At 61.0% G+C, this 113,695-nt stretch carries 106 protein-coding genes, 2 tRNA genes and 1 riboswitch (1 of these 109 cut by a window edge); of the genes, 67 read left to right on the forward strand and 41 right to left on the reverse strand.

Annotation, left to right across the window (positions count from 1 at the left end):
* Positions 1–280: 280 nt before the first annotated feature.
* The 7 genes from msrB to bioA are packed head-to-tail and all read right to left on the reverse strand — an operon-like array spanning position 281 to position 6,571.
* Positions 281–688, reverse strand: a complete 408-nt coding sequence (msrB, locus tag OPU71_RS03115; RefSeq protein ID WP_267724888.1) for a peptide-methionine (R)-S-oxide reductase MsrB — start codon at positions 686–688, stop codon at positions 281–283.
* A 60-nt stretch (positions 689–748) separates the two neighbouring features.
* Positions 749–1,933, reverse strand: a complete 1,185-nt coding sequence (locus OPU71_RS03120) for a DUF2863 family protein (RefSeq protein WP_267724889.1) — start codon at positions 1,931–1,933, stop codon at positions 749–751.
* 31 nt (positions 1,934–1,964) lie between these two features.
* Positions 1,965–2,636 (reverse strand): dethiobiotin synthase, encoded by a 672-nt coding sequence (gene bioD / locus OPU71_RS03125; protein WP_267724890.1) that lies wholly within the window; start codon positions 2,634–2,636, stop codon positions 1,965–1,967.
* Complete coding sequence (locus OPU71_RS03130) at positions 2,636–3,397, reverse strand: methyltransferase domain-containing protein (RefSeq protein ID WP_267724891.1); 762 nt, start codon at positions 3,395–3,397, stop codon at positions 2,636–2,638. Before OPU71_RS03130 ends, bioD begins: the two co-directional genes overlap by 1 nt.
* Positions 3,390–4,106: an alpha/beta fold hydrolase gene (locus tag OPU71_RS03135; RefSeq protein WP_267724893.1), complete on the reverse strand. Its 717-nt coding sequence runs from the start codon at positions 4,104–4,106 to the stop codon at positions 3,390–3,392. Before OPU71_RS03135 ends, OPU71_RS03130 begins: the two co-directional genes overlap by 8 nt.
* On the reverse strand, positions 4,103–5,257 hold the full coding sequence (gene bioF / locus OPU71_RS03140) for an 8-amino-7-oxononanoate synthase (RefSeq protein WP_267724894.1): 1,155 nt from the start codon (positions 5,255–5,257) through the stop codon (positions 4,103–4,105). The genes OPU71_RS03135 and bioF overlap by 4 nt, the downstream gene beginning before the upstream one ends.
* A 3-nt stretch (positions 5,258–5,260) precedes the next feature.
* The gene (gene bioA, locus OPU71_RS03145) at positions 5,261–6,571 is read right to left on the reverse strand and encodes an adenosylmethionine--8-amino-7-oxononanoate transaminase (RefSeq protein WP_267724895.1); all 1,311 of its coding nucleotides are present in this window, start codon (positions 6,569–6,571) and stop codon (positions 5,261–5,263) included.
* A gap of 149 nt (positions 6,572–6,720) precedes the next feature.
* Here bioA and yaaA point away from each other — a divergent pair, with 149 nt between their 5' ends.
* Together yaaA and OPU71_RS03155 are read left to right on the forward strand one after the other, a co-directional pair.
* A complete protein-coding gene (gene yaaA / locus OPU71_RS03150) occupies positions 6,721–7,509 on the forward strand; it encodes a peroxide stress protein YaaA (RefSeq protein ID WP_267724896.1) in 789 nt (262 codons plus the stop codon).
* Between the two features lie 9 nt (positions 7,510–7,518).
* On the forward strand, positions 7,519–8,664 hold the full coding sequence (locus OPU71_RS03155) for a M14 family metallopeptidase (protein ID WP_267724897.1): 1,146 nt from the start codon (positions 7,519–7,521) through the stop codon (positions 8,662–8,664).
* A 281-nt stretch (positions 8,665–8,945) separates the two neighbouring features.
* On the opposite strand, the gene OPU71_RS03160 is transcribed toward OPU71_RS03155, so the two are convergent.
* Positions 8,946–9,021, reverse strand: a tRNA-Asn gene (locus tag OPU71_RS03160).
* A 300-nt stretch (positions 9,022–9,321) separates the two neighbouring features.
* Between OPU71_RS03160 and OPU71_RS03165 the strand changes: the two genes are divergently transcribed.
* Positions 9,322–10,839 carry a hypothetical protein gene (locus OPU71_RS03165; protein ID WP_267724898.1) on the forward strand — a complete coding sequence of 506 codons (1,518 nt, stop codon included), beginning with the start codon at positions 9,322–9,324 and terminating at the stop codon, positions 10,837–10,839.
* Positions 10,840–10,901: 62 nt separating this feature from the next.
* Here OPU71_RS03165 and rho read toward each other — a convergent pair whose 3' ends face one another.
* Together rho and trxA are read right to left on the reverse strand one after the other, a co-directional pair.
* On the reverse strand, positions 10,902–12,161 hold the full coding sequence (gene rho / locus OPU71_RS03170) for a transcription termination factor Rho (RefSeq protein WP_267724899.1): 1,260 nt from the start codon (positions 12,159–12,161) through the stop codon (positions 10,902–10,904).
* 140 nt (positions 12,162–12,301) lie between these two features.
* Entirely contained in the window at positions 12,302–12,628 is a 327-nt protein-coding gene (gene trxA, locus OPU71_RS03175; RefSeq protein ID WP_267724900.1) for a thioredoxin TrxA, read from the reverse strand.
* 243 nt (positions 12,629–12,871) lie between these two features.
* Between trxA and fdxA the strand changes: the two genes are divergently transcribed.
* From fdxA to purF, 23 genes are all read left to right on the forward strand, one after another.
* A complete protein-coding gene (gene fdxA / locus OPU71_RS03180; RefSeq protein WP_267724901.1) occupies positions 12,872–13,195 on the forward strand; it encodes a ferredoxin FdxA in 324 nt (107 codons plus the stop codon).
* Between the two features lie 177 nt (positions 13,196–13,372).
* The gene (locus OPU71_RS03185; RefSeq protein WP_267724904.1) at positions 13,373–13,822 is read left to right on the forward strand and encodes a CBS domain-containing protein; all 450 of its coding nucleotides are present in this window, start codon (positions 13,373–13,375) and stop codon (positions 13,820–13,822) included.
* A gap of 94 nt (positions 13,823–13,916) precedes the next feature.
* The gene (gene fadD, locus OPU71_RS03190; RefSeq protein WP_267724905.1) at positions 13,917–15,593 is read left to right on the forward strand and encodes a long-chain-fatty-acid--CoA ligase FadD; all 1,677 of its coding nucleotides are present in this window, start codon (positions 13,917–13,919) and stop codon (positions 15,591–15,593) included.
* 487 nt (positions 15,594–16,080) lie between these two features.
* Positions 16,081–17,745, forward strand: a complete 1,665-nt coding sequence (gene ilvB, locus OPU71_RS03195) for an acetolactate synthase large subunit (RefSeq protein ID WP_267724908.1) — start codon at positions 16,081–16,083, stop codon at positions 17,743–17,745.
* 3 nt (positions 17,746–17,748) lie between these two features.
* Positions 17,749–18,057 (forward strand): acetolactate synthase small subunit, encoded by a 309-nt coding sequence (ilvN, locus tag OPU71_RS03200; RefSeq protein ID WP_267724910.1) that lies wholly within the window; start codon positions 17,749–17,751, stop codon positions 18,055–18,057.
* A gap of 62 nt (positions 18,058–18,119) precedes the next feature.
* Positions 18,120–19,253 (forward strand): chorismate synthase, encoded by a 1,134-nt coding sequence (aroC, locus tag OPU71_RS03205; RefSeq protein WP_267724911.1) that lies wholly within the window; start codon positions 18,120–18,122, stop codon positions 19,251–19,253.
* A 92-nt stretch (positions 19,254–19,345) separates the two neighbouring features.
* Positions 19,346–20,170: a M48 family metallopeptidase gene (locus tag OPU71_RS03210; RefSeq protein ID WP_267724912.1), complete on the forward strand. Its 825-nt coding sequence runs from the start codon at positions 19,346–19,348 to the stop codon at positions 20,168–20,170.
* Positions 20,171–20,289: 119 nt separating this feature from the next.
* Positions 20,290–21,699 carry a 3-isopropylmalate dehydratase large subunit gene (gene leuC / locus OPU71_RS03215; RefSeq protein ID WP_267724914.1) on the forward strand — a complete coding sequence of 470 codons (1,410 nt, stop codon included), beginning with the start codon at positions 20,290–20,292 and terminating at the stop codon, positions 21,697–21,699.
* Positions 21,700–21,716: 17 nt separating this feature from the next.
* Entirely contained in the window at positions 21,717–21,845 is a 129-nt protein-coding gene (locus OPU71_RS03220) for an entericidin A/B family lipoprotein (protein ID WP_267724916.1), read from the forward strand.
* Complete coding sequence (gene leuD, locus OPU71_RS03225; protein WP_267724918.1) at positions 21,845–22,483, forward strand: 3-isopropylmalate dehydratase small subunit; 639 nt, start codon at positions 21,845–21,847, stop codon at positions 22,481–22,483. The genes OPU71_RS03220 and leuD overlap by 1 nt, the downstream gene beginning before the upstream one ends.
* 8 nt (positions 22,484–22,491) lie before the next feature.
* A complete protein-coding gene (gene leuB / locus OPU71_RS03230; protein ID WP_267724920.1) occupies positions 22,492–23,553 on the forward strand; it encodes a 3-isopropylmalate dehydrogenase in 1,062 nt (353 codons plus the stop codon).
* Positions 23,554–23,756: 203 nt separating this feature from the next.
* The gene (gene asd / locus OPU71_RS03235) at positions 23,757–24,860 is read left to right on the forward strand and encodes an aspartate-semialdehyde dehydrogenase (RefSeq protein WP_267724921.1); all 1,104 of its coding nucleotides are present in this window, start codon (positions 23,757–23,759) and stop codon (positions 24,858–24,860) included.
* Between the two features lie 329 nt (positions 24,861–25,189).
* Positions 25,190–27,931 (forward strand): FimV/HubP family polar landmark protein, encoded by a 2,742-nt coding sequence (locus OPU71_RS03240; protein WP_267724923.1) that lies wholly within the window; start codon positions 25,190–25,192, stop codon positions 27,929–27,931.
* Positions 27,932–27,951: 20 nt separating this feature from the next.
* On the forward strand, positions 27,952–28,578 hold the full coding sequence (locus OPU71_RS03245) for a hypothetical protein (RefSeq protein WP_267724924.1): 627 nt from the start codon (positions 27,952–27,954) through the stop codon (positions 28,576–28,578).
* Positions 28,575–29,372: a tRNA pseudouridine(38-40) synthase TruA gene (truA, locus tag OPU71_RS03250; RefSeq protein WP_267724925.1), complete on the forward strand. Its 798-nt coding sequence runs from the start codon at positions 28,575–28,577 to the stop codon at positions 29,370–29,372. The genes OPU71_RS03245 and truA overlap by 4 nt, the downstream gene beginning before the upstream one ends.
* The gene (locus OPU71_RS03255) at positions 29,369–29,992 is read left to right on the forward strand and encodes a phosphoribosylanthranilate isomerase (RefSeq protein WP_267725355.1); all 624 of its coding nucleotides are present in this window, start codon (positions 29,369–29,371) and stop codon (positions 29,990–29,992) included. Before truA ends, OPU71_RS03255 begins: the two co-directional genes overlap by 4 nt.
* Positions 29,985–31,190 carry a tryptophan synthase subunit beta gene (gene trpB, locus OPU71_RS03260; RefSeq protein WP_324256028.1) on the forward strand — a complete coding sequence of 402 codons (1,206 nt, stop codon included), beginning with the start codon at positions 29,985–29,987 and terminating at the stop codon, positions 31,188–31,190. The genes OPU71_RS03255 and trpB overlap by 8 nt, the downstream gene beginning before the upstream one ends.
* Before the next feature lie 38 nt (positions 31,191–31,228).
* The gene (gene trpA / locus OPU71_RS03265) at positions 31,229–32,047 is read left to right on the forward strand and encodes a tryptophan synthase subunit alpha (protein WP_267724927.1); all 819 of its coding nucleotides are present in this window, start codon (positions 31,229–31,231) and stop codon (positions 32,045–32,047) included.
* Positions 32,044–32,907, forward strand: a complete 864-nt coding sequence (accD, locus tag OPU71_RS03270; RefSeq protein WP_267724928.1) for an acetyl-CoA carboxylase, carboxyltransferase subunit beta — start codon at positions 32,044–32,046, stop codon at positions 32,905–32,907. The genes trpA and accD overlap by 4 nt, the downstream gene beginning before the upstream one ends.
* Before the next feature lie 22 nt (positions 32,908–32,929).
* A complete protein-coding gene (gene folC / locus OPU71_RS03275; protein ID WP_267724929.1) occupies positions 32,930–34,195 on the forward strand; it encodes a bifunctional tetrahydrofolate synthase/dihydrofolate synthase in 1,266 nt (421 codons plus the stop codon).
* A 15-nt stretch (positions 34,196–34,210) separates the two neighbouring features.
* A complete protein-coding gene (locus OPU71_RS03280) occupies positions 34,211–34,915 on the forward strand; it encodes an SPOR domain-containing protein (protein ID WP_267724930.1) in 705 nt (234 codons plus the stop codon).
* 3 nt (positions 34,916–34,918) lie between these two features.
* Positions 34,919–35,410, forward strand: a complete 492-nt coding sequence (locus OPU71_RS03285) for a CvpA family protein (protein WP_267724931.1) — start codon at positions 34,919–34,921, stop codon at positions 35,408–35,410.
* 10 nt (positions 35,411–35,420) lie between these two features.
* Positions 35,421–36,977, forward strand: a complete 1,557-nt coding sequence (gene purF, locus OPU71_RS03290; protein ID WP_267724932.1) for an amidophosphoribosyltransferase — start codon at positions 35,421–35,423, stop codon at positions 36,975–36,977.
* 73 nt (positions 36,978–37,050) lie between these two features.
* Here purF and OPU71_RS03295 read toward each other — a convergent pair whose 3' ends face one another.
* The 6 genes from OPU71_RS03295 to OPU71_RS03320 are packed head-to-tail and all read right to left on the reverse strand — an operon-like array spanning position 37,051 to position 41,580.
* Positions 37,051–37,428: a response regulator gene (locus OPU71_RS03295; RefSeq protein ID WP_267724933.1), complete on the reverse strand. Its 378-nt coding sequence runs from the start codon at positions 37,426–37,428 to the stop codon at positions 37,051–37,053.
* Positions 37,422–38,141: a UDP-2,3-diacylglucosamine diphosphatase gene (locus tag OPU71_RS03300; RefSeq protein ID WP_267724934.1), complete on the reverse strand. Its 720-nt coding sequence runs from the start codon at positions 38,139–38,141 to the stop codon at positions 37,422–37,424. The genes OPU71_RS03295 and OPU71_RS03300 overlap by 7 nt, the downstream gene beginning before the upstream one ends.
* Before the next feature lie 18 nt (positions 38,142–38,159).
* Positions 38,160–38,651 (reverse strand): peptidylprolyl isomerase, encoded by a 492-nt coding sequence (locus OPU71_RS03305; RefSeq protein ID WP_267724936.1) that lies wholly within the window; start codon positions 38,649–38,651, stop codon positions 38,160–38,162.
* A 33-nt stretch (positions 38,652–38,684) separates the two neighbouring features.
* The gene (locus OPU71_RS03310) at positions 38,685–39,233 is read right to left on the reverse strand and encodes a peptidylprolyl isomerase (protein ID WP_420712360.1); all 549 of its coding nucleotides are present in this window, start codon (positions 39,231–39,233) and stop codon (positions 38,685–38,687) included.
* Positions 39,234–39,277: 44 nt separating this feature from the next.
* Positions 39,278–40,477 (reverse strand): L,D-transpeptidase family protein, encoded by a 1,200-nt coding sequence (locus tag OPU71_RS03315; RefSeq protein WP_267724938.1) that lies wholly within the window; start codon positions 40,475–40,477, stop codon positions 39,278–39,280.
* Positions 40,477–41,580, reverse strand: a complete 1,104-nt coding sequence (locus OPU71_RS03320) for a tetratricopeptide repeat protein (protein WP_267724939.1) — start codon at positions 41,578–41,580, stop codon at positions 40,477–40,479. Before OPU71_RS03320 ends, OPU71_RS03315 begins: the two co-directional genes overlap by 1 nt.
* Positions 41,581–41,705: 125 nt before the next feature.
* Between OPU71_RS03320 and cysS the strand changes: the two genes are divergently transcribed.
* Positions 41,706–43,085 carry a cysteine--tRNA ligase gene (cysS, locus tag OPU71_RS03325; RefSeq protein ID WP_267724940.1) on the forward strand — a complete coding sequence of 460 codons (1,380 nt, stop codon included), beginning with the start codon at positions 41,706–41,708 and terminating at the stop codon, positions 43,083–43,085.
* A gap of 62 nt (positions 43,086–43,147) precedes the next feature.
* Here cysS and OPU71_RS03330 read toward each other — a convergent pair whose 3' ends face one another.
* The 6 genes from OPU71_RS03330 to grpE form a co-directional block, all read right to left on the reverse strand.
* The gene (locus tag OPU71_RS03330; RefSeq protein WP_267724942.1) at positions 43,148–44,263 is read right to left on the reverse strand and encodes a beta-ketoacyl-ACP synthase III; all 1,116 of its coding nucleotides are present in this window, start codon (positions 44,261–44,263) and stop codon (positions 43,148–43,150) included.
* Positions 44,264–44,413: 150 nt separating this feature from the next.
* Positions 44,414–45,538, reverse strand: coding sequence for an ABC transporter substrate-binding protein (locus OPU71_RS03335; protein WP_267724943.1), 1,125 nt, complete (start codon positions 45,536–45,538; stop codon positions 44,414–44,416).
* A 24-nt stretch (positions 45,539–45,562) separates the two neighbouring features.
* The gene (locus OPU71_RS03340; protein WP_267724944.1) at positions 45,563–46,825 is read right to left on the reverse strand and encodes an ABC transporter substrate-binding protein; all 1,263 of its coding nucleotides are present in this window, start codon (positions 46,823–46,825) and stop codon (positions 45,563–45,565) included.
* 437 nt (positions 46,826–47,262) lie between these two features.
* Positions 47,263–48,408: a molecular chaperone DnaJ gene (gene dnaJ / locus OPU71_RS03345; RefSeq protein ID WP_267724945.1), complete on the reverse strand. Its 1,146-nt coding sequence runs from the start codon at positions 48,406–48,408 to the stop codon at positions 47,263–47,265.
* Between the two features lie 78 nt (positions 48,409–48,486).
* Positions 48,487–50,409: a molecular chaperone DnaK gene (dnaK, locus tag OPU71_RS03350; RefSeq protein WP_267724947.1), complete on the reverse strand. Its 1,923-nt coding sequence runs from the start codon at positions 50,407–50,409 to the stop codon at positions 48,487–48,489.
* Between the two features lie 131 nt (positions 50,410–50,540).
* Positions 50,541–51,113: a nucleotide exchange factor GrpE gene (gene grpE, locus OPU71_RS03355; RefSeq protein WP_267725359.1), complete on the reverse strand. Its 573-nt coding sequence runs from the start codon at positions 51,111–51,113 to the stop codon at positions 50,541–50,543.
* A 119-nt stretch (positions 51,114–51,232) separates the two neighbouring features.
* On the opposite strand from grpE, the gene OPU71_RS03360 reads away from it, so the two are divergent.
* Positions 51,233–52,594 (forward strand): protein kinase domain-containing protein, encoded by a 1,362-nt coding sequence (locus OPU71_RS03360; protein ID WP_267724948.1) that lies wholly within the window; start codon positions 51,233–51,235, stop codon positions 52,592–52,594.
* A gap of 3 nt (positions 52,595–52,597) precedes the next feature.
* On the opposite strand, the gene OPU71_RS03365 is transcribed toward OPU71_RS03360, so the two are convergent.
* Positions 52,598–53,737 carry a hypothetical protein gene (locus OPU71_RS03365; protein WP_267724949.1) on the reverse strand — a complete coding sequence of 380 codons (1,140 nt, stop codon included), beginning with the start codon at positions 53,735–53,737 and terminating at the stop codon, positions 52,598–52,600.
* 213 nt (positions 53,738–53,950) lie between these two features.
* Here OPU71_RS03365 and OPU71_RS03370 point away from each other — a divergent pair, with 213 nt between their 5' ends.
* Positions 53,951–54,478, forward strand: coding sequence for an AP2 domain-containing protein (locus OPU71_RS03370; RefSeq protein WP_267724951.1), 528 nt, complete (start codon positions 53,951–53,953; stop codon positions 54,476–54,478).
* Positions 54,479–54,526: 48 nt separating this feature from the next.
* On the opposite strand, the gene OPU71_RS03375 is transcribed toward OPU71_RS03370, so the two are convergent.
* From OPU71_RS03375 to hrcA, 3 genes are read right to left on the reverse strand one after another with little or no spacing between them, the layout of a single operon-like run.
* Entirely contained in the window at positions 54,527–54,874 is a 348-nt protein-coding gene (locus tag OPU71_RS03375; protein WP_267724952.1) for a phage holin family protein, read from the reverse strand.
* Positions 54,874–55,971: a ferrochelatase gene (gene hemH / locus OPU71_RS03380; RefSeq protein WP_267724953.1), complete on the reverse strand. Its 1,098-nt coding sequence runs from the start codon at positions 55,969–55,971 to the stop codon at positions 54,874–54,876. The genes OPU71_RS03375 and hemH overlap by 1 nt, the downstream gene beginning before the upstream one ends.
* 11 nt (positions 55,972–55,982) lie before the next feature.
* The gene (gene hrcA / locus OPU71_RS03385) at positions 55,983–57,035 is read right to left on the reverse strand and encodes a heat-inducible transcriptional repressor HrcA (protein ID WP_267724954.1); all 1,053 of its coding nucleotides are present in this window, start codon (positions 57,033–57,035) and stop codon (positions 55,983–55,985) included.
* A gap of 145 nt (positions 57,036–57,180) precedes the next feature.
* On the opposite strand from hrcA, the gene OPU71_RS03390 reads away from it, so the two are divergent.
* Complete coding sequence (locus OPU71_RS03390; protein ID WP_267724955.1) at positions 57,181–58,065, forward strand: NAD kinase; 885 nt, start codon at positions 57,181–57,183, stop codon at positions 58,063–58,065.
* A gap of 10 nt (positions 58,066–58,075) precedes the next feature.
* Positions 58,076–59,746 (forward strand): DNA repair protein RecN, encoded by a 1,671-nt coding sequence (gene recN, locus OPU71_RS03395; RefSeq protein WP_267724956.1) that lies wholly within the window; start codon positions 58,076–58,078, stop codon positions 59,744–59,746.
* 58 nt (positions 59,747–59,804) lie between these two features.
* On the opposite strand, the gene fur is transcribed toward recN, so the two are convergent.
* Positions 59,805–60,260: a ferric iron uptake transcriptional regulator gene (fur, locus tag OPU71_RS03400; RefSeq protein WP_267724957.1), complete on the reverse strand. Its 456-nt coding sequence runs from the start codon at positions 60,258–60,260 to the stop codon at positions 59,805–59,807.
* A 194-nt stretch (positions 60,261–60,454) separates the two neighbouring features.
* Between fur and OPU71_RS03405 the strand changes: the two genes are divergently transcribed.
* The 8 genes from OPU71_RS03405 to OPU71_RS03440 all read left to right on the forward strand — a co-directional run bounded on the left by OPU71_RS03405 (position 60,455) and on the right by OPU71_RS03440 (position 71,176).
* Entirely contained in the window at positions 60,455–60,736 is a 282-nt protein-coding gene (locus OPU71_RS03405) for an outer membrane protein assembly factor BamE (protein WP_267724959.1), read from the forward strand.
* A 48-nt stretch (positions 60,737–60,784) separates the two neighbouring features.
* Positions 60,785–61,588 carry a 4-hydroxy-tetrahydrodipicolinate reductase gene (dapB, locus tag OPU71_RS03410; RefSeq protein ID WP_267724960.1) on the forward strand — a complete coding sequence of 268 codons (804 nt, stop codon included), beginning with the start codon at positions 60,785–60,787 and terminating at the stop codon, positions 61,586–61,588.
* Between the two features lie 87 nt (positions 61,589–61,675).
* Complete coding sequence (locus tag OPU71_RS03415; protein WP_267724962.1) at positions 61,676–62,818, forward strand: FIST signal transduction protein; 1,143 nt, start codon at positions 61,676–61,678, stop codon at positions 62,816–62,818.
* Positions 62,815–65,625, forward strand: a complete 2,811-nt coding sequence (locus tag OPU71_RS03420) for a hybrid sensor histidine kinase/response regulator (RefSeq protein ID WP_267724963.1) — start codon at positions 62,815–62,817, stop codon at positions 65,623–65,625. The genes OPU71_RS03415 and OPU71_RS03420 overlap by 4 nt, the downstream gene beginning before the upstream one ends.
* Before the next feature lie 171 nt (positions 65,626–65,796).
* Entirely contained in the window at positions 65,797–66,942 is a 1,146-nt protein-coding gene (gene carA / locus OPU71_RS03425; protein WP_267724965.1) for a glutamine-hydrolyzing carbamoyl-phosphate synthase small subunit, read from the forward strand.
* Positions 66,943–66,996: 54 nt separating this feature from the next.
* Positions 66,997–70,215, forward strand: coding sequence for a carbamoyl-phosphate synthase large subunit (gene carB / locus OPU71_RS03430; RefSeq protein WP_267724968.1), 3,219 nt, complete (start codon positions 66,997–66,999; stop codon positions 70,213–70,215).
* 17 nt (positions 70,216–70,232) lie between these two features.
* The gene (gene greA / locus OPU71_RS03435) at positions 70,233–70,709 is read left to right on the forward strand and encodes a transcription elongation factor GreA (RefSeq protein ID WP_267724970.1); all 477 of its coding nucleotides are present in this window, start codon (positions 70,233–70,235) and stop codon (positions 70,707–70,709) included.
* 2 nt (positions 70,710–70,711) lie between these two features.
* Positions 70,712–71,176, forward strand: a complete 465-nt coding sequence (locus OPU71_RS03440) for a DUF4149 domain-containing protein (protein WP_267724971.1) — start codon at positions 70,712–70,714, stop codon at positions 71,174–71,176.
* 19 nt (positions 71,177–71,195) lie between these two features.
* On the opposite strand, the gene OPU71_RS03445 is transcribed toward OPU71_RS03440, so the two are convergent.
* On the reverse strand, positions 71,196–71,681 hold the full coding sequence (locus OPU71_RS03445; protein WP_267724972.1) for a YhbY family RNA-binding protein: 486 nt from the start codon (positions 71,679–71,681) through the stop codon (positions 71,196–71,198).
* Positions 71,682–71,716: 35 nt separating this feature from the next.
* Here OPU71_RS03445 and OPU71_RS03450 point away from each other — a divergent pair, with 35 nt between their 5' ends.
* The 24 genes from OPU71_RS03450 to OPU71_RS03565 all read left to right on the forward strand — a co-directional run bounded on the left by OPU71_RS03450 (position 71,717) and on the right by OPU71_RS03565 (position 96,203).
* Positions 71,717–72,337 carry an RlmE family RNA methyltransferase gene (locus OPU71_RS03450; protein ID WP_267725361.1) on the forward strand — a complete coding sequence of 207 codons (621 nt, stop codon included), beginning with the start codon at positions 71,717–71,719 and terminating at the stop codon, positions 72,335–72,337.
* Positions 72,338–72,436: 99 nt separating this feature from the next.
* The gene (ftsH, locus tag OPU71_RS03455; RefSeq protein WP_267724973.1) at positions 72,437–74,323 is read left to right on the forward strand and encodes an ATP-dependent zinc metalloprotease FtsH; all 1,887 of its coding nucleotides are present in this window, start codon (positions 72,437–72,439) and stop codon (positions 74,321–74,323) included.
* A 107-nt stretch (positions 74,324–74,430) separates the two neighbouring features.
* Entirely contained in the window at positions 74,431–75,210 is a 780-nt protein-coding gene (gene folP / locus OPU71_RS03460; protein WP_267724974.1) for a dihydropteroate synthase, read from the forward strand.
* A gap of 45 nt (positions 75,211–75,255) precedes the next feature.
* Positions 75,256–76,611 (forward strand): phosphoglucosamine mutase, encoded by a 1,356-nt coding sequence (gene glmM, locus OPU71_RS03465; RefSeq protein ID WP_267724975.1) that lies wholly within the window; start codon positions 75,256–75,258, stop codon positions 76,609–76,611.
* Positions 76,612–76,702: 91 nt separating this feature from the next.
* Positions 76,703–77,047: a preprotein translocase subunit SecG gene (secG, locus tag OPU71_RS03470; RefSeq protein ID WP_267724976.1), complete on the forward strand. Its 345-nt coding sequence runs from the start codon at positions 76,703–76,705 to the stop codon at positions 77,045–77,047.
* A gap of 58 nt (positions 77,048–77,105) precedes the next feature.
* A tRNA-Leu gene (locus tag OPU71_RS03475) sits at positions 77,106–77,190 on the forward strand.
* A gap of 64 nt (positions 77,191–77,254) precedes the next feature.
* Positions 77,255–77,629: an NADH-quinone oxidoreductase subunit A gene (gene ndhC, locus OPU71_RS03480; RefSeq protein ID WP_267724977.1), complete on the forward strand. Its 375-nt coding sequence runs from the start codon at positions 77,255–77,257 to the stop codon at positions 77,627–77,629.
* A gap of 40 nt (positions 77,630–77,669) precedes the next feature.
* Positions 77,670–78,146 (forward strand): NuoB/complex I 20 kDa subunit family protein, encoded by a 477-nt coding sequence (locus OPU71_RS03485; protein ID WP_267724978.1) that lies wholly within the window; start codon positions 77,670–77,672, stop codon positions 78,144–78,146.
* 15 nt (positions 78,147–78,161) lie between these two features.
* Entirely contained in the window at positions 78,162–78,767 is a 606-nt protein-coding gene (locus tag OPU71_RS03490) for an NADH-quinone oxidoreductase subunit C (protein WP_267724979.1), read from the forward strand.
* Positions 78,760–80,013, forward strand: a complete 1,254-nt coding sequence (locus OPU71_RS03495) for an NADH-quinone oxidoreductase subunit D (RefSeq protein ID WP_267724980.1) — start codon at positions 78,760–78,762, stop codon at positions 80,011–80,013. Before OPU71_RS03490 ends, OPU71_RS03495 begins: the two co-directional genes overlap by 8 nt.
* A 37-nt stretch (positions 80,014–80,050) precedes the next feature.
* Entirely contained in the window at positions 80,051–80,527 is a 477-nt protein-coding gene (gene nuoE, locus OPU71_RS03500) for an NADH-quinone oxidoreductase subunit NuoE (protein ID WP_267724981.1), read from the forward strand.
* Positions 80,524–81,834, forward strand: a complete 1,311-nt coding sequence (gene nuoF, locus OPU71_RS03505) for an NADH-quinone oxidoreductase subunit NuoF (protein WP_267724982.1) — start codon at positions 80,524–80,526, stop codon at positions 81,832–81,834. The genes nuoE and nuoF overlap by 4 nt, the downstream gene beginning before the upstream one ends.
* A gap of 2 nt (positions 81,835–81,836) precedes the next feature.
* Positions 81,837–84,158, forward strand: coding sequence for an NADH-quinone oxidoreductase subunit NuoG (gene nuoG / locus OPU71_RS03510; protein ID WP_267724983.1), 2,322 nt, complete (start codon positions 81,837–81,839; stop codon positions 84,156–84,158).
* The gene (nuoH, locus tag OPU71_RS03515; RefSeq protein WP_267724985.1) at positions 84,158–85,207 is read left to right on the forward strand and encodes an NADH-quinone oxidoreductase subunit NuoH; all 1,050 of its coding nucleotides are present in this window, start codon (positions 84,158–84,160) and stop codon (positions 85,205–85,207) included. Before nuoG ends, nuoH begins: the two co-directional genes overlap by 1 nt.
* A 6-nt stretch (positions 85,208–85,213) precedes the next feature.
* On the forward strand, positions 85,214–85,702 hold the full coding sequence (nuoI, locus tag OPU71_RS03520; RefSeq protein ID WP_267724986.1) for an NADH-quinone oxidoreductase subunit NuoI: 489 nt from the start codon (positions 85,214–85,216) through the stop codon (positions 85,700–85,702).
* A gap of 33 nt (positions 85,703–85,735) precedes the next feature.
* Positions 85,736–86,341: an NADH-quinone oxidoreductase subunit J gene (locus OPU71_RS03525; protein ID WP_267724987.1), complete on the forward strand. Its 606-nt coding sequence runs from the start codon at positions 85,736–85,738 to the stop codon at positions 86,339–86,341.
* Between the two features lie 27 nt (positions 86,342–86,368).
* Complete coding sequence (gene nuoK, locus OPU71_RS03530; protein WP_267724988.1) at positions 86,369–86,674, forward strand: NADH-quinone oxidoreductase subunit NuoK; 306 nt, start codon at positions 86,369–86,371, stop codon at positions 86,672–86,674.
* A 9-nt stretch (positions 86,675–86,683) separates the two neighbouring features.
* Positions 86,684–88,681 (forward strand): NADH-quinone oxidoreductase subunit L, encoded by a 1,998-nt coding sequence (nuoL, locus tag OPU71_RS03535; RefSeq protein ID WP_267724989.1) that lies wholly within the window; start codon positions 86,684–86,686, stop codon positions 88,679–88,681.
* Between the two features lie 61 nt (positions 88,682–88,742).
* Positions 88,743–90,224, forward strand: a complete 1,482-nt coding sequence (locus OPU71_RS03540) for an NADH-quinone oxidoreductase subunit M (RefSeq protein WP_267724990.1) — start codon at positions 88,743–88,745, stop codon at positions 90,222–90,224.
* Between the two features lie 31 nt (positions 90,225–90,255).
* The gene (gene nuoN, locus OPU71_RS03545) at positions 90,256–91,743 is read left to right on the forward strand and encodes an NADH-quinone oxidoreductase subunit NuoN (RefSeq protein ID WP_267724991.1); all 1,488 of its coding nucleotides are present in this window, start codon (positions 90,256–90,258) and stop codon (positions 91,741–91,743) included.
* Between the two features lie 17 nt (positions 91,744–91,760).
* On the forward strand, positions 91,761–92,060 hold the full coding sequence (locus tag OPU71_RS03550; RefSeq protein ID WP_267724992.1) for a DUF2818 family protein: 300 nt from the start codon (positions 91,761–91,763) through the stop codon (positions 92,058–92,060).
* A 33-nt stretch (positions 92,061–92,093) separates the two neighbouring features.
* A complete protein-coding gene (locus tag OPU71_RS03555) occupies positions 92,094–92,669 on the forward strand; it encodes an NUDIX domain-containing protein (protein WP_267724993.1) in 576 nt (191 codons plus the stop codon).
* A gap of 255 nt (positions 92,670–92,924) precedes the next feature.
* Positions 92,925–94,520, forward strand: coding sequence for a DEAD/DEAH box helicase (locus OPU71_RS03560; protein ID WP_267724994.1), 1,596 nt, complete (start codon positions 92,925–92,927; stop codon positions 94,518–94,520).
* Positions 94,521–94,649: 129 nt separating this feature from the next.
* Positions 94,650–96,203, forward strand: coding sequence for a glycine betaine uptake BCCT transporter (locus OPU71_RS03565; protein WP_267724995.1), 1,554 nt, complete (start codon positions 94,650–94,652; stop codon positions 96,201–96,203).
* Here the strand turns inward: OPU71_RS03565 and miaA are convergent.
* The gene (miaA, locus tag OPU71_RS03570; RefSeq protein ID WP_267724996.1) at positions 96,200–97,174 is read right to left on the reverse strand and encodes a tRNA (adenosine(37)-N6)-dimethylallyltransferase MiaA; all 975 of its coding nucleotides are present in this window, start codon (positions 97,172–97,174) and stop codon (positions 96,200–96,202) included. The genes OPU71_RS03565 and miaA overlap by 4 nt on opposite strands.
* Positions 97,175–97,176: 2 nt before the next feature.
* On the opposite strand from miaA, the gene OPU71_RS03575 reads away from it, so the two are divergent.
* Positions 97,177–98,106, forward strand: coding sequence for a TraB/GumN family protein (locus OPU71_RS03575; protein ID WP_267724998.1), 930 nt, complete (start codon positions 97,177–97,179; stop codon positions 98,104–98,106).
* Positions 98,107–98,119: 13 nt separating this feature from the next.
* On the opposite strand, the gene OPU71_RS03580 is transcribed toward OPU71_RS03575, so the two are convergent.
* From OPU71_RS03580 to cphA (OPU71_RS03605), 6 genes are all read right to left on the reverse strand, one after another.
* Entirely contained in the window at positions 98,120–98,377 is a 258-nt protein-coding gene (locus tag OPU71_RS03580; RefSeq protein WP_267725000.1) for a hypothetical protein, read from the reverse strand.
* A 155-nt stretch (positions 98,378–98,532) separates the two neighbouring features.
* Positions 98,533–98,793: a hypothetical protein gene (locus OPU71_RS03585; protein WP_267725001.1), complete on the reverse strand. Its 261-nt coding sequence runs from the start codon at positions 98,791–98,793 to the stop codon at positions 98,533–98,535.
* Between the two features lie 52 nt (positions 98,794–98,845).
* Positions 98,846–99,130: a hypothetical protein gene (locus OPU71_RS03590; RefSeq protein WP_267725002.1), complete on the reverse strand. Its 285-nt coding sequence runs from the start codon at positions 99,128–99,130 to the stop codon at positions 98,846–98,848.
* Between the two features lie 230 nt (positions 99,131–99,360).
* Positions 99,361–101,142 (reverse strand): DNA mismatch repair endonuclease MutL, encoded by a 1,782-nt coding sequence (gene mutL, locus OPU71_RS03595; RefSeq protein WP_267725003.1) that lies wholly within the window; start codon positions 101,140–101,142, stop codon positions 99,361–99,363.
* A gap of 71 nt (positions 101,143–101,213) precedes the next feature.
* Positions 101,214–103,784 (reverse strand): cyanophycin synthetase, encoded by a 2,571-nt coding sequence (cphA, locus tag OPU71_RS03600; protein WP_267725004.1) that lies wholly within the window; start codon positions 103,782–103,784, stop codon positions 101,214–101,216.
* Between the two features lie 46 nt (positions 103,785–103,830).
* Entirely contained in the window at positions 103,831–106,017 is a 2,187-nt protein-coding gene (cphA, locus tag OPU71_RS03605; protein WP_267725005.1) for a cyanophycin synthetase, read from the reverse strand.
* Between the two features lie 295 nt (positions 106,018–106,312).
* Between cphA (OPU71_RS03605) and OPU71_RS03610 the strand changes: the two genes are divergently transcribed.
* The 3 genes from OPU71_RS03610 to OPU71_RS03620 all read left to right on the forward strand — a co-directional run bounded on the left by OPU71_RS03610 (position 106,313) and on the right by OPU71_RS03620 (position 109,994).
* A complete protein-coding gene (locus OPU71_RS03610) occupies positions 106,313–108,580 on the forward strand; it encodes an ABC transporter ATP-binding protein (RefSeq protein WP_267725006.1) in 2,268 nt (755 codons plus the stop codon).
* A complete protein-coding gene (locus OPU71_RS03615) occupies positions 108,577–109,041 on the forward strand; it encodes a DUF1854 domain-containing protein (protein WP_267725007.1) in 465 nt (154 codons plus the stop codon). The genes OPU71_RS03610 and OPU71_RS03615 overlap by 4 nt, the downstream gene beginning before the upstream one ends.
* Positions 109,042–109,172: 131 nt before the next feature.
* A complete protein-coding gene (locus OPU71_RS03620) occupies positions 109,173–109,994 on the forward strand; it encodes a zinc-dependent peptidase (protein ID WP_267725008.1) in 822 nt (273 codons plus the stop codon).
* Positions 109,995–110,003: 9 nt separating this feature from the next.
* On the opposite strand, the gene OPU71_RS03625 is transcribed toward OPU71_RS03620, so the two are convergent.
* The 6 genes from OPU71_RS03625 to malZ form a co-directional block, all read right to left on the reverse strand.
* Positions 110,004–110,222: a KTSC domain-containing protein gene (locus OPU71_RS03625; RefSeq protein ID WP_267725009.1), complete on the reverse strand. Its 219-nt coding sequence runs from the start codon at positions 110,220–110,222 to the stop codon at positions 110,004–110,006.
* A 56-nt stretch (positions 110,223–110,278) separates the two neighbouring features.
* Entirely contained in the window at positions 110,279–110,854 is a 576-nt protein-coding gene (locus OPU71_RS03630) for a TMEM165/GDT1 family protein (RefSeq protein ID WP_267725010.1), read from the reverse strand.
* A gap of 4 nt (positions 110,855–110,858) precedes the next feature.
* A riboswitch (yybP-ykoY riboswitch) is annotated at positions 110,859–111,032 on the reverse strand.
* Between the two features lie 95 nt (positions 111,033–111,127).
* Positions 111,128–111,298, reverse strand: a complete 171-nt coding sequence (locus OPU71_RS03635) for a hypothetical protein (protein WP_267725012.1) — start codon at positions 111,296–111,298, stop codon at positions 111,128–111,130.
* A 46-nt stretch (positions 111,299–111,344) separates the two neighbouring features.
* Positions 111,345–112,535, reverse strand: coding sequence for an MFS transporter (locus OPU71_RS03640; RefSeq protein WP_267725014.1), 1,191 nt, complete (start codon positions 112,533–112,535; stop codon positions 111,345–111,347).
* Between the two features lie 6 nt (positions 112,536–112,541).
* The gene (locus OPU71_RS03645; RefSeq protein WP_267725015.1) at positions 112,542–113,447 is read right to left on the reverse strand and encodes a carbohydrate kinase family protein; all 906 of its coding nucleotides are present in this window, start codon (positions 113,445–113,447) and stop codon (positions 112,542–112,544) included.
* A gap of 3 nt (positions 113,448–113,450) precedes the next feature.
* On the reverse strand, positions 113,451–113,695 hold the end of the coding sequence (gene malZ / locus OPU71_RS03650) for a maltodextrin glucosidase (protein ID WP_267725016.1). Its footprint extends 1,585 nt past the window's final position; the window shows 245 of its 1,830 coding nt (coding positions 1,586–1,830); its start codon lies beyond the right edge, outside the window; it ends in the stop codon at positions 113,451–113,453.

Genomic DNA, 113,695 nt, shown 5'->3' on the forward strand with positions numbered 1-113,695 from the left:
TGGGTCGCCTGGTTCAACCATCACCGACTACTCGCACCGATCGGCTACATCCCGCCGGCAGAAGCTGAGGCAAACTACTACCCGCAACTCGCCAATCAGGCTGCTGTGACCGCCTGACTTAAACCAAACAGCCTCCACGAAACTCGGGGCGATTCACATAGCTCTCCTGGCAGCCGGATTCCCAATCGTCAGATCAAGGTTGTGCTCGGTGGTTGCGCCGATCGGTCAATGGCGGCTACCGTGGCTTGGCGCGCCAGGAGTCCAGCAAGGATGGCGTCCCTTATTTGCCGTCGGCGTCTTTCTCAAGTTTGAGCGAGGCGGAGTTGATGCAGTAGCGCAGGCCGGTGGGGTGGGGGCCGTCTTCGAATACGTGCCCGAGGTGAGCGCCGCAGTTGCGACACAGCACTTCGGTGCGGCGCATGCCGTAGCTGTTGTCGGCTGCGGTCTCGACGTTGTCGGCCGCGGCGGCGGTGGAGAAGCTGGGCCAGCCGCATCCGGCGTCGAACTTGTCTTCCGAGCGGAAGAGTTCGCTGCCGCAGCACACGCAGCGGTAGTCGCCAGCGTCCCACACGTTCCAGTACATGCCGGTAAAGGCACGCTCGGTGCCTTTCTCTCGGGTGACGTGGTACTGCTGCGGGTCTAGCTTCTCACGCCATTCGGCGTCGGGGCGTTCCAGTTTTCGGCGCATTGGGCTTCTCTCGAACGAACTTGAGTCGTGCAGCAATCGACCACGTTTCAGCGCTTCGGTTCAGTGCAGGTGCTTGGGCACCGCGTCAGCGTTTTCTTCCGGCAGTTCGGCGTGCACCGCCTCGCCGTCGGGCGATGGGTACATCGGCGCGCCGCAGTCGTCGCAGTACTCGAGCGGGAAGCGGGTTTCGAGCTGGACGATGTCGGTCACGCCGCAGGCGCGCAGCGCGGTCTCGATCTCCTGGGCGATCTCGCTGTTTTCGTCTTCGGGGCCCAGTAGCGGCCAGACCACGCCGTGGATGACGTCGTCGGAATTCTTGCGGGTGAAGCCGATGCGGTACTCCTCGACCTGGCGGTCTTCGAACGCAGCGATGACCGCGCGGATTGCATCCGGCGCGATTTCCAGCGTTGTCGTGAGGAAGGCCACCGAGGCATGCAGCGAGTACGGGCGCGAATCGCGGTCGGCTTGCCGGCTGGCGGCGAAGTAGGCATCGGGCAGCACGACTTCCTGCGCGCTGCCGGGCATCAGCGTGTGGATGATGGCGCCGCCCTGCGCACGCCATTGGGCCAGAGCCTGCTCGCGGGTGCCGTCGCGTTCCTGCCAGCGGAACAGTGCGGCACCGCGTGGCACCACCGCAGCGGCGAGGATGTAGCGCACATCCGAGAGGAACTTCGCGGTTTCGGGCAGCGAGCCGGTCTCGATATGGAGCGTCTGGCCGGCGGCGGCGGCCTCACCCAGGGCGGTTGCAAAGCGGCGGGTTTCGCAATAGCCCTGCGGCAACTGATCAGGCGAGAACAGGTAGTCGGCAAGGCCGAGCTTGACGCCATCGGCCAGCACATGCGCTTGCAGATGCACGCGCAGGTTGGCGAGCAGGGCGCTGGGAATCGTCGCAGCGGTAATTGCAAAACGCGACCAGGCCATCACCGGCGCTGCGATCAGCAGTACGTCGTTTTCGCTGGATTCGGGCGAGCCGGATTCGGGCGAGCCGGATTCGGCGCGCGATTCGATCAGATCGGCCAGTTCGTCGTAGGCATTGGCCTGGGTGGCGAAAAGGTGATCGAGCGCGCTGTTGAGCGTGTCTTCGTCGCCTTCTTCGAGCAGCTTTTCAACCTGATCGGAAAGGCGGCGCTCCCAGAAGCTGTCTTCGGCGCGGCTACCGGATTCGGCAAGGCCGACGGCCAGCCAGGTCAGGTGCTCGGCATCGCGGGAGAGGCCACTACGGCGGCCAAGGCGGGAGCGTTTCATGGCGGTCTTTTCTGCGCTGAATGGCTTTGGATTATAGCGCGCCGGGCAGTCGTACCTCTGCGGCCACTGCGGCGGGGCCCGCAGGGCTGTGCGGGATTACCCCCAGCAGCGGCGCACGGATGCGCGCCTTGAGGGCTTCAAGGTTCTCGTCGAGGCGGTTCATTCGCGGCGCGAGGGTGTTCGCCACCCAGCCGGCAAGCGCCAGACCGCGTGCTTCGATGGCCTCGGCTGTCAGCAGTGCGTGGTTGATGCAGCCCAGGCGCATCCCGACCACCAGGATCACCGGCAAGCGCAGGGCAGTGGCCAGATCGGCCGTATCAAGCCGGTCATCGAGCGGTACGCGGAATCCGCCAACGCCTTCCACCAGCACGCAGTCGGCCTGCGCGGCGAGTTGCTCGAAGCCGGCCAGCAGCGGCGGTACGTCAAGCACCACGCCTTCGCTTGCTGCGGCGATGTGCGGCGCCACCGCTTCGCGCAGGCAGAGCGGGTTGATTTGCGCAAGACTGAATCCGGGTGACGACGCCTGCTGCAGGCAGCGCGCGTCTTCGTTCGACCAGGTGCCATCGATCAGTTCAGCGCCGGCGGCAATCGGCTTGTAGCCCACGGCGCGCAGCCCCGCCGCGCGCGCGGCATGGAGCAGGGTGCAGGTGACGAAGGTCTTGCCGATTTCGGTATCGGTGCCAGTAATGAAGTAGTAATGCATCAGCGGATTGCCTCGAACAGGAGTACATCGTAGCGCGCGGGCAGGCCGGAAGGCTCGCGATGCACTTCGTAGGCCGCGCACAGGCGCTGCCAGGCGTGGCGGCCGAGCATGCCACGCCGGCGGCTTTCACCCAGCGTGTGGGCGCCGACGCCGCGGATATCGCGTAGCAGGCTGGCAAGATCGGGCGCATAGCCGCTGCGGGTGTGGCGAGTGTGGCGGATATCCACGAAGCCGGCTGTGCGCAGCGCAGCGTCGATGGCCGCAGGCGACTCGAACTGGCGCACATGCTCGGCCTGGTCGAGCCCGGCGAAACAGGCGCGCAGTTCGGCCAGGGTATCCGGCCCCAGCGTTGCCACTTGCAGCCGCCCGCCGGGCATCAGCACGCGGGCGGCTTCGCGCGCGGCGTCTTGGGCCTTGCACCACTGCCAGGCCAGGCTGGACCAGTAGCAAGCGATGCTTGCGTTGCGCAGGGGCAGGTGTTCCAGGTCAGCGGCGATGCCGCTTTCGCCGCGCTGTGCGGCCAGCGTGGCCATGGCGGGGGCAAGGTCGATTCCGATCACGTGCGCGGCGCGCTGGCGCAAGGCTTCGCTGGCAAAGCCAGTGCCGCAGCCGGCGTCGAGCAGCGGGGCGTTCATGTTGCCTGGCGGGCGTGTCCAAGCGAGCAGATCGCCGACGATGGCGCGCTGCACGGCGGCGTGCTTGTCGTAGTCCGGCGCGGCAGCGCCAAATGCGTCGCGGATGCGGCGTCTTTGCTCAAGCATCCGGCAGGCTCGCGATGAAATCGGTGATCGCCTTGGCGACCTCGGCCGGGGCCGACACATGCGGGGCGTGGCCGCAGTTTTCCAGCGTTTTCAAGGTGGCCTGCGGCATCTGAGTCGCTAGCCATTGCGCCCCGGCCAGCGGCATCAGGGCATCTTGCGCGCCGTGAATGATCAGGCATGGCAGGCCGATCTTGCCCACCTGATCGCGCAGGTCCGCGCCGACCAAGGCATCGAGTGCGGGCGCCAGCGCGGCGGCCTGGTGTTCGCGCGCTGGCTCGAGGGCAGTGAGCACCGCCGCGCGCCTTGCATCGCCCAAGGCTTGCAGGGCGAGAAAGCGCTGCAGGGTGCGTGCGGGGTTTTGCGCCAGACCATGCTGGAAAGCCGCCACGGTTTCGGCGGCAAGCGCGTGCGGCCATTGCGCGGTGGCCGAAAAGCGCGCGCTGCCGGAAATCAGCACCAGTGCGCGCGGACGTGCGCCACGCAGGCAGGCGCTCATCGCCAGCATGGCGCCGAGCGACCAGCCCAGCAGTACCTGATCGGGCGCAACCGATGCGGCAAGCGAATCGGCCCAGGTGCCGAGTACGCCATCGGCGGGGCCAAGCAAAGTGGGCGCCGCCATCGCGCAGTGCCCGGCGAGTGCCGTGCGAAGGGGATCAAAGGCCGCCGGGCCGAAGCCCCAGCCATGCCATGCAAGCAGTGCGGTGCTCATGGGCTGTGCCGGTTGATTGCTGCAACGAGTGCATCGACCTGATCTGCGCGATGCGCAGCCGACAGCGAAATCCGCAGACGCGCGGAACCTTGCGGCACCGTTGGCGGGCGAATGGCGGGCACCCAGAGGCCCTCTTCAAACAAGGCAGCGGCAAGCGCGAGGGCCGCCGTGTTGGACCCGACGATCAGGGGCTGGATCGGGGTGTCGGAGGCGAGCAGGCGCTCAGGATGGCGCAGCCCGGTGCGCAATTGGCGGATCAAGGCCGCCACATGCATGCGCCGATCGTCGCTGGCTTCCACCAGATCGGCTGCCGCGCAAATCGCCGCTGCCAGCAGTGGCGGGCTGCCGGTGGTGAAGATGTAGGTGCGGGCTTTCTGCAGGATCCATTCCACCACTTGATGCGCGCCGGCAACGAAGGCCCCCGAAACCCCGGCCGCTTTGCCCAGGGTGCCGATGTAGAGGACGCGCGGTGAGTCGATGCCGAAATGCCGCAGCGCGCCGCCGCCATGCGGGCCGAGGATGCCGAAGCCGTGTGCGTCATCGATCAGCAGCCAGGTATCGAAACGCTCCGCCAGTTCGAACAACTGGCGCAAGGGTGCGATGTCGCCATCCATGCTGAACACGCTGTCGGTGACGATCAGCTTTCGCGGCGCGCTGCTCTCGCCAAGCATGCGTTCGAGTGCAGCGGTATCGGCATGGGGGTAACGGCGCAGATCGGCACGGCTGAGCAGGGCGCCATCGACCAGCGAGGCATGGTTGAGGCGGTCGGCAAAGATCGCGTCGCCGCGCCCCACGAGCGCCGGCATCACGCCGCTGTTGGCCATGTAGCCCGTCGAGAAGAGCAGGGCGGCCTCGCAGCCGACCAGTGCGGCGAGCTTTTTCTCGGCCGCTTCGTGTTCGGCGAAGTGGCCGCTCACCAGATGCGATGCGCCCGACCCGACGCCCCAGTGCCTGGCGCCTTCGATCGCTGCGGCGGTGAGGGCCGGATGGTCGGCGAGGCTGAGGTAATCGTTTGCGCAGAAATTGATTGCGCGTCGACCATCGACCAGGACTTCACTGCCTTGCCGCTCGCTGATCGTGCGCCTGCGGCGGCGCAGCCCGGCAGCGTCGAGTTCGGCGATATCGGCGCCGAGGCGATCCCAGATCGGCATGTGTCAGGCGGCCAGCGCGGCGTCGATCGCGTCGCCGGTGCGTTGCACGAGGAAGGCCGCGTCGGCGTCGTCGAAGAGGTAGGGCGGCATCCAGTAGACGGTGCTGCCGATCGGCCGCAGCAGGATCTCGCAGTCAAGGCCGGCGGCGAACGCCTTGCGGCCGAAGCTGGGGTCGTCGCTGCGGACATCGAAGGCCCAGATCATGCCGGTGCGGCGGAAATTGCTGACGCGGCTGTCCTGCGCCAGCGTTTGTGCGGCGGTGGTCAGCGCCGCGGCCCGCTGGCGGTTGGCGGCCAACACCTGATCGGTTTCGAAGATATCGAGCGTGGCGAGCGCCGCTGTGCAGGCGAGCGGGTTGCCGGTGTAGGAATGCGAATGCAGGAAGCCGCGGATGGTGCTGTCGTCGTAGAACGCGCGGTAGATGCTATCCGTGCTGAGCACGATCGAGAGCGGCAGGTAGCCACCCGAAATCCCCTTCGACAGACACAGGAAGTCGGGCTGGATGCCCGCCTGTTCGCACGCGAAGAAGCTGCCGGTGCGGCCGCAGCCAACCGCGATTTCGTCGGCGATCAGGTGCACCTGATGCCGGTCGCAGGCGGCGCGCGCACGCTGCAGATAGACGGCGTCGTACATCGCCATGCCGGTGGCGCATTGCACCAGGGGTTCGATGATCAACGCGGCGGTGGTGTCAGCGTGGGTAGCGAGCCAGGCATCGAGCGCGTCGGCGGCCGTTGCGGCGGCTTGCGCCATCGCGAGCGGGTCGGCGGCGGCAGGGCTGGGCACGGTTTCGGACTGCCGCACCAGCGGTGCGTAGGCATCGCGGAACAAGGCGATATCGGTCACCGAGAGCGCGCCTGCGGTTTCGCCGTGGTAGCTGCCGGCAAGGCAGACGAAACGGTTCTTCGCCGGCTTGCCGCTGTTGCGCCAGAAGTGCGCGCTCATCTTCAGGGCGATCTCGGTCGCCGAAGCGCCGTCTGACGCAAAGAACGCGTGCCCGAGCGCGCCGCCGGTCAGTGCGGAAAGCCGTTCTGATAGTTCGACCACCGGCGCGTGGGTAAAGCCGGCCAGCATGGCGTGTTCGAGCGTACCCAACTGTTTCGCGATCGCGGCGTTGATGCGCGGGTTGCAGTGGCCAAACAGATTCACCCACCAGGAGCTGACCGCATCGAAATAGCGCCGCCCGTTAGTGTCGTAGAGCCAAAGGCCCTCACCACGCGCCAGCGGCACCAGCGGAAAGCGCTCGTGCTGCTTCATCTGGGTGCAGGGGTGCCACACGGCGTCCAGCGATCGTTGCAGGAGGTTCTTGCTTGGCATGGGCGGAAGGCGCTGCGAGGTGCTGCGGCACTGCGAGGTCGGGCCTGCATGTTTCCGCACGGGCGCGATGGTGTCAAATCAGCCGCGCTGGCCAGTTCGATCGGGCGGCGGCGCTATCATCTGCAGTTTTGCTGTTATCGCACGCTTCGATGCTGATTCTTCTATCCCCCGCGAAGTCCTTGAACTTCGAAACGCCGCCGCATGTGCGTGTTGCCACGCATCCCCGCTTCTTGCCGCAATCGCAGGGCTTGATCGACGTGCTGCGAGGCGCGTCGTTGCAGCAGATCGCCAGCCTGATGAGCCTGTCGGACAAACTCGCGGCGCTGAACCTTGCCCGCTATGCCGAGTGGACGGCCGCGCACGAATTGCCGCGTGCCAAGCAGGCGGTGCTGGCCTTTGATGGCGACGTCTACGATGGCCTTGGCGCGACGAGCGCGCCTGCGCCAGCGCTGGAGGCCTACCTTCAGGCGCACCTTGGCATTCTGTCAGGGCTCTACGGCCTGCTGCGCCCGCTCGACCTGATCCACCCTTACCGGCTGGAGATGGGAACACGCTTGCGCACAAGTCGCGCCAAAGACCTTTACGACTACTGGGGCGATCTGATTGCCGGCGCCATCGAACAGACGCTGGATGAGCGCGAAGCCGAGGGGGAAGCGCGCGAAGTCGTTAACCTGGCCTCGGAGGAATACGCGAAGGCTGCGCGGCTCAAGACGCTGCGCGCACGCATCGTGACGCCGGTGTTTCAGGAATTCCGCAACGGCGCCTACAAGATCGTCAGCTTCAGCGCAAAGCGTGCCCGCGGTGCGATGACGCGTTTCGCGCTTGATCACGCAATCACATCGGCCGATCCGCTCAAGGCCTTCGACCGCGATGGTTACGCTTTCGATGCCGCGGCGTCTGACCGCGACACCTGGTACTTCCGACGTATGGCCGCTTGAGGACACGCCATGACACTAGAGATCAGCAGCCAGTTCGACAGCGGGGCGATTGAGATTGTGGACGCCAGCGACCCCTCAAACGTGCGGCTGAGGATTCGCGACGATCATGGATCGACCGAATTCCGCCAGTGGTTTCATTTCCGCATCTCGGGCGCGGCGGGCCAGCCACTTGTCCTGCGTTTCGAGAACGCCGGCGAATGCTCGTACCCGGAAGGTTGGCGCGACTACCGCGCGGTGGCCTCCTACGACCGCGACGACTGGTTCCGCTTGCCTGACTGCGACTACGACGGTGCCGTACTGACCGTGCGGATGACGCCGCAACGTGATGCCTTGTGGCTTGCGTATTTCGAACCCTACTCGCAGGAGCGCCACTTGCGGCTGCTCGGCCGCGCAGCCAGTGCGCCGGGCGTGCGGGTCAAGCGCCTCGGCAGCAGCCTGCAGGGGCGCGACATCGACCTGATCGAGATAGACGCACCGCAAGCGGCCTTGCCGTCGGTCTGGGTGGTTGCGCGGCAGCATCCAGGCGAAACCATGGCCGAATGGTTCGCAGAAGGACTGCTCGAAGCGTTGCTGGATGCGGCTTGCCCCATCGCGCGCGCGATTCGCCAGCGTGCGGTCGTTCGTATCGTCACCAACATCAATCCGGACGGGGCTTTTCTTGGCAACCTGCGCTCGAACGCTGCCGGCGTGAACCTCAATCGTGAGTGGCTCACTCCGTCAGTCGACCGCAGCCCTGAGATCTTGTGCGTGCAGCAGGCCATGGAAGAGACGGGCGTTGATCTGTTTCTCGACATCCACGGCGATGAAACCCTGCCTTACGTGTTCATTGACGGCTCCCACATGGTTCCCGGGTACGGCGCCCGAAACGTCGAATATCAGAAGCAGTTCCTGGCAGACCTTGCCGCAGCTTCGCCCGATTTCCAGCAACGGCACGGCTATGCGGACGATCGCTTCGAGCACGAATTGCTAACGCTTGGCTCAAAGTGGGTCGCGCATCGCTTCGGTTGCGTCTCGCTGACGCTGGAGATGCCATTCAAGGACAACGCCGACATGCCAGACCCACGCCATGGCTGGAGTGCTGCGCGCAGCAAGCATCTTGGCGCCGCAATGCTGCGGCCGGTGCTGCAGCATCTTCGTCGCGTGGAGTTGCGCTGAGTCGTTCCGCTTGACGCACTGCGGCGCAGAGGTGTTTGGCGTTGTATCGGGTGGGCTGGACGCCAAACGAAAACGCCCGTGCGAAGACGGGCGTTTTATTTACGACGCTACGGACACTGCGGTGCGCGCACTCACGCTGAAGCGGTCGAGACTCAATTCTTAGGGAGCGCGCCGCGAACCGATTCCTCTGTCAAGCGAGGGGCGGGCCAAGCTAAAACACCAAAGACGCAAAAAACAAAGGGCCTTTCCGAAAAAAGGCCCTTTGATACATCGTATTCTGTTGGCTCCTCGACCTGGGCTCGAACCAGGGACCTACGGATTAACAGTCCGGCGCTCTACCGACTGAGCTATCGAGGAACAGAGACCGCAATGTTAGACATCAATTCTGAATCTGTCAACGCTATTTTTAGCGACTTTGGCGATGGGTGGTCGTGGTGTTGCGGTAATATTCCAAAGTGATTAACGCTTGCAGGCGAAACCGCCTGTCTGGAGACGAGTTTGGATCGGTTCTCGGTTTTCTGTCGTACAGAAGCGGGCGACAGCATGATGGCAGAGCCCAAAGGCTCGGCGGATCGATTGACGCGAAGCGTGCTTGAGGCGGTTGATGGTTTTTCGACCGTCGGTGAGTTGGCGACGCGCTTGTCCGATGCCAAGGGCGTGCAGCGCGCGCTGACTGAACTGGAGCGTGCCGGTTTGATCGAAACGCTGGATGCGCGGATGGCGCGTGTGGCGGAGCAGGAATCGCGCTGGCTGCGTGGTGACGATACGCCGCCTCGGGTTGAGCCGCGTGAAGTGGAGCAGCCGACTCCGGCGGAGATCAAGGTTGAAAAGCGCAAGGCCGCGGCCGACGCCAAGCGACTGGAGCGTGCGCTCGGCAGCGGATCCCGTGCAACCATTTTCGACAGAGTTCGCGTTTTCTTCGGAACGCTCGGCTATGAAGCCACTTCTGGTGGCGGCAAGGCGGGCGCGAAGATTCGCCGTGTACTCCTAATTCTGACGGCGCTTGCCGTGATCGGCGGCATCGGCGCCTCGATCGTCGCGCTGGGATGGCAGGCGAGTACGTTGCGTCAGCGGGTGGAGCGTGACGCCGCCGCCTGGTTGGGTGAGCCTGTTCGGGTCGGTAACGTCGGTGTCGGGTTTCGTCCATGGCCTGTTTTTGAACTGAGCGATATCCAGATCGGTGAGGGGGGGGTGAGTCAGATTTCTCGCGCCTGGAGTGGTCCCGACTGGTTCCATTGGATGACCTCACAGCCGCAGCGCCTGAGTGTCAGCATGCGTGGCGCTACGGTGCATCCGTCTCTGCTGATGAGGCTCGCGGGTCTGGAGTCGCCGGGGCGCGTATGGCGCCTGAAGGAAATCCAGCTCGAGGACCTTGCGGTGCCGATCGGCGTGGTTCGCGTGGAGGGTTTGACGGGCAGCATGGCTTTTGCCGGCGATGGAAAGTGGGAGTCTGCGCGGCTCAAGAATGCCGAGGGCACGGTTACCTACGAGATGAGCGCGCAGGATGGTGGAGTGAGCGCGAACGTGATTGCGCCAGAGTTCGCTTACGGCGACACCAAGGTGCAGAACTTCTTGCTGTCCGGCAAATTGGGTTTGACCAGTTTGGTCGGTGGGCAATTCGGTGCAAATTGGTTAGGTGGCGCACTTAAAGGCTCGCTGGACCTGGACTTGAGCAAGAGCGTGTCTCTCAAAGGGCAGGTGAAACTCGATGCGGTTGGTTTTGAACCACTGGCAGCCTTGTTGAAGGGGGCTGGTGTTGTGCAAGGCCGTCTTTCGGGCTCCGCAGCTTTGAGTGGCGAGGCTGACTCCATTGCCGCCTTGGCGAAGGGTTTGCGCTGGGCGGGGTCGTACTCAGTGGCGGACGGGGCGATCAACCGGTTGGACCTGCTGGAGGCGATGCGGCGTCAAGGCAATGCGCCCATTTCCGGCGGCGTAACCCGCTTTGGCCTGATGGAGGGCGGCTTCGTCTATGAGCCGGCAAAGGGCGCAAAGCTTGAGATTCGCCGACTGGATGCAGGCGCCCTGTCTGCGACGGGCCGACTGCAAGTGGATGCTGAGGGAAATGCAAAGGGCGCTTTGCGTTCCGAAGTGCGCACGCCGGTGGAGCGCATCGCTAGATCGTTTGCAGTAGAAGGGGCGCTACAAACCCTTCAATTGCGCCCGCTGGGTGATTGAACGAACGCTCAGAACAAAAGGGCCGGTCAAATGACCGGCCCTTTTTGTTGGTGGCGCAGCGATCAGCCGCGCCGCATGGCGTCGAAGAAGTCGTTGTTTGTCTTCGTCGCCTTGATCTTGTCGAGGAGGAACTCCATCGCTTCGATCTCGTCCATACCGTAAAGCAGTTTGCGCAGAATCCACACCTTCTGCAGGATCGCGGGTTCGATCAGCAGTTCCTCGCGGCGAGTGCCTGAGCGGTTGACGTTGATTGCAGGGTAGACGCGCTTTTCGGCCATGCGGCGATCCAGGTGGATCTCCATGTTGCCGGTTCCCTTGAATTCTTCGTAGATGACGTCATCCATCCGGGAGCCGGTGTCGATCAGTGCGCTTGCGATGATCGTCAGCGATCCGCCTTCTTCGATGTTGCGTGCAGCACCGAAGAACCGTTTGGGTTTCTGCAGTGCGTTGGCATCGACGCCGCCGGTCAAGACCTTGCCTGACGCAGGAATCACGGTGTTGTATGCGCGCGCCAAACGGGTCAGCGAGTCGAGCAGGATGACAACATCGCGCTTGTGTTCGATCAGGCGCTTTGCCTTTTCGATCACCATTTCCGCAACCTGAACGTGTCGCGTTGCGGGCTCGTCGAATGTGGATGCGACCACTTCACCCTTCACCGAGCGCTGCATCTCAGTAACTTCTTCCGGGCGTTCGTCGATGAGCAGCACGATCATGACGACGTCCGGATGGTTGGTCGTGATTGCGTGCGCGATGTGTTGCAGCATTACCGTCTTGCCGGACTTGGGGGGCGCGACGAGCAAGCCGCGCTGGCCTTTGCCGATCGGCGCGATCATGTCGATCACGCGGCTGGTGATGTTCTCTTCCGCCCGGATCTCGCGCTCAAGTTTGAGGCATTGATTCGGATGCAGTGGCGTCAGGTTCTCGAAAAGGATCTTGTGCTTCGAGGCCTCGGGCGACTCGAAGTTGACCTTGTCGACCTTGACCAGTGCGAAATACCGCTCGCCATCTTTGGGTGTGCGGATTTCGCCTTCGATCGTGTCGCCGGTATGCAGATTGAAGCGACGGATCTGGGAAGGTGATACGTAGATATCGTCGGTGCCGGCAAGGTACGAGGTGTCTGGCGATCGGAGGAAGCCAAAGCCGTCAGGCAGTACTTCGAGTACGCCGTCACCGAAAATTGGCTCGCCTTTCTTCGCGCGATTGCGCAGCAGCGCAAAGACAAGCTCCTGCTTACGAAGCCGGTTTGCGCCCTCGATCTCGTTGGCGTGCGCCATTTCGAGGAGTTGGCTGACGTGGAGTGACTTGAGCTCCGATAGGTGCATGGACATACCTGACCGGCGAAAACAAATGCCGTGAGAGAGCGTCGTAGGTTACGACGGGATGTGAGGAATGGGAGTCTTTGTTTGACAACGGCGCGCCGGGCGGCGCGCCGAACTTTCTTTATGACAGCAATCTAGCTTGATCAGAGGTTGCTGTCAATGAACGCGGTGAGTTGGGACTTGGATAGCGCACCAACCTTGGTTGCTTCAACGCTGCCACCTTTGAAAAGCATCAATGTGGGAATGCCACGGATGCCGAATTTGGCTGGCGTCTCGGCGTTTTCGTCAATGTTCAGCTTGGCGACGACGAGCTTGCCCGCGTATTCCTTGGAAATGTCATCAAGCACCGGTGCGATGCTTTTGCAGGGGCCACACCATTCGGCCCAGTAGTCAACAAGAACGGGAGTGCTCGACTGGAGTACGTCTTGCTCGAAGGAAGCGTCGGTGACGTGAAGGATGTGTTCGCTCATGATTCCTCGCTGTTTGCTTCAACCCCGCCTGGAACGTCAATTATGTGTGGCGAGTTCGCCGATGAACGTTGCGTAGGGGGAGGGGCGGTTGCCCGGTTTGAGGGTGAATCGTACTAAAAAACGCCAGTGAAGGGGCGGCCGGCTGCCGGATCGTGAAATCGAAGCTGTTGAGCGATGCCCTTGCTCCGGTATATTCACGGCTTGCGGTGAGCTTACTCCCCAACCGCCGACGGAGAGACAAGAATGACATATGTGGTAACTGAAGCTTGTATCAAGTGCAAATACACGGATTGCGTTGATGTGTGCCCGGTGGATTGCTTTCGCGAGGGCCCGAATTTTCTCGTGATCGATCCGGATGAGTGTATTGACTGCACGCTTTGCGTTGCAGAGTGTCCGGTAGAAGCAATCTACGCGGAGGATGACGTCCCCGCTGATCAGCAGGGGTTTACGGCCTTGAACGCAGAGCTTGCGCGCTTGTGGAAGCCGATTGTTGAACGCAAGGATCCGTTGCCAGATGCTGATGAATGGGCAAAAGTGTCAGGCAAGCTCAAGGATCTTGAGCGTTAGCCTGCATTGAGGGTTGAAAAGGAAACGGGCGGCTTGCGAGCTGCCCGTTTTGTTTGGCGTGCAGTAAAGGTGTTCACACGGGCTTTGTCCATACGGTAGAGTATGGTTGGTGGTCCCTGTGAACTTGGCGGTCACTGTGATGGGCGGCTCGGGTGAAGTCGTCGGAAGGAGTGGGTCATGCTGGTGAGCGAGATTCTGGCCATCAAAGGCCGGGTGCTCTACACGATTGCGCCGAACAAGGCGTTGGCTGAGGCGGTTGCGATCATGAGCGAACAGGACGTTGGGTCGCTTGTCGTGTTCGAGCATGGCCGCATGGTGGGGATGCTGACCTTCCGCGAGGTGCTCAATGCGCTGAATTCAGGCGGTGACGGATGGGGGCAGGTGACCGTGGCCGAAGCGATGTTGTGCAACCCGCGAAGTGCCGGGCTTGGCATGAATCTGGACGAACTCCGCCGGGTCATGATCGACGACCATCAGCGCTACTTGCCCGTCATGGATGGTGCGACCCTGATGGGTGTTGTTTCCTTTCATGATGTCGCCAAGGCTGTGCTTGAGGAACAGAGTTTCGAGAACAAGATGCTCAAGAACTACATTCGGAACTGGCCAGATGAGGCTGGTGAGCACTGAAGTGACGAGCGTCTGCTGCGTGGCTGCAAGTTTTCGGCGCCGAGCATGTTGAGCTGACGACGAATCCAAAACGAAAAATACCGGGGGGTGTTTGGTGGAGAAGATCTGGTTGAAGAGCTATCCGGCAGGGGTGCCGGCTGAGATCAATCTGGGTGAGTACGGTGCGATTGGCGATCTGTTTGCGGAAGGCATACGGAAGTTCGGGCCCCGCGCTGCGTATGTGAACATGGACAAGTCGATCTCATTCAACGAGCTCGATCGCCTAAGCGGACAGTTCGCGTCGTTCCTGCAGCAGGATCTGAAGCTGCCAAAGGGCGCGCGCATCGCGCTGATGATGCCGAACCTCTTGCAGTATCCGGTCTGTCTTTGGGGGGCGTTGCGGGCTGGCTATATCGTCGTTAACTGCAACCCCCTGTATACGCCGCGTGAGCTGGAGCATCAGTTAAGAGACAGCGGCGCCGATGTGATCGTGATTCTCGAGAATTTCGCGTCCACGTTGCAGGAGGTGCTGGCGCATACGCCGGTGAAGCATGTGGTGGTTACTCGCATCGGCGACATGCTGGGGGGGCTGAAGGGGGCGCTGGTCAGCTTTGTGGTCAAGCACATCAAGAAGATGGTGCCTGCGTGGAATATTCCGGGGCACATCACCTTTGCTCAGGTCTTGTCGCGGGGGGCGCGGCAGGCTTGGCAGCCGGTTACGGTGACCCAGGATGACACGGCGTTCCTGCAGTACACCGGCGGTACGACAGGCGTTTCAAAGGGGGCGGTGCTCACTCATCGCAATATCATCGCCAACCTTCAGCAGGCGCATGCCTGGATCAAGCCTTTCTTGAAGGAGGGTGACGAGGTCATCGTGACCGCGTTGCCGCTGTATCACATCTTTTCGCTGACGGCTAATTGCCTGACTTTCTTCAAGGTCGGTGCGACCAATATCCTGATTACGAATCCGCGTGACATCCCCGGGTTCGTGAAGGAGTTGCAGAAGCACCCGTTTACGGCAATTACCGGGGTCAACACCCTGTTCAACGCGCTGGTCAATAACCCCGACTTCCAGAAACTTGATTTCTCTCGCTTGCGGTGTGCCTTGGGTGGTGGAATGGCGGTTCAGCGCGCGGTGGCTGACAAGTGGCGAGCGCTTACGGCCAAGCCCTTGGTTGAGGCGTACGGGTTGACCGAAACGTCGCCGGCCGTGACCATCAACCCGCTGGATCTTGCCGAGTTCAATGGTGCGATTGGGCTGCCTGTTCCATCGACCGAAATTTCGATTCGTGACGAAGATGGCAAGGAACTGGGGCTTGGGGAATCGGGTGAGCTCTGCGTGCGTGGGCCACAAGTCATGGCGGGCTACTACAACCGGCCAGACGAAACGGCAAAGGTCATGACCGAAGACGGCTTCCTCAAGACCGGCGATGTTGCCGTGGTCGATGATCGAGGCTTCGTGCGGATCGTAGATCGCAAGAAGGACATGATTCTTGTCTCTGGCTTTAACGTTTATCCGAACGAGATCGAAGATGTCGTGGCGTCGCACCCCGGGGTACTGGAGGTGGCGGCGGTTGGCGTGCAGGACGAAAAATCGGGCGAGGCGGTAAAGATCTTTGTGGTCAAGAAAGATTCCAATCTCACTGCCGAGTCTGTTATTGCACACTGCCGCGACAAGCTGACAGGCTACAAGGTGCCAAAGCTTGTTGAGTTCCGGACCGAGCTGCCCAAGACCAACGTGGGCAAGATCCTGCGGCGCGCGCTTCGAGACGAAGTCAAGAAGGCTGTCTGATGCAAATTTCTCACACTTGGCCGGCTTTTTTGTCCTGCTAATCCGTCTTACATCCGCTTGCGGGGCTGGTATTTGCCAGGCCTCGCCGGCAGCGGGCTTGCCGGGATTCCTTTGGTGGCTTGTTCTACCTAAGGGTTTGTTTTCTTGTAGGAATTTTTCTGACATGTGGCGCATTTCCGTGTGCGTTTCCTGCAAAGAGGCTCTTGAGCTTTCAGGGATTGTGTGCTGGAATTGAATCGTCGTTCCGTTTCCGTTGGCTTGAAAGACTCATGCGCGCTTCTTCGTACTTTTTCGACTTCATGTCGGCTGCCGTAGTAGCGGTAGTAGTACGCGTAGTAAGCGTAGGTGCTTGCGCGCCGTAGCAGGGGTCCTAAGGTCATCAGGATTTCAACCCCGCCGGCGTGCAGCTGGCGGGGTTTTTCTTTCTGGAGACGGAAAAAGCCCAACCAGCCAGGCGCCGGGTCACCTTACAAAGAGGAGTGACCCCATGGAAATGACCGGTGCTCAATTGCTGGTCCGTTTGCTCGAAGCCCAAGGCGTCGACACGATTGCCGGGATTCCCGGTGGCGCGGCGTTGCCGCTTTACGATGCGCTGGCGTCGGCCGGTACGATCCGGCATGTGCTTGCCCGTCACGAGCAGGGCGCCGGGTTTATCGCGCAAGGTATTGCTCGCGCGTCAGGCAAGGCAGCGGTGTGCATGTCGTCAAGCGGCCCCGGCGCGACCAATCTGGTCACCGCGATTGCTGACGCGAAGCTCGACTCGATTCCGCTTGTCTGCATCACCGGACAAGTGCCCCTGCCGATGATCGGCACCGATGCATTTCAGGAAGTCGACACCTACGGGCTGTCGATTCCTGTCACCAAGCACAACTACCTAGTTCGTGACGCCGAAGCGCTGCCGCAGGTCATTGATGATGCGTTCCGGATCGCGCAGTCGGGGCGTCCGGGTCCGGTTTGGGTTGATATTCCCAAGGACGTTCAGCTTCAGCGGATTCGCGTCGGCGCTCTGCCTGCTCCCTCGTCGCTCGACACGCCGCCCGAGGTTGATGGTGAGGCGCTGCTTCGTGCCGCGCAGATGATCAACAGCGCCGAGCGTCCGATCCTCTATCTTGGCGGCGGCGTAATTGCCTCGGGCGCCTCCCACTTGGCCGTGACCCTTGCCGAACAGGCGGGGCTGCCCACCACGATGACGCTGATGGCCTTGGGCGCAATGCCGATAGATCATCCGCTGTCAGTGGGCATGTTGGGTATGCACGGTGCGCGCTACACCAATTACGTTTTGCAGGAGTCGGATCTGCTGATCTGCGTTGGGGCGCGCTTTGATGATCGTGCGATCGGGAAGGCCTCGGAGTTTTGCCCCGATGCGAAGATCATCCACATCGACATCGATGCGTCGGAGATCCACAAGATCAGATTCGCGCATGTGGGTATCCAGGGGGATGTGGCGGCCGTGCTCGAAAGGCTCTTGCCACATGTGCAGGTGCAGTTGCGCAAGAAGTGGCTCTCGCGGGTGAGCGGTCTGCGGGCGGCCCACCCATTGCAGATGCCGGCGCTTGACGATCCGCGCAGTCACTACGGCTTGGTCAGTGCCGTAGCGGCTTGCCTTGATGACGACGCGATCATTACGACTGATGTTGGCCAGCACCAGATGTGGGTGGCGCAGGCATACCCCTTCCGTCGCCCGCGTCAATGGCTGACTTCTGGCGGGCTTGGCACCATGGGCTTCGGGCTGCCTGCAGCGATCGGCGCGGCGCTTGCCGAGCCAAAGCGCAAAGTCGTGTGCTTCTCGGGTGACGGCAGTCTGCAGATGAACATCCAGGAGATGGCGACGGCGGCCGACGAGGGGGTTGATGTGAAGATCATCCTCATGAACAACCAGTCGCTGGGCCTGGTTCATCAGCAGCAAGACATGTTCTACGGCAAGCGAATCTTCGCGGCCGACTACAAGCGCCAGACAGATTTTGTGCGAATCGCCGAAGGCTTCGGGCTCGCGGCGGTTGATCTGGACCGCAGTGCTCACCCGCGTGCCTTGCTGGCCGAGGCGATATCGTCGAAGGGGCCAACCCTGATCCATTGCTCGATCGACGTGAACCAGAAGGTTTTCCCGATGGTGCCGCCGGGTGCCGCGAACATTGAAATGATCGGAGGTTGAACCATGGGCGAATCAACGAGTGCTGACCTTCAGGCGCAGAAGAAGGCCGTTCTTGAGTTGGCGGTGCGTAATCACCCGGGCGTGATGACTCATGTCTGCGGCTTGTTTGCCCGTCGTGCCTTCAACGTAGAGGGCATCTTGTGCATGCCGGTCGGTGATGGAGGTGAAAGCCGGATCTGGCTGCTGGTGCATGATGACGAGCGACTCTCCCAGATGACCTTGCAGGCTGAAAAGCTCGAAGACGTATTGAGTGTGCGCCGCCATGGCGCCGACCACGCCGTGTTCGAAAGGCTCGAAGCCTTCTTCCAGTGAGCCGGAAAAGGGGAGGTGATAAACTCGCGCCTCCCCGCAAGCCCAATAAAGCAGACGAATCCATGTCCGGCAGCACAATCGGTACCCTCTTTACGGTGACTTCTTTCGGTGAATCTCACGGCCCAGCCATCGGTTGCATCGTGGACGGTTGCCCGCCCGGCATGGCGCTGACCGAAGCGGATATCCAGGTCGAACTTGACCGGCGCAAGCCCGGCACCTCGCGCCATGTCACGCAGCGCAAGGAGCCGGACAGCGTTGAAATCCTCTCTGGCGTGTTTGAGGGCAAGACCACCGGGCATCCGATCGGCTTGCTGATCCGCAATACGGACCAGCGCAGCCAGGATTACTCGAAGATCTCGCAGACCTTCCGCCCCGGGCATGCCGATTACACCTACTGGCACAAGTACGGCATCCGCGACTATCGCGGCGGTGGGCGGTCTTCCGCGCGCGAAACTGCGGTGCGTGTGGCGGCGGGGGCGATTGCCAGCAAATGGTTGCGCGAGCAGCATGGCATCGTCATTCGCGGTTTCATGAGCCAGCTTGGCGAGATCACGATTCCGTTCAAGGCCTGGAAGCACGTTTCCGAGAATGCCTTCTTTGCCCCGAACGACGAGGTCTTGCCGCGTCTTGAGGCCTACATGGATCAGATTCGCGCCGAACGCGATTCGATTGGCGCGCGCATCGATGTGATCGCAAGCGGCGTGCCGGTCGGCTGGGGTGAGCCGGTATACGACCGCCTGGATGCTGATATCGCCTATGCCATGATGAGCATCAACGCCGTGAAGGGCGTTGAGATCGGCGATGGGTTTGGGGTGGTGGCTCAGCGTGGCACCGTGCATGGCGACGAGCTTACGCCGGAAGGTTTCCTGTCGAACCATGCCGGCGGCGTGCTTGGCGGCGTTTCAACGGGCCAGGACCTGCGCGTCTCGATCGCAATCAAGCCGACGTCTTCGGTGCCCCAGAATCGCCGCTCGATCGACCTCGCGGGTGAGCCGACTGAAATGATGACCACCGGGCGCCACGATCCTTGCGTCGGCATCCGTGCGACGCCAATTGCCGAGGCAATGCTCGCGATCGTGCTGATGGATCACGCTCTGCGCCACCGTGCGCAGAACGCCGATGTCCATGTCTCAACGCCACGAATTGCCGGCCTGGCGCCGGGTGCCGCTCAGGATGTTCCCAGTCCCAGGGAATAGTCTGGCCGGCGGCGGGAAGGAACCGACTGGGCAGGCGAGCGGAGGCTCGGCCTGCCCGTTTTGACTCCAGCGTATTGGATCAGGGATACACAATGGGCATTTCATTCCGGCGCGCTGCGCCCATTCTTGCGGCGAGTGCCATTGCTGTCGCCTGCGCCACCGTCCAGACCACCGCGCCAGGCACGGTGGGTGTTGACCGCAAGCAGACCGTATCCCCCTTGGTCAATCGGGATTCACTCACCAAACAGGCCTCGCTGCAGTATCGGCAAGTTGTGACGACGGCAGAGAAGAAAAATGCCTTGAACGTCGACCGCCAGCAGACTGAGCGGGTACGCAAAATTTCATCGCGCTTGATCCCTACGGTCGCGGCCTTTCGGCCCGATGCGGTGGGCTGGAACTGGGAAGTCAACGTGCTGGCTTCCAAAGAGGTCAACGCCTGGTGCATGCCCGGCGGCAAGATTGCGGTGTACTCCGGATTGATCGATCAACTCAAAATCACCGACGATGAACTCGCGGCGGTGATCGGGCACGAAATCGCCCATGCTTTGCGCGAACACGCATGGGAACGCGCGTCCCAAGCCGCAAACGCCCAGCTCGGTCTGACGGTGATCGGCATTGCACTGGGTGCCAGCGGCGCGACGATGGATGTGGCCGGCATGGCCTACCAGGCCATGTTCGGGCTGCCCAATTCGCGCGAACAGGAAACCGAGGCAGATCGAATCGGGGTTGAACTGGCGGCGCGCGCAGGCTTCGATCCACGCGCCGCCATATCGCTGTGGGACAAGATGGGGCGCATCTCGGGCGGTGGCCAGCCGCAGTGGTTGTCCACCCATCCGTCGCAGGCCTCGCGTCAGAAGGATCTGGCGCTTTACTCCGCCAAAGTCATGCCGCTCTACGAACAGGCCAAGGCCCGCTGAGGTCCGGGCAAGGCAAGGCTGCGCAAGGATTTCCTGTTGCGCCGCCGCATTGCGCGCTGGTCAGCACGATCCTGCTGTGAAATAATTGAAGATTATGATTTTGTTGCGGTTTCTGGCGAATGGCACTGCACACGCTCTACGAAAAACTCTGGAACAGCCACGTTGTTCATGAAGAAGACGATGGCACCGCGCTGATCTATATCGATCGCCACCTGGTGCACGAAGTCACCAGCCCGCAGGCCTTCGAGGGGCTGCGTTTGGCTGGGCGCAAGCCATGGCGTACCGGTTCGATTGTCGCAACGGCCGATCACAATACGCCCACCGACGACTGGGCGAGCGGTATCAAGGATCCGATTTCGCGGCTTCAGGTCGAGACGCTTGACGCGAACATTCGTGAGGTGGGGGCCAAGGCATACTTCCCGTTCAAGGATCTGCGCCAGGGCATCGTCCATGTCATCGGGCCGGAAAACGGCGCGACTCTGCCGGGCATGACCGTAGTTTGCGGCGATTCGCACACCTCGACGCATGGCGCATTCGCGTGCCTTGCTCACGGTATCGGCACGTCTGAAGTCGAACATGTCATGGCGACGCAGTGCTTGTTGCAGAAGAAGTCGAAGACCTTGTTGATCAAGGTTGATGGCACGCTTGGCAAAGGCGTCTCTGCCAAGGACATCATTCTTCATGTCATCGGGCGAATCGGCACTGCTGGCGGTACTGGTTACGCGATGGAGTTTGGTGGATCTGCCATCCGGGCATTGTCGATGGAAGGGCGGATGACGCTTTGCAACATGGCTATCGAGGCCGGCGCGCGCGCGGGACTGGTTGGTGTGGATGAGGTCACCATCGAGTACCTTCGTGGGCGAGACTTCGCGCCGAAAGGTGATCTTTGGGACAAGGCGGTCGAGTATTGGCGCACGCTTGTGTCCGATCATGGTGCGCCGTTTGACCGTGTCGTCGAGATTGACGCTCGCGCGATCTTGCCGCAGGTCACTTGGGGTACGTCGCCCGAGATGGTGACGACGATCGATGGCACTGTCCCCGATCCAGAAAAGGAAACCGATCCGGTTCGGCGCGAGGGCTACGCCCGCGCGTTGGAGTACATGGGCTTGACGCCCAGAACGCCGATTTCGTCGATCAAGGTGGATAAGGTCTTCATCGGCTCCTGCACCAACTCCCGCATCGAAGACTTGCGCGAGGCGGCGTCAGTCGTGCGAGGCCGCCAGGTTGCCGACAACATCAAGTTGGCGCTTGTCGTACCGGGTTCAGGGCTGGTCAAGCGTCAGGCGGAGGCTGAGGGCTTGGACAAAATCTTCAAGGCCGCCGGATTCGATTGGCGTGAGCCTGGCTGCTCGATGTGTCTGGCGATGAATGCAGACCGCCTCGAGCCGGGCGAGCGCTGCGCTTCGACATCCAACCGCAATTTTGAAGGTCGCCAGGGGCCAGGCGGCCGTACGCATCTGGTGAGCCCCGCAATGGCAGCAGCAGCGGCGATTGCAGGCCGGTTTGTTGATGTACGAGAAATCCTCTGAGCATGATGGAGAAACCGATGAGTGTTTTCCGTGCCCTGATTGTCGTGGCGGCCGCTTTGGCCTTGTCCGCGTGCAATACCGTTCATGGTTTCGGTAAAGACCTTGAAAAGGTCGGTGATCAAATTCAGGAAAAGTCGAAAAAGTAATGGAAAAGTTCACCATTCTTCATGGCTTGGTGGCGCCAATGGATCGCGCGAACGTCGATACCGACGCCATCATCCCTAAGCAGTTTCTGAAATCGATCAAGCGCTCAGGGTTTGGACCCAACCTTTTCGATGAATGGCGCTACATGGATCAGGGGCAGCCTGGCATGGACAATACCAAGCGCGTGCTGAACCCGAATTTCGTGCTGAATCAGGCCCGCTTTCAGGGCGCCAAAGTGCTGCTGACCCGCGATAACTTCGGTTGCGGTTCGTCGCGTGAGCACGCGCCCTGGGCGATCGAGGACTACGGCTTCCGTGTTCTGATCGGCACCAGCTTTGCAGATATTTTCTTCAGCAACTGCTTCAAGAACGGCCTGCTGCCGATCAAGTTGCCGGCTGCAGAGGTTGATGCGCTGTTTGATCAAGTGACGGTGACGCCGGGATATTCGCTGCGCATTGATCTTGAGGCGCAAACCATTACCCGCCCCGACGGCAAGGTGATTCCGTTTGACGTTGATCCCTTCCGTAAGTACTGCTTGTTGAACGGATTTGACGATATCGGTTTGACGCTCCGCCACGCCGAGAAGATCCGCGAATTTGAGTCGCGCCGGCAAGCTGAGCAGCCTTGGCTCTTTACCTGAGAGATTCGATGAAAGTCTGTGTTCTTGCCGGTGATGGAATCGGCCCCGAGATTGTTGCTGAAGCAGTGCGCGTGCTCGAGGCGCTGCGCAGTGATGGCCTCAAGATCGAAATGGAGCCCGCTCTTCTTGGCGGTTGTGCTGTCGATGCCGCTGGCGTTCCGTATCCCGAGGCGACGCAGAAGCTGGCTCGCGAAGCGGGCGCGGTGCTGCTCGGGGCTGTCGGTGGTCCACAGTGGGATTGTCTGCCGCGTCCCCAGCGTCCAGAGCGCGGCTTGCTTGGCATTCGCAAGGATTTGCAGCTCTTTGCAAACCTGCGGCCCGCCATTCTCTACCCCGAGCTGGCGAACGCGTCGACGCTCAAGCCTGAGGTCGTTTCTGGTCTCGATATCCTGATCGTCCGTGAGCTCACGGGTGATATCTACTTCGGCGAGCCGCGTGGCATCGAAGTTCGTGAGGGGCAGCGTGTAGGCTGGAACACGATGATCTACTCCGAAGCCGAGATTCGTCGGATCGGCAAGGTTGCATTCGAAGCGGCACACAAGCGGAACAAGCGCGTGTGTTCGGTCGATAAGATGAACGTCCTTGAGACGACCCAGCTCTGGCGCGACGTCATGATCGAAGTGTCGGCCGACTTCCCGGATGTCGAGCTCTCCCACATGCTCGTCGATAACGCCGCGATGCAATTGGTCAAGGCGCCCAAGCAGTTCGATGTGATGGTGACCGGCAATATGTTCGGCGACATTCTTTCGGACGAGGCTTCAATGCTGACGGGGTCAATCGGCATGCTGCCTTCGGCCTCTCTTGATGCCCACAACAAGGGCTTGTACGAGCCGAGTCATGGCTCGGCCCCGGACATCGCCGGCAAGGGGGTCGCCAATCCGCTGGCGACGATCCTTTCGGCTGCAATGATGCTTCGCTACAGCTTTGCCGATGAGGTCTCTGCCGTGCGTATCGAAACTGCGGTGAAGCGAGTGCTCGCCCAGGGCTTGCGGACTGGCGATATCTGGGAAGCTGGCACGCGCCGAGTCGGTACGCGCGAAATGGGGGATGCGGTGCTTGCCGCCCTCTGAGATCACGATGAGCGTCTCGACAATGCGGACCCTGAGTCACGACTTGCCGCATTCGGCGGGCATTGTCACGACCCTGATCACCGCGATTAAGACCATCGGGATTAAAACCATCCCGATCTGATCCATTGTCTCCTCCGCGCAAACAGCTTCCTGCCCGCGGTTGAGGCAGGGAGGCGGGCAGGGAGCAGAACGAGGAAATTCAAATGCGTGTCGGTTTTGTCGGTTGGCGCGGCATGGTGGGCTCTGTGCTCATGCATCGCATGCGCGCGGAAAATGACTTTGAGCTCATCGATCCGGTCTTCTTCACCACATCGAATGTAGGTGGAAAGGGGCCGGATGTCGGTCGCGACCTTCCGCCCTTGAAGGATGCGTCAAACGTCGATGAGCTCAAGGCCATGGATGTCATCATCACCTGTCAGGGTGGCGACTACACCAGCGACATCTACCCGAAGCTGCGCGCCGCAGGCTGGGCGGGTTACTGGATTGATGCTGCGTCAACAATGCGTATGGACGATGACGCGGTGATCATTCTTGATCCGGTCAATCGCAATGTGATCGACGCGGCTTTGGCCAAGGGCATCAAGAACTACATCGGTGGCAATTGCACCAACTCCATCCTCCTGATGGGGGTGGGTGGCCTCTTCCGTGAGGGCTTGGTGGAGTGGGTCTCTTCGATGACCTATCAAGCGGCAAGCGGCGGCGGCGCAAATCATATGCGCGAGTTGCTCAAAGGCATGGGCGTTGTGCATGGCGCTGTGGCGGAAGAATTGGCAACGCCGTCGTCGGCGATTCTCGATATTGATCGTAAAGTCGCGGCCGCAATCCGTGAGGATGTTCCGACAGAGTTCTTCGGCGCGCCGCTCGCGGGCGGCTTGATCCCATGGATCGACAAGCAACTCGAGAACGGGCAGTCGAAGGAGGAGTGGAAGGGGCAGGCCGAGGTTAACAAGATTCTTGGTGCCGAGAGCACGATTCCGGTTGACGGCCTGTGCGTGCGCATTGGCGCAATGCGTTGCCATAGCCTTGCGCTGACTCTGAAGCTCAAGAAGGATCTGCCTCTGGCCCAGATTGAGTCGATCATCAAGTCGGGCAACCAGTGGGTCAAGTGGGTGCCGAATGACCGGGAAGTCTCGGTCAAAGAGCTCACGCCCGCTTCAATCACCGGCGGGCTCGAAGTCGGCGTTGGGCGAGTTCGCAAGCTGAACATGGGGCCGGAATACGTCTCGGCCTTCGTGATTGGCGACCAGTTGTTGTGGGGCGCGGCGGAGCCACTTCGTCGCATGTTGCGCATCCTGCTTGAACGCTAAGTCCTTGTCATGACGGGCGTTGCGAGCGCAACGCCCGTGTCTTGACCCTTGGTTATGGTCAAACTTGCCAACGGCATCAAATACTGAGAGTTAGGTTTAGCTTGCTAGCCTAAATCTATGATGTTATTTTGATAAAACCATAATAAACCGCCTATTCCGGCAAGCTCATGAAGACGACTCTCCGTGCCTCCATTATTGCGGCCGCAATCACAGCATTGCCGTTTTGTGCATCTGCTGCAGGCTTAGGCCGACTGAATGTACTAAGTGGCCTGGGCCAGCCTCTCCGCGCTGAGGTCGAGGTGACCGGCACTGCAGAGGAGTTGGACTCCTTGAGCGCACGGCTCGCGTCGCCAGAGGCATTCCGACGGGCCAATATTGAATACGCGCCGCAACTCACCGGTCTGCGACTGACGGTGGAAAAGCGCGGCAGTGGCGCGATCGTAAAAGTAACTAGCGACAGGGCTTTCAGCGAGCCGTTTGTTGATATGTTGCTCGAGCTGAACTGGACTGGCGGACGCCTTTTGCGCGAGTACACCTTCCTGCTTGATCCGGTTGATGAGGGAGGTAAGGCTGCCGTGCAGCAAGTGGCGCCGCCGGTGACGCGTCAACTTGAACCAAAGCCGACCTCATCCAAGCGTAAAGAGCGCGACGCTGCAGCGGCGCCGCAGGCTGAGCAAGCGGCCAAAGCGCCTGCTGTCCCCGCCAAGCCTAAAGAGCCGTTCTCTGGTACCGAATACACCGTCAAGGCTGGCGACTCGCTTACGGCAATTGCCGCGAGGACCAAGGCTGCCGATGTGAGTCTTGAACAGATGCTCGCCGCACTCTATTCGGCGAACCCGACGGCGTTTGCCGCGGGTGACATCAATCGCCTCCGCACTGGCGACGTGCTGAAAGTGCCTGAAGCGGCCGCAGCGAAGGAGGTAGCGCCTGCAGACGCGCGCAAGATTCTGTCTGCGCCTTCAGCGAATTTTGGTGCGTATCGCCAGAAAGCGGGTGCCGCTGTTGCCGAAGGTGCGGAGAAGGAAATCGCTACCAAGCAGTCTGCATCAGGCAAGGTCACGCCAAAGGTAGAAGACGCCGCAAAGGCGCAGGATTCCAAAGACAAGCTCAAGATCTCGAAGAGCCAGGTCGCCAAGGATACGGCTGCGGTTGATCCCAAAGTGGCTGGTCGCGTCCAGGCGCTTGAGGAAGATCTCGTTGCCCGCGAGCGTGCGCTGAAGGAGGCAAACGAGCGTGTTGCCGCGCTCGAAAAGAACGTGAAGGACCTCCAGAAGCTGGTGGATCTCAAGAATCAGAACCTTGCAGACCTCCAGAAGCAAGCTGTGGCTTCCAAGGGCGATGCGGCGAAGGCGCAGAAGGAAGTGGTTGCGCCGATTGAGCCAGCAAAACCCGCCCCGGTTGCAGAGGCGTCTGCGCCTGTTGCGCAATCGGAGGTCGCACCGGTTGCTGAGACTGCCGCCGCGAGTGAGGCACCTGTCGTCAAGGAATTGCCGGCGGAGCCTGCTCCTGTTGTAGAGGCCTCCCCGGTCAAACCCGCAACCCCCGTGGCAGCCCCGCCTGCCGAACCGGTTGTTGAAGAGCCTGGTTTCTTTGCCTCAATGGCCGAGAATCCGGCGATTCTTGGTGGTTTGGCTGCAGTGCTGGGCTTGGGGGGCTTTCTCGCCTATCGTTCGCGTCGCCAAAAGAAGAGCAGTAGCCCTGATACCACTGCGCTCAATGCTACGCAGACCGGTACCGAGTCTGTGATAGGCCCGGTGGGGGGGCAGACGGTCGACACCGGAAGCAGTGTGCTTCCGACCGATTTCAGTCAGTCGGGGCTCACTTCGATTGACGCGGATGAGGGTGTGGATCCTGTTGCGGAGGCCGATGTTTACATGGCCTACGGGCGTGACGCGCAGGCGGAAGAGATCCTCCTTGACGCCCTCAAATCCGATCCAAGCCGCACTGCGATCCACGTGAAGCTCCTCGAGATTTACTCGCAGCGCAAGAGTCACAAGCAGTTTGAGAACATCGCAACTGATCTGTACACGCAGACCGGTGGCGTAGGCGCGGACTGGATGCGTGCAGCGGATCTGGGCAGCAAGCTTGATCCGGACAATCCGCTGTACCGTACGACCGGGAAAGCACCCGTCGCTGCCGCTGCAGCGCCGGTGATGCTGGATGAGCTTTCATTCGTCGAAGCCAGCAATCCAACGCCCTCGGTCCCAACTGAACCGATACAAGACTTCGCCGCGGTCGAAACGGAAATCGAGCCCCCGGAAGCCTTCGAGTTCACGTCCGAACCGCTTGCTCAGGCGCCGGCCTCAACGCCAGCATTCGCAACTGCATCGCCATCGCAAATGCAAACAACCTGGACGATGCCGGGTGAAATTGGGCAGATTACCCGCACATTGGACGGCGAAGCGTCTTCTGTCGGAGCGGCGACGCAGGGCGACGCTGCAAGCTCAGACGATCTGGGTCTTGACTTCAACCTTGATCTTGACATGGAGCCTGGTGGCGCCGCGCCTGACCCAGTGGTTGTTCCCGGTGCGGTGCCGGAATTGGCACCGGACGAGCTCAGCAAGGCAGAGGTGAAGCTCACTTCAACGAACATTGGCTCCGCTACTGAGGCGCCGATCACTCTCGATCTTGATGGTTTCAATGAAGCCCCTGCGTTGAATGATGACGTTGCTGTGGCTTCGGCTGTTGATGCGCAGCACGAAGCGCTGGTCGATCTCGAGAAAACCAACTTCGAGGGTGGTCTTCTGGACTTCGATTTCGATGTTGACCGCTCGCCGCAAACGGAATCGCTCGCTGCGAAGCCGGCGCCGATGGATCTCTCTGGGATTGATCTGGAGTTGCCGAAGGGCGATGTGCCGCAATCGCAGGTTGACACACATCCTGAGCCGCTGGCGATGGACGATGACTTCGAAATGGGTGATGAGGTGAATACCAAGCTTGAGCTTGCTCGCGCCTACGAAGAAATGCGTGACTTTGAGGGGGCTCGCGAGCTACTTGAAGAGGTCTTGAAGGAGGGGAGTGGTGCTCAGCGCGACGAGGCCGAAGCGATGATGGCCCGCATTTCGACCTGAGCTCAGGACGCCCGCCCGGATTGCCTGCTGCCGTAAGCGCCAAGACCGCAGTTGTTGTCTGTGCGGTCGGGATCTTTGCGCTTCAGCGGATGAGCGGTGCAGGCCTCGGTGCAGCGAGCTTGCTGCTGGTGGCCGTGGCTTTGTGTTTTGTCAGAGAACGGCTGTGGCCCTTGATGCGCCGCAGCCGTTTTTTGTTTCTCGCCGTGGCAGTGCTGTACGCGTTCTCGACTCCGGGAACGCTCCTTTGGGCTAGCCAATACCGGTGGGGCCCAACGATTGAGGGTTTGTCGCTTGCGCTGCTCCACTGCTCAAGACTGGCGGGGTTGATTGCCTGCGTTGCCTTGTTGTTGGGGCTGTACTCTCGGCAGAGCTTGCTCGGCGGACTGTATGCGTGTGTTCGACCCTTAACGTGCCTGGGTGTGCGGGTCGAACGCCTGGTGCTCAGGGCCTTGCTTTCATTCGAGTTCGTTTCCGAGGAAAAGCCTGCTCGCGGGCTCATAACCCGGGTGCTCGCGTCGGAAGCGCCTTCCACCGGAGGCATCGCTGTGCCTCTGCATGTTGAGCTGACGCCGTGGTCGCGGATCGAGATCGGATATCTGGTGGGCGCGCTAATTCTGGTGGAGTGTGCGGTGCGGTGGAGTCAATGAGGTTTGCGCTTGGGCTGGAGTACGACGGGTCTGCGTTTTGTGGTTGGCAGTCCCAGGCGAACGGCCAGGCAGTCCAGGATGCACTTGAACGCGCCTTGGCCGTGATTGCCGATGCGAACATTCGCGTTCAATGCGCCGGACGGACTGATGCCGGGGTTCACGCGGCCGTTCAGGTGGTGCATTTCGATACCGATGCCAAGCGTCCGCTTACTGCATGGGTGCGCGGCGTCAATGCTCATCTTCCCGATTCGGTTGCAGTGAGGTGGTCGTGCGAGGTTTCGCCAGACTTTCATGCGCGCTTCTCGGCGACCGCTCGCCATTACCGCTACGTTTTGCTGGATCGTGATGTTCGACCAGCCATTGGCGCTGGGCGCATTGGATGGACGCATTGGTCGCTTGATCTGGATGCGATGTGCGATGCCGCCACGCGTTTGCTGGGGCGGCATGATTTCAGCTGCTTTCGGGCAGCCGAGTGCCAAGCTGCAACGCCCGTGCGTGATCTGTTCCGTGCGGCCGTATCCCGGCGTGGGCAGTTTGTCGTGTTTGAGTTTTCGGCCAATGCATTTTTGCATCACATGGTGCGCAACATGGTCGGAGCGCTTGTTCAGATAGGTCGCGGTGGCAATGACCCAAGCTGGATTACCGAACTGTTGGAGGCTCGCGACCGTGCACGGGCGGCGCCGACCTTTTCGCCCGACGGGCTCTATCTCGCGGGTGTCGATTACCCGCCCGGCTTGGGCTTGCCGTCCGAAGGCTTGATTCGGGCTGAGGAATTTGGAGGGGAGTGGGCGTGAAGCGCACCAGGGTCAAGATCTGTGGCCTGACTCGGCCGCAAGACGTTCAAGCTGCAGTTGCGGAAGGGGCCGATGCGCTGGGCTTCGTCTTCTATCCAAAGAGCCCGCGCTTTGTGGACGCGGGGCGAGCAGCGGACCTCGCGCTGCATGTCCCGCCATTTGTGACGATCGTTGGGCTCTTCGTGAATCCGGAGCCAGCGGATGTCGAGTCCGTTCTGGCAGCGGTGCCGGTGCAGTTGCTGCAGTTCCATGGTGACGAGGACCCCACGTTCTGTGAGCAGTTCGGACGCCCGTACATCAAGGCGGTGCGGATGAGGGCAGGGGTCGATCTGCTACACTACGCCGCCTCGTTTGCATCGGCCCAAGCCTTGCTGGTTGATGCATTTGCGGAAGGTTATGGCGGAAGCGGTGAAACCTTTGACTGGGCGTTGATTCCGCCGGGTCTGAGCAAGCCCTTGATCCTGTCGGGAGGCTTGTCGGCAGACAACGTGAGTGAGGCAATTCGTCGAATTCATCCCGTCGCTGTTGATGTGAGCAGCGGCGTTGAGTCCGGCAAGGGCATCAAAGATGCCCGCCGGATCGCAGATTTCATTGCTGGAGTGCGCAGTGCAGATGGCTGACATCCCCTACAACTTCCCCGATGCCAAAGGCCACTTCGGTCAGTACGGCGGGATCTTTGTTTCCGAAACGCTGATTCCTGCGCTCGCTGAGTTGAACGAGGCGTACAAGTTTGCGCAGACTGATCCATCGTTTCTTGCCGAGTTCGATCATGAGCTCAAGCATTACGTTGGCCGCCCGAGCCCGATCTACCACGCCCGCCATCTCTCCAATCACTTGGGGGGCGCGCAGATTCTGCTCAAGCGTGAGGATCTGAATCACACGGGTGCGCATAAGGTCAATAACTGTATCGGCCAAGCCTTGCTTGCTCGTCGCATGGGCAAGCCGCGCGTCATTGCCGAGACTGGCGCAGGGCAGCACGGTGTGGCGACGGCAACCGTGGCCGCTCGGTACGGGATGAAATGCGTTGTCTACATGGGCTCGGAAGATGTGAAGCGGCAAGCCGCCAACGTCTACCGGATGAAATTGCTCGGGGCAACGGTGATTCCAGTTGAGTCCGGTTCAAAGACCCTCAAAGACGCGTTGAACGAAGCGATGCGCGATTGGGTCACGAACGTTGCCGACACCTTCTACATTATCGGGACCGTCGCGGGGCCGCACCCGTATCCGATGATGGTGCGGGACTTCCAGTCGATAATCGGGCGCGAGTCCATCGGCCAGATGATGGAAAGCTTTGGTCGTCAGCCCGACTGCGTGATTGCTTGTGTTGGCGGCGGCTCTAACGCGATGGGGATCTTCCATCCCTACATTCCGTATGAGTCGGTCAAGCTGATCGGCGTTGAAGCCGCAGGCGACGGTATCGAGACCGGGCGCCATGCTGCCTCCTTGTCGGCGGGCACGCCGGGCGTATTGCATGGCAATCGCACCTATCTTCTGCAAGACCCGAATGGCCAGATCATCGAGACGCATTCAGTCTCGGCCGGCCTGGACTATCCTGGGGTGGGACCCGAGCATGCATGGCTCAAAGACATCAAACGGGCCGAATATGTGGGTGTGACGGATGATGAGGCGCTTGCCGCATTCCACACCTTGTGCCGCATGGAAGGCATTATTCCCGCGCTTGAGTCTTCGCATGCGATCGCTCATGCGATCAAGCTTGCCCCAACGATGCAGAAAGACCAGCTCTTGCTGGTGAATCTCTCGGGCCGAGGCGACAAGGACATGCACACCGTCGCCGAAAAGAGCGGCATCCAGCTCTGATGAGCTTACCTTGGCCACGTAACTTGCAAGAATCCAGAATGTCTCGAATCCAGAAAGTATTTGCGCGCCTTGGCGATGAGCAGCGCACCGCGCTGATTCCTTACATTGCCGCAGGCGATCCTTCGCCTGATCAGACGTTACCCCTGATGCACGCTTTGGTTGCGGGTGGCGCGGACGTGCTGGAAATCGGAGTGCCGTTCTCCGACCCGATGGCAGACGGCCCGACGATCCAGCGCGCGGCTGAGCGCGCGCTCAAGCACGGCGTTTCGTTGCGAAACGTGCTTGAGATGGTGAGCGAATTCCGCAAAGAGAATTCGAGTACGCCGATCGTGCTGATGGGCTACGCGAATCCGATTGAGGCAATGGGCGTGGCGCGCTTCATTTCGGCTGCGGTTGAAGCGGGCGTGGATGGCGTGCTTGTGGTTGACTACCCGCCTGAAGAGGCCAGTGAATTCGCCAACGCGCTCAAGGATGCAGGGCTCGATCCGATCTTCCTGCTCGCTCCCACCTCTACTGACGAGCGCATGGATAGCGTTGCGCAGATTGGCCGTGGCTATGCCTACTATGTGTCTCTGAAGGGCGTGACGGGTGCCGGGCACCTTGATATCGGTGATGTTGTGTCACGCCTGCCGAATCTCAAGCAAAGGCTTGGCATGCCAGTTGGTGTCGGCTTCGGGATTCGTGATGCGGCGTCGGCGCGTGCCATCGGTGCAGCCGCTGACGCGGTTGTGATCGGCAGCCGCATCATCGAGGAAATCGAAAGCTCGCCCGCCGGCGAAGCGCCAGCCCGGGTGCAGGCCTTCATTTCAACGATCCGCTTGGCGCTGGATGAACCCGTGGTGGAGTCTGCGCGATGAGCTGGCTGAACAAACTGCTTCCTCCGAAGATCAAGCGCGACGCGCCGACCAAGAAGTCGATTCCGGAAGGGCTGTGGAGCAAATGCGAGGTTTGCGAGGCGGTGCTTTACCGCTCCGATCTCGAAGGAAACCAGCATGTTTGCCCAAAGTGCGGCCACCACAAGCGTCTTCGCGCGCGCGCGCGTCTCGATCTGTTGCTCGACCCGGATGCGCGCTTTGAAATCGGGGCTGAAGTTGTTCCGGTCGACCCCCTGAAGTTCAAGGACAGCAAGCGCTACGCCGACCGCTTGGCGGCCGCGAATGATGAAACCGGCGAGGGCGATGCGCTGATCGTCATGCAAGGCTCGATAAAGAGCGTTGCCTGCGTCGCAGCGGTCTTCGAGTTCGACTTCATGGGCGGCTCAATGGGCTCGGTGGTGGGCGAGCGATTTGTCCGTGGCGTCAATGCGGCGGTAGAACAGGGATTGCCGTTCATCTGCTTCACGGCCTCTGGCGGTGCGCGCATGCAGGAGGGTTTGTTCTCGCTCATGCAGATGGCCAAGACGACGGCTGCGCTGACGCGTCTGTCAGAGCGGCAACTGCCGTTCATCACCATCCTCACCGATCCGACCATGGGCGGCGTGTCGGCAAGTTTTGCCTTTGTTGGCGACGTGGTGATTGGTGAGCCGGGTGCGCTGATCGGATTTGCCGGGCCGCGGGTGATCGAACAGACCGTGCGAGAGAAGCTGCCTGAAGGATTCCAGCGCTCGGAATTCCTGCTTGAGAAAGGCGCGCTGGATATGATCGTGGATCGGCGCGAGATGCGCGACCAGCTGGCGTCCTTGATTGCGCTGCTGATGCGCCAGAGCGCACCGAACTGATTACTTTCCGGCTCGTGTGTTGATGTCCCAGAAGTCCTTGCCGGACTGGCTAGACTATGTCGAACGCCAGCACTTTCGCACGATCGAACTCGGGCTTGATCGCGTTCGCGCGGTCTGCAGCGCGCTGCAGGTCAAGCAGCTTGTTCCCGTCATCCTGGTCGCCGGTACTAACGGTAAGGGCTCGACCTGCGCGATGGTCGAGGCCATGCTTCGCGCAGCGGGCTACCGCGTCGGTCTGTACACCTCGCCCCACCTCGTTCGCTACACGGAGCGAATCCGGATCGACGGCGCCGAGGTCACGGAAGCGGCGCTGTGCGAGGCGTTCGAGCAAGTCGAGCGGGCGCGCGGCGAGGTGCCGCTGACCTATTTTGAGTTCGGTACCCTGGCGGCATGGCAGGTGTTCGACGGCGCGGCGCTCGACGTGCTGATTCTTGAAGTGGGCATGGGTGGGCGGCTGGATGCGGTTAACGTGTTCGAGCCGGATTGCGCCATTGTGACTGGCGTTGCCCTTGATCACATGGACTTTCTTGGTACAACACGAGAGCAGATCGGCTTTGAAAAAGCCGGCATCTTTCGTGCCGGCACACCGGCCATCTGTTCTGATCCGAACCCGCCCGAATCCCTGGTCGCGCATGCCAAGGCGATTGGGGCGGATTTGCGTCTGATCGGGCGCGATTTCTCCTTCGCCGGTGATCGCCAGCAGTGGAGTTTCAAGGGCGTCCAATCACGCAGAAACTCGCTCGCCTACCCGGCATTGCGTGGCGCAAACCAGTTGCTCAACGCATCGGCTGCGCTTGCGGCGCTCGAAGCGCTGTCTGAGCGTTTGCCTGTGTCGATGCAGGCGGTGCGCGAAGGGTTGATGCATGTTGAGCTGACCGGTCGATTCCAGGTCTTGCCGGGGCGCCCTGGCGTGATCTTGGATGTCGCGCACAACCCGCAATCCGTCGGGGTGCTTGCGGAAAATCTTGCGAGCCTTGCTTATGCCCCAGAAACCTATGCGGTGCTGGGTATGCTGGGCGACAAGGACATCCGCGGCGCCATCACATTGATCGCGCCGCGCATCGATCATTGGTTGCTCTGTACGTTGCCGGGCCCGCGCGGGCTTTCGGCAGACGCCCTGGCAGCGCATCTGCGCGCGATTGGCGTGTCGGGCGACATTGAGCTGACGGACTCCCCTTCGGCCGGGTTGAAACGCGCGAAAGAGCGAGCGACTGCCGATGATAGAATCGTAGTCTTCGGATCCTTCCTCACCCTTGCTGACGTCTTGCCGACGTTGGATCGCCACTGAGAATCCCGGTCCGCCATGGCCGATAACGATACCCAGACTGAACTGAAGAAGCGCGCGAGACGGCGCCTGGTGGGTGCCGCTGCGCTTGCGCTCCTGGCCGCCATTGTTCTGCCGCTCGTCATGGAGCATGAACCCAAGCAGGCGGGGCAGGACATCCAGATCCGGATTCCCAGTCAGGAAGGGGCGAATTTTGCATCGCGGGTGATTCAGGGGGGCGGTCCCGCTCCAGCGAAGCCAAGCTTGCCGCCTGAAGACGATGCTGCGGTAAGCGCAGTCAAGCCGTCGAATGCAGTGCCAATGCCGCCGTCGCCGGTCGAGGCGCCGCCCGCTGCCACTGAATTGAGCAACGTTGCGCCGCCCAAGGCGACGGAAAAACCGGTTGAAAAGCCCAGCGTCGCGCAGGATGCTCCAGCCAAGAAACCAGAGGCGATTGTCAAGCGTGACGAGGCTCAGCGTGCGGCCGCGATTCTGAGCGGCGAGAAGGCGCTTGCTGCCGATGCAAGCGGCTATGTCGTGCAATTGGGTGTGTTCAAGGATGCGAACAACGCAGCCAGCGTCAAGGGCAAGGCCAAGGCGCAGGGGGTCAGTGCGTATGCAGAGAACCTCGGCGACAAGACACGCGTTCGCGCCGGGCCTTTTGCCACGCGTGAAGCGGCTGATGCCGCCGCGGCGAAGCTTCGCAAGGCCGGATTGACCGCGGTCGTCACGCCCCGGACCTGATTGATGACCGCGTTTGACTACGTGGTGTTGGCGATTCTCGCCATCTCCCTCGGGGTCGGGGCGTGGCGAGGCTTGGTCAGTGAGGTGCTCGCGCTGATCGCGTGGGTTGTGGCATTCCTGGTGGCAAAGCATTTTTCGCCGCTGGTCGTTCCACTATTCAGTGGCGTGACCGCTGAGCCGTTATTGCAGCAGGTGGCGGCTTTTGCGTCGCTGTTCATTGTCAGCTTGCTCGTGCTGGGTTTGCTTCGCTTGCTGCTGCGTGAACTGCTGCATGCGGCGGGTTTGGGTTTGGCCGATCGGGTGCTCGGTGCCTTCTTCGGGTTGGCGCGCGGAGCCCTGATCGTTTTCGTGCTGGTGTTGTTGGGGGGGATGACCAATCTTCCCAAGCAGCCCTGGTGGCAGAACGCGACGATGGCGCCGCCGTGCGAGACGGCTGTGCTGGCGGTGGCTCCATGGATGCCGGAGCCACTTGCGAAACGGATTCAATTTCGATAGGTGATCGACGATGTGCGGGATTCTGGGTGTAGTAGCGACTACGCCGGTCAACCAGTTGTTGTATGACGGCTTGCAGGTGCTTCAGCACCGGGGGCAGGATGCTGCGGGCATTGCGACCGCGCAGTCCGGCAGATTCCACATGCACAAGGGGTCCGGGCTGGTTCGCGACGTCTTCAGGACGCGCAACATGCGCAACCTGACGGGTAACTGGGGTATCGGGCATTGTCGCTATCCCACCGCGGGATCGGCATATAACCCGGCCGAAGCGCAACCCTTCTACGTGAACTCGCCGTTTGGCTTGATGCTTGCGCATAACGGGAATCTGACCAATTCCGACGAGCTCAAGCGCGAGATGTTCCTCGCCGATCTTCGCCACATCAACACCAACTCGGATTCCGAGGTGCTGCTGAATGTGCTGGCGCATGAGTTGCAGGAGCACGCCAAAGGGCCCCGGCTTGAGTCTGAGCAGATTTTCAAGGCCGTGGCCGGCGTGATGCGCCGTGTGAAGGGCGCCTATGCGGCGGTTGTCATGATCGCGGGCTACGGTTTGTTGGCCTTTCGCGATCCGCACGGGATTCGTCCGCTGGTGATCGGCAGCAACGAGGCACTGGGTGGCACCGAGTACCTGGTGGCTTCAGAGAGCGTGGCAGTCGATGTGCTGGGCTTCAAGCTCATGCGTGACATTGCGCCGGGCGAAGCAGTGCTGATCAACACGCAAGGCGTGCTTGAGAGCCAGCAGTGCGCGACGGGTTTGCCGCATGCTCCGTGTATTTTCGAGTTCGTTTATCTGGCGCGACCGGATTCCTTGATTGACGGTATCTCGGTCTACGACAGCCGCGTCAAGATGGGCGAGTTTCTCGCGGAACGGACGCTGCAGAAGTACCCAGACCTGAAGATTGACGTGGTGATTCCGATTCCGGATTCGAGCCGGCCGGCGGCGATGGAGCTGGCGAACCGGCTAGGGGTCCCGTACCGTGAGGGCTTTGTCAAGAATCGCTACATCGGCCGGACCTTCATCATGCCGGGGCAGGCGATTCGCCGGAAATCGGTACGCCAGAAGCTCAATGCGATTCACCAGGAGTTTGCTGGCAAGAACGTGCTGCTGGTTGATGACTCGATCGTTCGCGGCACCACCAGCCGGGAAATCATCAACATGGCGCGTGAGGCGGGTGCGGCCAAGGTGTACATGGCTTCCGCGGCGCCGCCGGTGCGGTTTGCCAACGTCTACGGCATCGACATGCCGAGCCGAACCGAATTGATTGGCGCATTCCGCGACGAAGAGGAAATCTCCCGCGAGATTGGCGCGGATGGCTTGATCTATCAAGACATCGAAGACCTCAAGCGCGCAGTGCGTGAGTTGAACCCGGCAATTCAGGTTTTCGAGACTTCTTGCTTTGATGGCATCTACATCACCGGCGACATTACGGCGAAGTATCTCAACGACATCGAGGACGCCCGCAATGTGGTTGCGCCCGCACAAAGCGACAAGGATGACGACGATGATGGCGAGGGCGAGGATGGCGGCGGCCAGATGGATCTGAATCTGGTATCGCGTCAGAGTCGCTAAGCGTCATGTGCCCGGACTGAGTCCAGGCGGGCAAAAGCAAAACGCCGTGGATCGAATGCTCCACGGCGTTTTTTTACGCCTTCGGGTCGTCGTCCGGCGGCAGCGCGTCGAGCAGACGTTTTCGCGTGATGGGCTTAGGGAGTACCGCATCGAAGCGCGTGCGTGCAGTGATGCGGGCGACTTGTTCGTCGGACTCGGCGGTGTAGGCGACGATCCATGCCGCACGGGTGGCGGGTTCGCTACGCAGGCGACGGCAGACCTCGTCGCCCCGCATGTCCGGCAGTAGCAGGTCGAGCAGGATGCAGTCGTAGGTATCGAGCTTTGCGAGATCGAGCGCGCTCTGACCGTCAGCCACTTCGGTGGTCTCCCAGCCCAACTGGCCGAGGATCATCGCAGGCAAGCGACGGTTGGGCGGGCTGTCGTCAACGATAAGGGCTTTAAGCTTCAGCAACTGCGAAACACCAGTCCCGACTCTGCGGTCCATTCCAGCCACTCGGCTCGGTCTTTCCAGTCGTGCAGCACCCAGCGTTTGCACGCCTGGCCGTCAACCATGAGTTCATGACATGCAGGTCGGTGCGTGTGGCCATGGATCAGATCGGGGTAGGCTGCTTGCCGCAGCGCCGCGGACACCGCTTCGCCGTTGACATCCATGATCTCGGCGCTTTTCTCTTGCTTGGCGTCTTCGCTCTGGCTGCGAACTTCAGCGGCGATCTGCAGACGTTCGGCCAGCGTTTTCGCGAGGATGCCGCGGCGCCACTCGGGATTCCTGACCATCGCACGGAAGCTTTGATAGGCGATGTCATCGGTGCACAGACTGTCACCGTGCATCAGGATGTAGTCGCGCTCGCCCAACTTCAGCGGATGCGGGTCGGGGATGAGCGTCAACCGGGCCGCTTCGGCGAAGCCGCTATCAATCAGGAAGTCACGGTTGCCGTGCATGAGAAACACTTCGCAACCGGCCGAAGCCAGGCTCGCAATGGCGTTTGCGACGCCTTGGGCTGCCGGGTCAACCAATGCGTCGTCACCCGGCCATGCGTCGAACAGGTCGCCCAAAATGTAGAGCGCCTGTGCGGTACGCGCCGGTCCGGCAATGTAACGGCCAAACGCGGCAGCGGTTTCGGGGTGACGGGCACTCAGGTGCAGGTCGGAGATGAAGTGAATCATGGGGCAACCGTGCGGCCGTCAGATGACTTCGGCGCGGACGATGACGACGTCTTCGGCCGGTACGTCCTGGAAAAATCCGCGGCGACCGGTCTTGACTGCACGGATCTTGTCGACGACATCCATGCCTTCCACGACCTTGCCAAAAACACAGTAGCCCCAGCCGTTCAGGTCGGGCGAGCGGTAGTTCAGGAACTCGTTGTCTGCGACGTTGATGAAGAACTGGGCCGATGCCGAATGGGGTGCCTGGGTACGTGCCATTGCCACGGTGCCGCGGGCATTCTTGAGGCCATTGTTGGCTTCGTTCTCAATCGTTTCGCGCGTGGGCTTCTGCTCCATGTCGGCCGTCATGCCGCCGCCCTGGATCATGAAACCGTCGATCACACGATGAAAAATCGTGCCGTCATAGTGACCCGACTGGACGTAGTCGATGAAGTTCTTGACCGTCTTCGGGGCTTTTTCGGCATCGAGTTCAAGCGTGATTTCGCCGAGGGAGGTGTGCAGTTTGATCATGTGGATTCCTGGTTGCCGCGCGGTGGCGGGCGGTTACTTTGCTGCCGTCGGTACTACGCGACGGGCGCTCAGAAGGGTGATCGGCTTGACTGGAACGTCACGGTGCCCTGCGACGGTTCCGGTCTTGGCGGCCTCGATCTTGCGGATGGTTGCCATGCCATCGACCACCTTGCCAAAGACCGCGTAGCCCCACCCATCAAAAGACGGGTAGTCAAGCGAGTCGTTGTGGCGAAGGTTGATGAAGAACTGCGAGCTTGCGGAGTTCGGATCCTGGGTGCGCGCCATCGAAAGTGTGGCGGTCTCATTCTTGAGTCCGTTCTTGGCCTCGTTTTCGATTGGGGCCCGGGTCGGCTTCTGCTGCATGTCGGCGGTCATGCCGCCACCTTGCACCACGAAGCCAGGAATCACACGGTGAAAGACCGTGTTGTCGTAGAAGCCGGCGTCGACGTATTGCAGGAAGTTCGCGACGGACTTTGGCGCCTTGGCCGGGTAGAGCTCGATCACGAATGCGCCGGCGTCGGTTTCGACCTTGACCTTGGGATTGGCGTCTTGCGCTAGCGCCGACTGACACAACCCCACCATCGCGAGGATCGAAAATAGCAGATGGATGCATTGCTTGATCATTGTCATGCCTGTCCTTCGTAGAGAATCTTCCACTTTCCGCCTTCCTTGATCCAATACTGCCGCTTGCCGTCGCGCTGCTTGAGATTGTTGCTGCGGTAGTCCTGGTCGAAGGTGACGACCACCATTTCTTCCTGGCCCGGGTCGCGGAACATGCTGATGTTGTCCAGGCGCACCTGAACCCAGGTCTTGCCCTTGGCAATCGCGCGTTTGCGGGCACCCCACTGGGTCCGCGTTGCGCTGTCACTGGTGAACTTCTCGGCGTAGTGCTGCAGGTAGCGCTCGGTGTCGCCACTCTCCCAATCGCGGCGCCAGGCTTCGATCTGGCCTTGCAGCGCAGAGCGTTCCTGCTGCCAGTCGTCGAGGCTCAGCCATTCCACCTCGTCGCTGATGATCACCGGCGTCAGGCCAAGCTGCAGGCGCGAAGCGAGCGCCTGTAGATCGGCGTTCGCAAGGACGACGCAGCCGTCGGATGCCTTGGGTGGGCGTGACATCGTGTCACGCGGCACGCCATGCAGCCAGATGCCGTGGCCGGCACGGCCGAGCAGGCGGTCATATTCGTTCGGGTAATTGATCGGGAAGGCGCCGGAGCCGTAGAAGTCGGTCAGCTTCTTCTTCGGCACCTCGGACACCACGTGATACACCCCAAGCGGCGTCCGCTTGTCGCCTTCGCGCGATTTCTTGGCGCCTTCCTTGCCATGTGTGATGTAGTAATCGGCAACGAAGCGTGGCCGACCACGTTCATTGGCATAGAGGTAGAGCCGCGATTTCTTGGTGTCGACGACGATTGCGTACTTCTGATCCGGCCGCATCTGCAGCAGGTAGCGTGGCACCTGATTTTTGGTTGGGCGGGCGTGATAGGCCTGAAGCCGCGCAATGGCTTCGTCGCGCAACTCGGCCACCTTCTCCGGCGGCGCGGTCGGCGCATTGCCAAAGCCGGTGAGCGGCCGGCTGCGTGCCAGCAAGAGATCGCCGCGAATCAGATGAGCCAGGCGGAAATTCGGATACACCGCCAGCAATGCGTCGACGCGCTCAAGCGCGCTGTCCAGCCGCCTTGCCTCGATGTCCTTGAACACTTTTGATAGAGAAGCTTCGGGGCCGCCATCGGAAATCGGCCCTTTGGGTGACTGTGCTGATGCGCTTGTGCCAAGCACTGCACCAAGAATCAGCGCGGCGCAGGCCCCGATTCGGAACAACTGCTTCATCAACCGCCAACCCGTTCCTGCTGGATCAGCCAACGACCGTCACGTTTGACCAGAACAAGCGTCTTGGTGGTGGCGGACTTCAGATTGGCCGAGGTGTAGGACTGACGGAAACGAACCTTTGCTTCGTCGCCGCTCACCCGCACGTTCAGATCGTCAACCTCGACGCGGATCGGGCCGGGTTTTGCGATGCGCAGCTGGCGGTCGCTCTCCCAGGTCTTGCGTGGCACGCCGCCCGGAGTCTCGAAGTCACGAGCGTAGTAGTTGAGGTAGGCCTTTACGTCCTTGCGTGACCAGGCGGCCGCCCAGTTTTCGACAAGCTTGCGTGCTTCCGCTTGTGCCTTGTCGTCAGGTTTGGGTTCCGCTTTCTTTTCGGGTACGGGAGCCGCCTTTTCGGCCGCGGGTTTGGCCGGCAGTTTTTCTGGCTCGGCCTTGGCGACGACGGGCGTTGCAGGCGCCGGTTTGGCGGCTGCGGGTGTTTCCGGGGTCTTGGCAGGTGCTTTGGCGGCCGCAGCCGGTGCGGCGGCCGGCGCTGCCGCCACCAACACCGGCTTGCTCGGCGGTGCCGTGCGCGGCACGCGGCTGTTGCTGCCCATCAGATCACGGATGACCGCCAGTTTGGTTTGTGCCTGCGTATTCGCTGAATCGAGTTGTAGCGCCTTGTCGTAAGCCTGGCTGGCAAGTTTTGCGTAGACGTCGCCAAGGTTCTCGTGCGCGGTCGCATAAGCCGGATGGGTCCGAATGGCCATCTCAAGCGCCGCCTTTGCCTTCTCGTACTGACGCTGCGATGCGTAGATCACTGCGAGGTTGTTGTACGGCTCGGGCAGTTCGGGGTAGTCCTCGGAAAGTTTCTGGTAGAGCGCGATCGCATCGTTCTGGCGATTCATCTCGGTGAGGATGATTCCCTTCGTGAAGCGTGCGGGGGCGTCTTTCGGTTTTACCGCCAGGATCTGATCGACTTTTTCCAGTGCCGCAGGCAGCTGCCCTTGCTTCATGCTTGCTTGCACTTCGGCGAGCGTGGGCTCGGCGGCTGCAGGCAGTGCGCTCGCGACCAGCAGGGCGGCCAGCAGGGCGTTAAGAGACAGGCGGAAAGGGCGAAAAGTCATTGTGCTAACATCCGGCGAGCAAGGCGCGACGCGCCCGTTCTAGCCCGCCATTCTACCAACAAGGCCCCTTGCGCGGGTGGAAGTGGCCGCCGTTTCCAGTCACGGCAACTCCTCGGATCAAACTGATGCTCACGATTTACAACTCGCTCACTCGCCAGAAGCAGCCATTCACCCCGATCGAACCCGGCAAGGTCCGCATGTATGTTTGCGGCATGACGGTGTACGACCTTTGCCATCTTGGGCATGCGCGCTGTTTTCTGGGTTTTGACGTGGTGCAGCGCTGGTTGCGGGCGTCGGGCTACGCGCTGACTTATGTGCGCAACATCACTGACATCGACGACAAGATCATCCGGCGTGCGCAGGAGAACGGCGAACCCATCGCGGCATTGACCGAGCGCATGGTCGCTGAGATGAACGCCGATTTTGCGGCACTCGGGATCGAGCAGCCGGACCTGGAGCCGCGCGCGACGGACTATGTGCCGCAGATGCTCGAAATCATTGAAACCCTTGAATCCAATGGCCTGGCATACCAGGCGGATGATGGCGATGTGAATTTTGCGGTGCGCAAGTTCCCGGGGTACGGCAAGCTCTCTGGCAAGTCGCTGGACGATTTGCGCGCCGGCGAGCGGGTCGCGGTGGATTCGTCCAAGCGCGATCCGCTCGATTTCGTGCTGTGGAAGGCCGCGAAGGAAACCGAGCCGGCCGATACCAAGTGGTCGTCGCGCTGGGGCAAGGGCCGGCCGGGATGGCACATTGAGTGCTCGGCCATGAGCAGCGCGATTCTTGGCAAAACGCTGGACATCCACGGCGGCGGGCCGGATCTGCCGTTTCCGCACCATGAGAATGAAATCGCGCAAAGCGAAGGTGCCCACAATTGCACCTTGGCGAATGTGTGGATGCATGCCGGCGCCTTGCGGGTCGATAACGAAAAGATGTCCAAGTCCCTGGGCAACTTCTTCACGATTCGCGAAGCACTCAAGCAGTACGACGGCGAGGTGATCCGTTTCCTGGTCGTGCGGTCGCACTATCGCAGCCAGATCAACTATTCGCCTGATCTGCTGGCGGACGCCAAACATGCGCTGACCCGCCTCTACACGGCCTTGCGCGACGTGCCTGCCGAAGCGGTCGAGCTTGACTGGGCGAATCCGCATGCTGCGCGCTTCAAGGCGGCGATGGATGACGACTTCAACACCTCGGAAGCAGTTGCGGTGCTGTTTGAATTGGCTGGCGAGGCGCAGCGGAGCCGAGACGGCAAGGTTGCTGGTCTGCTCAAGGCGCTTGGTGCTGTGGTCGGTTTGCTGCAGCGCGATCCGGTAGCGTTCCTGCAGGCGGCGGTGACTGAGGATGGATTGAGCGCCGAGGCGATCGAGCAGCTGATCGTTGATCGTGCAGCCGCGAAGAAGGCGCGTAACTTTGCGGAGTCTGACCGAATTCGCGACCAGCTCAAGGATGCAGGCGTCGTGCTGGAAGACTCACCCCAAGGGACGACTTGGCGCCGTATTTGAATACTGCATTTCAACAAAAAACGGGGCGGCCTTGGCCGCCCTTTTTCGTATTCGCTTGCGATTTAGCGGCGTTGAACGATCACGCTGCCGATCGAGTAGCCCGCGCCAAACGAGCAGATGACACCCAGGTCGCCTTGCGCGAGATCGTCCTGGTGCAAGTGAAACGCGATGATCGAACCGGCCGATGCGGTGTTCGCGTATTGATCCAGCACCACCGGGGCTTCATCGAAGCTCGCGTCGCGGTCGAGTAGGCGCCGCGCGATCAACTGATTCATCGAGAGATTGGCCTGGTGAAGCCAGAAGCGCCGCACGGCCTGCGGAGTGTGGCCGTGCGCCTCAAGGTGGGTGCTGATATGCTCGGCCGCCATCGGGCAGACTTCCTTGAACACCTTGCGGCCTTCCTGGCGGAACAGCTTGTCACGGGCGTTCGGGTCGGTATCTTCGCAGCGGTTCAGGAAGCCGGCGTTGTTGCGGATATTGTTCGAGAAACTGGTTGCCAGCTTGGTGCCGCGGATCGTCCAGCCGCCGTCGCCCATGTCGGCGCGTTCGACCAGAATCGCCGTTGCGACATCGCCGAAGATGAAGTGGCAGTCTCGGTCGCGCCACTCCAGATGGGCCGAGCAGATTTCCGGATTCACGACCAGTACTGAGCGGGCGCTTCCGGAGCGCACGGCGTTCGCCGCCTGTTCGATACCGAAGGTGGCGGACGAGCACGCAACGTTCATGTCGAACGCAAAGCCCTGGATGCCCAGCGCATGCTGGATTTCGACCGCAATCGCAGGGTAGGGGCGTTGCATGTTCGATGCTGCGCAGATCACCGCGTCGATATCCGCGACATCGCGGCCGGCACGCGCAAGCGCATCCTGTGCGGCGGCGACGCCGATTTCCGCCTCCATCGACAGCGCATCGTCTGGCCGCGCGGTGAAGCGGGGATACATGCGCGCGGGGTCAAGCACGCCGGCCTTGTCGAGCACGAAGCGTTGCTTGATGCCGGAGGCTTTTTCGATGAATTCGGCGCTCGATTCGGTCAGCGCGGGGATTTCGCCGGCCGCGATTTGCGCAGTGTGTTCCGCGTTGTAGCGCGCGACATACGCGTTGAAGGATGCGACGAGCTCTTCGTTGGTGATGGATTGCGACGGCGTGAACAGCCCTGTCGCGCGGATGACGACGTCGATCATGAAGCTACCTTTACCAAAATGTTGCGGGAAGGTAGCACATCCGCTGCCGTATGGACGACCGGGTGTCGGCGCGGCCTGCCGGTAGGCGGCGTGCGGTGGCCTGGTTCAGGCTTGCGCCCCGCCGCTGGGCGGGGCGCAGTGCTGATCAGATCAGCGAATGACGCGGCCTTGGCGGTCGATCACCGCCATTTCGGCAAATTCCAGACTGCCGCGTCGTGTGCCGCCGAAATTGATGTTCAGGCCACCAAGATCGAACCGTTCCATGCTGGCCAGTGCGGCCGGTAGCTTGTTCTTGGCGCCGCCTGCACGCTTGAGGCCCTCGACCAATGAGCGGGTCGCAACGTAGGACTCCATCATGGCCTGGGTCGGCGTAACGTCGTTCTGCCCGAACTTGGCATAGGCTGAGCGGAACTCGCGCACCAGCGGAACCGATTCATTGGTGGTGTTGGGCGCTGCTTCCATCACGGCGACGCCATGGGGGGCCTTTTTCCCGATGATCAGCGCCAGGTGCGCGCCTTCAACGTAGGACAGGGTCGTGATCTGGGCCGTACCGCCCTGTGCGCGGTAGCGCTGGATGAAGGCTGCTGCGCCCGCGGTCTGCGACGCGAGCACGATGGCTTGCGGGGCCGCACTGATCATCTTGCTGACTGCTTGGTCAACCATGGCCGAACCGGCCAGATAGCTGACGCCGCTGACCTTCACGCCCAGTCCCTTGGCTTCACTGCTCGCCGCGGTGAATGCCTCGCGCCCGAAGCCATTGTCTTCGTACACCAGACCAATGTTCTGTATGCCGCTGGTTGCGTGATGCTTGAACACGCGCGCGACCTCGAACGAAAAGCTCGGGCGGGTCAGGAAAAGCTGTTTTGACCCACTGGCAAGGCTCGATGCGCCGACGCGCGGGCCAACCAGCGGCAAGCCGGTGTCTTCAAGCACGCGGCTGTCGAGCAATTGCTGCACGCTGTCTTCGCCGAGTACTCCAAGCAGCGCGACCGGACTGTGCTTTTCGATCAAGCCCCGCATCTGTTTTCCGATGTCGCCGGGTTCCTGGCCGGCGGTGACCAGGCGAAGTTTCTGGCTGTTGATGCCCCCGCGGGCATTGAGTTCAGCGACTGCAACGCTGGCGCCGACCTGCATGTGCCAGCCAACCCCACCGTAAGGGCCGGTGAGTGGGGCGAGCTGCAGCACGGTGATGTCGGCCTGTGCCAATGGCATGGTGCAGCTGATGAGCAGCGCAGCGAGTGCCTTGACCGGGTGCGTAAAAATTTTCGATGTCATGTTCAGATCCTCGAATGCTCTGGATTAGCGCTGCGGCGCGTTGGCGGAGACCGCTTGGACAAGGCGCGTCTGTGCTTCGCGCGAATTCATCGCTGGATCGTTGAAAAAGCTTGATACCACCGCCTGCATGGCAGACTGAACCGCTTCGGGGGCCGCCATGCGGTGCGCAATCGAGGGCACTAGACCACCGCTCTGCGCGGTGGCGCGGAAGGCTTCGGCCGAGCGCTTTGCGCAGTCGTCAAAACGATCCATCCGCGCGTTGGTGCGTGCAGGGATCGAACCTTTGGCAAGGTTGAAGTTCTCTTGGAACTCGGCGCCCATCAGGGCGTTGGCCAGATCGGCCTGGGCCTTGCGGGCATCGTCTTGCCGTTGGCGGAAGAAGGCGAAACTATCAATGTTGTAGGTGTAAGCCTTGTCGGAGCCCGGGGCTGCGAGGCACAGGTAGTCGCGACCCGGTTGCTTGCCGGCGCGTGCAAATTCGCCTTTGGCCCAGTCGCCCATGAACTGCACCGCGGCCTTGCCGTTGATGACCAGCGCCGTCGCCGCGCTCCATTCACGGTTGTTGGCGCCGGCGTCGATCAGCTTGCGCAGTGACTTGAAGGTGTCGAGCACCTTGGTCATCGTGGCGCTTTGTAGTGTGGCCGGATCAAGGGTGACAAAGGCCTTCCTGTAGAAGTCGGCGCCACCAACGCCCAAGGCCACCGATTCAAACAGGGTGAAGTCCTGCCAAGGCTGGCCGCCATGAGCGATCGGGATGAAGCCGGCCTTGCGGATGTTCTCGGCCGACGCGATCAATGCGTCCCAGCTTGCCGGCGGCTCCACCCCGGCCTTCTTGAGGACTTCGGGGTTGATCCACATCCAGTTCACCCGATGGACGTTCACCGGGGCTGCGACATAGCGCCCCTCGTATTTCATCGCGTTCGCGACCACCGTAGGCAGGGTTGCATCCCAGTTGCCGGCTTTGGCGATGTCACCGATGTCGGCGAGCAGGCCGTCTTCGGCCCAATCGCGGATCTCCGGGCCTTTGATCTGGGCTGCCATCGGCGGGTAGCCAGACACGACGCGGGTCTTGAGCAGCAGCATTGCGTTGTCGCCACCGCCGCCAGTGACAGAAAAGTCGCGCCAGCGATGGCCGTTCGCTTCGAGCTTCTTGGTCAGTTCTGCGAGGGCCTTTGCTTCGCCGCCCGAGGTCCACCAATGCAGCACTTCGACATCCGCTGCATGGGTGTGGCCGCAGAGCGCAGCAAGGGCCGCAGCGAGCAGGCTCTGCTTGAGTTTCTTGATCATTTGTTTGCTTCCGTTCAGTTCGTCGCAGCGGTGCGCACGACGAGTGTCATCCCCGCCGCTTGTTTGTTGCGGCGGAGTGCCAATGTTTTGATTGGTGCTGAAAACGGGCGCGTGAATCGCGCCGGTGCCGTTCGCGCTAGGGCGTTGCGCGGACCGGGGCGGGCGGATGGTGACGGGGGTGCAGGCGGGCTGCGGGTAAGGCAGGCGCGTGAGTGCGTTGTGCGCTCGACATAATGGTCTCCTTTGTGTGTGTTGCTCTTCGCCGGTCGCTTGTGGGCCGCGCCGTGCGTATTGTTGTGTCAGGGATAACCCGAACGGGGTTAACCCTATTCCTTCCCCGCAGGCTTGGCAATACCGCCGAGAGGTCGCGCGCAGGCAAGCGTTGACGAAAAAGGGGCTCCCGAAGGAGCCCCTTTCTGTGCGGCGTCTGGACGCGATCAGTCGCTGAAGAACTCGCGGACCTTGTCCATCCAGCCCTTGGCGCGCGGTGTCTGTTTGGCGGTGTCGCGCTGGGTGATTTCCTCGAACTCGCGCAGCAGTTCGCGCTGGCGTTCGTTCAGGTTCACCGGCGTTTCCACGACCACATGACAGAGCAGGTCGCCCGGGTGGCCCGAGCGCACATTGCGGATGCCCTTGCCGCGCAGGCGGAAGACCTTGCCGCTTTGCGTTTCCGCCGGGATCTTCAGGTTCGCAGCGCCGTCGAGCGTCGGGATCGCGATTTCGCCACCCAGTGCCGCTGTTGCAAAGCCGATCGGCATTTCGCAATGCAGATCGTCGTGATCGCGCTGGAAGACCTGGTGCTCGCGCACATGGATCTCGACGTACAGGTCGCCCGGAGGGCCCCCGTTGACGCCCGGTTCGCCGTAGCCGGCGTGGCGCAGTCGCATGCCGTTGTCGATGCCGGCGGGGATCTTCACTTCCAGCGTCTTTTGCTTCTTCACCCGGCCTGCGCCATGGCAACTGGTGCAGGGGTCCGGCACGATGCGACCGGAGCCGTGGCACTTGGGGCAGGTTTGCTGGATCGAGAAGAAGCCCTGCTGCATCCGCACTTGCCCGTTGCCGCCGCAAGTGGGGCAGGTCTTGGGTTGCGTGCCGGGTTTCGCGCCCGAGCCCTTGCAGACTTCGCATTCTTCCATCAAGGGGATGCGGATCGTCTTTTCTGCGCCACGTGCGGCTTCCTCGAGTGAGATCTCGAGGTTGTAGCGCAGATCGGCGCCGCGATAGACGTTCGAGCGGCCGCCACCACCGCCGCCACGTCCGCCGCCAAAGATCTCATCGAAGATGCCGCCAAAGGCATCCGAGAAGCCTTCAAACCCTGCGCCGCCGCCAAAGCCGCCCGGGCCTCCGGCGGCCGACGGATCGACGCCAGCGTGGCCGTACCGGTCGTAGGCCGCGCGCTTGTTGCCGTCGGAGAGCACTTCGTAGGCCTCTTTGGCCTCCTTGAATTTCTCTTCCGCACCCTTGTCGTCGGGGTTACGGTCCGGGTGGAACTTCATCGCAAGCTTGCGGTAGGACTTTTTGATGTCCTCGTCGCTGGCGTCGCGATTGACCCCCAGTACGTCGTAGTAATCCTTTTTAGCCATCTATTCGTATCCTCTAACGCAAAGGCGCAAAGGGCGCGTTGCGACCCTTTGCGCCTCCCCGCCTTGCGTTGGTGTGGCTTACTTCTTGTCCTTGACCTCGGTGAACTCGGCGTCGACCACATTGTCGTCAGCCGGCTTCGCGCTGGGGCCTGCACCGGCGCCAGGGGCTTCGCCCTCGGCCGTTTGCGAGTACATCTTCTCACCCAGGGTCTGGCTGGCGAGTGCAAGCGCCTGTGCCTTGGCTTCGATGTCTTCCTTGTCGGTGCCCTTGATCGCTTCTTCGGCTTCCTTGATCGCGGTTTCGATCTTGGCCTTTTCGTCGGCCGAGACCTTGTCGCCGTGCTCCTGGATCGCCTTCTTGGCGGTGTGGATCAGCGCATCGCACTGGTTGCGTGCGTCGATCAGCTCACGTGCCTTGCGGTCGTCTTCAGCGTGGGCTTCGGCATCGTTCACCATCTTCTGGATCTCGTCATCCGACAGGCCCGAGTTCGCCTTGATGGTGATCTTGGCTTCCTTGTTCGTTGCCTTGTCCTTGGCCGAGACATGCAGGATGCCGTTGGCGTCGATATCGAAGGTCACTTCAATCTGCGGCATGCCGCGCGGCGCCGGCGGAATGTCGGACAGGTTGAACTGGCCGAGGCTCTTGTTGGCGCTGGCGAGTTCGCGCTCACCCTGCAGCACGTGGATCGTCACCGCGGTCTGGTTGTCGTCGGCGGTCGAGAACACTTGCTGCGCCTTGGTCGGGATCGTGGTGTTGCGCTTGATCAGCGGGGTCAGCACGCCGCCGAGGGTTTCGATACCCAGCGTGAGCGGGCAGACGTCGAGCAGCAGCACGTCCTTGACTTCGCCTTGCAGCACGCCACCCTGGATCGCGGCACCGACGGCCACGGCTTCATCCGGATTCACGTCACGGCGGGCGTCCTTGCCGAAGAACTCGCGCACCTTTTCCTGCACCTTCGGCATGCGGGTCTGGCCGCCGACGAGGATCACGTCGTCGATGTCGGTGACTTTCAGGCCGGCATCCTTGAGCGCCTTGCGGCAGGGCTCGATGGTGGCTTCAACCAGCTCTTCGACCAGCGATTCGAACTTGGCGCGGGTAATCTTCATCGCGAGGTGGCACGGCGCGCCGTTGGCCATCGTGATGTAGGGCTCGTTGATTTCGGTCTGCTGGCTCGACGACAGCTCGATCTTGGCGCGCTCGGCGGCAGCCTTGATGCGCTGCAGTGCGATTGCGTCCTTCGACAGATCGATGCCGTTCTGCTTTTTGAACTCTTCGACGATGTAGTCGATGACGCGCTGGTCGAAGTCCTCGCCGCCGAGGAAGGTGTCGCCGTTGGTGGCGAGCACTTCGAACTGCATGTCGCCATCGACGTCGGCGATTTCGATCACCGAGATGTCGAAGGTGCCGCCGCCCAGGTCATACACGGCGATCTTCTTGTCCTTGCCGGCGCCTTTGTCCATCCCGAAAGCCAGCGCGGCCGCGGTGGGCTCGTTGATGATGCGCTTGACTTCAAGGCCCGCGATGCGGCCAGCGTCCTTGGTGGCCTGGCGCTGGCTGTCGTTGAAGTAGGCCGGCACGGTGATGACCGCTTCGGTCACTTCTTCGCCAAGGTAGTCCTCGGCGGTCTTCTTCATCTTGCGCAGCACTTCGGCAGAAATCTGCGGCGGGGCCATCTTCTTGCCACGCACTTCCACCCAGGCGTCGCCGTTGTCGGCCTTGGTGATGGCGTAGGGCATCAGCGAGATGTCCTTCTGCACTTCCTTTTCCTCAAAGCGGCGGCCGATCAGGCGCTTGACCGCGTAGAGGGTGTTCTTGGCGTTGGTGACAGCCTGGCGCTTGGCCGGCGCGCCGCAGAGGATTTCGCCATCATCCATGTACGCGATGATCGACGGCGTCGTGCGCGCGCCTTCCGAGTTCTCGATGACCTTGGGGACGCCGCCTTCCATGATGGCGACGCAGCTGTTGGTGGTGCCCAGGTCGATACCGATGATCTTGCCCATGTTCAATCTGTCCTTTCCGAATTCTGTGGTGTGTCCAAACCTGTTACCGAAGTGGGGTCTTGTCGCGGTGTTTCAAGGGTCTGCCGCGCAGACCGCTCGAACCGGCGCCGCGACAAGGCAGGTCGGTCATCTCATTCCTTGGCTTTCGATACCGCGACCAGCGCGGGACGCAGCACTCGCCCGTCGATCATGTAGCCCTTCTGGAAGACCTGCACGACGGTGTTGGACGGCTGATCCGATTCGACCATGCTCATCGCCTGGTGCTGATGCGGATCGAACTTCGCGCCGGCCGGATCGATCTCGACCAGGTTGCCGCGCTCGAATGCGCGCGCCAGGTTGCGCAGCGTCAGCTCCACCCCTTCTCGGATCACTTCCAGCGTCGGGTTCTCGACCGCGAGGGTCTGTTCGAGGCTGTCGCGGACCGGGAGCAGTTCGGTTGCAAACTTCTCGATCGCGAACTTCGATGCCTTCTGGATGTCTTCAGCTGCGCGGCGACGGATGTTTTCGGTCTCGGCCTTCGCTCGCAGCCAGGCATCGTAGTGTTCTGCACCCTTGAGCTCAGCTTGGCGCAATTGCTCCTCAATGCTGGGCATTGTGTCAATGGCGGTGTTTTCGGGCGATTCTGCGCTGGCCGCATCGGGCGATGCTTCAGCGGCGGAGCTCAATTCAACCTCTGGCGGCTGACTGGAAGGGTTTTCCTGCATGACATTCAACTCCATGGTGGCAACTTCGTGGGCATCTGGGGCGCATTCTCAAAATTTCAAGCCCTGTTTGTGACTCGGTCGAGTGAGCGCTAACATGCGTCCTGTTGACTGGGGGGTCCATGGCTGCACAGCCCGATAAGATCGGTAAGTACCGCATCATCCGTGAAATCGGACGAGGCGCGACCGCGATCGTCTACCTTGCCGAGAATCCGTTCTATCCAGAGCCGGTCGCGCTCAAGCACATCAATTTCGATGACAAATCGAAAGACCGTGCGAAATGGAACCGGCGCCTGCTCAAGCTCTTGCGCGCCGAAGAGGCGGTTTCAAAGCGCTTGAACCACCCGAACATCATCCGGATCTTTGAAACGGTGATCGAGGCCAATCAGGCCTATGTGGTGATGGAGTATTTCGAGGGGTACTCGCTCGAGCGTTACTGCACCTTCGACAACCTGCTTCCGATCAATCGGGTGGTGAGCATCATCTTCAAGTGCTGCATGGCACTCGACTACGCCTACAAGAACGGCATCATCCATCGCGACATCAAACCGGCGAACATCCTGGTCGACGATCAGGACAACGTGAAGATCACCGACTTCGGCCTCGCGATGAACATCAAGAAACAAAGCGACGAGGATTCGACCTTCATCATGGGCGTCGGCTCGCCGGCCTACATGTCGCCGGAGCAGGTGAAGTCCTACCCGCTGAACCAGAAGACCGATCTGTACTCGCTCGGCGTCGTGCTGTTCCACCTGCTGACCGGGCGTTTGCCGTTCCGCGCCAAGAACCCCGCGCAGTTGGTGTATCGCATCATCAACGCCGATCCGCCTTCGGCCGTGTTGCTCAATCCAGCGGTGCCGGAAGGCATGGACCCGATCATTCGCAAGGCGCTGGAGAAGGATCTCTACTCCCGCTACAAGAACGGTGCCGAGATCGCCAAGGATCTCTCGGCAGTCCGCTACAAGCTCTATGACGAGAACGAGCACATCGAGGACAACTCCCACTGGGGGCAGTTGCGCCGTTTGCCGTTTTTCACCGAGTTCGACGATGTCGAGGTGTGGGAGGCCCTCCGCATCGGCAAGTGGCGCCAGAGCGGCGAGTTGACCACCTTGATCAAGGAAGGCAGCAGCGATTCGCGTTTCTGCGTGCTGGTCGAAGGGCGCGTCGAGGTGTCGATCGAGGGGCGCAAGGTGGGGGAGTACGGACCGGGCGAAGTGTTCGGCGAAAGTGCTTTTCTCGACCAACAGGATCGCAAGCAGTTTGCGACGATCGTGACGCTCACGCCGGTGAGCTATCTTGAGATCAACCCTGCAGCGCTTTCGCTGGCTTCGGAAGAGTGTCTGGAACACTTCCGCCAGCGCCTGTCGAGTGTTGCCATGCGCCGTCTGGCCGATGCCTTGCGCGCCATCTCCAAGGGCGCCGAAGCGGCAACCCGCGGCGGCGATTCGGCCGGCGCGGGGTTTGAGTTGTCGCTGGTCAGCTAGGCCCTACACGGCGACATCGATTTGCTGCAAAGCGCCGACCTCGCCGCTTTCCGTCAAGAACACCCCGCTTGATCGCACCGCCGCAGCGACGCTGCCCTCACTGGTTCTGAGCGTGAATGGGGTGTCTACCTTGCCCAGGTAGAGCGCGCCCACTCCTGCGTCGGCCAGTGACTGCAGGCTGCCCACGCCACCCGGGTCAGGCCGCCACAGGCGGAGCTGGGAAAAGGCGGCATCGGATTCGTCGATCCAGCCATTGCCGTCTTGATCCAGGCTTGCAAGCTCAGCGAAGCCATCATCGGTCTGGGGGCCGAAGAGTTCCTTGCCCGAGTCGATGCGACCGTTGCCATCGCCGTCAAGCGCCAGATAGGCCGCGCCGCGAAGCACCGGCAGACGTTCATCGGTACCGCCTTCAATCAGGTCGAAACGGATCGTCTCGCCAGTAGCCGATGGGGTCGCGCTGTCGAGATTGAGGATCAAGGGATCTTTCATGCGGGGGTCGCCTGCGCTAATCGATATGTTGGTCTCTTCGCGCTCGTAGTGTTCCATCGAGAGCATGAAATCGAATTTGAGTTCGCGCCCGTCCTCAAGGCGCACCCGGCCGCTGGCGGCGAAGTCGCTGCGCTCGTAGCGCTCGTTGATTTCCGTGTGGTCAATCTCGATGCCCCAGCCCACGCGCTGTTCCGGTGCGTTGTCCGGGGCGGCGGTGTCGCCGGGCGGGGGCGGCGCAGTTGTTTCGGCAGGTGCCTGCCCGGAAAGCGCCGAGCTGGAAAACACCTGCAGCGTGCGTCCGGTCATCGCCTCGACCAGATCCTTGAGCAGGCGCAGTTGTGTCGGCAGCACATCTTCGGCGATCGGTTTGCTCGCTTCAGGGGCCGATGCGGTCTGCTCCGCCGCAGCGGCGGCGGGCCGTTCTCGCCGCGCCGACATTTCGGGTGCCAAGCTCTGGCTGCGTGCCAGCAGGCTGCGCCCGGCGCTGGAAACTTCGATCCGGCTGCGCTCGACCATGTCAATCGCGAAGCCTGGCCGGGTTCCGCCCGGGCCCTGCCTTGGGTCGACCCAGGCGCTCGTCCGCGTTTCGGTCTCGCGCGATTGCCAAGCCTCGTGCCTGGCTGCCAAGGCCATGTCTGAAGTGCTGATTTTCATCGTCGTTCCTTTGCTCGGGTCCGGTTGGCCGGCCAGGCTGTATCGCCTGTGATGAACTACGACGATCAGGCCGTGTCACTTGAAGACCTGATGGGGGGACGACGCCTGTCGCGGACGAGTGGTCGGCCGTGATCAAAGCCTAAAGTTTTCTTTAGTTCGGCCGAAAACCCTCTCATCGCCGCCGCAGTAGAAGCAACCCAATGGAGGAATGTCGTGGCCCGAAGCAGCGTTTATGGGATTAGCCGGGTGGACAACGAGGTCAGCCGCACCCATGGCTGGCTGGTGACCATCCAGCGGCGGGGTGTGATTTATCGCAAGCACTTCAGTGATGGCGTACATGGCGGGAAGACGAAGTCCTTCAACGCCGCGAAAACCTATCGCGATGAGGTGATCGCCAAGCACCCGCCGTTTTCGATGCGCGAATACTCGAACATCGTCAAGAAGAACAATCGCTCTGGTGTCGTCGGAGTATGTCGTTACTGCGCCTCTGAGACGCGCGACATGCCTGAAGAGAAACAGCGTTGGTTCTGGGTGGCCTCATGGCCACTGCCGGATGGTCGCCGCAAGCGTGTGAAGTTCTCGGTCAAGAAGTATGGCGAGGACGGTGCATTCAAGATGGCGTTGAAGGCGCGCAAAGACGCGCTCAAGAAGCTGGAAGGCGAGTTCGACCCGGGGGCCGTGCGGCGCAAGCCGGCACGCCGCCGCGCCGCAAGCGCCGAAGGCGCCCGCCGCAGCGCGTAAGCAAGAAATCGGGGGCGCCTGAAGATTCAGGCGCCCCTTGTCTTTGCGCTATTTGCGGTCGCTCAGGGCCATGCTGACCAGTGTGCACAGCACGCTGTAGAGCAGGGCGCCCCAGAAAGCGGACCAGAACGTCGGCACCACGATGCCGCCGATCAGGCCTGATACGGCCCAGAACGCGAGCGCGTTGATCACCAGTGCAAACAGGCCCAGCGTCAGCACGCTGATCGGCAGCGTGATCAACAGCAGCAGGGGTTTGATCGAAGCGTTGACCAGGCCCAGCAGCAGCGCGAACAGCAGCGCAGCCTGCCAGCTCTGGACAGTGATGCTGCTGACCACTTCTGGCACGAGCATCAGTGCCACGGTGTTCAATGCCCAGATCGCAATTCGGTTCAGCATCAGTTTTTTGCTCCCATTGTTCTGGCGCGCTCGGCGCTCAGGCTCAGCGAGGTGTTGTCGGGTGCGGGGGTGGCAAGCCAGTCACCCGTCTGGCGCTGGATCAGGCTGCAGAGCGCGCGGATCCAGTCGTCCCGCTCGTTCAGGCAGGGGATATAGCCAAAGTCCTTGCCGCCGGCAGCAATGAAAGCTTGCTTGCATTCCATGGCGATTTCTTCAAGCGTCTCAAGGCAGTCCGAGACGAATCCCGGGCAGATGACATCGACCTTCTTGACGCCTGATTTGGCGAGCGCCACGAGCGTAGGCTCGGTGTAGGGCTGCAGCCACTCGGCACGGCCGAAGCGCGACTGAAAGGTGACGACGAAGTCCTCCGGCCGGAGTTTGAGGTCCTGCGCCAGCAGGCGCGCAGTCTTGTGGCATTCACAGTGGTACGGATCGCCTCGGTCAAGGCTGAAGCGCGGCACGCCGTGAAAGCTGATCACCAGTCGCTCTGCTGGGCCGTTGCGCTGCCAGTGCTCACGTACGCTGGTGGCCAGTGCGTGGATGTAGGCGCTGTCGTCGGCATAGGCGCGGACAAGGCGCAGCTCGGGCAGGTTCCGGCTGCTACGCATCCAGTCGGCCAGCGCGTCGGCGACCGAACCGCTGGTGCTGCTGGCGTACTGCGGATACAGCGGCAGTACGAGGATGCGGTTGCATCCGGCCGCTTTCATCGCATCCAGTTGCGTGGCCACCGAAGGGCTGCCGTAGCGCATCGCATACTGCACCTTCAGATCCCCGTGGCCCGCTTGCGCCAGATAGCCACGCACCAGCTTTGCCTGTCGCTGTGTGTGCAAGGCCAGGGGCGAGCCTTCCGGCGTCCAGACGCTGGCGTACTTGTGCGCCGATCTCTTAGGGCGCGTGTTCAGGATGATGCCGTTGAGAATCGGCCACCAGGCCAGGCGCGGGATCTCGACGACCCTGTCATCGGATAGAAACTGCTTCAGGTAGCGCCGAAGCGCACCGGGGGTGGGTTCATCGGGCGTGCCCAGATTGACGAGGAGCACGCCAATCCTGGGCGCAGTGCCGTGCCGGTACGCCGGTTCGCTGCGGAATCGAGACATTGGGCGGGGGATCAGCCTTGTGGTGGTGAAAGTGCGCTGGAAAGCAGCCGGGCGGTGATGTCGACGATGGGAATCACGCGTTCGTAGGCCATGCGGGTCGGGCCGATAACACCCAGCGAACCGACTACCTGACCGTCGACCTTGTAGGGCGCGGTAACCACGGCGCAATCGTCGAGCGATGCAATGCCCGATTCGCCGCCGATGAAGATCTGGACGCCCTGCGCATCGCGCGACACTTCAAGCAACTGAAGCAGCCCGCTCTTGTGTTCGAACAGGCGGAAAAGCTCGCGCAGGCGCCCCATGTTGGACGACAGGTCCTCAACCTCAAGCAGGTTGCGCTCGCCGCTCAGCACATACGAGGATTGCTCGGTTTCCGAGATGGCCTCTTTGCCTGCGGTGATGGCCTGCGCCATCAGGTCCGACATGTCTTCGCGCAGCTGCACGAGTTCTTCGCGGATCCGCTCGCGGATCTCATCAAAATCCAGCCCGGCAAAGTTGTGGTTGAGGAAATTCGTTGCGCGCGTCAGTTCGTCGTTGGTATAGGCGCGTTGCGTCAGCAGGATCCGGTTCTGCACGTCGCCCTTCTGGGTCACGATGATCAGCAGCACCCGGCGTTCAGACAGCCCGACGAACTCGATCTGCCGGATTCTTGCGGTTTCTTTCCGCGCGGTGACGACCACACCGGCAAAGCGTGTCAGCTCCGATAGCAGGTGCGACGCGGCGTTGATGACGCGTTGCGGCTGGTCTGGCTGCAACTGGCTTTCCAGCTCCAGCAACTGTGCCTGCTGCAAAGGCTGCACGGTCAGCAGGCTGTCAACAAACAAGCGGTAGCCCCGCGCCGTCGGAATCCGCCCGGCCGAGGTGTGCGGACTTGCGACCAGGCCGAACTCCTCCAGATCGGCCATCACATTGCGGATCGTAGCGGGGGACAGTTCAAGCCCCGACGACTTCGAGAGCGCGCGCGAGCCGACCGGCTGGCCATCGGCGATATAGCGTTCGACAAGCGTCTTCAGGAGGATCTGGGCACGCTGGTCGAGCGTTTGATTCACATTGCGTGATTCCATGTCGGCCATTCTAGGGAAAAAACGCGTGATCGCAACGCAGCAACGATTCCTCCGAATGCCTCTGTGTCAGAGGGATCGTCGCAAACCTGTCGGTGAGGCGCGGTGATCTCGAATCGTCGTCTGCACCTTGTGGTTAAATTGGCCCATGCAGAACGTTTTCAAGACCGTTGCGCTGATTGGCAAGTACCAGAGCCCCGAGGTTTCCGACGCGGTGCTCCGGCTGGCGCTGTTCTTGCGCGAGCGCGACTGCGAGGTACTGATCGAGCAGGGTACCGCCAGCGCGACCGGGGTCGGCGCGGGCTTCTGCATTGCCGCGTTTGACCAGATTGGTGAGCGCGCCGATCTGGCGATCGTGCTCGGTGGTGACGGTACGATGCTGACGGCCGCCCGGCGCCTTGCCAGCCATGGCGTGCCGCTGGCGGGGGTCAACCAGGGGCGGCTGGGCTTTCTGACCGACATCCCGCGCGAAGAAATGTTCGAGCATGTTGGCGAAATCCTCGCCGGGCGCGCCCGCCGCGACACGCGCATGTTGCTCGACGCCGAGGTGATTCGCGCCGGCGAGCGAGTATTCCAGACGACCGCGCTGAACGATGCGGTGGTCAGCAAGGGCGAAATCGGCCGCCTGATGGAGTTTGAACTCCACCTCGACGGCGAATTCGTCTACCGCCAGCGCTCGGATGGCATCATCCTTTGCACCCCGACTGGCTCGACCGCTTACGCCATGTCTGCCAACGGCCCCATCCTGCATCCGGGCGTGACCGGGATTGCGCTGGTGCCGCTGTGCCCGCATGCGCTGACGCATCGGCCGATCACCGTTTCCGACGACTGCCAGATCGAGATCGTGGTGCAGGCACCCCACGATGCGCGGATCCACTTCGACGGCCAGTCGCGTTTCGATGCCCGTGCCGGCGATCGACTGCGCGTGCGGCGTGCCGATCATGTCGTGACCCTGCTGCATCCGCCCGGCTACAGCTATTACTCCATCTTGCGCGAGAAGCTTCACTGGAGCGCCGCGCCGCGTTTGCCCTGAAGGAATCACCGTGTTACGTCGCTTGACGATTCGAGACTTCGTCCTGGTCGATCGGCTCGACCTGGAATTTGGCCCGGGCTTTGGTGCGCTCACCGGCGAAACCGGGGCAGGCAAGTCGATCTTGCTCGATGCGCTCTCGCTCTTGCTGGGGGATCGTGCTGACAGCGCGATGGTTCGCGCCGGCTGCGAACGGGCTGAAATCTCCGGCGCGTTTGACTTTGCGCCGGCGGGGCCGGTGGCCTCATGGCTGGCCGAAAACGGCCTGGAGCCGGAAGAAGAACTGCTTGTGCGTCGTATCGTCGAATCTGGCGGGCGCTCGCGGGGCTTCGTCAATGGCACGCCGGTTGCGGCGTCGCAGCTCAAAGCCTTGGGCGAACTCATTGCCGACATTCACGGCCAGCATGCGCATCAGGCATTGCTGCGCAATGATGCCCAGCGTGAGCTGCTGGACGCCCATGCGGGCGTGGGTGCGCTGGTGGCCCAGGTGGCGGCCGCATGGCGTGCCTGGCAGGCAGCCAAGCGCGAGCTTGAAGCAGCGCAAGCGCAGCACGATGCCCTGGCACGCGAGCGTGAAATGCTTGAATGGCAGCTCGGCGAAGCGAAGCTGCTGGCCTTCGAGCCCGGCCACTGGCTCCAGACCACGCTCGATCACCAGCGCTTGTCGCACGCCGCTGGCTTGATCGAAGGTGCTGGTGCAGCCTTGGGTGCTCTGGACGAAGCTGAACCGGCGATTGCCGCCGAAGTCGAGCGACTTGCGGTGCGCTTGGCTGAGCTGGGGAAAATTGACCCGCAGTTGGCGTCGATTGCCGAATTGGTTGAGGGGGCCGGCATTCAGCTGGGTGAAGCGGTGGTAGCGCTGCGCCGCTACCGCGATCGACTCGATCTCGACCCCGAGGCCTTGGGCGAATGCGAACGGCGAATTGCCGCTGTGACGCAGTTTGCTCGCAAGTACCGTGTCAGTCCCGACGAAATTCCCGCGTTGGTGGCGGACTGGTCAGAACGGCTTGCCCGCATCGAGCGCGCGACCGATGTGGATGCGCTGGCCGCGGCCGAGGCGGCCGGGGCAAAGGCTTACGGCGAGTGCGCCGAGCGTTTGAGCGAGCGCCGTCGGCTTGGCGCGCAGCAACTGGGGCTGCGCGTGACCGAGGCGATGCAGGAGCTTGCCATGGCGGGTGGGCGCTTCGCGATCGCGCTGACGCCGCTTCCCGGCGGCTCGGTGCATGGCGCTGAAGCGGTTGAGTTTCTCGTTGCCGCCAACCCTCACCAGGAGCCGCGCCCCTTGGCCAAGGTGGCATCCGGGGGCGAGCTGTCGCGGATCGGCCTGTCGATCCAGGTCATTGCCAGCGAAGCGCAGGCGGTGCCGACGCTGGTTTTCGACGAGGTTGATGTGGGCATTGGCGGGCGGGTGGCCGAGGTGGTGGGGCGTCGGCTGCATGAACTGGGGCGCCGCTGCCAGGTGCTTTGCGTGACACACCTGCCGCAGGTGGCCGCTCGCGCGGATTGGCAATGGCAGATCTCGAAAGAAGTGCGCGAGGGCGCAAGCTATTCGCAGGTGCGGGTTCTGGACGCCGAGGCGAGGGTGGAGGAGATCGCCCGGATGCTTGGCGGCGAGCGGATTACCGACACCACGCGCAACCATGCGGCCGAAATGTTGGCGGGCGAGGCGCCTGAGCCTGCCTGAGCCGGGCCGCCCCTTGATTTGCGCGGAAACGAAAACGGCGCCCCAGGCGCCGTTTTTCTTAGCCTTGTCCGGCTGTGCCGCCGGGCATGCCTCGCTTGTGCGGGCATTGATCCTTGAGGCAGTCGACATACAGGTGCAAGGCATGTTCACGCACCTTGAACCCGCGCTCCTGGGCAATCTGAACTTGCCGCTCTTCGATTTGCGCGTCGTAGAACTCCTCAACGCGACCGCACTGCATGCAGACCAGGTGGTCGTGATGCTGGCCCTGATTGAGTTCGAACACGGCCTTGGCGGACTCAAAGTGGTGGCGTTCGAGCAGCCCGGCTTGTTCGAACTGCGTCAGCACGCGATAAACCGTTGCCAGGCCGATGTCCATGTCCTCGGCCATCAACATGCGGTAGACGTCTTCGGCCGTCATGTGCCGCTGGTCAGTCCGCTGGAAGAGCTCAAGAATCTTCAAGCGGGGCAAGGTGGCCTTGAGGCCCATGCTCTTGAGGTTTTGCGAATTGGTCATGGGGCAAGCGCCGGGGTCAGAACAGACCCTTATGATATAGTCTGCGGCTTCTTTTTGAAAACGCGACTCGCTCCGCCGAATCCATGCCGCGCCTGAGTTTTCGACCCGTTTTGCTGTTGTGCCTTTTCTGCCTGATCCCGTTCGCCAGCGGCTGCGAATGGCTTCGGCCTTATCGCCTCGATATGCACCAAGGCATGGCCATCACCGGCGAAATGGTCGGGCGCCTCAAGGTTGGCATGACGGCGGAGCAGGTGAAGTTCGTGCTCGGCACGCCTTTGCTCAGCGATCCGTTTCACGCAAATCGCTGGGACTACCCTTACGAGTTCCGCCCTAGCCGTGGTCGCGAAATCGAACGCAAGGTTTTCTCGGTGTACTTCAAGGATGGCAAGCTCGAACGCTGGGATGGTGACATTCAGCCTGAGCCGCCCAACGAAGAAGGCCGCAACCGCTTGATCGAGATCGAGCCGCGCAAGTAGGCCCCGTATCAATCTGGCCGGCTTCCGGCCACGCAGTAAGGAATCACCATGACCGTCAACGTCGCAATCGCGGGCGCTTCCGGCCGCATGGGCCGCATGCTGATCGATGCCGTGCTGCAGGACTCGGACTGCAAGCTGGCTGCCGCGCTCGATCTCCCCGGCGGGCCGTTCATCGGGCGCGATGCCGCTGAAATGCTGGGCAACGCCACGACGGTGCCGATTTCCGACGATGTGGCGGCGGCCTTCGGCCTTGCCGATTGCATGATCGATTTCACGCGCCCGGAAGGGACGCTCAAGCACTTGGCGGCGGCAAAGGCCGCTGGCAAAGGCATGATTATCGGCACGACCGGTTTCGATGCGGCGGGTAAGGAAGCGATTGCGCGGGCTGCGGAAACGATCCCGGTGGTGTTTGCGCCGAACATGGCGGTTGGCGTCAATGCGGTGTTCCGTCTGCTCGATGTGGCGGCGCGCATTCTGGCCAGCGGTTACGACATTGAGGTGATCGAGGCGCATCACCGCTACAAGGTGGATGCGCCTTCTGGTACCGCCCTGCGGATGGGCGAGGTCGTTGCCAATGCGCTGGGGCGTGATCTGGACTCCTGCGCGGTCTACGGCCGCGAGGGCGTCACCGGTGAGCGCCCGGCGCAGCAGATCGGCTTTGCCACCGTGCGCGGCGGCGATATTGTCGGGGATCACACGGTGCTGTTTGCCGGCCTGGGCGAACGGGTCGAGATCACCCACAAGGCCTCGAGTCGCATGCCTTACGCACTGGGCGCCTTGCGTGCTGCCAAGTTCCTCTGCGGCCGCGAGGCCGGGCTGTACGATATGCAGGACGTTCTGGGCTTGCGCTGAGCCGCAGCTTTTCGCTGAAGCTTTTGCGCCAGCCGCCGTTAAGGGCAAACAAGCGGTGCCATGGCTCCGCGCTCGCGTGGAGGCTTCATGCGCATCACTCAAGTTGTTGTTGCTGCCCGCGACTGGTCTGATGACGCGCTCGCGCCGCTGCGGGTGATTGATCCGGACTGGCTGCTGGTATTCGGCGATGTCGATGCCTTTGACGGCACCTTGCATCGCCGCCTGCGCGCGCTGTTTCCGAATGTCGTGTTGAGCGGTTGTTCCACTGCCGGTGAAATCTCGCAACGCGGCGTATCCCAATTCAGTCTTGTGATCACCGCTGTGCAACTCGGCGGTGGCGCGATCACTCACGCCCAAACGCGCTTGCGCGGGATGGATGATTCCGAGTTCGCCGGGCGTCGGATCGGCCAGCAACTCGGCCGGCATGCCTATGCGGGCGTGCTGCTCTTCGCGCCGGGGGTCGAGATCAACGGTAGCGCGCTGATTCGCGGGCTGCAGCAGGCACTGGCGCCGGCGGTTCCGATCTGCGGGGGGCTGGCGGGGGATCGCGGCACCTTCACGCAAACATTTGTGCTGGGGGATGAGGCCGAAGGCAGCGATCAGGTTGTCGCGCTGGGTCTGAATCCAGGCGTGGTGACGCTTGGCCATGGCAGCTTTGGCGGCTGGCAGCCCTTTGGTCCGATGCGTCGTGTGACGCGGGCGGAAGGGAACGTGCTGTATGAGCTGGACGGTGAGTCCGCGCTGGCGATCTACAAGCGCTACCTCGGAGAGTACGCCGATCAGTTGCCGGCCTCCGGTCTTTTGTTCCCGTTTTCGATGGTGGATGGCGCGCGGACGGAGCTGGGCCTGATCCGCACGATTCTCGGCGTTCATGAGGGTGATGGCGCGCTGATTCTCGCGGGCGAGGTTCAGGAGGCCAAGTACATGCAGATGATGCATGCGCGCACCGATGCACTGGTTGAGGGCGCGGTGGCTGCGGCAGAGTCGGCGTACAAGGCGGGCGGGGCCGGCGGGCAGAGCCTTTCCATTCTCGTCAGCTGTGTCGGGCGCAAGCTGGTCATGGGCGACCGCGTTGATGAAGAAGTCGAGGCGGTTGCCGAAGTCTTTGGTGCATCAGGTACGCTGTGCGGGTTCTACTCGAACGGCGAAATCAGTCCATTTCTCGACACCACCGAATGCAAGCTGCACAACCAGACGATGACGATCACCAGCCTGTATCCGCGCCCATGATCAGCAAGTTGCTGGCACGCCAGGTGCGGCAGTCGCTTGGCGCGGATTCGGTGCAGAAGCTGCTTGCCGATATCGCTCAGGGCGAAAGTGAGCCGGCGCGACTTGCCAGTGGCCTGGGGCATTTGCTGTCCTTGGTCGAAAGCACCTATCAGCAATATGAACGTGATCTGAGCCTGCGTACCCGAAGCCTGGAACTCAGCTCAACCGAGTTGCTTGAGGCCAACGACAAGCTGCGCGCCGAAAGCCGTGCCCAGCGTGGCGTGCTGGATACCTTGCGCGATGCCTTGCGTGGTTTGGGGGATGCGCGGGGGGAAGAGGCGGTCGCGCGGCTCGAAGTGGACGAACTTGCGCGTTCGCTGACCGCTCTGGTCAATGAGCGTCGCAGCACTTCGGCCTTGCTGGGCGTGACCGAAGAGCGCCTCAAGCATGCGCTCGATACGTCGGACGATGGCATCTGGGATTGGGAGCTCGACACCGGTGCGGTGCACTACAGCACCCGTTGGGCCGGCATGATTGGCTATCGCGTTGAAGATCTGTCGCCCTCGCTCGGCGGGTTGCTCGCCCTGGTGCACCCGGATGACGTACAGGCGACACGGGCAAAACTTGAAGCGCATGTGCGCGGCGAGCGGCCGGAGTACGAGGCCGAATTTCGCATGCGCGCCAAGGCGGGCGACTGGAAGTGGATTCTCGCCCGCGGCAAGGTGGTGAAACGCGCCGCCGACGGGCGCGTGCTGCGCTTGGTCGGTACGCATCGCGACATTACCGAACGTAAGCGATTCGAGCTTGAGTTGCTACATGCCAAGGAGGCGGCGGAAGCGGCCAACCGCGCCAAGAGCGACTTCCTTGCCAACATGAGCCATGAGATCCGCACGCCGATGAACGGCATCATCGGCATGACCGAGCTGACGCTCGATACCGAGCTCGATGACGAACAGCGCGGCTATCTTGAGACCGTGAAATCATCAAGCGAGGCGCTGCTCACCATCATCAACGACATCCTGGACTTCTCGAAGATCGAAGCGGGCCGGATGGATCTGGAGATGATTGATTACGGGCTGTTCAACACGGTCTCGGAAGCCATCAAGGCGCTTGCCCTGCGTGCCCACCAGAAAGGGGTTGAGCTCATCCTCAACGTTGCGGACGACGTACCCGTGCGCCTCAAGGGCGATCCGGGGCGGCTGCGGCAGGTGCTCCTGAACCTCATTGGCAATGCGATCAAATTCACCGAGCGCGGTGAAGTGGAGGTGGGCGCCCGTGTGCTGGAGCGCGATGGCGGATTCGCGCGAATCGAGTTTTCGGTTCGCGATACCGGAATCGGCATCGACCCAGAAAAACACGCATCGATCTTCGATGTGTTTTCGCAGGCCGATACCTCGACGACGCGGCGCTTTGGTGGCACCGGGCTTGGCCTGGCGATCTGCCGCCGCTTGATCGAGCTGATGGACGGCCGGATCTGGGTTGAAAGCGTGCCGGGGAAGGGTAGCTGCTTCCGCTTCACGCTGCGGGGCGAAATCGTTGAGAGCGCTGCGCCGCTGACGCCGCGCCCGGAGTTCGCCCGGCGGCGCGGCCTTCTGGTTGTGGCCAATCAGACTCTCGCCGAGCGTATCAAGACCTGGCTGCAGATCGCGGGCCTGGCTGTCGATGTCGTGCATTCTGCGGAAGCCGCCGAGGCTGCACTCAAGGCTGCTGCCGCCGCAAATGACTACTACGATTTGATGCTGGTGGATTCAGGATTGCCTGAGCCCGGTGGCTTCGCGCTGCCTTCCCACTACTTCGATTTGGCCGCTTCCTGTGAGCGTATCGTCATGCTGCTCAACACGCACAACCAGCGTGAAGATGCGGATCGATGCCGCAGGTTGGGCATGCGCGCACACCTGATCAAGCCGTTCTCGCGACGTGATCTGGTTGATGCAGCGCTGCTCGCGTTTGGCGTCGATGGCGGCAGCGGCTTCACGCTCGACGAGTTCGATATCGCAGCGGCGCGCGCGGCGACCGAGGCCGTCGCTGAACCGCTCGACATTCTGTTGGTCGAAGACAATCCGGTGAACCAGGCGGTTGCCCAGAAGGTGCTTGAACGTGCCGGGCATCGTGTGCAGCTGGCGAACAATGGTGCCGAAGCGGTTGAGTTCTTTGACCGGAAGCGCTTCGACGTGATTCTCATGGATGTGCAGATGCCGGTCATGGGCGGCATCGACGCAACACGCGCGATCCGCGCGCGCGAGGCGCGGCGGAGCTGGGCGGGGACAGGCCTGCTTGAGTCGGTCCCGATTGTGGCGATGACAGCCCATGCGATGCCGACCGACCGGAACCGTTGCCTTGAGGCAGGCATGGACGACTACGTCGTCAAACCTCTCAAGCCGGCCGACTTGTTCGCGGCGATCAAGCGGGTCGTGCGAAAGGAAGCTGTGACCGAGGAGTATTACGATGGCTCGCGTACCGAAATCGAAGGCGATCCGTTCGTGACGAGCGGCGATGTGGCTGATCTTGATGTGACGCGCGATACGCTCGACGGCGACGAAGCCGCCGTTCGGATGCTGATTGGCGTGTTTCTGCAGGACTATGGGCAGACCCGCGCGACTTTGCTGGGTGCGGCTGAGCGGTCCGATTGGGACGCGCTTTCCCGTGGCGCGCATTCGCTGAAGGCTTCGGCGGGGATCTTCGGGGCGACCGCGGCGGCGGACGCTGCGGCAAAGCTGGAGTCGGCGGCGCGGCATGCGCGTGCCGCCGAATCGCGCGCCCGTCTGGCAGACCTGATTCCGGAACTCGATCGTCTGGCCAGTTACCTGAGGCGCCAGGGGGCCGGCTGAGCACGATTGAAGCCTGCTCCCCAGATTTGCCGGAGCGATCAAAAAACGGCTATAATTCAGGGCTCTTGAAAGCGGGATGCGCCGAGCGGCGAATCCCGTTTTTCACGTCCGGCGCCGGTTCCGGCGTCCGCTCAGAATTCTGGATATTGCGAAAGTTTCAGGGAGTCCGCTGTGACAGCATTTCCCCCAGCCTTGCTTGCGCTCGCCGATGGAACGGTGTTTCACGGCAAGGGAATCGGCGCCGTCGGAAAGTCCGTCGGTGAAGTGGTGTTCAACACCGCGATCACCGGGTATCAGGAGATCCTGACCGACCCGTCGTACAGCCGTCAGATTGTGACGCTGACCCATCCGCATATCGGTAACACGGGCACCAATCGTGAAGATTGCGAGGCGCGTTCAACCTACGCCGCGGGCCTGGTCGTCCGCGATCTGCCGCTGCGTGTGTCGAACTTCCGCGCTGAGCAGACGCTTGACGCCTACCTGAGCGCGGAAGGCGTCGTTGCCATTGCCGGGATCGATACCCGCAAACTCACCCGAATCCTCCGTGAGAAGGGCGCGCAACCCGGTTGCATCGTCACCGCTGCAGCCGGCGAAGTGATCGATGTTGATGCCGCGATTGCCGAGGCGCGTGCCTTCCCTGGCCTGGCTGGGATGGATCTGGCGCAGGTGGTGACAACCCCCGAACGCTATGAGTGGACCAGCGGCGAATGGCGGCTGGGCGAAGGCTTCCGCGAGCAGAAGGAAGCGCGCTTCCATGTCGTGGCGTATGACTTCGGCGTCAAGCGCAACATTCTTCACATGCTGGCCGAGCGCGGTTGCAAGCTGACCGTTGTCCCGGCAAAGACGCCGGCAGCCGAAGTGCTGGCGCTCAATCCGGACGGCGTGTTCCTGTCCAATGGCCCGGGCGACCCCGAGCCTTGCGACTACGCGGTCGCCGCGATCCGTGAATTCCTTGATCGCAAGATCCCCACCTTCGGCATCTGTCTGGGGCATCAACTGATGGCCTTGGCGGCTGGTGCGAAGACGCTGAAGATGAAATTCGGTCATCACGGCGCGAACCACCCGGTCAAGGATCTCGATTCCGGTCGCGTTTTGATCACCAGCCAGAACCACGGCTTTGCTGCGGATCCGGCGACGCTGCCCGGCAACGTCAAGGTGACCCACGTGTCGCTGTTCGATGGCAGCCTGCAGGGCATCGCCTGGACGGATCGTCCGGCGCTGTGCTTCCAGGGGCACCCCGAAGCGAGCCCGGGCCCGCATGACGTGGCCTACCTGTTCGATCGTTTCGTCGGCTTCCTCGAACAAGCGAAGAAGTAATCATTTTTGGCGCCTTGCTTCGTGCAGGGCGCCCCGCCCCGGTGGTGAAGAGACATGCCCAAGCGTACAGACATCCAGAGCATCCTGATCATCGGCGCTGGCCCGATCGTTATCGGCCAGGCCTGCGAATTCGACTATTCCGGCGCCCAGGCCTGCAAGGCCCTGCGTGATGAGGGATACCGCGTCATTCTGGTCAACTCCAACCCGGCGACGATCATGACCGATCCGGGTATGGCCGACGTCACCTACATCGAGCCGATTACTTGGCAGGTGCTCGAGCGCATCATCGAGAAAGAGCGCCCGGATGCGGTGCTGCCGACGATGGGTGGCCAGACGGCGCTGAACTGCGCGCTGGATCTGTGGCACAACGGCGTGCTCGACAAGTACAACGTCGAGATGATTGGCGCCAAGCCGGATGCGATCGACAAGGCCGAAGATCGCCAGAAGTTCAAGGAAGCGATGACCAAGATCGGTCTGGCTTCGGCGCGCTCCGGCGTGGCGCATTCGATGGAAGAAGCCTTTGCCGTGCAGGCCACGGTGGGCTTCCCGGCAATCATCCGTCCGTCGTTCACGATGGGTGGTACCGGTGGTGGCATTGCCTACAACGTTGAGGAATTCGTCGAGATCTGCACCCGCGGCCTCGATCTGTCGCCGACGCGTGAGCTTCTGATCGAAGAGTCCTTGCTGGGCTGGAAAGAGTTCGAGATGGAAGTCGTGCGCGACAAGCACGACAACTGCATCATCGTGTGCTCGATCGAAAACCTCGATCCGATGGGGGTGCATACCGGTGATTCCATCACCATTGCCCCGGCGCAGACCCTGACCGACCGCGAATACCAGATCATGCGCAACGCCTCGATCGCAGTGCTGCGTGAAATTGGCGTCGATACCGGCGGTTCGAACGTCCAGTTCTCGGTCAATCCGAAGGATGGCCGCATGGTGGTCATCGAGATGAACCCGCGCGTGTCGCGCTCGTCGGCGCTGGCCTCGAAGGCGACCGGCTTCCCGATCGCGAAGATTGCCGCCAAGCTGGCGGTTGGCTTCACGCTCGACGAACTCAAGAACGACATCACCGGCGGCGCAACGCCGGCGTCTTTCGAACCCTCGATCGACTACATCGTTACCAAGATTCCGCGCTTCGCCTTCGAGAAGTTCCCCGCCGCGAACTCGCGCCTGACGACACAGATGAAGTCGGTGGGTGAGGTGATGGCGATGGGGCGCACCTTCCAGGAGTCCTTCCAGAAGGCTCTGCGTGGCCTTGAAACGGGCGCCTATGGTCTGGATGAAGTCGAATGCGATCGCGAAGAGCTTGAGAGCGAGTTGGCCAATCCGGGGGCTGACCGGATCTGGTATGTCGGTCAGGCATTCCGCGAAGGCATGACGCTTGATCAGGTGCATGCACTCACCAAGATTGACCCGTGGTTCCTCGCGCAGATCGAAGATCTGGTGCTGACCGAGAAGTCGCTTGTCGGTCGTTCGCTCAAGGCGCTCCAGGCGCCGGAGTTGCGTGAGCTCAAGCGCAAGGGTTTCTCGGACCGGCGTCTTGCCAAATTGTTGGCGTCCGACGAAACCAGCGTGCGCTTGCAGCGCCACACGCTTGGCGTGCGGCCGGTGTTCAAGCGGGTTGATACCTGTGCTGCAGAGTTCGCGACCGATACCGCCTACCTCTATTCGGCTTACGAAGACGAGTGCGAAGCGCTACCCACCAACCGCAAGAAGATCATGGTGCTGGGCGGAGGCCCGAACCGCATCGGCCAGGGTATCGAGTTCGACTATTGCTGCGTGCATGCCGCCCTGGCGCTGCGCGAAGACGGTTACGAGACCATCATGGTCAACTGCAACCCGGAAACCGTCTCGACCGACTACGACACCTCCGATCGGCTTTACTTCGAGCCGCTGACGCTCGAAGACATCCTCGAGATCGTCGCAGTCGAGAAGCCGGTTGGCGTGATCGTCCAGTTCGGTGGCCAGACGCCGCTCAAGCGGGCGCGTGAACTGGAAGCCAATGGCGTGCCGATCATTGGTACCACGCCTGACATGATCGATGCCGCCGAAGATCGCGAGCGCTTCCAGAAGCTGCTCAACGATCTGGGCCTGAAGCAGCCGCCCAACCGCACCGCGCGTGCGCCGGAAGAGGCCGTTCGATTGGCCGCGGAAATCGGCTACCCGCTGGTGGTGCGTCCGTCCTATGTTCTGGGCGGCCGCGCGATGGAAATCGTGCATGAGCAGAAAGACCTCGAACGCTACATGCGCGAGGCCGTCAAGGTTTCAAACGATTCGCCGGTGCTGCTCGATCGATTCCTGAACGATGCGACGGAAGTCGACGTTGATGCGCTGTCCGACGGCAAGCAGGTCATCATCGGCGGCATCATGGAGCACATCGAACAGGCGGGCGTTCACTCAGGTGATTCGGCTTGTTCGCTGCCACCCTACACGTTGTCGAAAGCCCTGCAGGATGAACTACGTCGGCAGACCGAATTGATGGCCCGTGGCCTCAATGTATGCGGTTTGATGAACGTGCAGTTCGCGATCCAGGGCAAGGGTGACGACGCCGTCGTCTACGTTCTCGAAGTCAATCCGCGCGCATCACGCACGGTGCCTTTCGTTTCGAAGGCGTGCTCGCTGCCGCTCGCCAAGATCGCTGCCCGCTGCATGGCGGGGCGGTCGTTGGCAGAGCAGGGCGTCACCGAAGAGGTGATTCCACCCTATTTCTCGGTCAAGGAGGCGGTGTTCCCGTTTGCCAAGTTCCCCGGTGTCGATACGATCCTTGGCCCGGAGATGAAGTCGACCGGAGAGGTGATGGGCGTTGGGCGCAGCTTTGCCGAAGCTTTTGTGAAGAGTCAGCTGGCGGCGGGCGTCAAGCTGCCGACTGGCGGCACGGCCTTCATCAGCGTCAAGATGGCGGATCGGCCCAAGGCAATCGAGGTGGCGCGCGAGCTCGCCGAACTAGGCTTCAAGCTGGTGGCAACCCGCGGCACCGCCGCTGCACTGGAGGCAGCGGGCATTACCGTGACTCCGGTCAATAAGGTGACCGAAGGCCGTCCGCACATCGTGGACATGATCAAGAACAATGAGATCAGCTTGATCATCAACACGGTTGAGGAGAAGCGCCAGGCCATTGCGGATTCCCGTTCGATCCGTACCAGCGCCCTCGCAGCCAAAGTGACGATCCAGACCACCATTGAGGGTGCGCGTGCAGCGTGCCTCGGAATCCGTCACCTCTCCGAGTTGACGCCGTATGCGCTGCAGTCTCTGCACGCTGAACTTGTTTGACTGGCAGGGCAAGAGAGATGAATAAAGTTCCACTTACCCTTCATGGTGCGGAATTGTTGCGCGCCGAGCTTCAGCGTTTGAAGGTCGTCGATCGTCCGAACGTTATTGCTGCGATCGCTGAAGCGCGCTCGCATGGCGATCTTTCGGAAAACGCGGAATACGATGCTGCAAAGGAACGCCAGGGCTTCATCGAGGGGCGGATCAAAGAGGTCGAAGGCAAGCTCTCGTCCGCGCAGATCATTGATCCTAAGTTGCTTGACGCCGATGGGCGCTGCGTTTTCGGGGCGACCGTTGAACTGGAGGACATCGAGGGCGGTACAACCGTCACCTACCAGATTGTCGGTGACGACGAGGCTGACCTGAAGTTGGGGAAGATCTCGGTGTCTTCGCCCATTGCTCGCGCGCTGATTGGCAAATATGCGGGCGATGTCGCCGAGGTGCAGGCGCCTGGCGGCGTTCGTGAGTACGAGATCCTCGACGTCAAATACATTTGAAAATGCGTCAGCTGATTCGCCCGCTATTTGTGTTGGCGCTGACCCTCTGGGTGGGCGCGTTGTGGACGGTGGGCGGGATTGTTGCGCCGACGCTTTTTTCGACAATAGCTGACCGTGCGCTGGCCGGTCAGATTGCGGGGCGGCTCTTCTCGATCGTCGGTTGGCTCGGTGTTGGATGCGCGGTCTATCTGATGCTCTCGTGTGTGCTTGAGCGGGGTGTGCAGGCCTTCAAAGGCGCGACGTTCTGGATTGTGCTGCTGATGTTCATGCTCACCGTGGCGAGCGTGCTTGGCATTCAGCCCCTGCTCGTGCACCTTAAGGAGCAGGCCTTGCCGCGTGAGGTGATGGAGAGCGTGATGCGCGACCGATTTGCCACATGGCATGGCGTGTCGAGCATTCTGTATTTGCTGCAGAGCGCGCTCGGTGGCGCATTGGTCGTGCTGGAAGGGGCGAGCCCCCGGCGTTGAAAGCCGGGGGGGCCGCAATTCAGCGTGGGCGCGGCTTGCGCGTCGTGGTGCCTTTGGTGGCGGCGCCGCTGGGGCGCGAGATGTTTCGAGCGATGGTTCCACTCTTGAGTTTCGTTGCCGGGCGCGCGAGTGACGTTCGCCCCTCCGTAGCGCGGGCTGTCGGTTTTGCGGTACGCGGCGCAGTGGTCTTCGCACGGGCGGGTGCCTTGGCCGCGGTTTCCGGGGCTGTCTTCTCGGGCGATGGTCGATAGACCACCAACAGTTTTCCGATCATTTGCACTTGCTCACAGCCGAGTTCGCTACATATCGTGGCCATGTACGCCACGCGGGCTTCTCGGTCATCACCATAAACACGTATCTTGATCAGCTCATGCGCGGTGAGCGAGCGATCAATTTCTTTCAGTACGGTTGGCGCGAGACCTTTCTCGGCAATACTGACAACTGGATCTAGGCTGTGAGCGCGGGCGCGAAGATCGCGGCGCTCGGCTGGCGTAAGTGCTTTCATGGGAATCCGGCTTTGCAAACCTCTATTTTAGTGCGATGAAGCGAACCAAGACCAGCAAACAATGGATGACCGAGCATGTCAACGACGCTTGGGTGCAGCGCGCGAAGCTGGAGGGCTATCGCTCGCGCGCAGCATTCAAGTTGACCGAGATCGATCAGAAGGACCGCTTGCTCAGCAAGGGGCAGGTCGTTGTCGAGCTCGGTGCGGCGCCGGGTAGTTGGACCCAGGTGGTAGTCAAGAAAGTGATGCCCGGCGGGTGCGTGATCGCGCTAGACCTGCTGGATTTTGCGCCGATTGAAGGTGTGGAGTTCATTCAGGGCGACTTCACGGAGGATGCCGTCCTGCAAGAAATCGAAAAAAGGCTCCACGGCCGTCAGGTGGATCTTGTGCTTTCAGACATGGCCCCCAATATCTCCGGTATCGCGACAATCGATCAAGGCCGCGCTGAGCATCTGTGGGAGCTCGCGCTTGATTTCTCGCAACAGCATCTGGTGAGCGGCGGCAACATGCTTGTCAAGGTCTTCCAGGGGTCCGGATTTGAAGGGTTTCGCAAGGCAATGGGGGCTGTTTTTAAGCAGGTCCATGTGCGCAAGCCTGCAGCATCGCGAGACCGTAGCTCGGAGGTCTTCCTGCTGGGGCTCGAAAAGCGCGACTAGGGGCAGATTTCGTCGCGTTGGCGTGATTTGTGGAACGGTCATAGAATGGCTTGGTCTATGGTGGGGGATGGCCCCGTTTGGGCCTGAGAAGGAAGCAACTTGAACAACTTATTCAAGAATCTCGCGATCTGGTTGGTCATTGGCATTGTGCTGATGACAGTATTCAACCAGTTCAATGGTCGCCAGACCGCGCAAAGCCAGATGGAATACTCCCAGTTCATGGAGGAAGCCAAGCAGGGGCGTATCGCAAAGGTCACGATCGAAGGGCGCACGCTGCGTGCCACAACGCAGGACAACAAGCAGATCACCGTGTTCACTCCGGGCACACAGGATCTCTGGATGGTCAGCGATCTCATGCGCTACGGCGTGAAGATCACGGCAAAGCCTGATGAAGAGCAGTCGTTGCTGATGAGCATCTTTGTCTCCTGGTTCCCGATGCTGCTGCTGATTGGGGTGTGGGTCTTCTTCATGCGCCAGATGCAGGGTGGCGGCCGCGGCGGTGCCTTCTCTTTTGGCAAGAGCCGTGCGCGCATGCTGGACGAATCCAGCAACTCGATCACGTTTGCCGACGTTGCCGGCTGTGACGAAGCGAAGGAAGAAGTTGCTGAACTCGTTGATTTCCTTCGTGACCCTTCGAAGTTCCAGAAGCTTGGCGGGCGTATCCCGAAAGGGGTGCTGATGGTCGGTTCGCCAGGCACCGGCAAGACGCTGTTGGCGAAGGCGATTGCGGGCGAAGCGAAGGTGCCGTTTTTCTCGATCTCTGGATCGGATTTCGTTGAGATGTTCGTGGGTGTTGGTGCTGCGCGTGTGCGCGACATGTTCGAGAACGCCAAGAAGCAAGCGCCGTGCATCATCTTCATTGATGAAATCGATGCGGTTGGCCGCCAACGTGGTGCCGGGTTGGGCGGTGGTAACGATGAGCGCGAGCAGACCTTGAACCAATTGCTTGTTGAGATGGACGGTTTCGAAGGTCAGACTGGCGTCATTGTCATCGCTGCGACCAACCGGCCCGATGTCCTCGATCCCGCGCTGCTTCGTCCTGGTCGCTTTGATCGTCAGGTGGTCGTGCCTTTGCCTGACATTCGTGGTCGTGAGCAGATCATCAAGGTGCATATGCGCAAGGTGCCGGTGTCGCCGGACGTCGATGCAAACGTGCTTGCGCGCGGTACGCCGGGTATGTCCGGCGCCGATCTAGCAAACCTCGTCAATGAAGCTGCGCTTTTCGCTGCACGGGCAAACAAGCGTCTGGTCGACATGGAAGACTTTGAGCGCGCCAAGGACAAGATTTTCATGGGCGCGGAGCGAAAGTCCATGGTGATCTTGCCGGAAGAAAAGAAGAAGACGGCTTACCACGAATCCGGGCATGCGATCATTGGATCGGTCCTCCCTGGATGCGATCCGGTGCACAAGGTAAGCGTGATTCCGCGTGGCCGAGCCTTGGGCGTGACCTGGTCGCTGCCAGAAATGGATCGCTTCAGCCTTTATCAAGACCAGATGCTTGCGCAGATTTGCATGCTGTTTGGTGGCCGAGTGGCCGAAGAGATCTTCGTTGGCAACGTTTCTACGGGTGCATCAAACGACTTCGAACGGGCGACTGCGATTGCGCGTGACATGGTCACCCGCTACGGCATGTCCGAAGCGCTTGGCCCGATGGTGTATGCAGAGAACGAAGGGGAGGTGTTCCTCGGGCGTTCGATCACAACCCACAAGAATCTGTCCGAGGCAACGATGCAGAAGGTGGATGTCGAAATCCGCCGCATTGTGGACGAACAGTACGCCCTTGCACGAAAGATCCTTGAGGATAATCGTGACAAGGTGGAAGCCATGACAGCCGCGCTGCTCGAGTGGGAGACCATCGACGCCGATCAGATCGCAGACATCATGGCTGGCCGTACCCCGCGGGCACCGCATATGCCCGCATCGCAGAAGCCAGCATCATCAGATGGTCCAGCGGACCCAACCGCGGGCGCGACAGCGCCGGCCTGACGGTAAAGCCCAATCAATACGGGCCGGCTGACGCCGGCCCGTTCTCATTTATGAAACGAATCCTTCGCGCGGGCTCATACGAACTCGATCTCAGTCGCCCTTTAGTAATGGCGATCATCAATACGACGCCCGACTCGTTTTCCGGTGATGGTGTGGCGGATAGCGTGGAGGTCGCACTGGCAAAGGCCAGAAAAGCGATCGATGACGGTGCTGACATCCTTGACGTGGGTGGCGAGTCGTCGCGTCCGGGCGCTGCTTCAATTTCCGTGGACGAAGAGTTGCGGCGCGTGCTCCCCTGCATTCGTGCGCTTGCTGCGCTCGGGAAGCCCGTCTCGGTCGATACCGCCAAGCCAGAAGTCATGGCGCAGGCTTTGGCTGCCGGTGCGGCGATCGTCAATGACATCAATGCCTTGCGGGCGCCTGGGGCCATCGAAGTCGTGGCTGACAGTGACTGTGCGGTCTGCCTCATGCATATGCAGGGCGAGCCCCGGATAATGCAGAACTCACCCGCATATTCCAATGTAGTGCGTGAAGTTGCGGAGTATCTGGCCCAACGGAAGCGGGTGGCGCTTGCAGCTGGCATCACTGAAGATCGAATCCTGCTTGATCCCGGTTTTGGATTCGGTAAGACAACCGAGCAGAATTGCGAACTCTTCTGCGGCCTTCAGGGTTTGGGGCGTCTTGGCCCGCTGCTTGTCGGTGTTTCACGGAAGTCGATGCTGGGCGCGTTGACTGGTCTTCCGGTTGAACAGCGAGTCATTCCTAGCGTTGTTGCCGCTGCTGCCGCGGTTGCGCGTGGCGCTTCAGTTCTCCGAGTCCATGATGTTGCCGAGACCATCGCTGCCCTCGCGGTGTGGCGCGCCTTGGGTGCAGAACTGGGCGCTTGATCCGATCTTCAAGGTTCATAACTCCACTTTTAGTTAGGGCGTGGGATGACAAGAAAGTATTTTGGGACGGACGGTGTGCGCGGACGGGTTGGCGATTTGCCGATCACGCCAGACTTCGTGATGCGATTGGGTTACTCAGCCGGGCGCACCTTGTGCGCGGAGCAGCATGGCTCTCGCGGACATGAGCGGCCTGCCGTGCTGATTGGAAAGGACACCCGAGTGTCGGGTTACATGCTTGAGGCCGCCCTTGAGGCGGGGTTTGCGGCAGCGGGGGTTGATGTCGTCCTGGCTGGGCCGATACCGACACCCGGGGTGGCTTACCTCACGCGCGCGCTTCGTTTGGATGCCGGCGTCGTGATTTCCGCCTCGCACAATCCATATTACGACAATGGCATTAAGTTTTTCTCATCCCGTGGCGCCAAACTTCCTGATTCCGTTGAAGCTGCAATTGAGGCGGGAATGGATCAGCCGATTGGTTGCGCCGACTCACTGGCCCTTGGCCGCGCACGTCGGATCGATGATGCCGCCGGGCGCTACATTGAGTTCTGCAAGAGCACGTTTCCCACCGAACTTGATCTGCGCGGCCTGAAAATCGCTGTCGATTGCGCTCATGGTGCTGCTTATCACATTGCGCCGCGGGTCTTTCATGAGTTGGGGGCGGAGGTGGTCGCGGTGGGCAAAGAGCCCAACGGATTGAATATCAACGATCAGGTTGGTGCGACCTCGCCGGACTCGATCCGGCGTTTCACGCTTGCGCAAGGGGCTGATATCGGGATCTCGCTAGATGGCGACGGAGATCGATTGATCATGGTTGACCGTAGCGGTCAGGTATTTGATGGCGACATGCTGCTTTTTGTGATCGCGAGAATGCAGCGTGCTCAAGACCGGCTGACCGGCGTGGTTGGTACCTTGATGAGTAACCTTGGCTTTCAGCGTGCCATCGAAGCCCTCGGCGTTCCTTTCGTTCGCGCCAATGTCGGCGATCGCTACGTGCTTGAGCAATTGGAGGCACGCGGATGGAAACTCGGCGGCGAGAACTCGGGACACATCATCTGTCTCGATCGTCATACAACCGGTGACGGGATCGTTTCGTCCCTGCAGGTCCTTGCAGCCCTACGACTTGCCGGTGAGACCTTGGCCGAAGCCTGCCGTGATCTGGTGTTCTTTCCTCAGCGCTTGGTTAATGTCCGCACTACTGCAGGTTTTGATTGGAAGGCGGACCGCAGCATTGCCGATGCCACCAGGGCTGCAGAAGAAGAGCTCGGTGCTCGTGGCCGCGTTTTGCTCAGAGCGTCCGGCACCGAGCCGCTCCTGCGCGTCATGGTTGAGGGAGAGGACAGAGCAACCGTGGAACGGCTGGCCCAAAGGATCGCGGCCGTCGTGCGAACAGCGCTTGAGTAAAGGCGACTCCAGTTGGTGCCGTCGCGCCTTGTTCTGGCTATGCTCTCGGAGTACAATTTAACGTTAATTTGGATTTTCTTTGGGGTGTTGCGTGAGCGGAATACTGTTTGGGCTTGTTTTGACTGTTCATGTGCTCGTTGGCCTAGCTGTTATCGGGCTTGTGCTTGTGCAGCACGGCAAGGGCGCTGATATGGGGGCGTCTTTTGGGAGTGGTGCCTCTGGCAGTCTGTTTGGGTCGTCGGGCTCTGCAAATTTCTTGAGCCGCACGACCGGCGTTCTTGCGACGGTGTTTTTTGTTACGAGCCTCTCGTTGACTTACCTTGCGAGCAATCGTGGTACGACCTCCCGCAGTGTGATGGAGGGGGTGCCCGCTCCGCTTACGGTGCCCGCGAAGACTCCGGCTGACGAAGGTTCTGCAAAAGAGATCCCGAAGTGAGTTTCGGTGCTTGGCAGAATTGTTTTTTGTATATATAATTCTTTTCTGCTGTGAGTGTGCCGACGTGGTGAAATTGGTAGACACGCCATCTTGAGGGGGTGGTGGCGCAAGCCGTGTGAGTTCGAGTCTCACCGTCGGCACCAACAATTCAAAACGCCCGCGTAAGCGGGCGTTTTACTATCTGATGCAATTTCCGACCTTACGATCATGCTCGAGAACTATTTCCCGGTATTGATTTTCATTTTAGTCGGTGTTGCTATCGCCGGCGTAATGATCCTGGCTGGCCGTGTTCTTGGCCGATATAATCCCGAGTCCGAAAAACTCTCCCCGTACGAGTGCGGGTTTGAGGCGTTTGAAGATGCGCGCATCAAGTTCGATGTTCGCTACTATCTGATCGCAATCCTCTTTATCCTTTTTGATATCGAGGTTGCCTTCTTGATTCCATGGGCTTCAATTCTTCAAGAGATTGCCGCCAATGAAGCGTTGAGATTGTTTGGCTTTTTCGAGATGCTGGTGTTTCTCGGTGTTCTGGTGGTCGGATATATTTATGTCCGCCAGCGCGGAGCCTTGGATTGGGAGTGATTGCACGGCAGTGCGCATTGGCTGGGGGTAGGGAGGGGCAATGAGTATTGAGGGTGTCTTCAAAGAAGGGTTCGTTACCACGACTTTGGATAGCGTGGTGAACTGGACTCGTACCGGCTCGCTTTGGCCAATGACATTCGGGCTTGCTTGTTGCGCTGTCGAAATGATCCATGCTGGATGCTCGCGCTATGATCTGGACCGGTTCGGGGTTGTTTTTCGTCCGAGTCCGCGACAGTCGGATCTGATGATTGTTGCTGGAACGCTTTGCAACAAGATGGCTCCTGCCTTGCGCAAAGTCTATGACCAGATGGCTGAGCCCAGGTGGGTTATCTCCATGGGGTCGTGCGCAAACGGCGGTGGTTACTATCACTATTCGTACTCCGTCGTTAGGGGGTGCGATCGTATCGTTCCCGTTGATGTCTATGTGCCGGGCTGCCCCCCTACGGCGGAAGCGCTGCTATACGGCATCATTCAGTTGCAGAACAAGATCAAAAGAACTAACACCATTGCCCGCTAATAGCTGAGCTGTCGAATGAGCGCGAAACTTGAAGCATTGCAAGAGAGCCTCCGCGAGGTTCTGGTGGGCAAGAACTTCTCACTGATGTGTGAGTTGGGTGAGGTTACTGTTGAGGTCGAGGCTGGCGAATATTATGAGGTGGCCAAGGCGCTGCGTGACCACGAGCGTTTGCGATTTGAGCAATTGATCGATCTCTGCGGTGTCGACTACGCGTCGCACGCGCAACGTGCTGGTGTCTCTGGAAGATATGCAGCCGTTTCCCACTTGTTGTCGATTCAGCACAACTGGCGTTTGCGGTTGCGTGCCTTTGCTCCGCTTGACGAGTTTCCGGTCTTGAGTTCATTGGTTCCAATCTGGCGTTCCGCCAATTGGTATGAACGTGAGGCATTCGACTTGTTTGGAATCATGTTCGATGGGCATCCAGATCTCCGTCGTATCTTGACTGACTACGGATTTGTTGGTCATCCGTTCCGGAAAGACTTTCCGGTGTCGGGCTATGTCGAGATGCGGTATGACACTGAGCAGGCTCGTGTCATTTACCAACCTGTAACGATTGAACCACGTGAAGTGACACCGCGAATCGTACGGGAAGAGAGCTACGGGCAGGTCGGTCATGGCTGAGATTCGAAATTACACAATCAACTTCGGGCCGCAACATCCATCTGCGCACGGTGTTCTCCGGCTGGTACTTGAGTTGGATGGCGAGGTAGTCGAGCGCGCAGATCCGCATATTGGTTTGCTGCATCGCGGCACGGAGAAGCTTGCGGAAACGCGCACCTGGATACAGTCCGTTCCTTACATGGATCGACTGGACTACGTTTCCATGATGTGCAACGAACATGCGTATTGCATGGCAATTGAGCGCTTGCTCGGAGTCGAAGTCCCTCTGCGTGCGCAGTACATCCGGGTGATGTTTGATGAGATTACGCGGATTCTCAATCACCTCCTGAATATTGGCACTCACGCACTGGATATCGGTGCGATGACCATGGTTCTCTATACGTTCCGGGAGCGAGAGGACCTGATGGATGCATATGAGGCGGTTTCGGGCGCCCGGATGCACGCTGCATATTATCGTCCGGGAGGTGTATATCGTGATCTCCCGGATCGCATGCCTCAGTACGAAGTCTCCAAGTACCGTAGCGCGGCGGTCGTCTCAAAGTTGAATGAGCCCCGAAGTGGTTCTTTGCTTGATTTTCTCGACGACTTTTCGAACCGTTTTCCGCGCTACATTGACGAGTACGAGACCTTGCTCACAGACAATAGAATCTGGAAGCAGCGTACGGTAGGGGTCGGTGTGGTGAGTCCTGAGGATGCGTTGGCGCTTGGCTTCACAGGTGCCATGCTTCGCGGATCAGGTGTTGAGTGGGACTTGCGGCGGAAGCAATCGTACGAAGTCTATGATCGACTGGATTTCGATATTCCGGTTGGCGTGAATGGCGATTGCTATGATCGCTATTTGGTCCGCATGGAGGAGATGCGCCAGTCGAACCGGATTCTCAAGCAATGCATCGACTGGCTGAGAAAAAATCCAGGGCCTGTGATCGTCGATAACCACAAGGTGGCTCCGCCTTCGCGCGCCGCGATGAAGGAAAACATGGAAGAGCTTATTCATCATTTTAAGCTCTTCACTGAGGGGATGCATGTTCCCGCCGGAGAGGCGTATGCCGCCGTGGAGCATCCAAAGGGCGAATTTGGCGTCTATGCGGTTTCGGATGGTGCGAATAAACCCTATCGCGTAAAGCTGAGAGCACCAGGCTTTGCGCATTTGGCTGCTATGGACGAAATGGCACGGGGACATATGATTGCCGACGTAGTTGCCATTATCGGAACGATGGACATTGTGTTTGGCGAAATTGATCGCTGAAGAGCGCGCTTGTCTTTGAAAGAGAGAGTTGCGAGTCATGCTGAGCTCGGAATCGCTAAGCAAGATTGATCGGGAAGTTGCGAAGTACCCGCCTGATCAGAGGCAGTCTGCCATCATGGCCGCACTGCGGATTGCCCAGCAGGAATTTGGCTGGTTGTCCAGTGATGCTATAGAGTTCGTTGCCAATTACCTGCGCATGCCGGCCATGGCAGCGTATGAAGTGGCGAGCTTTTACAATATGTATGACCTCTCACCGGTTGGCACTTACAAGCTGACCGTGTGTACCAATCTCCCTTGTGCCCTGTCTGGCGGGGCGGCTGCCGGGGAGTACCTTAAGACCAAGCTGGGTATTGACTACAACCAGACCACGCCGGATGGGCGGTTTACGCTGAAAGAAGGCGAGTGCATGGGGGCGTGTGGTGATGCACCTGTGTTGCTAGTCAATAATCACCGGATGTGCTGCAAGATGACCGAGTCGCAGCTTGATCAACTCGTTTCTGAGCTAGGAAAATGAGTCAAGGCGCGTTTCTTCTTAGTGGGCTGGACGGCGATCGAACTTGGGGCTTGAGCGACTACGTCAAACGTGGCGGCTACACGGCACTTCGGAAAATCATTAGCGAAGGCATTTCGCCCGAAGTTGTCATCGCCGAGGTCAAGAAATCGGCTCTTCGCGGACGTGGCGGAGCGGGCTTTCCGACGGGACTAAAGTGGAGTTTCATGCCACGCCAGTTTCCTGGTGCGAAGTACGTATGTTGCAACTCCGATGAAGGTGAGCCCGGGACGTTCAAGGACCGGGATCTCCTGCGTTTCAATCCGCACTTGGTCATTGAAGGCATGATCATTGCAGGCTTCGCGATGGGCTGTGAGCGAGGCTACAACTACATACACGGCGAGATATTCGATGTGTATGAGCGATTCGAACTGGCTCTGGATGAGGCTCGTGCTGCCGGCTTTCTTGGGGCGAACATCCTCGGGTCTGGATTTTCTTTCGATTTGTTTGCCCATCATGGCTATGGAGCATACATCTGCGGTGAAGAGACGGCGCTGCTGGAATCGATTGAGGGCAAGAAAGGGCAGCCTCGCTTCAAGCCGCCTTTTCCGGCGAGCTTCGGTCTTTACGGAAAGCCGACAACGATCAACAACACCGAAACGTTCGCGTCGATTCCATACATCATCAACAATGGTGGCGATGCGTTCCTAGCATTGGGGAAGCCCAATAACGGTGGCACGAAGTTGTTTTCGGTTTCCGGCCATGTCAATCGGCCGGGGAACTACGAGGTACCGCTTGGCACACCATTTTCTGACTTGCTTGCGTTGGCGGGTGGGATGCGTGGTGGGCGTAAGCTTAAGGCAGTGATTCCTGGCGGATCCTCCGCCCCTGTGTTGCCCGCCTCCGTGATTATGGATGCGACGATGGATTACGACTGCATTGCTAAGGCGGGCTCTATGCTCGGGTCTGGCGCGGTTATCGTCATGGATGAGACAACCTGCATGGTGAAGGCGCTTGAGCGCCTCTCGTATTTCTATCATGAAGAGTCTTGTGGGCAATGTACTCCGTGTCGCGAAGGTACCGGGTGGCTGTACCGGGTGATCCATCGTATTGAGCACGGGCTGGGTCGTCAGGAAGACTTGGACTTGCTCGATAACGTCTCAGATAACATCATGGGACGCACCATTTGCGCATTAGGCGATGCTGCAGCGATGCCAGTGAAGAGTTTCATTAAGCATTTCCGTAGCGAATTCCAGTATCACGTTGAAAACAAGCGGTGCCTTGTCCCGCTGGATATTCAGCGCGAAGGCAGCAAGATCTACGTAGGCTGAACATGCTAGAGATCGAAATCGACGGCAAGAGAGTCGAAGTACCCGACGGCAGCACCGTGATGGATGCTGCGAATCGCGTTGGTACGTACATACCCCATTTCTGCTACCACAAGAAGCTTTCGATTGCTGCGAATTGCCGCATGTGCTTGGTAGATGTCGAGAAGGCGCCGAAGCCCCTTCCCGCGTGCGCGACCCCAGTCACAAATGGAATGAAGGTCACCACAAGCTCTGAGAAGGCTGTGAATGCTCAGAAGGGAGTGATGGAATTCCTTTTGATCAATCACCCGTTGGATTGTCCGATTTGTGACCAAGGAGGGGAGTGCCAGCTTCAAGATTTGGCTGTCGGATACGGCGGCAGTTCTTCGCGCTACCAGGAAGAGAAACGGGTCGTCGTAAACAAGAATCTTGGGCCCTTGATTTCGACAGACATGACGCGTTGCATCCATTGCACGCGCTGTGTCCGTTTTGGTCAGGAGGTGGCGGGCATCATGGAATTGGGCGTCGCCAACCGTGGCGAACGATCCGAAATCATGGCGTTCGTTGATCGTTCGGTTGATTCTGAGCTGTCGGGCAACGTGATTGATTTGTGTCCGGTCGGAGCGCTCACTTCGAAACCGTTCCGGTTCTCGGCACGCTCCTGGGAGATGTCCCGTCGGCGTTCAGTGAGCCCGCATGATTCTCTTGGCAGCAATTTGGCTGTGCAGGTCAAGCACGATCAAGTCAAGCGGGTTTTACCGCTTGAGAACGATGCAATCAATGAATGCTGGCTCTCCGATCGTGACAGGTTTTCGTATGAGGCACTTGCCTGTGACGACCGCCTTTCCGTTCCGATGGTCAAGCAAGATGGGAATTGGATTGAGGCCACTTGGGAGCAGGCGCTTGACTACGCCAAGCGCGCAATTTCCGGGGTAGTGGCGGAGCATGGTGTAGAGGCGTTTGGTGCGTTCATCTCCCCAAACGCAACTCTGGAAGAGTTGTACCTGACGCAATCTCTTGTCCGCTCCGTTGGGTCAGAAAACGTTGATTTTCGCCTTCGTCAATGCGATTTCTCTATCGACGCTCTCCGTGCGGGCGTCCCTTGGCTTGGTCTTCCGGTCGGCGAAATCGCCGAACTGGATGCGGCATTGGTGATCGGAAGCGTTTTGCGCAAGGACCATCCGCTCTTTGCGCAAAGGCTACGTCTAGCTGCGAAGAGAGGCGCTTTGATCTCGTTGCTCGGATCGATTGGCGAAGATCCCCTCATGCCGCTTTCGGTTAACGCGAGAGTTGCGCCATCGCGAATGGTTGGTACTTTGGCGGCTGTTGCTACGGCGGTTGCAAAGTTGAAGCGTGTTGACATAGCGGCCGATATAGCAGGTCTTGCGTTGCCTCCTTGTCAGGACACCGACTCAATTGCGCGTGACTTGGTCGGCGCAACGAAGCCTGCGGTGCTTCTTGGAAATGGGGCTGTCCAGCATCCATCGTTCGGGCTCATTCTTGGAATAACCGGAGCGATTGGTGAGCTGCTGAATTGCCCGTTTGGTGCAATTGGCGAAGCCGCTAACTCTGTTGGAGGCTATTTTGCTCGCGCTTTTTCTCCGAAGCGAAACGTCGAGACAATGCTCGCTGACCCTTGTAAGGCCGTTGTGTTGGTCGGTGTTGAGCCTTTGTTGGATTTCGCCGATGGAGTTAGGGCAAGTGCCGCTTTAAAGAAGGCGGATACTGTGATTGCGCTCACCTCATTCAGATCAGCGGTAGAGGATGTTGCCGATTTGATGCTGCCGATGGCGGCATTCGCCGAGACATCGGGAACTTATGTCAATTGCGAGGGGCGCCCTCAGAGCTTCAATGCTGCGGTCAAGCCAAAAGGCGAGGCGCGGCCAGGCTGGAAGATACTTCGTGTTCTAGGGGAGTTGCTGGGCCACGACGTGGGGGCGTACCCGACTAGTGAGCGGGTACGCGATCTGGTGTTGGAGAAAGCGACCGCCTTGTCTAACCAATTGTCTGCAAGGCCCAGCGCACCGGCTTCGGCCGTCAATTCTGTGCTCGAACGCGCGGCGTATGTGCAAATCTACGGCACAGATGCGGTTGTTCGTCGGGCTTCTTCGCTGCAGCGTACGAAAGACGCAGCGACGCCTCAGGCGCGCATCTCACCTGTGACCTTGGCCTCGTTAGGCGTGATGAGCGGAGCCAAGGTGCGAGTCACCGCCAGTGGATCGTCGCTTGCACTTGTTGCTGTGTCGGATGATTCGGTGGCTGAAGGCTGCGTCTGTGTTGCGGCGGGCTGTAATGAAACCGCTCCCTTGGGACCACTGTTCGGTCACTTGACCGTGGAGGCGCTGTGATGGAGGCCGTCCTGCAACCTGTCGCAGCCATGTTCGGCGCTTTCTGGCCGCTAGTCTGGACTCTCGCGAAGATCGTTGCGATTGTACTGCCTCTTATCCTTTGCGTCGCCTATCTGACCTTGGCAGAGCGTAAGGTGATTGGCTATATGCAGGTGCGCATCGGGCCAAATCGCGTGGGTCCTAAAGGCCTGCTGCAACCAATCGCAGACGCGCTGAAGCTGATGTTCAAGGAGATCATCGTGCCAAGCAGCGCCAACAAGATGCTGTTCGTGGTCGGGCCGATGATGGTGATGGCGCCTGCGCTTGCAGCATGGGCTGTTGTGCCCTTTGCGCCAGGGGTCGTGCTTGCGAATGTGGATGCCGGCCTTCTGTATCTGATGTCGATTACTTCAGTTGGTATCTATGGCGTAATTGTTGCGGGTTGGGCATCAAATTCCAAGTACGCCTTCCTTGGGGGAATTCGCGCGACTGCTCAGATGGTCTCCTACGAATTGGCGATGGGCTTTTCCCTCGTCGGCGTGCTCATGGTTTCTGGGTCACTTAACCTGACGGACATCGTTGTTGGCCAAGGCCGTGGCTGGTTTGCCGAACACGGATTGAATTTCCTTAGCTGGAACTGGCTACCGCTGCTTCCCTTGTTTGTGGTGTATCTGATATCCGGAGTGGCGGAGACAAACCGCGCACCATTTGACGTGGTGGAAGGAGAGTCCGAGATCGTTGCAGGGCACATGGTTGAGTATTCGGGGATGGGCTTTGCGCTCTTCTTCCTTGCAGAGTACGCCAACATGATCCTGATTTCGGCTCTTACATCGATCTTTTTTCTTGGTGGATGGATGTCACCGGTGGCATTCATCCCTGATGGCTTCCCTTGGCTGGTTGCAAAAATCGGTTTTGTGTTGTTCCTCTTTCTCTGGTTTCGCGCGACCTTCCCACGGTTTCGCTACGATCAGATCATGCGTCTCGGCTGGAAAGTGTTCATCCCCTTAACATTGTTCTGGATACTAGTGGTTGGCGCCTGGATGATGTCGCCTTGGTCGATTTGGAGGTAATTCGCGATGGGCGCGGTTAAAGAGCTATTTGTAAGCGTATTCCTTCGTGAGTTGATCAAGGGCCTTTCCGTAACTGGACGCCATTTTTTTCAGCAGAAGATTACGGTTCAGTATCCTGAGGAACGGACGCCACAGAGTTCTCGGTTTCGCGGTTTGCATGCCCTTCGCCGGTACCCGAATGGCGAAGAGCGGTGTATTGCATGTAAGTTGTGCGAGGCGGTCTGCCCTGCGATGGCTATCACGATCGAGTCTGACCAGCGCACGGACGGAACCCGACGTACAACCAGATATGACATTGATCTGACCAAGTGCATTTTTTGCGGCTTCTGCGAAGAGGCCTGCCCGGTTGATGCGATTGTTGAAACGAGGATTTTCGATTACCACGGGGAGCAGCGGGGTGACTTGTACTACACCAAGAACATGCTACTGGCCGTCGGAGATCGTTACGAAGCACAGATTGCAAAAGACAGAGAGGAGGAAGCTCGTTACCGCTAGTCAAACGGACTTGATGGAATAACTGGCCCGAATATGGACTTCACCCTCTTTCTGTTTTATGCATTTGCTGCGGTGCTGCTTGGTGCAAGTGTTGGCGTTATCGCATCCCGCAACTCTGTGCACTCTGCGCTGTTTCTTGTCTTGGCATTCTTCAATGCGGCAGCCATCTGGATGCTGTTGCGTGCTGAGTTTCTCGCGATCGCCTTGATTCTTGTCTATGTCGGCGCGGTGATGGTGCTCTTCTTGTTTGTTGTGATGATGCTCGACATTAATGTCGAGCGAATTCGGCAGGGCTTCTGGAGCTATTTGCCTTTGGGACTCATCGTTGCCGCGATTCTCTTCATTGAGATGGCGCTTGTTGTTGGTGGAAAGTGGGCGGGCTTGGACGCGATGCCTATGCCAGCTGAGCCTGCGGCCGGCTACAGCAATACGAAGGCCCTCGCTTGGTTGATGTTTACAGACTTCGCCTACCCATTTGAGCTTGCATCGTTCGTGCTGCTTGTTGCAATGATCGCCGCCGTGGCATTGACACTCAGGGCTAGAGCAGGAAACAAGGCGATTGATCCCGCCGCGCAGATTGCTGTAAAGGCGTCGGATCGACTGAGGATCGTTTCGCTTCCGGCTGAAAAGTCAAACTAATTGCGCCGGTAGAATTTGGGGAAAGAGATGCTGTCTCTGTCGCACGTATTGACGCTTAGTTCGCTGCTCTTTGCGATTAGCGTTGTAGGAATCTTCTTGAACAGGAAGAACCTGATCATTCTATTGATGTCCATCGAGTTGATGCTCCTGGCTGTCAATATGAATTTCATTGCTTACTCGACGTTTCATGCAGATCGAGCAGGGCAACTGTTTGTGTTTTTTATTCTGACCGTTGCGGCGGCTGAGGCTGCGATTGGTTTGGCAATTCTCGTGGCGATGTTCCGCAATACGCGAACCATTCACGTCGATGATCTCGACGGTCTTAAGGGTTGAGGCGGAATGATGTCCGAAATGGAAAAGCTCTATCTCATCGTACCGCTTGCTCCGCTGGTTGGGGCGATCTTTGCTGGACTGTTTGGCAAGCTGATTGGGCGTACCGCCTCTCACGTTGTCACCATCCTTGGGGTCGCAGTGGCTTTTGTCGCATCGGTGGTGGTTTTTCAGGACGTCCAGGCTGGAAATTCTTACAACGGTTCGATTTACACTTGGGCAACGGCAGGTGATCTGCGGTTGGAGCTTGGCTTTCTGATTGACAAGCTTACCGTGATGATGATGCTGGTTGTAACCTTCGTTTCGTTGATGGTGCATATCTACACCATTGGCTACATGCACGCAGATCCAGGTTACCAGCGGTTCTTTTCTTATATTTCCCTTTTCACGTTCTCGATGTTGATGCTTGTAATGAGCAACAACTTTGTTCAACTGTTCTTCGGTTGGGAGGCTGTTGGTTTGGTCTCTTACCTGTTGATTGGTTTCTGGTATACCAAGTCCACCGCCATCTACGCCAACTTGAAGGCGTTTCTGGTGAATCGAGTTGGTGACTTTGGATTTCTTTTGGGGATTGGGCTGATTGCCGCCCATACTGGTTCGCTGGACTATGCGACCGTGTTCAGTAAGCTGCCAGAACTTTCCGTGAAAACAATCTCGCTGTTTGGCGATTCTGCGTGGCCTCTGCTAACCGTCGTTTGCATCTGTCTGTTTGTGGGGGCGATGGGTAAGTCCGCCCAGGTTCCCTTGCACGTCTGGCTGCCCGATTCAATGGAGGGCCCGACTCCGATTTCAGCACTGATTCACGCTGCCACGATGGTGACCGCAGGCATCTTCATGGTGACCAGAATGTCTCCGCTCTTCGAAGTCTCGGAGACAGCGCGCGCGTTTGTTTTGGTGATCGGAGCGACGACGGCGTTGTTCATGGGCTTTCTTGGCATCATTCAGAACGACATTAAGCGTGTTGTTGCTTACTCCACCTTGTCGCAACTGGGCTACATGACTGTTGCGCTAGGGGTCTCCGCGTATTCTGCGGCAGTGTTCCATTTGATGACGCACGCGTTCTTCAAGGCGCTTCTGTTCTTGGCTGCTGGATCGGTGATCATTGGCATGCACCACGAGCAAGACATACGGCGGATGGGTGGGCTGTGGAAGCGTATGCCAATCACTTGGATCACTTCATTGATTGGCTCGCTTGCGCTGATCGGCTTCCCATTCATGGCGGGCTTCTTCTCGAAGGACTCCATCATTGAAGCGGTCGCAGCGAGCCATACGCTGGGCGCAAAGTATGCTTATGCTTGCGTGCTGATTGGCGTTTTCGTAACGGCGTTCTATTCGTTCCGCATGTATTTTCTCGTCTTTCATGGCAGAGAGCGATTTCATGCCGCGCACGCCGAAGCTCACGATGATCACGGCCATGGTGCGCACGGCGGAGAGGTGCCGCATGAATCTCCCTGGGTTGTTTGGCTCCCCTTGGTCCTGCTCGCGGTGCCTTCGGTTGTAATTGGATATTTGGCGATTGGACCGATGCTTTTCGGTGACTGGTTCGGTGCTTCCATTGTTGTACATGAAGGCAATAACGCCCTTGCACATCTCGAGGCTCACTTTACCAGCGCATTTGGAATGGCAATCCACGGTTTCATGACGCTTCCGTTTGCGCTTGCGATGGCTGGTGTTGCGACCGCAGCCTATTTCTACCTTGTGAAGCCGGAGATTCCGGCGCGCATCGCAACGGCATTTGGGCCGGTCTACCGGTTGCTGGAGAACAAGTATTACTTCGATCGATTCAATGAGATCGTGTTTGCTGCCGGAAGTCGCGCCTTGGGTAAGGTTTTCTGGAAGGCTGGGGACCAAGCTGTAATTGACGGCTTGCTTGTGAACGGTACTGCAAAGATCATTGGGGGTTTTGCCCAGATCATCCGCTATTTCCAAACCGGGCATCTGTACCAGTACGCCTTTACAATCATTATTGGCGTGGTTGTCCTCTTGGCCTTCTGGGGAAGTCGCGGCTAGTGACCTCCACTATCGGCTATTTTGTCTACGCGCCTTGTGACGTAAAGAATGGAATGAAGAAATGACGGGTTGGCAATTTCTCAGCCTCGCTATTTGGGTGCCGATTGTTGGCGGTTTGGTAACGCTCGCAACCGGACCGGATCGCAATGCGCCGCTGGCAAGGCTCATTGCGCTGGTAACGGCGTGCGCTGGGTTGCTGGTGACAATTCCGCTTTACACCGGATTCGATACAACCACTGCGTCGATGCAGTTCGTTGAGCGTTATCAATGGGTGTCGCGGTTCTCGATTGAATATTATCTCGGTGTCGATGGCATTTCGATGCCGTTTGTGATTCTGAATAGTTTCATTACCCTGATCGTCGTGGTTGCCGGTTGGCAAGTGATTGATCGGAAGGTGGCTCAGTACAATGCAGCCTTTTTGATCATGTCGGGGCTCTTGAATGGCATTTTCTCGTCACTTGATGGAGTGCTGTTCTATGTGTTTTTTGAAGCAAGCCTTATCCCGCTCTATCTGATTATCGGTATTTGGGGTGGCCCCAACCGGGTTTATGCAGCCATCAAGTTCTTTCTCTATACGTTGGTTGGTTCGCTATTAATGCTTGTTGCCATTCTTTGGTTGTTCATGGAGTCGGGTGGTAGTTTCGACATCCTCTCTTGGCACAACCTGAAGATTGGCATGGCCGCGCAGTCGCTGATCTTTTTCGCGTTTCTTGCCTCTTTTGCTGTCAAGGTTCCGATGTGGCCGGTTCATACCTGGCTTCCCGATGCCCACGTGGAAGCGCCTACAGGTGGTTCGGTTGTACTTGCGGCGATTGCGCTCAAGCTCGGCGCATACGGTTTTCTTCGGTTTAGCTTGCCGATTGTCCCCGATGCTGCGCAGCACTATGCTTCACTCATCCTTACGCTCTCCTTGATTGCTGTGGTGTACATCGGATTTGTTGCACTCGCGCAGTCCGACATGAAGAAGCTTGTTGCGTACTCGTCCATTTCGCACATGGGGTTCGTGACACTGGGTTTCTTCATGTTCAACGCGGTCGCGATCGAGGGTGCGCTCGTTCAGATGATCTCGCACGGATTCGTGTCAGGCGCGATGTTTCTTTGCATTGGTGTTTTGTACGACCGTGTGCATAGCCGTCAAATAGCCGACTACGGCGGGGTGGTGAACACAATGCCGAAGTTTGCGGCGTTCTTCCTGTTGTTCGCGATGGCGAATGCTGGTTTGCCCGCTACGTCTGGCTTTGTTGGCGAGTTTCTTGTGGTGTTGGGCGCAGTGCAATACAACTTCTGGATTGCGTTTGTTGCTGCAACGACGTTGATCTTGGGGGCTGCCTATACGCTCTGGATGTATAAGCGAGTCGTTTTCGGTGAAGTTGCGAATGAGAACGTTAAGTCGCTCAGCGATCTGAACGCGAGAGAGTTTGCCTTCCTTGCTGTGCTAGCGATCTGTGTTTTGGCAATGGGCATCTATCCTTTGCCCGTTACAGAGGTGATGCACGCGAGTGTTAATGGTTTGTTGCAGCATATCGCTGTAAGCAAGCTCTGAAAGAACTAGAGAAAGCATCCAGGATCAGATGATGGATTTCGTGATGCCGGATTTCCGGCTTGCTGCGCCGGAACTTTTTGTGGCCGCCATGTCGCTGGTCATCTTGATGGTGACGTCCTTTGCGAAGTCGCGCGCACGGTCAGCCGCGTTCTGGCTTTGTGAGTTCACCTTGCTCGCCGCCGTTTTCCTCACGCTGTTTTCGGGAACCGTCGATCGCGCACAGACATTCAGCGGCATGTACATTTCTGACCTTCTGGGCGGCTTCCTGAAGGCAGTGGTCTGCTTGAGTGTCGCGGTTGTGCTCCAGTATGGGCGTGCGTACATGGCAGATCGGAAGATCGATAGTCCTGAGTACTACATCTTGGTGCTCTTTGCGGCCCTGGGGATGATGGTTCTGATTTCTGCGAGCCACTTCGTAAGCATCTACCTCGGCCTTGAATTGATGTCGCTCGCGTTGTATGCCTTGGTGGCAATCGATCGTGATAATCCACGCTCGACCGAGGCCGGGATGAAGTATTTCGTTCTGGGTGCGTTGGCTAGCGGTTTGCTGCTGTACGGCATGTCAATGCTCTACGGCGCAACCGGGTCATTGCAGATTCACGAGATTTCTCAGCGCATTTACGAGCGTTCTGCCAACGATATGGTGGTCGTGTTTGGCTTGGTGTTTGTGTTGGTCGGCATTGCCTTCAAGCTCGGTGTGGTGCCTTTCCACATGTGGGTGCCCGACGTTTATCACGGTGCGCCAACCGCGGTGACGTTGCTTGTTTCCTCCGCACCGAAGATCGCAGCCTTTGCCATGGCCTTCCGAATCCTGGTGCTGGGCCTTTTTGACTTGGCTGAGCAGTGGCAGATGATGCTCATGCTTCTGGCGGTTGGATCAATCGTTCTTGGCAATCTGGCCGCGGTTGCGCAAACCAACATTAAGCGGATGTTGGCGTATTCCGGTATCTCGCACATGGGCTTCATGCTTCTTGGGCTGATGTCGGGCGTCGTAAAGGGCGAGGGCGGTACTTATGCCGTCAATGCCTATAGTTCCGCCATGTTCTATGCGGTGGCGTACGTGATGATGACCCTGGCCGCGTTTGGGATGGTGATCCTGCTCTCGCGGGCAGGATTTGAGGCGGAGAATGTAGACGACTTCAAGGGCCTCAATCAGCGCAGCCCTTGGTTTGCGGGCATGATGTTGATCGTGATGTTCTCGATGGCGGGCATACCGTTCTTTGTCGGCTTCTTTGCGAAGCTATCGGTGCTGCAAGCCGTGGTTGCAGCGGGGAACGTCTCGGGCCAGGCCTTGTATTACTGGCTGGCGGGACTTGCGGTGCTGATGTCGGCGGTCGGTGCGTATTACTACCTTCGTGTGGTCAAGGTGATGTATTTCGACGACGCCGTCGACACTTCACCGCTTACCGCTACCCTTGGAACGCGTACGCTGCTTTCAGCGAATGCGCTGTCAATTGCCGCAGTGGGCTTGTTGCCGAACTGGCTCATGCAGATCTGCGCCTTTACGCTTCTGCACTGATTGCTGCGATCCTGCCGATGCAAGCTTCGATTGGACCGTTCGTTCTGCTGGTTTTTGCGGTCACGGTGGCGAACCTTCCCTTCGTTTCGGACCGCATCTTCCTTGTTTGGTCGGTTTCCCATAAGCCGCTTGCTCTCCGCTTGTTGGAGGTTGCGTTTGGCTATGCACTTGTCGCCGTTTTTGCGCTGTTGTTGGAGCGGCATCTTCATGGCTCGGCGTACTCCCAAGCTTGGGAGTTCTACGCGATCACAATTTGTCTCTTCCTGGTATTTGCGTTTCCAGGGTTTGTGTTCCGCTATCTCTGGCGGCAGCGGTGATGCCTGCGGTGGTGTGCGATTGCGGGCTGATTCGTGAGCTCTGATGATCGTCTGGTTGAGATCAGGCTTGAATCCACCCAAGTCTTTGATGGTTGCCTCCTGAAGGTATTCAAGGATACGGTCGGCCGTGTTGGTGCCTCAGGGGAGTGGGTTCGGGAGTACATCCATCACCCTGGTGCGGCCGTCATTCTGGCTATTGCTGACAGTGGCAATCTACTGATGGAGCGCCAGTTCCGATATCCGCTTGGCCGTGTCGTCTGGGAATTGCCTGCGGGCAAACTTGATCCGGGCGAGTCGATCGAAGCCTGTGCCCGCCGCGAGTTGCGGGAGGAAACCGGCTACGACGCTGCTGAGTGGGCCCACCTTGGCACGATGCATCCGGCGGTCGGATACTCGGACGAGCGCATCGAGATTTTCCTGGCCCGGCAACTTACCCACGTTGGCGATGCGTTGGATGCAGACGAGTCGCTGGAGGTCTTTGAGATCTGTCTGGCGGACGCCGAAGACGCGGTGTTTGACGGGCGGATCACCGACGGCAAGACGATTGCTGGCCTTTTCTGGTTGGCGCGTGTGTTGCGTGCCAAGGAATCTGGGGGGGTAGCGGCATAGCCGTGCGATTTGCGCAGCCCCGCGTTGCATCCCGAGCGAGTCCCTCTCCGCTCTCAGAGTTTCGGGCGAGCCTCACTCGGAGGCTGACAACGCCCTTGATCGCGGTTACACTCGCGCCACCCTGCGTACGCCAATCGTCGTAGCGGTCTCTGCTTACCACCCGATCGCGGCCCCTCGGACCTCTATGCGATCACCTCACGTCAGCCTGGATTGGTGTTGCTCTTTGGGGCAACTGGCCGTCGCTGGAGTTGTTGAATGAATTCCGAAGTTACTTTTGCCAGCCTAGGCTTGGCAGAGCCCATTCTGCGTGCAATCGGCGAAGCCGGTTACACCCATCCCACGCCGATTCAGGCCCAAGCGATACCCCAAGTCATGGCTGGTGGCGACTTGCTGGCCGCGGCGCAAACCGGTACTGGCAAAACTGCAGGCTTTACCCTGCCGATCCTGCACAGGCTAGCCTCTGATCCGAAGCGTGCCGCGCCAGGCCGCCCGCGCTGTCTGATCCTGACGCCAACCCGTGAACTTGCGGCTCAGGTCGAGGAGTCGGTCAAGACATACGGGCGGCATCTTGCGCTTACGTCAATGGTGATGTTCGGTGGCGTCGGCATGGGGCCGCAGATCTCCGGACTGCGCAAGCCCCTTGATATCCTGGTGGCGACGCCGGGACGCCTGCTCGACCATATCGGCCAGAAGAACCTTTCGCTGTCAGATGTTGAGATCCTTGTGCTGGATGAGGCGGATCGCATGCTCGACATGGGCTTCATTCGCGATATCAAGAAGGTTCTCGCCCTGTTGCCGAAGAAGCGCCAGAACCTGCTTTTCTCGGCGACATTCTCAGACGAGATCAAGGCGCTTGCAGACGGGCTACTGGATCGTCCGGGTTTTGTTGAGGTTGCACGGAGAAATACCGCCAGCGAGTTGGTGACGCAGTCGGTCTACATGATCGGCCAGAAGCAGAAGCGCCATCTGCTCGCCCACCTGATAAAGAAGCACCAGTGGTTTCAGGTGCTCGTATTCACACGGACCAAGCATGGTGCTAACCGGCTGGCTGAGCAACTGGACAAGGAAGGCATCCCGGCGCTTGCGATTCACGGCAACAAGAGCCAGGGTGCGCGCACGCGCGCGCTGTCCGAATTCAAGTCGGGCGACCTGCAAGTGCTTGTCGCGACCGACATTGCCGCGCGTGGCCTCGATATTGATCAGTTGCCCCAGGTTGTGAACTTTGAGTTGCCCAACGTCCCCGAAGACTATGTGCATCGGATCGGCCGCACCGGGCGCGCTGGATCGACGGGCGCAGCGATCTCTCTGGTCGACGACGAAGAACTCAAGTTGCTTGCACCGATTGAACGGCTGATCCGCAGCAAGATTGACCGGGTCTCTGACGCCGAGTTTGTGCCTGGTCCGGTGACGAGTGAGTCACACAGCCGCCCGGCGCATCCTGCGCCGGCGCATACGCGCGGCGGCAGAAACTCGGGCGCTCGCGGGGCCGCCGGGCGTGGCGCAAGCGGCAATGCTTCGCCACACCAGCACCCGGCGCGTGCGCCGCAGCCTGGTCCGCGCCACGGGCGGCCGGCTGCTGTGACGGGGCAGGCGCCCAAGCGCAATGGATCGCCGCAAGAGCAGGGTGCGCGCGCAGGTCATGGCAATGCGTCGCGGGATGCGCAGGCGCCGCGTCCGCAAGGTGAGCAGCGTCGCCGCACGCAGGCGCCGCGTCCGGCGACGAATCCACAGGCGAGTCGGGCAGAACCTGCTCCGCGGCGCGACAGCACGCCGCAGGCTCAGCCGCAAAGCGGTACGCAACGCGTGCTTGGCGCAATGGCTGCGCTGCTGGGCGGCAAGCGCAAGGACTGATTCCGCCCGGCGCCGCGGCGTCGCAATTGCTAAGCAAAGCACGGTGGGCCAAGTGATTGGCTCGCTGTGCCATGGCTGGAAATGGGCTGGGCGCCTACTGTTGGGCTTTCCTTGCCGGAGGTCCGCCCAATGGTTTTTCGCATCGCCCTTCTGATCGTTGCGGCCTTTGTCGCATGGGGTATTGCGGCCCCCGGCGGCCTTGCCGCAACCACTGCGGCATGGCTTGCGGCAAGTATCCAGAACTTCGGCTGGTACTACCTGCTGGTGGTGTTTGGAATACTGGTCTTCGCGCTCGTTGTTGCATTCGGGCGATTTGGTCGGATCCGCCTCGGCGGGGATGATGCGGCGCCGGATTTCTCGACGGCATCCTGGTTCGCGATGCTGTTCTCGGCCGGCATGGGGATCGGATTGGTGTTCTGGGGCGTCGCCGAGCCGCTATCCCACTACCTGAGTCCGCCCGGCTATGTCACGGCGGGTACGCCTGACGCGGCCCGCTTTGCGATGCGGGCCTCCTTCTTCCACTGGGGCCTGCACCCTTGGGCGCTGTACGCCGTCGTCGGTATGGCGCTTGCATACTTCAAGTTCAATCGCGGCGCGCCCGGTCTGTTGAGCGCGGCGTTCGAGCCTTTGCTGGGCCAACATGCGCGCGGCCCCGCGGGCAAGATGGTCGATGTGCTTGCCATCGTGGCCACGGTTTTCGGCGTTGCCACCTCGCTCGGATTTGGCGCGACGCAGATTGCAGGTGGCTTGCATCATGTGTTCGGGATCGAAGCATCCAGCACTGCGATCCTTTGCGTGATCGCGATTGCGACGGTGCTGTTTCTTGTCTCGTCAACCACGGGGCTGGAACGCGGCATCAAGTGGCTGTCCAACACCAACATGATCCTTGCCGTCGGGCTGTGCCTGGCGGTGTTGTTGATGGGGCCGACCCTTTTTGTCATGGAAGCGCTGACGAGTACCGTCGGGGCCTACATCAGCGGCCTTGTGCAGCAAAGCATGCGCCTGACGCCTTTCACGCAAGGTTCCTGGACCTCGGACTGGACGATCTTCTACTGGGCGTGGTGGATCACCTGGGCGCCGTTTGTCGGCATGTTCATTGCGCGGATCTCGCGCGGCCGCACGATTCGCGAGTTCATGGTCGGCGTGATGCTGGTGCCGTCACTGGTCAGTTTCATCTGGTTTGCCGTCTTTGGCGGTACCGCGCTGCATCTGCAGATCATGGACGGTTTGCAGATCGCTCAGGCCGCGCAGGCAAGCCCCGATGCTGCGCTGTTCCTGATGCTCGACGCCCTGCCGCTTGGGCAGCTGCTTTCGGTCCTCGCGATTGTGCTGGTGAGCGTCTTCTTCGTGACATCGGCAGACTCGGCCACGTTTGTACTTGCGATGCTCTCTTCACGGGGCTCGCTCAATCCGGCCGCTTCGATGAAGCTGGTCTGGGGGCTGACGGTCTCCGTGATTGCAGCCGTGCTGCTGCTCGCCGGCGGCTTGAAGGGCTTGCAGACCATGTCGATCCTTGCGGCTCTGCCGTTCACGCTGGTCCTGATCGGGCTCTGCGTATCCACCTGGAAAGCCCTGGCTGCCGACGCTCACGCGATCGAAGTGCGCGAGCAGGCCATGCGCAAAGCGCTTCGCCAGATGGCGATGCGGGAAATCACCGAGGTGCAGACTGAAATGCGCGATTAGGCCTTGGACGGGAGGGCGTGGTTCAGTGCGCGTTCAACGGTCTCGCGGACCCGATCCGGCAAGGCTGGGTCGAGGCAGTCCAAGGCGGTCAGCTCTGGCCACTCCGCGCTGAATTTGCGCTGCCAGGTGATCTGGCGTTTGGCCAGTTGACGGGTGGCGTAGAGCCCCCGTTCGCGAAGGCCGGCGAAGTCGTAGGCGCCGTCCAGGTGCTCCCACACTTGACGGTAGCCGACGCAGCGCATGGACGGCATCTCGGCATTGAGGGCGTAGCGCGCCTTGAGCGTCAGCACTTCCTCGATCAGCCCGCCGTCGAGCATCTGGTCAAAGCGGTGTTTGATTCGCGCATGGAGCAGTGATCGGTCGGCGGCGTCCAGTGCAATGACGCACATTGCCGGCGCGTCATTGGCCTCTTTCTTTGCATAGTTTTCAGCCAGAGGTCGGCCGGTGAGGCGGACGATCTCCAGCGCTCTCTGGATTCGCTGCGCATCCCCGGGATCCAGCCGCGCTGCGGCATCCGGGTCCAGCAAGGCCAGCTTTGCATGCATTGCCGGCCAGCCTGCGTGGGCGGCTTCGCGGTCGATTTCCGCGCGAAGGTCCGCATCGGCCTGTGGCAGATCCGACAGCCCGTCGCGCAGGGCTTTCAGGTACAGCATGGTGCCGCCTACCAGCAAGGGCAGGCGGCCACGTGAGCGGATTTCACCGATCAGTCGGATCGCGTCCGCCCGGAACTGCGCGGCGGAATAGGCTTGCGTCGGGTCGATCACGTCTATCAGGTGGTGGAGGCAGATCTGCTGTTCCGCAGGCGTGGGCTTTGCTGTGCCGATGTTCATGTCGCGGAAGACCAGGGCGGAATCGACACTGATGATCTCGCAATCCAGATGGCGGGCCAGCGCCAGTGCGCACGCGGTTTTTCCGCTGGCGGTGGGGCCTATCAGCGCGATAGCATCGGGGCGACTACTTGGAGATGACACGGATGAGCTCGATGCACACGGCCTTGGTGGGGGTGCGCCATTCTAGTTGGGCTGGGCGCGCTGTGCGCGTTGCCGCTGCATTTGGCCTTGCGGCGTGCGCGCAGCTTGCCCTGGCGGCACCGCTGCTGTTGTGGGAAGTGACAGGCGGGGCGGCGCCAGTCTGGCTGTTCGGGTCTGTGCACGTGTGTCGTTCTGATTGTTATCCGATTCCGCCTGCTGTCGATGCGCGCTTCAAGCGTGCCGACTTGCTGGCGGTTGAGCTCGATCCGACGCGTGCCGAAGTGTCTTCGGCCATGACGGGGGCGGGGGGCGAGAGTGAAGCCTTGCGCTCGCAGCTTGGCCCCAGCGATTGGAAGCGGCTTGTCCGCCAGGTGGAATCGATGGGTTTGCCGGAAGAAATGCTCGCAGGCCTCACCGCGCCCATGGCAAGTGTTTTTGTCGCGATGGCGGTCGCCGGCAAGTCAGGGCTATCGCCCCTGCTGGGGGTCGATCTTCACTTCATCTCGCGCGCACAGCACGATGGCAAGGGCCTGGTCGAGCTTGAGACAGTTGAGCGGCAGATGCAGGCGCTTGGCGCAGGCTCGCCGCGCGAGCAACTCGATTCGCTGCGCGCCAGCATTCGCGCTGCTGAAGATGGAACGCTCAAGGCATCGCTTGAAGAGGTTGTCGCGGCGTGGCGGCGAGGTGATGCCGCAGGCCTGTCGGCCGCAGTGACCAAGGCGCAGGCAGCAGATCCGGCCAGCCGCACCATGTTCAAGGACTTGTTCGATCGTCGCAACCGCGAAATGGCCGACGCGATCGCCTCACTCGCCCGCGGTGGGCGCTCGGTGTTCGTGGTGGTCGGAAGTGGTCACCTGGCCGGTGCCGGTTCGATTCCCGGTTTGCTGGCTCAGCGTGGCTTCAAGGTGCGACAGATCGATAGCCGCGAGTGATCGCCGGTTTGCCTCACGCCGACTCTTGCGCGAGGTAGTGAAGCCCACAGTAGAGCAGGGCGGTTTGATAGCTCACGACCCCGGCAGTGCCCCAGATGGAGCGCGCTTGCCCGTGTACCGCCGCAGCCTGGTCGCCCGCGATCACCGTGAGGCCCTCCGGTGAATGGACTGCGATATCCCCGCTGGCATCAGCTGGGCTGATACGGATGCCGGCCGTACGTGCTGCTTCCGCAAATTGATTGATATGCATTGCCTGAACCAAGGTTTGCATCGTCGATTCCCCAGCGAATGGCGATCTGTTTCCCCCGGCGCATCTTCTTCTGGCGCCGTTTCATTTGTGTGACAGCTGCATGCGAGGAGCATAAACCTGCAAGGCGCGACTGTCGCGGCGCGGGACTTGAAATATTTTCAGGCGGGGTGCGCGCTTCAGTGCGCTGGGGGGCTGAGCGCCAGGTGATCAGCCACGTAGTACAACAAGGCCGATCGCTGGCTGACGATGCCGGCCAGCCCCCACAACGCGTTGGCGTTCCGGATGATTGTGCGTGCCGTGTCGCCGCCCAACTCCAGGCTACCGTCTGGGGTATCGACATGCAGGCAGCCGTTAGCCGCCTTGGTGACGTTAAAGCCTGCCTGGCGTGAGGCTTCGACTCGCAGATTGATTGCTAGTGCTTCGGTGAGTTGATCCATCGAGATCTCCGGTTGTCCGAGCATGCTTTCGGTATATCGGCGCTTCGCCCGTTCAGCTTGAGCGCGCGATGCTGGCAATTTGTTTCAGGTCAATTGCTGCAGGGGCGCAAGCGTGCAAGAGCGCATCGTCGAAGCTGACGGTGTCGGCCGCTCGCCAGAGTGCCGCAGCGCGCATGAGTACGGCGCGCGCATGGGCTTGTCGCAGGATCAGGGTGTCGCGGCCGGCGCCAAGTTCAACCCACGGTTCGGCGTGATCGCAGTGGATGGTGAGGCCGGCATTGCGGAGCCGCGTTGCCGTGCGGTCGATTTCACGTGCGAGATGCTTGGTTTGCGTCATGGCTGGCCCCAAAAACGTCAGTCAGATCACGAGGCATCAAGGTTCCTCGTGCGTGACGCCATTGTTCGCCAGGCGAACGAAACGCACCTTGTCTGCCCCGGCCATTCGATTGCCGGCCCAAGCCAGGAGGCATTCAAGGGGGGGAGGCTACCGGTCATGACGATCGGGGGCTTGCATTGCCCCTGTTCGGCCACGGCGGCCGGTTGCAAGGGCGCCGATGCTGCGGCGGCTCAGCGGCCGCGCAAGAACAGCTTGTCCAGATCGGTCATTGAAAGCTGCACCCAGGTCGGACGCCCGTGGTTGCACTGGTCAGCCCGCTCGGTGGCTTCCATCTCGCGCAGCAGGGCGTTCATCTCCGGTAGCGTGAGACTGCGATTCGCTCGCACCGCTCCGTGGCACGCCAGCGTGGCGAGCAATTCGTTGCGGCGCGCGGCCGCAACATCCGAGGCGGGGAAGTCGATCAGCTCGGCCAGCAGCGCGCGCATCAGCGCCACGATATCGGCCCTTGCGAGCAGGTTCGGCACGCTACGCACCGACAACTCGGCCGGCCCCGCCGGCGCGACATCGAATCCCATCGCAGCGAGGGTGTCGCGTTGCGCTTCTGCGCAGGCCATTTCCTTCGCGCTGGCGCCAAACACTGCGGGGATCAGCAGTTGCTGTGTGGCGGGCGCGCCATCAAGTACGTTCTTGAGCTTCTCGTACAGGATGCGCTCGTGGGCGGCGTGCATATCCACCAGCACGAGGCCGCGGCTGTTCTGCGCCAGCACGTAAACACCGTGGAGCTGTGCGAGCGCATAGCCCAGCGGCGCGCCATCGCGATCCGACGCTTCGATCGGCAGTGATTGCGGCGTGGGCGGATTGAGTGCGGGGCGGAAGAAGCTGGCCATCGCTCCGCTCGAAGCGGGGGCACTCACGGCCGGGCTGAAACCATAAGTGCTGCGCGGCTCTTCAACCGGCAGGCGGATCTGGTGTTGCGCCGTTTGCACGTAGTCGCCCGTCTTTTCGATCACCGGCGTGTGCTGGCTGGCTTCACCAATCGTGGTGGCTAGGCCGCGACCCACCGCGTGATAGACGAACTGGTGAATCGCGCGCGCCTCGCGAAAGCGCACTTCGGTCTTCGCCGGGTGCACATTGACGTCGACGCCTGCAGGATCGAGATCGAGGAACAGCGCAAAAGCCGGGTGCTTGCTGCCGTGAAGGATGTCGGCGTAAGCCTCACGCAGCGCGTGCTGGATCAGCTTGTCGCGAACGAAGCGACCGTTCACGAAGAAATACTGGGCATCGCGACTGGCGCGGGCGTAGGCGGGGAGCGCGGCAAAGCCCGACAGCTGCAAGCCGCCTGCGCTGACGTTGATCTCGCGCGCGTGTTCGAGGAACTCCTCGCCCAGAATGTCGCCGCATCGCCGCCGCATGTCGCCCGGCGCAAGGCGCAGGCTGACCCGGCCGTTGTGCTGCAACTGGAAGGCGACGTCGGGCCGTGCGAGCGCGATACGGCGGAAGGTATCATCGCAATGGCCGAACTCGGTGCCTTCGCTTTTGAGAAACTTCCGTCTTGCCGGCACGTTCCAGTAAAGGTCGTTCACTTCGACCACCGTGCCCGCGTTGATGGCGGCGGGCGAGGGCGACGACTCGCCGGCGTGGATGCGCCAGGCGTGGGGGGCGCCAAGCGCGCGGCTGGTCAACGTGACCCGGGCCACTGAGGCGATCGACGCCAGCGCCTCGCCCCGGAATCCCATGGTCGCGACGCGCTCCAGGTCGTCCAGTGTGGCGATCTTGCTGGTGGCGTGGCGTTCGAGCGCGATGCCCAACTCGTCCCTGTCGATGCCGCAACCGTCGTCTGCAATGCGGATTTGCTTCACGCCGCCTTGCTGCAACTGGACTTCGATGGCGCATGCGCCGGCGTCCAGGCTGTTCTCCAGCACTTCCTTGAGCACCGAGGCAGGGCGTTCGACCACCTCGCCGGCGGCGATCTGGTTGATCAGGAGTTCAGGCAGGCGCTGGATCGTTGGCATCGTGTCAGAGGGGCCCTACAAGCAGAAATGCCCCGCCGGAGCGGGGCATCGAGCGGTGGAATATCGCAGCTTCAACCTTCAGCGATGCGCTTGGCGATATGTGCGAGTGCTTCTTCGATCTGGTCGACCAGGATCAGGCACAGATCACCCGGCCCTAGCCGTGCGAGCGCCGTATCAATGGCAAGGAACTCACCGGTAATTTCGTCGACATGCGTTGTGCGCGCAGCGCCGGCCAGACCCTCGCGCAGCAAACCGATCACCTCGCCGTCGGCGCGCCCGCGCTGGCAGGCATCCTGGTAGAGCAGCACATCATCGAATGCAGCGCCGAGGATCTCGGTCTGCTGGCGGATGTCTTCGTCGCGCCGATCACCAGCGCCACTGATCACCACGCTGCGGCGATTCGATGGCATGGCTTCCACCGCACGAACCAGTGCGGTCATCGCGTCCGGGTTATGCCCGTAGTCTGCGATCAGCGTGGCGCCACGGTAGTCGAACACATTGAAGCGGCCCGGTGCATTGTCCGAATCGGTGCGGAAAGTCGCCAGGCCCTTGCAGATCACGTCCCATTCCAGACCGGCGGACCAGGCCGCGGCAACGGCCGCCATGACGTTTTCGACCTGGAAGCCGATCGTGCCGTTGCGCGTGATTGGAATGTTGGCGAGTGGTACACGGTGCTTGACCATGCCTTCGGCGGCGACGATGGCATCGCCATCGACGTACACCACGCGGTTGCCCTGTGCGCGGTGCGTGGCCATCACCGGCAGGTGGCGGTCGGCCGCGAAGAAGGTGATCTTGCCGGTACAGTTGTCCGCCATGCGGGCGACGATCGGATCGGCGGCGTTGAGCACCGCAGTGCCGTCCGGTGCCACGTTCTGCACAATCACGCGTTTGAGGACCGCGAGTTCGTCGACGGTGGTGATGTAGTTCAGACCAAGATGGTCGCCAAGGCCGATGTTGGTGACCACGGCCACCTTGCAGCGGTCGAAGGCGAGGCCTTCGCGCAGCACGCCGCCGCGCGCGGTTTCGAATACTGCGGCATCCACTGTCGGGTTGAGCAGTACGTTGCGCGCGCTCTTGGGGCCGGAACAGTCACCGCTGTCGATCCGGCGGCCCTGGATGTAGACGCCATCGGTGTTGGTCATGCCCACGGTTTGCCCGTTGGCCATGAACAGATGCGCGATCAGGCGCACGGTCGTGGTTTTGCCGTTGGTGCCGGTCACGGCCACCACCGGAATGCGCCCGTCCTCACCGTTCGGGAACATGCTGGCGATGATCGCATCGCCCACCGCGCGGCCTTTGCCGAACGACGGGCTCAGGTGCATCCGCAGGCCGGGTGCGGCGTTCACTTCGACTACGCCGCCGCTCTGTTCTTCAAGCGGCTTGAGCATGCTGTCGCAGACGACGTCAACGCCACAGATATCCAGACCCACCATCTGCGCAGCGGCCACCGCACGGGCCGCCACCTCGGGGTGGACATCGTCGGTCACGTCGGTGGCGGTGCCGCCGGTGGAGAGGTTGGCATTGTTGCGCAGCACCACCCGCTTGCCCTTGGGCGGCACCGAGTCGGCGGTCAGGCCCTGCATCTCAAGCCGTGCGATCGCGATTTCGTCGAAGCGGATCTTGGTCAGCGAGGTGGAGTGGCCTTCGCCGCGGCGCGGATCGGCGTTGACCTGCTCCACCAGCTCACGCACGGTGTGGGTGCCGTTACCAATCACAAACGGTGGGTCACGGCGTGCCGCCGCCACCAGCTTGTCGCCCACCACCAGCAGGCGGTAGTCGTAACCGGGCAGGTAACGCTCGACCATGATGTCGTCGCGGAACTCGCAAGCGACCTTGTAGGCCATCTCAAGCTGCTCGCGGCTTGTGATGTTGACGGTCACACCCTTGCCCTGGTTGCCGTCTTGCGGTTTGACGACGACCGGCAGCCCGATCTCAAGCGCGGCGGCCCAGGCGTCTTCGATGTCGACAACCGGGCGGCCCACCGGTACCGGTACGCCAGCGGCCAGCAGCAGGCGTTTGGTGAGTTCCTTGTCCTGCGCAATTGACTCGGCGATCGCGCTGGTTGAATCCATTTCGGCTGCCTGGATGCGCCGCTGCTTCGAGCCCCAGCCAAACTGCACCAGGCTGCCTTCGGTGAGGCGGCGGAAGGGGATGCCCCGCTCGACGGCGGCCTGCACGATCGACCCGGTTGAAGGGCCGAGGCGAACGTCTTCGTCGACCTCGCGCAGGCGTGCCAGCGCGCCGTCGAGATCGAACGCCGTGTCGTCCAGCGCAGCCTGGATCAGCTGCTGAGCCAGTTCAAGCGCCAGGCGGCCGACCGGCTCTTCGCTGTACTCCACCACCACCTGGTACACGCCGGGTTCCAGCGTCGCGTGGGCGCGGCTGAAGGTAACCGGGCAGCCGGCGTGGGCTTGCAGACCCAGCGTGGCCGCTTCAAGCACATGCGCCATTGCGACCGATTCGCTGTGGCCGCGCGGCTGCAATTGGCCCAGCGCGGGAAAGCGTGCGCGCAGGCGGGCTTCGAAGCCCGGGATCGCGTCGATGACGCATTCGGTTTCGCTGCACGCAACGATCGCTTCGATCGAGGTGTGCCGGCTCCACAGGTTCGGCCCACGCAAGGCACGGATGCGGGAAACTTCCATCAAGCAGTCTTCCTGTTGGTGTTGCAGTCGTCCAGGCGACCGGGAATCAGTGTGCGCGAGCGCGGGCAGCGGTCTGCTCGGCCTCGAAAGTCTCGATGCCGGCGCCGATCAGGTCGGGCGACATGCCTAGTGCCCAGGCGGCGCCCACGGCGGCCAGAACGCTCGATACTTCAAGCGAGCCGGCGCCGGCGGCGGGCAGCATTGCCAGTTCGTCAAGGCGCTCTTCGTCGGCGCCACGGGCAAGGAATACCCGGCCATCGCGCGCAAACACGGCACTGCCGCCGGCGGCACGGTGCCTGGCCAGCGCCGGGGCATCGGCCGTGGTGGCGTAGAAGATGACCTTGCCATCGCACAGCGGCGCCATTTCGGCCACTTGCTCGTCTTCAGCGTTCAGCACCGCGTAGCCGGCAGGGTCGACCACGTCAACCTGGGTGCGCAGCACGCCGTAGAGGCGGTCGGCGCTGTCGATGTAATGCTCGCTGAGCGATTCGTGGCCCGAGACATCGGTGACGATGCCCACGGTGCAACGATCGTAGGGCAAGCCTTCGCGAAGGATCGATTCGGCGCTGTGCTCGAACACGGCGGCGTCCACCGTGCGGTTCATCAGCAAACGCTGGCCCGAATCGAAGTTGACGCCGTTGCGCCGATCAACCTGGCGGCGATCGAGGAACATGCCTTCTGCACAGGCCAGCCCGACATGCCGGCCCGACAGGCGGACGAGCCACGCGACCAGCTTCGAGATCTGTGTGGTGCCCTGACGGCCGGTCACGCCGACCAGCGGAATACGCCCCGCATCGGTTTCGCCGAAAAGGTGGTTGACGATGGCCTGGCCGACCGGGCGCGCGGCGCCGTTGGCCGGTTTCAGGTGCATCAGCAGCCCCGGCCCGGCATTGACTTCAACCACTGCAGCGTCTTGTTCGGCAAGCGGGCGCGAGATGTCTTCGGCCACCAGATCGACGCCGGCAATGTCCAGCCCGACGACGCGGGCGGCCAGGGCCACCACTTCGGCCAGCTCGGGGTGAAGTTCGTCGGTGCAGTCGAAGGCGACGTTGCCGTTGCGTTGGATCAGCACGCGCTGGCCCTGCGCGGGCAGCGAATTCGCGTCGAAGCCCTGGCGGGAAAGATCGAGCTGAATTGCGACGTCTTCGCTGACAATGATCTTGTTGAGCGGAAACTCTTCGGTGAGGCCGCGGCGCGGGTCGGTGTTGAGCTGCGCGTCGATCAGTTCAGCAATGCTGGCGCTTCCGTCGCCGGTCACCCAGGCTTCTTCGCCACGTGCGACGGCGACGACCTTGTTCCCGACCACGAGCAAACGGTGTTCGTGGCCACGGATGAAACGTTCGACGATGACTTCGCTGCCGTGTTGCTCGGCCAGGGCGAAGGCTTCCTCGACATCCTTGCGGGTGGAAAGATCAAGCGAAACGCCACGGCCGTGGTTGCCATCGACTGGCTTAACGACGACCGGCAGGCCGATGTCTTCGGCAGCTTCCCAGGCGTCGGCCGCGTTTTCGACGATGCGGCCATCGGGTACCGGCACGCCGCATGATGCGAGCAGGCTCTTGGTCAGATCCTTGTCGCTCGAAATGCTCTCGGCAATCGCCGAGGTGCGGTCGGTTTCGGCGGTCCAGATCCGGCGTTGGCGGGCACCGTAACCGAGTTGGACGAGGTTGCCTTCATTGAGCCGGATCGACGGGATCTTGCGCTCGGTGGCGGCGTCGACGATGCACGCGGTGCTCGGCCCGAGGCAGAGCGAGTCGACCATGTCGGTCAGGCGCTCGATGGTCGCGGCCAGATCGTAGGGGCGGTCTTCCACGGCGGCGAGGACAAGCTCGCGTCCGGCCTCCAGGGCCGCGCGGCCCACCTGTTCGTTGCGGGTGCGGAAGGCCATTTTGTAGAGGCCGCTGCCCTCGGCGGTCTGCCGAGTCTTGCCGAAACCGGTCTGCATGCCGGCCCGCATTTGCAGTTCAAGCACCACATGTTCGAGGACGTGCCCGATCCAGGTGCCTTCGTCGAGGCGCTGGCGGAAGCCGCCGCGCTCGCCCACGCCGCAGCGATGTTCCAGCAAGCCCGGCAGCCAGGCGGTCAGGCGTTCGGTGAAGCCGGGCAGGGTGTTCGACGGGTATTGCTCGAATTCGCCAATGTCCAGCAACGCCTCGATGACTGGGCGGTAGGTCCAGATGTTCGGTCCGCGCAAGTGCGTGACACGAAGAAACGTGATGTCTTTCTTCTTCATTTTCCAGTCGTTGATTCCGCTTGGCACTGCAAGCGAGGCGGCCTGCGAATGAGCGACGCCCCGACGCTCAGACCTCGCCCGGACGATTAAAGGGCGGGGGTCTCGATGCGGTATACTTCCTTGCCATTCGTGTCGGGTTGGAAGCGCTAACTCGTCAGAATATCGCAATTGCGCGATTCGCTGCTGTCCGTGCCGTCAACTCTGTTGCTCAGCAATCCGTTCAATCCACGTCGCGCCACGGCGCTCCTTAGATCGAAGCTGTTTCTCGATCCGTTCCGTCCCGATGAAGCCGCTGATGAATACAGAGACCCTGCTTGCTGGTGCTGCCCGAACAAGTGTTGCCGAGGTGTGGCGTGATGCCCTGGCAACGCAGCTCGCCTCGGGAGAGAACGTCCTCGCGACGGTTGAGGTTGACCTTGATGCGCAGCTGAAGTTTGCCCGAGGGCTCGTGGTGATCACGGATCGCCGCCTGATCGCACAGGCGCCGGGCGAGGCTGCCTGGCAAAGCTGGCCCTTGCAGGAGGGCCTGTGCCTCCTGCATCACGATCATGCGGGGGTTGGCACGCTTGAGTTGCGCGGGCCTGAGCGCCTGCTGGCGAGCTGGCGCTACACCCTGGGGCAGAACGTTGCCGCGCTGCGCGTGATCGAAACCTTCGAGAGCCAGTTGAAGCTGCTGGTGACCGGCGTTGCGGCAGCGGTCGATGCCAGTGATCTGTGCCCGACCTGCAAGGCGCCCTTGCCGCCGGATGAGGACGAGTGCCCGATCTGCACGCGCGAATTGCACACGCCGCCCTCGACCTGGACCTTGTTCAGACTGTGGCGTTTTGCAAAGCCCTACCAGGGGCAACTGCTCGCGGGTTTCTTGCTGATGCTGGGCGCGACCGCCGCGACGCTGGTTTCGCCCTACCTCTACATGCCACTGATGGACGAGGTGCTGATTCCCTTCCAGAACGGTCAGCACATCGAACCGGCAAAGGTCGCCATGTACCTGGGGGGTTTGCTGGCGGCGGCCGTGGTTTCCTGGGGGCTGGGGTGGGCGAAGACCTACATCCTTGCCCTGGTCTCCGAACGCATCAGTGCGGATTTGCGCACCACGACCTACGAACACCTGTTGCAGCTTTCGCTTGAATACTTCGGCGGCAAGCGCACCGGCGATCTGATCGCCCGCATCGGTTCGGAATCGGACCGCATCAGCGTCTTCCTCTCGCTGCATGCGCTCGACTTCATCACCGATGTGCTGATGATCACGATGACCGCTGTGATCCTGTTCAGCATTAACCCGGCGCTCGCGCTGGTGACGCTGCTGCCGCTGCCCTTCATCGGTTGGATGATCCACCTGGTACGTGATCGCCTGCGTACCGGATTCGAGAAGATCGACCGTGTGTGGGGCGAGGTCACCAACATCCTCGCCGACACCATCCCCGGCATCCGGGTGGTGAAGGCCTTCGCGCAGGAAAAACGCGAAACCCGCCGCTTCCGCGAGGCCAACCAGCACAACCTGTTGATCAATGATCGCCTCAACAAGACTTGGTCACTGTTCTCGCCCACCGTGTCACTGCTCACCGAGATGGGGCTGCTCGTGGTGTGGGCCTTCGGCATCTGGCTGGTATCCAAGAGCGAAATCACTGTCGGTACGCTGACCGCCTTCCTTGCATACATCGGGCGTTTCTACGGCCGGCTCGACTCGATGAGCCGCATCGTGTCGGTGACGCAGAAGGCCGCCGCTGGCGCCAAGCGCATCTTCGATGTGCTCGACCATGTCTCCAACGTACCCGAGCCAACCAACCCGGTACATCTGGAAACCGTGCGTGGCGAAATCGAGATGCGTGACATCGGCTTCCGCTACGGCAATCGCTCGGTGATCCGCGGCTTGTCGCTGACGATCAAACCGGGCGAAATGATCGGCCTGGTCGGCCACAGCGGCTCGGGCAAGAGCACGTTGGTGAACCTGATTTGCCGTTTCTACGACGTCAGCGAAGGCTCGATCAAGGTCGATGGCGTCGACACCCGTTCGCTGCCGGTGGCCGAGTACCGCCGCCACATCGGCCTGGTACTGCAGGAGCCCTTCCTGTTCTTCGGCACGATTGCCGACAACATTGCCTATGGCAAGCCTGACGCCACCCGCGCCGAGATCATCGCCGCGGCGCGTGCGGCCCACGCGCACGAATTCATCCTGCGCCTGCCGCAGGGCTACGACTCGCTGGTGGGTGAGCGTGGGCAGGGCCTCTCGGGCGGCGAGCGTCAGCGCATCTCGATCGCTCGTGCGCTGCTGATCAACCCGCGCATGCTGATCCTCGACGAAGCCACCTCTTCGGTGGATACAGAAACCGAGAAGGAAATCCAGCGCGCGCTCGACAACCTGGTGCAGGGCCGCACCACGATCGCAATTGCCCACCGCCTGTCGACGCTGCGCAAGGCCGACCGCCTGGTCGTGATGGATCGCGGCCAGATCGTTGAAGTCGGCCACCACGACGAACTGATGGCAAAGCAGGGCGCGTACTGGCGGTTGTATCAGGCGCAGGCGCGCAATGCCGAAAAGCTACTTGAGGATGCAGCCGAATGATCACCTGGCAAATCGAACGCAACGCTTTTGGCCGCCTGGTGCTTACCGATGCGGCTGGCGAACGCCATGAGAATGTGGTGCCGGTGCGGGCCTTTCCGATCGCCGCGCCTGAAGAAGGCATCTCGCTGGTCAGCCAGGATGGCCATGAACTGGTGTGGCTTGACCGCCTTGCGGATGCGCCTGAGGCGGCGCGCGCTCTGATCGAAGGCGAACTCGGGCGTCGCGAGTTTGTTCCCGAGTTGCGTCGCTTGATCAAGGTGTCGAGCTTCGCGACGCCGTCGACCTGGACGGTCCAGACCGATCGGGGCGAAACCAGTTTCGTGCTGCGCGGTGAAGAGGATATCCGCCGCCTGTCGGGCAATACGTTGATGATTGCCGACACGCACGGCATCCAGTTCCTGATTCGCGATCTGCTGGCGCTGGATCACCACAGCCGGCGCCTGCTCGACCGCTTTCTCTGATCGCCTGCAGGTGGCATCGAGCAACGGGCCGCTCATCGAGTGGCCCGTTTGTTTTTTGCCGCCACGATTGAAATCCCGCCTTGGGGCACCGAGATAGGGGGAGTCATGAGGCCATGTCCGTGAGGTCGCTGGTGCCCCTTCTTATCGTTGCCATTCCGGCCTTGCTGTTCGCTGCCTGGCTGTTTCTCGAACCTCAGCGCCTGGCCTGGAGGCGCCAGCGCATCGCGCAGCGCCCCTTTCCCGATGCATGGAGGGAGATCCTGCGGCTGCGCGTACCGTACTTTCGCCGCCTGCCACCGGACTTGCAGTTGCAACTCAAGCAACTGATCAAGATCTTTCTGGCCGAGAAGGCTTTTGTAGGCTGCGCCGGCCAGGAAATTACCGACGAGATCCGCGTCACGATTGCTGCGCAGGCCTGCCTGCTTGTGCTCAATCGGCGCGACGGTTACTGCTATCCGAAGCTGCGGCAGGTGCTGGTGTACCCGGGGGCTTTCGCGGTGGAAAAGAAAGTCTCGGATCCGATTGGCCTGCAGCGCGTGGAGCGGCAGGTGCTGGCCGGTGAATCATGGTCAAGCGGGCAGGTGATCCTGTCCTGGCAAGACACGCTGTCGGGCGCGGCGAGCGATGACGACGGCCACAACGTCGTCGTGCACGAGTTCGCCCATCAGCTCGATCAGGAGACCGGCGCTGCGAACGGGGCCCCCGAGTTGCCCGGTGCGCGGCACTACGCGAACTGGGCGCAGGTGTTCAGTGCAGAGTTCGAGCACTTGCGTGCGCAGGCCGATGCCGGGGAGCCCTCCTTGCTCGACCAGTACGGCGCGAGCAACCCCGGCGAGTTCTTCGCGGTGGCCAGCGAGGTCTTCTTCGAGCGGCCCGGTGAGATGGCCCAGCAGCACCCCGCGCTCTACCAGCAACTGAGCGGCTACTACCGGCTGGATCCGCTCAGCTGGTAAGCGCAGGCCTCACTTCACCCGGCGCTGGGTGAATTCGTCCTGGATGTTGTCGCGGTAGTAGCTGGCGGGCGAGCCGCTGGCGAGGAAGCGGCGGGCGATCTCGTCGCCCACGCTCGAATGCTGGACGATCGATCCGTTGTCGAATTCGATCTCAAGCGTTCGTGCCGAGCGGTCGTAGCCGGCGGAGCGGATGCCGCCGCGATTGATGGTCTTGCGTTCAATGGCCATGTGCGGTCCTTGGTGGGAAGCAGGCCGTGCGTGCCAATCCGCACGGCCCGGATCGATCAGAAGCCGAGTTTTTCACCCGCGCCGAGCAGGGTTGCAAGCCCAAGCAGGGCGAAGATCAGTGCCGCAATCGCATGGACAACACGCACCGGGATCTTGTTGGCGATCTTGTCGCCGAGGATCACCGCAGGCACGTTGGCGATCATCATGCCCAGCGTGGTGCCGGCCACGACGGCGACCACTGATTTGTACTGCGCCGCAAGGGCCACGGTGGCGATTTGCGTCTTGTCGCCCATTTCGGCGAGGAAGAAGGCAATCAGGGTTGTGCCGAAGACGCCGAAGCGTGCGAGCTTGGCTTCGTCCTCATCAAACTTGTCGGGGACCAGGATCCAGGCGGCCATCGCGAGGAAAGAGACGCCCAGCACCCAGCGCATGACTTCCGGGCTTACCAGCGAGGTGATCCATGCGCCCAGCGCGCCGGCAAACGCGTGGTTGGCCAGGGTGGCGACCAGAATGCCAAGTACGATCGGAATCGGGCGGCGGAATTTGGCGGCGAGGATGAAGGCGAGCAGTTGCGTCTTGTCGCCGATTTCAGCAAGGGCGACGATGCCCGTCGAGATGAGGAAAGCTTCCAATTTGAACTCCCTGGCCGGCTGATCCATTGACCACGCGCGCCCCGGCCAGTCCGGCGGCTGCGTGGTCAAAGGTCTTGCCAAGTACGGGAACCGCCTGCGCCATGACCCGATGGGTCAAGTGTGTTGACGCAGGCCCCTTCGGCGAAGCGAAGGGCGGCTACTCCCCAATGACGGGCGCGATTCTAGCCATTTGGTGTTGCAACGCCAAGTTGCCGGGCTGGCATTGGGAGCTGGCAATGATCTGCGGCAACAAAGGCGCCATTTGCGAGCGGCTTAGCGGATGCCTAGCCGGCCCTCTTCGTAGGTGGCCAGAAGACCCCAGGTACGGCCCCGGCGCCGAACCACGTCGAGCATCGCAAGTGCGCGCAGGCTCAGCAACGCGTCGCAGGACCGCAGCGGTGCGCGCAGGGAAGAGGAAGACAGGGTGCGGGTCAGGCGGATCATGGTCGGTCTCCGGTTTGGGGGCGACATCGGTTGGGGTGCTGTAATCCTATACAGTATCCGATTTCATCGCAAGACCGCTTGCACCGTTCGTCGAAACCGCCATTGCCTTGCCGGCCATCAGTGCCACCGCAGCCGCGAACACGGCGACCACGAACAGCCCAAGGTCGAGCCCCCAGTGTTGCGCAATCACGCCAATCAGCGGCGGGCCGATCATGAAGCCAAGGTAGCCGCAGCTCGACACGCCGGCAATGCCATTGGCCGGCGTGATGCCGGGCACCTTGGCCGCTGCCGCGAAGAGCACGGGTACGACGTTCGAGAAGCCGATGCCCACCAGCGCAAAGCCGAACAAGGCGGCCCAGGGCGTGCCGATCAGCAGTGCGGCTGTCATGCCCCCGGCGGCGAGCCAGCTCGACGCCCGCAGCAGCGGCGCAGGCCCGATGTGGGCGCGGACCCAGTCGCCCGCGAAGCGCGCGGCCGCCATCGCCGCAGAGAATGCGCCGTAGGCCAGTGCGGCTTGCGCCTGTGGGCTGCCCAGTTCCTGCGACATGTAGAGCGTGCTCCAGTCGTACATCGCGCCTTCGCCCACCAGCCCGAGCGTGGCCAGCAAGCCCAGCAGCAGGATCGGGCCGCGCGGCAGCTTGAAGCCGGTGTTCGCATCGTCGGGCGAGTGCGTCGCTTCATCGGGCAGCATTGAACGGCTGGCGACCAGGATCGCGAGCCCGCCGGCGATCGACGCGGCCAGCATGTGAAGGGTGGCCGGGATGTCGAAGAAGGCGACCGCGCTGCCGATCCCCGCGCCGGCGAGTCCGCCCAGGCTGAAGCAGCCGTGAAAGGACGACATTACGGGCCGGCGGTAGGCGTGTTCCACCGCAACCGCTTCGGCATTGATTGCAACATCGAAGGCGCTGGTCGCCAGCCCGAAGGCGAACATCAGCGCGAGCAGGGCGCCAAAGCCTGGCATGTGCAGCAGCAGTGCCAGCGGTGCCGCCATCACGACGCCGCCCGCAATGACCACCGGCCTGGCCCCGTGTGTCGCAACCCACTTTCCGACTTGCGTCAGGCCGAGCAGGGCGCCGAAGCCGCCGGCGAGCATCAGCCCGGCGAGTTGGTACTCCGAGAGCGCGAAGAGCGCCTTCACCGTGGGTACATGCACACCCCAGGTGGCAAAGAGCATGCCGCTGACGAAGAAGTGGACCTGGGTGGCGATGCGCGCGGCGAGCGGGTTCTGTGGCGTCATGACAGCCTAGAGCTGGTGTCGCGAGCATTCCTGCGCGAACTGTGTTGCGGTAAGCAGACCAAGGGTGGCACCCGATTCGCCGACCTTCCAGCCCGCGAACAGGCAGGCGCGTTGCAGGGCGGCGGCCGGTGGCAGGCCGGCGCAGAGTTGGTCGACGAAAGCCGAGAACAAGGCATCGCCCGCGCCGATGGTGTTGGCGACGCCGCGTGGGGCGACCGTGCCGACATGCTGCGCCGGTTTGCCGCGCTCGGAGAGCAGCGCGCCGTCGGCACCCAGGCCAATCACGATGATGCGCGGATCAAAGCGGGCACGCAGGGCTTCAAGCGCCTGCTGCGGTGCGCAGGGCAAGCGTTCGTGCGACAGGAACAGGACTTCGGAGGCCGCCATGAAGTCGCGGTTGTAGGCGTCGTCGAAATCGCCCAAGGCGTGTACATCGGTCGCGATGGGAATGCCGCGGGCCTGCGCGGCGGCCAGTAGCGGCCGGGCGAAGTTGATGTTGCAGACCACGGCGATCGAAGCGCCGCTCAGCAGGGGCTCGATCTGCAATTGCGGGTAGGTGCTTTCTTGCAGGTCTTTCAGATCGCAGTGGATCTGGCGGTTGCCGTCGGGCGCCACCAGGATCACCGACTGCGAGGTGGCCGATGCGGTGCGCGCCACGAAACCGCTGTCGAGCCCGAAGCGGGGCAGTGCTGCGAGCAGGTGTTCGCCCGGCTCGTCCTGCCCGATCAGGGTTGCGAAGCGGACGCTGTGGCCCAGCCCGGCGAGCGCTACCGCCACATTCAGGCCAACGCCGGCGTGCGCCTGTGTAATGCCGTGGAAGGGGTAGGTCACCGGGTAGTAGGGCAGCGGAAAGCCTTCGATGCGAAGGTTGGTTTCCAGCGTGTAGAGGCCGGCAACGGCGATCTGTGCCATGGCTCAGTCCTCCCCCAGCAGGATGACGTGCGAGCGCGGCGGCAGGATCGTGGTGATCCAGCCTGGCTCGTTGGCGATCGGCTCGCCGCCCGGGGCGCACCAGTTCTTCTTGTGCAGCGGCAGCACCCACAGTGGCAGGCGTACCGCATGCGGGCGATCGCCGCGGTTGAGTGCGAAGACCGACACCGAATCCTTGGTGTAGCGCGCGAAGGCGTAGGTGTCGTCTTTGGCCAGAAGGGTCTGGTAGG

Origin of the sequence: Niveibacterium sp. 24ML (assembly GCF_026586805.1) — a bacterium.
In the GTDB taxonomy this organism is placed as follows: Bacteria; Pseudomonadota; Gammaproteobacteria; order Burkholderiales; family Rhodocyclaceae; genus Niveibacterium.

What these genes read in the sequence shown, in the direction of transcription:
- msrB (WP_267724888.1), bottom strand. Translation starts at nt 688, where the DNA reads ATGCGCCGAAAACTGGAACGCCCCGACGCCGAATGGCGTGAGAAGCTA.
- OPU71_RS03120 (WP_267724889.1), bottom strand. Translation starts at nt 1,933, where the DNA reads ATGAAACGCTCCCGCCTTGGCCGCCGTAGTGGCCTCTCCCGCGATGCC.
- bioD (WP_267724890.1), bottom strand. Translation starts at nt 2,636, where the DNA reads ATGCATTACTACTTCATTACTGGCACCGATACCGAAATCGGCAAGACC.
- OPU71_RS03130 (WP_267724891.1), bottom strand. Translation starts at nt 3,397, where the DNA reads ATGCTTGAGCAAAGACGCCGCATCCGCGACGCATTTGGCGCTGCCGCG.
- OPU71_RS03135 (WP_267724893.1), bottom strand. Translation starts at nt 4,106, where the DNA reads ATGAGCACCGCACTGCTTGCATGGCATGGCTGGGGCTTCGGCCCGGCG.
- bioF (WP_267724894.1), bottom strand. Translation starts at nt 5,257, where the DNA reads ATGCCGATCTGGGATCGCCTCGGCGCCGATATCGCCGAACTCGACGCT.
- bioA (WP_267724895.1), bottom strand. Translation starts at nt 6,571, where the DNA reads ATGCCAAGCAAGAACCTCCTGCAACGATCGCTGGACGCCGTGTGGCAC.
- yaaA (WP_267724896.1), top strand. Translation starts at nt 6,721, where the DNA reads ATGCTGATTCTTCTATCCCCCGCGAAGTCCTTGAACTTCGAAACGCCG.
- OPU71_RS03155 (WP_267724897.1), top strand. Translation starts at nt 7,519, where the DNA reads ATGACACTAGAGATCAGCAGCCAGTTCGACAGCGGGGCGATTGAGATT.
- rho (WP_267724899.1), bottom strand. Translation starts at nt 12,161, where the DNA reads ATGCACCTATCGGAGCTCAAGTCACTCCACGTCAGCCAACTCCTCGAA.
- trxA (WP_267724900.1), bottom strand. Translation starts at nt 12,628, where the DNA reads ATGAGCGAACACATCCTTCACGTCACCGACGCTTCCTTCGAGCAAGAC.
- fdxA (WP_267724901.1), top strand. Translation starts at nt 12,872, where the DNA reads ATGACATATGTGGTAACTGAAGCTTGTATCAAGTGCAAATACACGGAT.
- OPU71_RS03185 (WP_267724904.1), top strand. Translation starts at nt 13,373, where the DNA reads ATGCTGGTGAGCGAGATTCTGGCCATCAAAGGCCGGGTGCTCTACACG.
- ilvB (WP_267724908.1), top strand. Translation starts at nt 16,081, where the DNA reads ATGGAAATGACCGGTGCTCAATTGCTGGTCCGTTTGCTCGAAGCCCAA.
- ilvN (WP_267724910.1), top strand. Translation starts at nt 17,749, where the DNA reads ATGGGCGAATCAACGAGTGCTGACCTTCAGGCGCAGAAGAAGGCCGTT.
- aroC (WP_267724911.1), top strand. Translation starts at nt 18,120, where the DNA reads ATGTCCGGCAGCACAATCGGTACCCTCTTTACGGTGACTTCTTTCGGT.
- OPU71_RS03210 (WP_267724912.1), top strand. Translation starts at nt 19,346, where the DNA reads ATGGGCATTTCATTCCGGCGCGCTGCGCCCATTCTTGCGGCGAGTGCC.
- leuC (WP_267724914.1), top strand. Translation starts at nt 20,290, where the DNA reads ATGGCACTGCACACGCTCTACGAAAAACTCTGGAACAGCCACGTTGTT.
- OPU71_RS03220 (WP_267724916.1), top strand. Translation starts at nt 21,717, where the DNA reads ATGAGTGTTTTCCGTGCCCTGATTGTCGTGGCGGCCGCTTTGGCCTTG.
- leuD (WP_267724918.1), top strand. Translation starts at nt 21,845, where the DNA reads ATGGAAAAGTTCACCATTCTTCATGGCTTGGTGGCGCCAATGGATCGC.
- leuB (WP_267724920.1), top strand. Translation starts at nt 22,492, where the DNA reads ATGAAAGTCTGTGTTCTTGCCGGTGATGGAATCGGCCCCGAGATTGTT.
- asd (WP_267724921.1), top strand. Translation starts at nt 23,757, where the DNA reads ATGCGTGTCGGTTTTGTCGGTTGGCGCGGCATGGTGGGCTCTGTGCTC.
- truA (WP_267724925.1), top strand. Translation starts at nt 28,575, where the DNA reads ATGAGGTTTGCGCTTGGGCTGGAGTACGACGGGTCTGCGTTTTGTGGT.
- trpB (WP_324256028.1), top strand. Translation starts at nt 29,985, where the DNA reads ATGGCTGACATCCCCTACAACTTCCCCGATGCCAAAGGCCACTTCGGT.
- trpA (WP_267724927.1), top strand. Translation starts at nt 31,229, where the DNA reads ATGTCTCGAATCCAGAAAGTATTTGCGCGCCTTGGCGATGAGCAGCGC.
- accD (WP_267724928.1), top strand. Translation starts at nt 32,044, where the DNA reads ATGAGCTGGCTGAACAAACTGCTTCCTCCGAAGATCAAGCGCGACGCG.
- folC (WP_267724929.1), top strand. Translation starts at nt 32,930, where the DNA reads ATGTCCCAGAAGTCCTTGCCGGACTGGCTAGACTATGTCGAACGCCAG.
- OPU71_RS03280 (WP_267724930.1), top strand. Translation starts at nt 34,211, where the DNA reads ATGGCCGATAACGATACCCAGACTGAACTGAAGAAGCGCGCGAGACGG.
- OPU71_RS03285 (WP_267724931.1), top strand. Translation starts at nt 34,919, where the DNA reads ATGACCGCGTTTGACTACGTGGTGTTGGCGATTCTCGCCATCTCCCTC.
- purF (WP_267724932.1), top strand. Translation starts at nt 35,421, where the DNA reads ATGTGCGGGATTCTGGGTGTAGTAGCGACTACGCCGGTCAACCAGTTG.
- OPU71_RS03300 (WP_267724934.1), bottom strand. Translation starts at nt 38,141, where the DNA reads ATGATTCACTTCATCTCCGACCTGCACCTGAGTGCCCGTCACCCCGAA.
- OPU71_RS03305 (WP_267724936.1), bottom strand. Translation starts at nt 38,651, where the DNA reads ATGATCAAACTGCACACCTCCCTCGGCGAAATCACGCTTGAACTCGAT.
- OPU71_RS03310 (WP_420712360.1), bottom strand. Translation starts at nt 39,233, where the DNA reads ATGGTGGGGTTGTGTCAGTCGGCGCTAGCGCAAGACGCCAATCCCAAG.
- OPU71_RS03315 (WP_267724938.1), bottom strand. Translation starts at nt 40,477, where the DNA reads ATGAAGCAGTTGTTCCGAATCGGGGCCTGCGCCGCGCTGATTCTTGGT.
- OPU71_RS03320 (WP_267724939.1), bottom strand. Translation starts at nt 41,580, where the DNA reads ATGACTTTTCGCCCTTTCCGCCTGTCTCTTAACGCCCTGCTGGCCGCC.
- cysS (WP_267724940.1), top strand. Translation starts at nt 41,706, where the DNA reads ATGCTCACGATTTACAACTCGCTCACTCGCCAGAAGCAGCCATTCACC.
- OPU71_RS03330 (WP_267724942.1), bottom strand. Translation starts at nt 44,263, where the DNA reads ATGATCGACGTCGTCATCCGCGCGACAGGGCTGTTCACGCCGTCGCAA.
- OPU71_RS03335 (WP_267724943.1), bottom strand. Translation starts at nt 45,538, where the DNA reads ATGACATCGAAAATTTTTACGCACCCGGTCAAGGCACTCGCTGCGCTG.
- OPU71_RS03340 (WP_267724944.1), bottom strand. Translation starts at nt 46,825, where the DNA reads ATGATCAAGAAACTCAAGCAGAGCCTGCTCGCTGCGGCCCTTGCTGCG.
- dnaJ (WP_267724945.1), bottom strand. Translation starts at nt 48,408, where the DNA reads ATGGCTAAAAAGGATTACTACGACGTACTGGGGGTCAATCGCGACGCC.
- dnaK (WP_267724947.1), bottom strand. Translation starts at nt 50,409, where the DNA reads ATGGGCAAGATCATCGGTATCGACCTGGGCACCACCAACAGCTGCGTC.
- grpE (WP_267725359.1), bottom strand. Translation starts at nt 51,113, where the DNA reads ATGCAGGAAAACCCTTCCAGTCAGCCGCCAGAGGTTGAATTGAGCTCC.
- OPU71_RS03360 (WP_267724948.1), top strand. Translation starts at nt 51,233, where the DNA reads ATGGCTGCACAGCCCGATAAGATCGGTAAGTACCGCATCATCCGTGAA.
- OPU71_RS03365 (WP_267724949.1), bottom strand. Translation starts at nt 53,737, where the DNA reads ATGAAAATCAGCACTTCAGACATGGCCTTGGCAGCCAGGCACGAGGCT.
- OPU71_RS03375 (WP_267724952.1), bottom strand. Translation starts at nt 54,874, where the DNA reads ATGCTGAACCGAATTGCGATCTGGGCATTGAACACCGTGGCACTGATG.
- hemH (WP_267724953.1), bottom strand. Translation starts at nt 55,971, where the DNA reads ATGTCTCGATTCCGCAGCGAACCGGCGTACCGGCACGGCACTGCGCCC.
- hrcA (WP_267724954.1), bottom strand. Translation starts at nt 57,035, where the DNA reads ATGGAATCACGCAATGTGAATCAAACGCTCGACCAGCGTGCCCAGATC.
- OPU71_RS03390 (WP_267724955.1), top strand. Translation starts at nt 57,181, where the DNA reads ATGCAGAACGTTTTCAAGACCGTTGCGCTGATTGGCAAGTACCAGAGC.
- fur (WP_267724957.1), bottom strand. Translation starts at nt 60,260, where the DNA reads ATGACCAATTCGCAAAACCTCAAGAGCATGGGCCTCAAGGCCACCTTG.
- OPU71_RS03405 (WP_267724959.1), top strand. Translation starts at nt 60,455, where the DNA reads ATGGCCATCACCGGCGAAATGGTCGGGCGCCTCAAGGTTGGCATGACG.
- dapB (WP_267724960.1), top strand. Translation starts at nt 60,785, where the DNA reads ATGACCGTCAACGTCGCAATCGCGGGCGCTTCCGGCCGCATGGGCCGC.
- OPU71_RS03415 (WP_267724962.1), top strand. Translation starts at nt 61,676, where the DNA reads ATGCGCATCACTCAAGTTGTTGTTGCTGCCCGCGACTGGTCTGATGAC.
- OPU71_RS03420 (WP_267724963.1), top strand. Translation starts at nt 62,815, where the DNA reads ATGATCAGCAAGTTGCTGGCACGCCAGGTGCGGCAGTCGCTTGGCGCG.
- carB (WP_267724968.1), top strand. Translation starts at nt 66,997, where the DNA reads ATGCCCAAGCGTACAGACATCCAGAGCATCCTGATCATCGGCGCTGGC.
- greA (WP_267724970.1), top strand. Translation starts at nt 70,233, where the DNA reads ATGAATAAAGTTCCACTTACCCTTCATGGTGCGGAATTGTTGCGCGCC.
- OPU71_RS03440 (WP_267724971.1), top strand. Translation starts at nt 70,712, where the DNA reads ATGCGTCAGCTGATTCGCCCGCTATTTGTGTTGGCGCTGACCCTCTGG.
- OPU71_RS03445 (WP_267724972.1), bottom strand. Translation starts at nt 71,681, where the DNA reads ATGAAAGCACTTACGCCAGCCGAGCGCCGCGATCTTCGCGCCCGCGCT.
- OPU71_RS03450 (WP_267725361.1), top strand. Translation starts at nt 71,717, where the DNA reads ATGAAGCGAACCAAGACCAGCAAACAATGGATGACCGAGCATGTCAAC.
- folP (WP_267724974.1), top strand. Translation starts at nt 74,431, where the DNA reads ATGGCGATCATCAATACGACGCCCGACTCGTTTTCCGGTGATGGTGTG.
- glmM (WP_267724975.1), top strand. Translation starts at nt 75,256, where the DNA reads ATGACAAGAAAGTATTTTGGGACGGACGGTGTGCGCGGACGGGTTGGC.
- ndhC (WP_267724977.1), top strand. Translation starts at nt 77,255, where the DNA reads ATGCTCGAGAACTATTTCCCGGTATTGATTTTCATTTTAGTCGGTGTT.
- OPU71_RS03485 (WP_267724978.1), top strand. Translation starts at nt 77,670, where the DNA reads ATGAGTATTGAGGGTGTCTTCAAAGAAGGGTTCGTTACCACGACTTTG.
- OPU71_RS03490 (WP_267724979.1), top strand. Translation starts at nt 78,162, where the DNA reads ATGAGCGCGAAACTTGAAGCATTGCAAGAGAGCCTCCGCGAGGTTCTG.
- OPU71_RS03495 (WP_267724980.1), top strand. Translation starts at nt 78,760, where the DNA reads ATGGCTGAGATTCGAAATTACACAATCAACTTCGGGCCGCAACATCCA.
- nuoE (WP_267724981.1), top strand. Translation starts at nt 80,051, where the DNA reads ATGCTGAGCTCGGAATCGCTAAGCAAGATTGATCGGGAAGTTGCGAAG.
- nuoF (WP_267724982.1), top strand. Translation starts at nt 80,524, where the DNA reads ATGAGTCAAGGCGCGTTTCTTCTTAGTGGGCTGGACGGCGATCGAACT.
- nuoG (WP_267724983.1), top strand. Translation starts at nt 81,837, where the DNA reads ATGCTAGAGATCGAAATCGACGGCAAGAGAGTCGAAGTACCCGACGGC.
- nuoH (WP_267724985.1), top strand. Translation starts at nt 84,158, where the DNA reads ATGGAGGCCGTCCTGCAACCTGTCGCAGCCATGTTCGGCGCTTTCTGG.
- nuoI (WP_267724986.1), top strand. Translation starts at nt 85,214, where the DNA reads ATGGGCGCGGTTAAAGAGCTATTTGTAAGCGTATTCCTTCGTGAGTTG.
- OPU71_RS03525 (WP_267724987.1), top strand. Translation starts at nt 85,736, where the DNA reads ATGGACTTCACCCTCTTTCTGTTTTATGCATTTGCTGCGGTGCTGCTT.
- nuoK (WP_267724988.1), top strand. Translation starts at nt 86,369, where the DNA reads ATGCTGTCTCTGTCGCACGTATTGACGCTTAGTTCGCTGCTCTTTGCG.
- nuoL (WP_267724989.1), top strand. Translation starts at nt 86,684, where the DNA reads ATGTCCGAAATGGAAAAGCTCTATCTCATCGTACCGCTTGCTCCGCTG.
- OPU71_RS03540 (WP_267724990.1), top strand. Translation starts at nt 88,743, where the DNA reads ATGACGGGTTGGCAATTTCTCAGCCTCGCTATTTGGGTGCCGATTGTT.
- nuoN (WP_267724991.1), top strand. Translation starts at nt 90,256, where the DNA reads ATGGATTTCGTGATGCCGGATTTCCGGCTTGCTGCGCCGGAACTTTTT.
- OPU71_RS03550 (WP_267724992.1), top strand. Translation starts at nt 91,761, where the DNA reads ATGCAAGCTTCGATTGGACCGTTCGTTCTGCTGGTTTTTGCGGTCACG.
- OPU71_RS03560 (WP_267724994.1), top strand. Translation starts at nt 92,925, where the DNA reads ATGAATTCCGAAGTTACTTTTGCCAGCCTAGGCTTGGCAGAGCCCATT.
- OPU71_RS03565 (WP_267724995.1), top strand. Translation starts at nt 94,650, where the DNA reads ATGGTTTTTCGCATCGCCCTTCTGATCGTTGCGGCCTTTGTCGCATGG.
- OPU71_RS03575 (WP_267724998.1), top strand. Translation starts at nt 97,177, where the DNA reads ATGAGCTCGATGCACACGGCCTTGGTGGGGGTGCGCCATTCTAGTTGG.
- OPU71_RS03580 (WP_267725000.1), bottom strand. Translation starts at nt 98,377, where the DNA reads ATGCAAACCTTGGTTCAGGCAATGCATATCAATCAATTTGCGGAAGCA.
- OPU71_RS03585 (WP_267725001.1), bottom strand. Translation starts at nt 98,793, where the DNA reads ATGGATCAACTCACCGAAGCACTAGCAATCAATCTGCGAGTCGAAGCC.
- OPU71_RS03590 (WP_267725002.1), bottom strand. Translation starts at nt 99,130, where the DNA reads ATGACGCAAACCAAGCATCTCGCACGTGAAATCGACCGCACGGCAACG.
- mutL (WP_267725003.1), bottom strand. Translation starts at nt 101,142, where the DNA reads ATGCCAACGATCCAGCGCCTGCCTGAACTCCTGATCAACCAGATCGCC.
- cphA (WP_267725004.1), bottom strand. Translation starts at nt 103,784, where the DNA reads ATGGAAGTTTCCCGCATCCGTGCCTTGCGTGGGCCGAACCTGTGGAGC.
- cphA (WP_267725005.1), bottom strand. Translation starts at nt 106,017, where the DNA reads ATGAAGAAGAAAGACATCACGTTTCTTCGTGTCACGCACTTGCGCGGA.
- OPU71_RS03610 (WP_267725006.1), top strand. Translation starts at nt 106,313, where the DNA reads ATGAATACAGAGACCCTGCTTGCTGGTGCTGCCCGAACAAGTGTTGCC.
- OPU71_RS03615 (WP_267725007.1), top strand. Translation starts at nt 108,577, where the DNA reads ATGATCACCTGGCAAATCGAACGCAACGCTTTTGGCCGCCTGGTGCTT.
- OPU71_RS03625 (WP_267725009.1), bottom strand. Translation starts at nt 110,222, where the DNA reads ATGGCCATTGAACGCAAGACCATCAATCGCGGCGGCATCCGCTCCGCC.
- OPU71_RS03635 (WP_267725012.1), bottom strand. Translation starts at nt 111,298, where the DNA reads ATGATCCGCCTGACCCGCACCCTGTCTTCCTCTTCCCTGCGCGCACCG.
- OPU71_RS03640 (WP_267725014.1), bottom strand. Translation starts at nt 112,535, where the DNA reads ATGACGCCACAGAACCCGCTCGCCGCGCGCATCGCCACCCAGGTCCAC.
- OPU71_RS03645 (WP_267725015.1), bottom strand. Translation starts at nt 113,447, where the DNA reads ATGGCACAGATCGCCGTTGCCGGCCTCTACACGCTGGAAACCAACCTT.